Raw genomic sequence first — 82,737 nt, 5'->3', positions numbered from 1 at the left:
GAAGACGCCAAACCCGAGCACATCACCGCCGGCTGCAACGTGCTGCTGCAGGCCATGCTGGAGCGGGCGGGCTGAAGCGTCGCCCCCTCAGGGGGGCGTCAATCCACACCCTCGCAGCACCAGCCCCACCACATGCTCAGTCGCCTCAGCATAGTCCTTGGGTGAGAGCGCGCTGCGCCCCAGCACGGCAGCGATCTGCACATCAAAGTCGGCATAGGTCTGGGTGGCAGACCAGATGGTGAAGAACAGGTGCACGGTGCTGACCGGCGCCATGCGGCCCTGGGCCACCCAACCGTCGAGCACGGCGGCCTTTTCGAGCACCAGGTCGCGCAGCTCGGTCTCCAGCAGCGTCTGCAGCACCGGCGCCCCATGCAGCAGCTCATTGGCGAACACCTTGGAGGCATGCGGGCGCTGCTGCGACAGCCGCATCTTGTCGCGGATGTACCCCCCCAGAGCCACGGCCGGGTCGGCCTCGGGGGTGATGCCGTGCGTGGGCGCCAGCCAGTCGCTGAGGGTGCGCGCCAGCACGGCCCGGTACAGGTCTTGTTTGTTACCGAAGTAGTAATGCAGGTTGGCCTTGGGCAGGTCGGCCGCTTCGGCAATGGCGGCCATGGTGGCGCCGCTGAAGCCGGCACCGGCAAACACGCGCTCGGCAGCCTCCAGGATCAGGCTCTCGTTGGCCTGTCGGATCTGGCCTTTGGCGGCATCAGCAGCGGCCGCGGAGGCCGCCGGGGCAGACGGGAGCTTGGGGACGGAAGGCATGGGATCTCTTCAGAGGAAAAAAGCGGGCAGCGCCCCATCGGGCGCCTGTGCAAACACACAGGGGCGAAGGATACGCTGCCCGCGGGGCAGGCCTGCCGCTCATGCGCAGGCCGAGGAGGTGACCGAACCAGCCCGTCAATGCTGGGCGGCTTCCCACACCACATGGCTGTAGGCGGCCTTGCCCGGGTCTTTCTTGATGACCGGCGAGCTACCGCCGTTGAGCAGGACCTTGACCGTGCGCTCGTAGGCAGCCGGGTCCAGGTAGCCGATCTTGTCGGTGCCCGCCTTGCTGATCAGCTTGGCCACGTTCTCCATCTGGCGCTTCTGCACCGCCACGGTGGCGCTGCCCGAACTGTCTTGCGCCACCACGATCTTGGCGGCCTCCTCGGGGTTCTTGACGGCCTCGTTCCAACCCTTGAAGGTAGCCTTCAGGAACTTGCCCATCTTGGCCACAAAGGCCTTGTCCTTGAGGCTGGATTCGAGCACATACAAGCCGTCTTCCAGCGAGGCCACGCCCTGGTCCTCATAGAAAAAGGTCACCAGGTCGCTTTCCTTGACGCCGGCATCCACCACCTGCCAGTACTCGTTGTAGATCATGGTCGAGATGCAGGCGGCCTGGTTCTGCAGCAGCGGGTCGACGTTGAAGCCTTGCTTGAGGATCTTGATGTCGCTGTCGGTCTTGTAGCCCAGCTTGGCCATCCAATTCAGGAAGGGGTACTCATTGCCGCCGTACCAGACGCCCAGGGTCTTGCCCTTGAGGTCTTTCGGGCTGCTCACGCCGCTGGACTTCTTGCAGGTCAGCATCAGGCCCGAGCGGTCAAACACCTGGGCGATGTTGACCAGAGGCACGCCGGCCTCGCGCGCCGCCAGGGCGTCGGGCATCCAGTTGACGATGGCATCGGCCGACTTGCCCGCGATCACCTGCACCGGCGAGATGTCGGGGCCGCCGGGTTTGATGGTCACGTCCAGCCCGGCCTCTTTGTAGAAGCCCTTGGCCTGGGCCACGTAGTAGCCCGCAAACTGGGCCTGAGGCACCCACTTCAGCTGCACCGTGACCTTGTCGGCCGCGTGCGCGGCGGCACCGCCCAAGGCCAGCAGGGCTGCCAGCACGCCAGCGGACAAGCGAAAAGAACTCTTCATGGGACGCTCCTTGTGATGAAAAAAGACAGACAGGGGTGAAAGAACACAGAACAAGCGATGCGCAGCCGGCCTTGCCGCCTCAGCCCCGCACCGAGGGGTGCCAGAACGCCACCCGGCGCTCCAGACGCACGAGCAAGGCGTAGGCCAGCGAGCCGGTGACCGCCGCCACCGCGATCGCGCCCCACACCAGGGCCATGTTCATGCGCGCGGCCTCGGTGGAGATGCGAAAGCCCAACCCGGCCGTGGGCGAGCCGAAGAACTCGGCCACGATGGCGCCGATCAGGGCCAGCGTGGCATTCACCTTCAGCGCCCCCACCACAAAGGGCGATGCGGCGGGCAGGCGCAGGCTCCACAGCGTGCGGCCATAGCTGGCGGCGTAGCTGTGCATCAGTTCGCGCTCCAGGCGCCCCGCCGACTGCAGGCCTGCCAACGTGGACACCAGCATCGGAAAGAAGGTCATCAGCACCACCACCGCCGCCTTGGACGGCCAGTCAAAGCCAAACCACATCACGGCAATCGGCGCCACCCCCACCAGAGGCACCGTGCTGGTCAACGAAGCGATCGGCAGCAGGCCACGCTGCAAAAAAGGCTGGCGGTCGATGGCCACCGCCACCGCAAAGCCCAGGCCCGAGCCCAGCAGCCAACCGACCACCACCGCCTTGAGCACGGTCTGCACAAAGTCGCCGCCCAAGATGGCCGCGTGGGTCCACAAGGCCTCCAGCACCAAGGCTGGCGGGGGCAACAGCACCCTGGGCACCTCCAGCGCCACGGTCAGCAACTGCCAGGCATACAGCACCCACAGGCCGAACAGCAGCGGCGCCAGCGCCGCATCGAAACGCTGCCCTTCGAGTGCTGCACAGCGCTGGATGGTCAGCACCGCCAGCGCGCCCAGGCCCAAGGCCCCCAACCAGAACCCGGCCGCGGCCGGAGCGGCTGCCTGTGCCGGCGGCAGTTGCAACCAACCGATGGCGGCCAGACCGGCCATCGCGGTCAGGCCCAATGAGGCCGCACGGCCGCTGGGGCGCAGCCCCAGAACAGCAGCCAGCACGCCCAGCAGTGCCGCCAGCCAGGCCGCCGGCTGGGCCAGCAACGATGACATGGCGGGCGCGGCACCCTCGGCTTCCAACACCATCAGCGGCTGCAGCGCGCACAGCAGCCAAAAGGCCAGCGCGGCCACCGCGGTGAACTGCCCGGCCTGGCGCACGTTTGCGGTGCTTGTCATGAGCGCCTCCTGTTGCGCAAAACCCATTGCTCCAGGCCCGCCATCGCTCCTGACAAGGCCAGACCCAGCAGGGCCGACATCAGCAGGGCAGACCAGATCTGCACCGTGTTGCCGTAGTACGAGCCGGTCAGCAGCCGCGCGCCCAGGCCGGCCTGGGCTCCGGTGGGCAGCTCGGCCACCATGGCGCCCACCAGACCGGCGGCAATGGCCACCTTGAGCGACGGGAACACAAACGGCAAGGCAGCGGGCAGGCGCAGCAACCAAAGGGCCTGCCATCGGCTGGCCGCATAGGTGTGCATCAGTTCGGTCTCGATGCGCTGCGGCGAGCGAAGGCCCTGCACGGCCGCCACCGTGACCGGGAAAAAGCACAGGTACATGGCGATCACGGCCTTGGGCAACACGCCGCTGAAGCCCAGGCTGCCCAGGATCACCAGCACAATCGGCGCAATCGCCAGCACGGGAATGGTCTGCGAGGCCACCACCCAGGGCAGCAGGGCCCGGTCCAGCGTGCGTGAATGCACGATCAGCACCGCCAGCACGCCCCCGAGCACCGTGCCCATGACAAAGCCCAGCAGGGTGGATTGGCCGGTCACCCACACATGGAACATCAGGTTGCGCGGCGAATCCAGCGGCCAGTCCACCAGGCTGGACCAGAAATCCAGTGCGATCTGGTGCGGCGCGGGCAGCACCGGGCGCTGCAGGGCCCAGGTGGTCTGCACCAGGTCGATCCAATCCCAGGCACCGCGCGGGTTCAACACCCGCTCGATGGCCCCGGGGGCATTCAGCCAGATGGCCAAGGCATACCAGAGCAGCACGATGGCCGCCACGATCACCGCCACCGGGCCAACCGAGCCGCCCCAACGGGTGTCAGTGGTGCCCATCGGCCAGCGCCTCCCGCACTTCGTGCGCCATCTGCATGAACTCGGGCGTGTCGCGCAGCCCCAGATGCCGCTCATCGGGCAGGCGCGACTCGATCACCTTCACGATGCGCCCGGGGCGCGGCGACATCACCACGATGCGGGTGGACAGGTACACCGCCTCGGAGATGGAGTGGGTGACAAACACCACCGTGCGCCGCTCGCGGCACCACAGTTGCTGCAACTGCTCGTTGAGCCCGTCGCGGGTGATCTCGTCCAGGGCCCCGAAGGGCTCGTCCATCATCAGGATGCGTGGCTCGAACGCCATGGCGCGGGCAATCGACACCCGCTGCTGCATGCCACCCGACAGTTGCCAGGGGTATTTGTTCTCGAACTGGGCCAGGCCCACCCGCCCCAGTTGCTCACGCGCCACCGCCAAGGCTTCGTCCTTGGCCCGGCCCTGGATCTGCAAGGGCAGCATCACGTTGGCCAGCACGGTGCGCCATGGGAACAGGGCCGGCGCCTGGAACACATAACCGTAGGCCCTGGCCTGACGCGCCTCGCGCGGGCTCACGCCATTGACCAATACTTCGCCCCCCGAAATCGGCTCCAGGTCGGCGATCACACGCAGCAAGGTGGTCTTGCCGCAGCCCGAAGGGCCAATCAGAGAGACGAACTCCCCCTGGGCGATGGTGAGATCCACCTCTTGCAGGGCACGCACGGGCGCGTCGGCAGCCGGATAGATCACGCTGGCGGCGCGCACCTCCACAGCGCGGCGCGCCGTGGGCACCGCCATCGGGTGGGCGGGGGGTGTTTCATTCAGAAGAGACGACATGGGGCAATCCAAAACCTAACCAAATGGTCAATTTCAGAAAACCCAAAGCTAAATCCGTGCCAGAAAAAATGCACCAGAGCAGGCACAAAGCACTGCCGGCCCAGCCCCGACCGCACCAAAACCTGTCGCGGTGGTCTGACACCAGCCACCGACGGCACTGACTTGAGTCAGAGCGTGTCGCACCGAAGTGGCCGCGGGTCAAGCTGCGGCGGGTGAACTCTGGCCGTCACGCAACCCGATACAGACCGGCACAGGAACAGCCTCGACAAGACCCCATAAAAAGAGAAAATCAGCACCAATCAGTATCGAAAAATCATATATCACCCCAGTGAGCGCAAAAGCCCCGTGGACTGATGGCCAGAACGTGGCCAATTTCACACCGTGGCAACAGGATGTTTTGTTAACATTTAGCAACCATTTGAGGTAGGGGATCGACAAAGGCCCCGGTGCCGGATACACCTAATAACATTTGAGAACAGGGTTTTGCCATGAGCGATGTCAATTCGGGTCAACCGACAGACGTGTCCGAGCACTTGGCACGTCAGCAGTGCGCTCGCCAATGGCGGCATTTCCTGCACGCGCTGGCGGCTGAATTCACCGCCGCGCTCCCCCCCGCCGATCTGCGCGCACTGAGCCGACGCATCGGCCTGCGCTTTGCCACCGAACTGCCCCTGCCCCCGCAACCCACGCTGGCGGGAGTGCAAGCGGCCATGTCGCGCCAATGGCAAGACCTGGACTGGGGCTGGGTGAACCTGGTGCAACAAGCCGACCATGTGGAGATCGCCCACTTCTGCTCGCCATTGGCCTCTGCCTTTGGTGCCTCGGCCACGGACTGGGCCAGCGGTTTCCTCGAAGGGGTCTACCAGCAATGGTTTGAGCAGCAGGGCGCACCGGGCCTTGTCGTCAGCCAGACCCAGGCCACCGACGGCTGGGGCAGCGTCAGTTTCCGGCTTGGCCGCTGAGCCAGCCCTAGGCCCTGAAGCCTGTCAAAGAGTGCCCCAATGACCAAATCTGAAGACATCGTCAACCTGTTCCAACAGTTCGGCGGACAAGTTGACGACTACCAGGAATTGAGTCGACAACAATCAGCCGCGCAGGCCAAGAAGCGCTGGCCCCTGCTGTCCGCGCTGGAGTTGGGCCAGGCCACGGCCGCCACAGCGCCGGGCGTGGCCGCGGCCGAAGCCCCCGTGACCGCCGGCCCGATCGAGTTCCGTCCGGCCCCCATCGCCCCCCCTGTTCAAGTGCTGGCGCCGAGCGGCCAGCACCTGAGCTCAGCCGAACTGGCATTGGGCACGCCCGCACCCGTGCCCGCACCCGCACCCGCACCCGCACCGGTCGCTGCCGCAGTACCTGCTCAGCCCCCAACACCTGCGCTGGCGACCTTCGCCCCCGCACCTGCGGCTGCTGCGGTGGCAGCTGTGCCCACACCCACGCCAGCGCCGGCCGCGCCTCCTTCCGTTCAGGCCCCCACGCCGATGCATTGGCCCGCCCCCACGGCCACAGAGGCTGCAGCCAGCCCTGCGGTGTCCGCGGCTTGGGCGCCGGCGGTGCCTGCCGCACCGGTTCGCGCACCAGAGCCCCCCCTGCAGGCAGGGCTGGCCCCGGTGTTCTCGCAGCCAACGGTCCCTGCTGCAGTACAGGCGCCACTGCCAGCCCCCCGCGCGCTCACCAGCACGTCGCCGCTGGCCAGTCTGGCTCAAACGATCCAAGCGGCACCGACGCCTGCGGCCCCCGTCCCACCAAGCACAGAATTGCAAGGCATTTTTGACCGCCTGGCCGGTCGTGCCGAAGTGGCACCGCCACCACCGCCACCGTCAGGTCTGGCGGCCTTGTGGCAGAACCTGCGAGGTGGCGCATGAAGGTGCTGGCCGTTGTCTCCTCCAAGGGCGGGGTTGGAAAGACCACCGTCACGGCCAACCTGGCCTGTGCGTTGGCACGCCAGGGCCGCACCGTGGTGGTGCTGGATCTGGACCCTCAAAACGCCCTGGGGCTTCACTTCGGTGTCAGCCCGAGTGAGTTCCGAGGCATCTCGCGCGCCTCCTTGGCCCAGCAGAGCTGGAAAAGCGTGGTGTTCGAAAGCCGGACCGGCGTGTATGTGCTGCCCTACGGGGTCGTCAACGAAGACGATCGTGACCGTTTTGAGCACCTGATCGAGACTCGCCTGTTCTGGCTGCGCGATCAACTTCAGGCCTTGAATCTGCCGCCCGATGCCGTGGTGCTGCTGGACACCCCGCCGGGCCCATCGGTCTACCTCAAGCAAGCCTTGGCCGAAGCCCACCTGGCCCTGGTGGTAGTGCTGGCCGACGCGGCGTCCTACGCCGCCTTGCCGCTGATGCAGCGGCTGGTGCAGACCTACTGCACAGGCCAGCCGAACTTCTCTGAAGCGCTTTACGTGGTCAACCAGGCCAACAACAGCCGTCAACTCTCCAAGGACGTGTCCAACGTGATCCGCTCCAGCTTCGGCGATCGCGTGGTGGGCACCATCCATCAGGATCAGTCGGTCGGTGACGCCCTGGCCAATGATCTGTGCGTGCTCGACTACGAATCGGGCAGCCAGGCCGCCAACGACTTCCGGGCCTGCGCCGAGAAAATCGCCCAGCGCCTGTCCACCAGGACCGCCACCGCATGAGCACCTCCTCGCCCTCGAGACCGGCTGTGCCCGGCTCCAACGAAGACACCCAGGCCGACCCCAGCAAACGCTGGGGTCGTTTTCTGAACAGCGTCACGGAGTCGCCGATCTGGAACCACCCGGTGGCCCAGTACGCCACCGGGATCCTGGCCTTTTTGCTGTTCCTGCTGGTGATCAGCGTCCCGCTGGACCTGACCGAGCAGGTCATCTTTGCGAGCACCACGTTTGCGGTGGCCCTGCTGCTGCGCAAGACCAAGGGCCGGGTGACGACCCTGACCATGATGACGCTGTCGATCTCGGCCTCCACCCGCTACATCTGGTGGCGCCTGACCGACACCGTGGGGTTTGAAAACCCGCTGGATGCCTTCTTCGGCTTCGGCCTGGTGGCCGCTGAGCTGTATGCCTTCACCGTGCTGCTGATCGGCTATTTCCAGACCATCTGGCCTCTGGGTCGCAAGCCGGTGCCCCTGCCCGCCGATGCGTCAAGCTGGCCCAGCGTGGATGTTTTCATCCCCACCTACAACGAACCGCTGGACGTGGTGAAGCAGACCGTGTTCTCGGCCATGAGCCTGGATTGGCCAGCCGACCGCCTCAAGGTCTACGTGCTTGACGATGGCCGACGCAGCGACTTCCGCAAGTTCTGCGAGGACGTGGGGGTGGGCTACAAGATCCGTGGCAACAACCGCCACGCCAAGGCCGGCAACATCAATGCAGCCCTGGCGACCACCGACGGCGAGTATGTGGCCATCTTCGACTGTGACCACATCCCGACCCGCTCCTTCCTGCAGGTCTGCATGGGCTGGTTCCTCAAGGACGACAAGATGGCGATGCTGCAGACGCCACACGTGTTCTTCTCGCCCGACCCCTTCGAGAAAAACCTTGAGACCTTCCACCGCACCCCCAATGAGGGCGAGTTGTTCTACGGCGTGGTGCAGGACGGCAACGACCTCTGGAATGCCTCGTTCTTCTGTGGCTCCTGTGCCGTCATCAAGCGCGCACCGCTGATGGAAATCGGTGGCGTGGCCATCGAGACCGTGACCGAAGACGCCCACACCGCCCTGAAGCTGCACCGCAAGGGCTACAACACGGCGTACCTTGAAATCCCGCAGGCTGCTGGCCTGGCCACCGAAAGCCTGTCAGGCCATATCGGACAACGCATCCGCTGGGCACGGGGCATGGCGCAGATCGGGCGGGTCGACAACCCCCTGTTCGGCCCCGGCCTCAAGATCGGCCAGCGGCTGTGCTACCTGAATGCGCTGCTGCACTTCTTCTATGGCCTGCCACGCCTGATCTTTCTGACGGCACCGCTGGCCTACCTGCTGTTCGGGGCCCACGTGTTCCAGGCCACGGCCCTGATGATCTCGGCCTACGCCCTGCCTCACCTGGCCCACGCCAGCATCACCAACTCGCGCATCCAGGGCCGTTACCGCTACTCGTTCTGGAACGAGGTCTACGAATCCGTGCTGGCCTGGTACATCATGCGCCCGGTGCTGATGGCTTTCATCAACCCCAAATTGGGCAAGTTCAACGTGACGGCCAAAGGGGGCGTGATCGAAGAGGCCTACTTTGACTGGGGCATCGCCCGCCCCTACCTGGTGCTGCTGATCGCCAACCTGTTCGGCTTCGCCGTCGGTGTGTGGCAGATGGTGTTCCAGGACAACCCCGAGATCACCACCCTGTTCATCAACATGCTGTGGACGGCCTACAACATCGTGTTGTCCAGTGCCAGCCTGGCCGTGGCCAGTGAAAGCCGCCAGGTCCGCGTCACGCCACGGGTGGCGGCCGCACTGCCCGCAGCCATCCGCCTGGACAACGGCAAGGTGCTGACTTGCCAGACCGACGACTTCTCGCAGCAGGGCCTGGGGCTGACCGTGCCGGACGGGGTGCAGATCCCCACCGGCACCAAGCTGCAGGTGTCGCTGTTCCGCTCGGACGAAGAAGGGGTTTTCCCGGCGGTTGTCACCTTCGGCGGCAAAGGACGGCTGGGTGTGCGTTTCGACAACCTGAGCCTGGCCCAGCAGGCCGAATTGGCAGCCCTGACCTTCTCCCGCGCCGATGCCTGGGTCACCACCTGGGGCCAGCGCCAACAGGACAAACCCCTCAGCTCTCTCGGCGGCGTGCTCGCCATCGGCGTGCGCGGCATCAACGAATTGACAAGCAACATCGTCAAATCACTGCGCCTGCGCCGGACCTCCAACGCCAAGTGACCCTAGGCCCACAGACCATGAAGAACTCCACCTCTCAAGCCCTCTCTCAGCGCGCCGCCCACCGCGTGCCCCTGCAGCCGGTCATCCTGGCGATTGCGCTGCTGCTGGCGGCGCCCGGTCTGCAGCCCGCCGAGGCGGCCACCAAGGCCCGCGCCGCTGCAGCTGCCCGCGAAGCAGGCGGTTCGGGCCGCATGATCACCGAGACCGCGGCCGAAGCAGGCGAGACCCCGGGCGCACGGGTGGCCAATGCGCGCACGGCGACCTTCTCGCTCAAGCAGCTTGGGGCCCTGTTCCCGCTGCAACTGCGCGGCATCCGCGGCAACAGCGGCGTGACCTTCAGCATCCGGGCCGACCAGGTGGTGACTGGCGCCAAGCTCAAGATCAATTACGCCTATTCGCCCTCCCTGATCCCGCAGCTCTCGCACATCAATGTGATGGTCAACGAGCAGGTGGCCGCCACGATTCCGGTGCCCACCGAGCAGGCAGGGCAGAACCTGCAACGCGAAGTCATCATCCCGCCGCGCCTGATCACCGAGTTCAACCGACTCAACCTCGAACTGATCGGCCACTACACCCGCGATTGCGAAGACCCGACCCATTCGAGCCTGTGGGCCAATGTGGGCAACGACAGCGTGCTGGAGCTGACGCTCACGCCGATCGCCCAGGCCAACGACCTGGCCTTGCTGCCCCAGCCTTTCTTTGACCGCCGCGACGCGCTGCCCCTGGCACTGCCCATGGTGTTTGCCGGCACGCCCGCAGCGTCCACCCTGGAGGCCGCCGGCGCGCTGTCGTCCTGGTTTGGCGCCCTGGCCGGTTACCGGGGGGCCCGCTTCCCGGCCATGCAGGACCAGATTCCGGCCCAGGGGAACGCCATTGTGTTCGCGGTCGGCAACCAGCAGATTCCGGGCGGCCTGAGCCTGCCGGCCCTGCAAGGTCCCACCGTGGCCATGGTGCCCAACCCCAACGACGCCACCGCCAAGCTGCTGCTGGTGATGGGGCGCGACGGCAAAGAGCTGAAGATCGCGGCCAACGCCGTGGCCGTGGGCTCGCCCGCCTTGTCGGGCCAGGTGGCCACCATCACCAGCCTGACCGAACTCAAGCCACGCAAGCCTTATGACGCGCCCAACTGGCTGGCCAGTGACCGTCCCGTCAAATTCGGCGAACTGGTCCAGGAGGAAAACCTCAACGTCTCGGGCTATTCACCTGACCTGATCCGCGTCAACTTCCATCTGCCCCCCGACCTGTTCAGCTGGCGCACCAAGGGCATTCCGGTCGACCTGAAGTACCGCTACACCCCTCGCCCGAACCTGGACAAGTCGACGCTGAACATCAACGTCAACCAGCAATTCCTGCGTTCTTTGCCCTTGCTGGCCATCAGCCACGAAACCCCGGGCGCCGTGGAGCGCGTGGTGGACAGCGTGCTGCCGGCGGGCGAGTTGATCCCGGCCCGCGAGCAGTTTCACATCCCGCTGTTCAAGCTGCCGGCCCAGACGCAGCTGCAGTTCCACTACTTCCACGACATGGTCAAACAAGGTTCGTGCAAGGATGTGGTGCTGGACAACGTGCGGGGCACGGTCGAGCCCGACTCGACGGTGGACATCTCGGGTTTCTCTCACTTCCTGGCCATGCCCGATCTGGCCGCCTTCAGCAACAGCGGCTTTCCGTTCACCCGCCTGGCCGACCTGTCCGAAACCGCCGTGGTGCTGCCTGAAAAGCCCACCACCAGCGACTACAGCAGCTACCTGAGCCTGCTCGGCGTGTTTGGCCGATCCACCGGCTACCCAGCCACCGCCGTCAGCGTGGTCGCGCCCAAGCAGATCGATGCCCTGGCCGGCAAGGATGTGGTCGTGATCGGCTCGGCCTCCAACCAGCCCCTGCTCACCCAGTGGGCGGATGCCAGCCCGGTCAACATCCAGACCGGCGCGCGCCGCTTCAAGATCTCAGATTTTGCCTACCGGGTCTTCAGCTGGTGGGATCCGAGCCAGCGCGACGGCGCCAAGCCCGGACGCAACCAGGTGGCCTTCAACAGCAACAGCAATGACGGCGTGATCGCCGGCTTCGAGTCGCCTGTCAGCGCTGGCCGCAGTGTGGTGCAGTTGTCCAGCAACAACCCCGAAGGCATGACCCAGATCGTCGACGCCCTGCTCGACGCCGATCTGGTCAAAGAGATCCAGGGCAGCACCTCGGTGATCCGTGGCAAGCAGGTGGACAGCCTGGTGGCCGAGCAAAGCTACTACGTCGGCCACCTGGACCCCTTGACCTGGATACAGTGGTTCCTCGCCGGCAACCCTTTGCTGCTGCTGGGCCTGGGCATTCTGGCCGCCCTGCTGATTGCGGTGCTGCTGTTCCTGTCGCTGCGGGCCCGTGCACGTGCCCGCCTCAAGAATCAGGGATGATCCTCAGGTCCATGCAGAACCTGCCCCGCGCCACGCCATCGAGCCCCACCCGAAAGCGCCCCACGCCTTCGGGTGCGGGGCTCCGACGAATGTTCCTGACCCAAGTCCTGGCGCCACTGACCGTGGCGCCTTTGGTCTTGCTGGGGGGCCATGCCATGGCCGCCCAGGCGAAGCCAGGGCAAAACCAGGCCCCCGCGGCCAGCTGCCGGGCCAGCACCGAGTGGCCGCTGTGGGACAGCTTCAATGAACGCTTCGCCCAGGAGGACGGACGCATCGTCGACTTCAATGTCGCCCAGATGCACTCCACCTCGGAAGGCCAGTCCTATGCCATGTTCTTCGCGCTGGTGGCCAACCAGCCCGAACGTTTCGAGCGCCTATGGCGCTGGACCGTGGCCAATCTGGCCGGCGGCAACATCGCCGCCCGCCTGCCGGCCTGGCAGTGGGGCCAGCGCAAGGACGGCACCTGGGGCATCATCGACAACAACCCGGCATCGGACGCCGACCTCTGGCTGGCCTACGCCCTGCTTGAGGCGGCTCGCGTGTGGAAGAAACCTGGCTACGAAGCCGACGCCCGCACACTGCTGGCACGGGTGATCCAGGACGAACTCATCGACCTGCCCGGCTTCGGCAAGATGGTGCTGCCTGGCCCGGTCGGCTTCAGTTTCCCCGACCAGAAGCTGTGGCGCTTCAACCCCAGCTACCTGCCGCTGCCGCTGCTGCGGCGCTTTGCCCAATTCGACCCCAAGGGCCCCTGGAGCACGCTGGCCGGCAACACCGTGCGCCTGATCAGCGACACCGCCCCGCGGGGCTATTCGCCCGACTGGGTGGCCTGGCGGCTGGCCGACAACGGCCGCGGCAACTTTGTGGCCGACCCGCAATCGGGTGACGTGGGCAGCTATGACGCCATCCGCACCTACCTGTGGGCGGGCATGACGGCGCCCGCCGACCCGGCCGCCACCCCGCTGCGCCGGGCCTTGGGCGGCATGGCCCAGGCCATCGAGCAGGCCGAGTTTCCACCCGAAAAGGTGCAGACCAGCACCGGTGCCGTGCAGGGCATGGGCCCCATCGGATTTGCGGCGGCCCTGCTGCCCTACCTGCAGACAGACGGCCGCAACGCTGCCTTGCTGCTGCAACAGAAGCGGGTACAGGCCCGTCTGTTTGACCCGGCCGCCCGCCCGCCCTATTACGATCACGTGCTCGGTTTGTTCGGCACAGGCTGGATCGAGAAACGCTATCAATTCCTGCCCACGGGCAGACTGCAATTACGCTGGGAGAAGGCATGTTCAACCGCCACCAAACGCTAGCCATGAGCCTGCTGGCCGCACTGAGTGTGCCGGCCGTATTCGCCCAGGAACCCGCTGTCAAGGCCCTGCTGGAGCAGGGCAAGTACTGGCAAGCGCGCGAGAACACCGAGCGCGCGGCCGAAGCCTGGCAGAAACTGCTCAAGATCAACCCCAGCCAGCCTGAAGCCCTGGGCGGCATGGCCGTGGTCGAAGCCAGCAACAAGCGCTTTGATGAGGCGGCCAAATACATCGCCCAACTCAAGAAAGCGGCCCCCAACTACCCTGGCCTGGCCAACATTGAGCAGTCGATCAACGTGATGCGCAACGGGCCGCAACTGCAAACGGCGCGCGACCTGGCCAAGGCCGGCAAGCCCGCCGAAGCGGTCAATACCTACCAAAACGCCCTGGGTGGCCAAGCCCCTCGCGGCCCGCTGGCCCTGGAGTACTACCAGACCCTGGGCGGCACCGCCCAAGGTTGGGAGTCGGCGCGCAAGGGCCTGGAGCAACTGGCCCAGGAACAGCCCGACGATGCCCGCATCGCGCTGGCACTGGCCCAGCACCTGACCTACCGCGACGCCACCCGACGCGAAGGCATTGTCCATCTGGCACGGCTGGCCAGCCACCCCGATGTCGGCAGCGCCGCCATCGAAAGCTGGCGCAAGGCCCTGGCCTGGACCGGCAGCCGCAGCGCCGACATTCCGCTTTACCAGCAGTTCCTGCGCGCCTTCCCGGGCGACGCCGCCGTGCAAGCCCGACTGAACGAGATCGAGCGCCAGCAAAAGCAGGCACGCAGCCCCGAAGGCCCGGGCGCCGATCCGCTGCGCAAGCGCACCCAGGAGGCCTTCCGCGCGCTGGACGATGGCGACCTGGAAGCCGCCGAGGCAGGTTTCCGCAGCGTGCTGGAAGCCCGTCCCACCGACGGCGACGCCCTGGGCGGCTTCGGTGTGCTGCGTCTGCGCCAGGAAAACTTCTCGCAGGCGCGCGACTACCTGGAACGCGCCACCCGCCAGGGCCAGGCCGGCCGCTGGAAGAGCGCGCTCGACAGCGCCACCTACTGGACGCTGGTCGCGCAGTCCACCACAGCCCGTGAAAACGGCAACCTCGACGCTGCTCGTCAATACCTGCAGCAAGCCGTGCGTCTGGACCCCAAGGAGACCACCGCCGAAAACGACCTGGCCGATGTGCTGGTCGAGCAAGGCCAGTACGACGCCGCCGAGGCCACCTACCGTCGCGTGCTGGCCCGCCAGGCCGACAATCCCGACGCCGTTCGCGGCTTGGTCGGCGTGCTGGCCCAGAACAACAAGGCCGACGAAGCCCTGCGCATCGTCGAGCGCATGAGCCCCACCCAGCAAGAAAAGGTCGGCGCCCTGGGCCGGCTGCGTGCCACCCAGGCTTTGGGTCAGGCCAAGGCGGCGGCCGCGCGTGGCGACGACACCGGTGCCCGCGTGGCCCTGGAAAACGCCTTGCTGAATGACCCGGCCAACGCCTAGGTTCGCCTGGACCTGGCCCGGCTGTACATCAAGCTGGGTGCCAAGGCCGAAGCCCGCGGGATCATGGACGGTCTGCTGATCTCCAACCCCAACATGCCCGAGGCGCTGTACGCCCATGCCCTGCTGTCGGCCGAGACCCAGGACTGGGCCGGTTCCCTGGCCACACTGGAGCGCGTGCCTGAAGCCAACCGCACCCGTGACATCGCCGCCCTGTACAAGCGCGTGTGGGTGCATGTGCAGGCCGACGGCGCCTCGGCCCTGGCCCTGCAAGGGCGTCAGGCCGAAGCCCTGGCCAAGCTGGCTCAGGTCGAGCCTTTCACAGGTCAAGACCCTGAATTGCTGGGCGCTGTAGCACTGGCCTACACCGACGCTGGCGACGCCAACCGCGCCATGGCCACCATCCGCCAGTTGCTGGCGCGCTCGGCCCGTCCCGAACCCGGGCTGCGCCTGCAGTACGCGGCCATCCTGCTCAAGACCAAGCAAGACGTGGAGCTGGCAGGCATCCTGCGCCAGCTGCAAGGCACCCCCATGACGCTGCAGCAGCGCGCCGCCTTCGACGAATTGCGTGTGGGCTACACCTTGCGCCAGGCCGAGGCCCTGCGCGAGGCGGGTGATCTGGCCGCGGCCTATGACACCCTGGCCCCGGTGCTGGCCGAACGGCCGAACGACCCGCTGGTGATGGGCGCGCTGGCCCGCATGTACGCCGCCAACAACGACTACGTGCAGGCCATCACCCTGTACAACCGCCTGCTCGAAAAAGACCCCAACAACCTGCAGCTGTTGCTGCCTGCGGCGTCGCTGGCCATCTCCGCCAAGGAATACGCCTACGCCGACTCGGCGATCCAGATCGCCTTGGTACGAGCCCCCAACAATCCCGAGGTGCTGACCGCCGCGGCCCGTCTGTACCGGGCCCAGGGCAAGACCAGCAAGGCCACCGAATACTTCACCGCCGCCGTGGCGGCCGAGAACCAGCAGCGCAATGCCCAACTGGCCGCCAGCGGTGCGCTGGTGCAGGCCCGCTCGACCAACCCGTTTGCCAACCGCAACAACCAACCCCAACGCCAGCCCTTTGCGCCACTGACTCCGGGGGCCATGCCCACGGCCGTGCCGGTGGGCACCTCGTATGGCCCCAGTTCGATGGCCCCGGTGGCGGAACCCCTGCGCTTTGCCCCCGTGGCCGCGCTGGGGACGCCCCCGGCTGTTGTGGCCTCACCGCGCTCGGCCACCCTGATCCCCGAACCCGCAGGCGCTGCACGCAACGCGATCGGCACAGGCTCGGCCTACAGCCTGTCGACCTACCCGGCCACTGGCGCGGGCATGCCCCCCCTGCAGGTCGCCCAGGCTGCCGAGGTGCCCAACCCCAACAACTACCAGACCCAGACCTACCGGCCGGCCCCGCTCGGCACCGTGGTGCCCTCCGGCACCAGCGTGAACGAACGTGCGCAGCCCGCCAGCGCGGCCGTCACCCCGCGCAGCACGGCCAATAACGCAGACGCAACCCCGGCTGCCGCCAGCCGAAGCCGCAGCACGGGCAGTACCGGCAATGCCAACAGCCGCCAGGTCGCCGACCGGGTTGCCCCCCCGCAAGGCAGTTCGGCCTTGATCAGCCCGGCCGAGGCCGCCGCGGCCAGCACCCTACGCAGCCAGCCTGTGCCCGCCAGCGCACCCGTGGCGCCGATCTACGCCGCCCAACCCATTCCGGATCCTGCGGCCATTTACAGCGGCAGCGTGCCGCCAGCGCCCAGCAATGCGACGGCCTGGGCCCCAGCCTCGACCAGCAACGCCTTCGCAGCACCCAGCCAGCAGATCGCCCAGACCAGCCGCCTGAGTGCCGCCAACAACGGCCGACCGCGCAGTGCTGCGCTGGACGAACTCAATGACATCCGGCAAGACCGCATCCCCGTGGTGTCGCTGGGCTTGGTCGCCCGAGTGCGCCAGGGTGAATCCGGCCTGAGCCAACTGACCGACATTGAAGCCCCGCTGCAACTCAAGTTCGATGCAGGTGACGGCAAGATGACCCTGGGCATCACCCCCACCTCGCTGAATGCGGGCACCCCCGATCTCGACTACGGCACCTTGAGCCGCTTCGGCGGTGGTCCGGTCAGTTCGCTGGCCCTGCCCGATCGATCCGCCGGTGGCCAAAGCGCCTCCGGGGTGGGTCTGAGCGTGGGTTACGAGTCGACCAACCTCAAGATGGACGTGGGCACCACACCGCTGGGCTTCAACAAATCGGATGTGACCGGGGGCGTCAAGTACCGCATCCCGCTCAATGACGAGTTGACCCTGGTGGTGGATGGCTCGCGCCGCCCGGTGACCGACAGCCTGCTGTCCTTCGCCGGCACCAAAGACCCACGCAGCGGCGACAACTGGGGGGGCGTGTCGTCCACCGGCGGTCGCCTCGACCTGAACTGGGAAAGCGGTGACTTCGGCCTGTACACCTATGGCTCGCTGTATGGCTTGACCGGCACCAACGTGGCGACCAACACCCGGGTGGAAGGTGGCGGTGGCCTTTACTGGCGACTGGACCGCAGCGCCAATTCGTCGCTGACCACCGGCCTGAATGTGACCGCGCTGAGCTACGACAAGAACCTGCGTTACTTCACGTACGGTCATGGTGGCTACTTCAGCCCACAACGCTTTCTGTCGCTCAGCGTGCCGCTGGAATGGGCACAGCGCAGCAACCGCTTCTCCTACCAGCTCAAGGGGTCCCTGGGCGTTCAGACCTTCCGCGAGGAAGCCGCCGCCTACTATCCGACCAGCTCGTCACGCCAGTCCGCGGCAGTGCAGGCGGCCAACGATGCCTTTGCCTTCGGCACAGCAGGCTCCACGGCCAATGGCGCCGTGTACCCGGGCCAGACCAAGACCGGCCTGGGCTACAACCTGGGCGCGGCCATGGAGTTCCAGATGCACCCGCAGTTGTTTGTGGGCGGCCAGTTGGCGTTGGACAACGCCCGCGACTACCGGCAATTCATCGGGGGCATTTACCTTCGCTACGCGCTGCAACCGTATTCCGGCCTGCAGGCCCTCCCCGTGAACACGGTGAAATCCCCTTACGGCAACTGAGCGGCAACTGGGCGCACAAGTCACGCGAAGCCGATTCAATCCAGCCCGCACCCCATCCAGGGTGCGGGCTTTTTTCATGCTGTCTTTGACGGCGCCATGCCCGGGCCTTGCCGCCCCTTGGCGGCACATGACCCCACGCCCTACCCACTTAGCCAACGGGCACCGCCCTGGTCACCGCATGGCTCACCCGGCGCAACACGCGCCGGGCAAGAAAAAAGGCCCCGAAGGGCCTTTTCAGGGGGGGCGATCCGATCAGGACTTCGAACCGATGAAGACCAGATTGGCCCGGGTGGCCGCACCGCTGTAGCCCGCTGCGCCGATGCGCAGGCCCACCACGTTGTTGGCGCCATCGAACACAGCAGAGGCCGCGCCCGACTGCACCGGCAGACCCGCCAGGGCACAGGTGCCGGCAAAGGTCAGGGTATCGACCCGGTACAGGTTCAGCGTGGTGTTGGTGCTGCTGTAGGCCGAGATGTTGCCGGTCAGCGTGCAGCCCGTGGTGGTGGTGCCGGTGATGACGCTCTTGGTGCCATCCGTGGTGTCGGCAGCGATCTTGAGGGTCAGGCCAGTGCCACCAAAACCGATGGTCGAGCTGGTGTAAGTGCCATACAGCGCCGACACCGTGGGCAGGATCGGCGAGGTGTACAGATTGGTGGTGTCGGGCACCATGCTGAAGGCCGTCTGGGCACTCGAAGCCGTCGGGTCGGTGTACGTGCCCGTGAGGCTGCTCTGGGTACGCACATCACCGCTGATGAGAATGCCGGCCGTGTACTGGGTCGAGGCCAGGTTCTGGTTGGCAAAGTACACCCCATCGGTCGAACTCAGGATGCTGGTGCCGGTGGCCACAACCAGATTGCCGTACAGCGCGTCGTACCCGCCCCCCACTCGCTTGTAGAAGAAGTAGGAGTTGTCCGGCAAGACCATGGCATACACATCGCCAGAACTGGTGCTGGTGGAGCTCTTCCAGAAGCCCGCTGCCACCTGCTGGGTGGTCGCCGGGGTGGAGGTGCTGCCCGCCACCAGCACACCATCGAGCACATACGTGTTCAAGGTGGTGGTACTGCTGCGCGTGAACATCCAGATGCCGGTCTTGTTGCCCAGCGTGTCGTACTTCAGGAAGGCGACACCGGATTGGGTGGTGCCCGTGGCTGCGCAGGTGGTGATGCCGCCCGACAGATTGAGCACCACGTTGTAGATCGCGGGCGATGTGGTGCTGTTGGCCGCCACCGTCTGGGGCGTGGCAGTGCCGGCCACGGTACAACCCGACACCGTGCCGGCAAGGTTGCCCACCGCGTCCGCCGTCAGCACCCAGCTGCCGCCAAACAGAGCACCACCGGTGTACTTGCCCTGCAGCTTGGCATAGGTGGCGCCATAGTTGTTCAGGGTGCTGTACGTCATCTTCAGCGAAGTGACCGCCCCGGTGGCCGCTGCCGTGTTCGCCGGATTGCTGTAATTGCCGCTGAAGGTGTCGGTGCGCGCCGCGCCCGTGCTGGTGCTGGCCGTGCCGGCCAGGCTCAGCCCGGTGGCGAACTTGCCATCCTGCACCGAGAAATACGTGACATTGGTGGCCGCCACCGAGGCCACATCGACCCGCAGCAGGCCATAGATGCTGTCGTAGCCGGAAGTACCGGCAGCGCCCTTGGCCAGGTAGAAATCGCCGCCCTTGCCATCACTGCCGCCACTGACGTAGCCCACCACATTGCGCTGGGCTGATCCGGTGCCCGTGGTGCCGGTCCAGATGCCATCCATGTATTGCTGCGTGCCCGTGACTGCCCCCACGTTGGAAGTATCCCCGGTGCTGCCGCCGCCGCAACCCGCCAGGGCCAGCAGGCCAAGGGCAGGAACCCAATGTTTTAGCTTCAGTAACTTCAATTGCGTGATCCTCGTGACAGCCGCAGCCCCCGACCTTGGCGCAGACACAGGCCGCCCCAAAGCAAACTTACGCGATGTTACAGGCTTTGGCCTTGTGCACCCGCGCGCGGTGGCCGGCTGAGACAACATTGTCACAAAAGCCCCCTCATAAAGAGCACCGTGCAGCGGTCGAACCACCGTCGCAACGGCGGCTGTCGCACCCGGGCTCATGCGAACAGCGCCAGCCATGCACCGAAGCGACGAGGACGGCTCTTGAATCTGGGTTGCCCGACATCCGCACGAAGGCGTCCATGGAACAGAGGTTGCGCATCCCCAGCCACGCGAGCCCCAAGACACGTTTCCAGCCTTGCTCGGACAAGCGTACGCCAAGACGCCGATTGCAAGCCTACGCCAAGGGATTTCGCCCAAAGTCAAATTCGATGGCCCCCTCGGCCCGAGGGCATCTTCAAGGCATCGATGGAATGAGAGTGGCACGAACTATCAGACAGGCAATATCGGCATTCAGGGCGCAGCCAATTCCACCAGGGCAAATGAGCAAGCTCACACGCCTGTGTCAGCTGACTCGATGAGACGGCCCCGCCCCACGAAAGGCCATCGGAGAGCGGTGCCGTGACACCTCGCCGGAAATGGCCTCATGCCATCCCATTCCCCTGTGTCATGCAGCCTTTGGGGAGCGACGCTCCATCCGGCTTGGAAAACGCGTTCATTTACTGCAGCCTGCTTTTCAAAGATCATTTGACAAGCCTTATTTTTACTTATAAATTATATAAACAAGCACGGTCTAAAGTCGTAAATATGCAATTTAAATCATTTTAATAATGCTTATTTAATACTTTTGATAGAAATATCGACGTGCTTGAGGGTTGTAAACAATAAATACCATGAGTTGGAGTTCCTATGCACGTCTTTGCCAAGACACCAACGCGCCATCATCCATTCACCCGGAAGGAGACCGAGGCCAGTAGCTGGAAGGGCGGCCGCGCCAAGGACCATTCCAAGCCATTTTTTGCCGATTCGGATTTCCACTGGCCCTCGTTCGAAGCCCCCTTGAAGCCGGGGTTCCGAAGTGCCATCCAATCCATCAACACCGCGTGGCGTTGGTTCAGAGCCCACCTGCGGATCCAGCCGCCCCCCAACGCCACAGCTTTCGTGGCCCCAGGGACCTCGTGGCTCGAACAACCGGGGCGGGTGCACGCACCTGAAGAGGTCGTCATCACGGCCCCACAGCCCAGTCAGGTACGACAGAGCAGCAAGACTCAAACCCCTGTTGCCGCCTGTGAACCGGCCCTGGATGCCTGGGTTTTGCTGGATACCAACGGCGAATGCACCCGCATCAACGACAGTTTCAGCACTCTTTTCGACTTGCACATCCAGGACCTGATGCACCTGCCTCCGGCAGAAATCCTCGCGGCCATCCAATTGAATTGCCAGCCGCTCAAGCCGTTTCCACAGTTCGGGTACCTGTTCGAGAAGATGCTGAATTCGTCTTTGAATACGCCCAACTACCATTGCATCATCGAGATCGACTGGCCCCGCAAGACGCTGGTTCAACTGTCACGCATGAACATCCGTTCGGAGTCCATCTCCGGGATCTTGTTTTTCCGCGACGTCACACAGGCCGTCATGGCGTCGGAAAAGCAAAAGAGAAGCCACATCAAGACCGACCAGGATTTGCGCCAGTATTTCAATGAGGTCTACGGTCTGGACGCCGCCGAGACCTGAGCACAACAGCATGCACCCCTGAAGTTCCGGCAGAGCTTCACGGAGGATTCAGAGCAAAGGAGAGGAAAATGAAAAATACAAACTCGACACCATCGGGCCATTCAAGGCTCAACCGCCCTCCACACAGGAGCAGGCGGTCGACAGCAGAACACCGCCAGCCCGATCCACGGCACCTGACACGGTCACCGACGGCCGGGCGATGACGCGCCACCTCGAATGGGCAAGAGAACACGGAGCCCAGTTCTGGCGTGCCGGGCTTGAACACCTCTGCATCTGTGCCGTCATCTTCATGCTGGCCTGCTTGCTTGACTACACCGTGGCCCACCTGTCATCAGGGCACGGCGACGCCGAACGGATGCTGAGCACGCTGAATCGGGGCATCGGCTTCATCCTCGTGATCGTTTTCTCGAAAAGTGGTGCACTGGCCATCGGCCTTGCGCAGGTCTATATGGAACCAGGCACGCACGAGGCCCTTCCCCTCATGAGTCAGCAACTGGCCCAGGCCCTGCTTGCGGTGACGCCGTTGCTGTGCCGGCTTGTGTCATTCAAACTACTCGAAATCGACCCGAACCTGATCCGCCTGAGCATCGGAAAATTCTCCAGTCTGGTCTTTTTTTATTCTTTGTTTCAATCGCTTCTATTGAGTATCACAAATAACATTGTCGGCGGGCCATTGTCCTACGGCGATTACTTTCGCAATGACCTGACAATCAACCTGATCGGAATAGGGCTGGCCGTCATTCAGCTTCGATTTCTGATATCCGCGCTCCGAATCGCACCTTTAAGATCAATTATTGAAGTAATAACCCAGCCTCTCAAAATAGGTCATCGACTTTTCAGACGGGACAATCAATTTCGAGCGGGTGTCACCTTCGATGGATTGGGCAACGACCAGATCGTTTTCCCGAAGCTTGGCCAGGCGCTTGTGCAGCGTGGCAGGCGAACCCAGTTCGCTCAGGCCGATGACTTGGCTGATCGTCAGGGGCTTGCCCTCGAACCAGCACAAAGTGATTGTCTCCAGAAGGGCCAATGAATTGACGTCCAGATGATTCGACAGTGTTTCAGACTGGATCACCCGTGCCACTTGAAGAAAACGGAAATACGCGGCAGACAGCGGTTTTTTGGGATTCTCATCCATACCAGTTGATGATTTGGTCGATGTGAACTCCGAGGACTGCCCGGTTTGGCTTATTAATACAGGCATCAGTGGATCATCACAGTTCGAGGGGTATATGGATTCCATGATTGGAGGGCTTTATGTATGACGCAGAACTGTCAAGAGCCAGCTTTTTCACGGTGTGCAGCGAATGCGGAACACAGCTGAACAAACAAGCGCAGCGGCGCTGGATGGCTTGCATTCCGACGGCATGCCATTTCGGGTGTTCGTACTGTTCGTCCGCCTATCTCGAAGTTCTTGGCGTCCTCATCCGACTGCCTACTTAGGGCTTCGCAGGCCCGAAGCGCTGGAACGCCTGGGATCTGAACGTCATCGTCAGCCAGCACACCGACAAGGGCCCACCAGGACGACCGAGCGGCTCCACCGGCCCTGGGCTCACATGGCAGGCGCTTCATCCTGAAGGCGCAGGCAGCGCCAGCATTCGTGCGGTGGCTCATAGTGGATCCGATGGTGAGGCTCTGGGTGACAGTCGCGGTTTGTTCAGGGTAAGGGGCATTTTCGGGCCTTGCCAAGGGATCGACATTCCACTCAGACCCTTTGGACGACCGATGGTGTTCGCAAACTGACTCGAATTCTAGAAACGCAGGCGGACGCCGTCATGAGGCTAGGGATAAATGAGGTATCAATCTTTTCATATACGGTAATAGTTCACTGATTGGAGGGGGTGCCCACCTGGGAGCATGCCCGGCGCTGTCGCTGAAGACACCCAGCGTCGCAGGTCACCCTCAAGCCTCGGACAGGAAATACCCTCATAGGAAAGAGGCCGTGCCGCACGAAGCCCGTTCGCCAAGCCTCTCTTGCGTGCGCAGGGCCGAGACCCAGGACCCTCATCACGGGGACCGGAACGCCAGACCGCACCAGACTCCGACGGTCACCATTGGTCGACCCCGCCGGCCCATTCACCGAGATCCCGTCATTGACCGTCAAATCAGTCATGGATTCCAGCGGCAATCACCGCATCCTGTGGCACCTGGCCGTCAGCCGAGTCAGTCGATTGAGAGAAGGGGTCCACCGAGCAGGGTCCACCCCCTCACACCTGGCCAGAAAACGCTCGCCTGCGGTCGAAGACAGCGGACTTTGGGCGCCCAGTGTCACTGCCACCAGCGAGATCACTTACAGAATGTAACAATTTGATTCCATCCTTGTCAAGAAGACCACTTACGGGCGATTCAGGCTCAGATTTTATACCTTTCGATCTTAAATCAAATTTTTTTCACATATTTATCAAATAAAGGCACCTCATCATTGCGAAAAATCAAACACCAAAAGCAAAGATTTTCCAATCCAGCCAGGAGCGAGCCAAGCCAATCACAAACAGAAACAGGGGTTTCATTGCGGTGTCGTATATGCACGCCCGGCTGGACGTAGGCCCGACGCTTGAAGACCCTTGCCCAGGGATCCGACGAGAGGGGCGTCGGGCCCAGCACACGCATTCAAGGGCCAGTCCATGCCCCTGGAGCAGCGCGGGCTCTTGTGCCAGAGAGGGGACACAGGCAGGTGGCCTGCCCAACAGATCGTCGGACAAGAAGATCCGCGACGAACTTGGCCAAGTGGCTTGAGCGCTTCGAACGCGCTGATCGACACCGGACCCGCGTAAGGGCTTTGTACCCCCAGCGACCAGGTCGCCACCTCCTCGAAGGTCGGGGCCCGAGCATCGTGCATGGAAGCTGGAGGCACCTGCATCGCCTGACAGTTTGGCAAGCACAAGGCGCCAAAGACCTCATGCCGATGCCGCGCCTCAGGACAGGGAGATCCACACCAGCCTCAGGCCCCCAACAAGCGGGGTTGCCAAACTCGCTCACGTTCAGCCCTGCACCGCAGCACGTCTGCGCTCAGACGCGTCAGTACCAAGCCCAAGGCCATGCGCCAGGGCAGCTCATCTGGCCCGACTTGGCGGAAATCTGACCGTGCCGGGCACGGCAGCAAACGACGTTTGAAAGGGGGATCAGAACGGAATGTCGTCGTCCATGTCGTCAAACCCCGACGACGGACGACTGGCCATGGGCGCGGGAGCCGGGGCCGGACGCGGGGCCGGGGCGCGCGCGGCAGGAGCGGCTGCAGGGGCGCGGCGCGGCGCGCTTTCGTATCCGCCGCCTTGACCACCGCCCTGACCACCACCGTAGCCACCGCCATAACCACCTTCATCACCACCACCACCGCCCATGCCCTGGCGGCTGCCCAGCATCTGCATCTGGTCAGCCCGGATTTCGGTGCTGTATTTTTCGACGCCGGCCTGGTCGGTCCACTTGCGGGTGCGCAGCGAGCCTTCCACATAGACCTGCGAACCCTTGCGCAGGTATTGGCCTGCGATTTCAGCCAGGCGGCCGTTGAACACCACGCGGTGCCACTCCGTGGCTTCCTTCATCTCGCCAGACTGCTTGTCTTTCCAGCGGTCGGTGGTGGCGATGGTGACGTTGGCCACCTGGTCGCCGCTGGGGAAGGTGCGGATCTCGGGGTCGCGCCCCAGGTTACCGACGATGATGACTTTATTGACAGATGCCATGGCTCAATTCTCCGATTCAGGGCGAGATTATGGCGTCTGTGGGCGTGGCGACACGTCCTGGCGTGCTCATGGGCCAGGCCACCAGCAACCAAACGGCACAGGCCAGAGAGCTGACCAGGAACAAGCCATGCCCCCCCACCGAGCGGGCCAGCAGCCCCCCCATGGCGCCGCCGGCAAACAAGCCCAGGGATTGCAGGGTGTTGTAGATGCCCAGTGCCGTGCCGCGCAGACGCGCGGGCGCCAGGCGCGAGGCCAAACTGGGCTGGCTGGCCTCCAGCACGTTGAAGCCGCAGAAGAAAATGAACAGCAGACCGCCCAGGGTGAGCAGGCCGGGCTGGTGATCCACCACCGCCCACAGGCCCAGTTGCACCAGACCGATCAGCACGATGGCGGCCAGAAACACCGGGCGCAGATGCCCCCGACGCTCCAACGGAAACAAAGTGCCGCCCATGACCACAAACGACGCCAGCACCGCCGGCAGGTACACCTGCCAGTGCAGGCTTTTCTCCAGGCCGGCCTGCACCAGCATCGAGGGCACGGCCACCCACATGGCCAGTTGCACCGCGTGCAACACGAACACGCCGAAGTCGAGCCGCAGCAGCGAACCCAGGGCCAATACCTCGCGCAGGCTGCCACGCGGCGCATCGGCCGGCAAGGGCGGCGCGGTGGGGACGCGCCACAGCACCACGGCCACGCCGCTCAGGGCCAGCACGGCAATCAGCACGAACAGGCCCGACAGCCCCAACCAAGCCGTCAGCACCGGCGCCAGCACCAGCGAGAGCGCAAACATCAGCCCGATGCTGGCACCGATCAAGGCCATGGCCTTGGTGCGCACCTCGTCCCGGGTCTGGTCGGCCAGCAAGGCGGTGACCGCTGCCGAAATGGCCCCGGCGCCCTGCAAGGCACGCCCCAGCACCAGGCCATGCAAGGTCTCGGCGCCAGCCGACACCAAAGCACCCAGCGCAAACAACAGCAGGCCGACCACGATCACGGGCTTGCGCCCGAAGCGGTCGGAGGCGATGCCGAAAGGAATCTGCAACACCCCCTGGGTGAGCCCGTAGATGCCCATGGCCAGGCCCACCAGGGCCGGGTCATCGCCCCCCGGGTACTTGCGCGCCTCCAGGGCGAACACGGGCAACACCAGGAACAGGCCGAGCATGCGCAGGGCAAAGATGAACGCCAGCGACTGGGTGGAGCGGCGCTCCAGCGCTGTCATAGCGGTTGATACAGTCATGAGGTGTGAAAAGGGGGAGAGAAGCGAATGCGCGTGGCATTCACGCACAAAACCCATATTGTCGGCGAAGCCCACCCAGCCGGCCTGTGCCAAACGGTGACGTGATGTCTATCATGGTGGGTTTTTCCCAGCCCGGACCACCGTGAACCCCATTGCCCCCGACAGCGCATCTACCGACGGCCCCTACCTGGCCAGCCTCGTCAACGAGCAGCGGCAGCAGCGCATCAGCGTTCGCGGGGCGCGCACCCACAATCTGAAGAACATCGACCTCGACATCCCGCGCAACCAGCTGGTGGTGATCACCGGGCTGTCGGGCTCGGGCAAGTCCAGCCTGGCCTTCGACACCCTGTATGCCGAGGGGCAGCGCCGCTATGTGGAAAGCCTGTCGGCCTATGCACGGCAGTTTCTGCAGCTGATGGACAAGCCCGACGTGGACGTGATCGAGGGCCTGTCGCCCGCCATCTCGATCGAGCAGAAGGCCACCTCGCACAACCCGCGCTCCACCGTGGGCACGGTGACCGAGATCCACGACTACCTGCGCCTGCTGTTTGCCCGTGCCGGCACACCGCACTGCCCCACCCATGGCCTGCCGCTGCAGGCCCAGACCGTGAGCCAGATGGTGGACGCCGTGCTGGCCCTGCCCGAAGAGACCAAGGTGATGATCCTGGCCCCGGTCGCACGCGAGCGCAAGGGCGAGTTTGTCGAGCTGTTTGCCAGCATGCAGGCCCAGGGCTATGTGCGCTTTCGGGTGGATGGCGTGGCACACGAGTTCGACCAACTGCCCGCGCTCAAGAAGAACGAGAAGCACGACATCGACGTGGTGATCGACCGGCTGAAGGTGCGTCCCGACATGCAACAACGCCTGGCCGAGAGCTTCGAAGCCGCGCTGCGCCTGGCCGATGGCCGTGCCATTGCCCTCGAAATGGACGCCGACCCGGCCGCACTGCGCCCGGCCGAGCACCTGTTCAACGCCCGCTTTGCCTGCCCGGTGTGCAGCTACTCGCTCAGCGAGCTGGAGCCGCGACTGTTCTCGTTCAACTCGCCGGTGGGCGCCTGCCCGGCCTGCGATGGCCTGGGCGCCACCGATGTGTTCGACCCGCAGCGCGTGGTGGGCTTCCCGACCCTGAGCCTGGCCAGCGGCGCCATCAAGGGCTGGGACCGGCGCAATGCGCACTACTTCTCGCTGCTCGAAAGCCTGGCCGAACACTATGGCTTCGACATCGAGAGCCCTTTCGAGACCCTGCCCGAGGCCACCCGGCAGGCCATTCTGTACGGCTCAGGCACGGACGAGATCCGCTTCAGCTACGAGCTTGAAGGCGCGGCCGGCAAGGCCCCGCGCAAGGTGGCCAAGAAGCACCCTTTCGAGGGCATCATCCCCAACCTGCAGCGGCGCTTTCGCGAAACCGACTCGCCCGTGGTGCGCGAAGAACTGGCCCGCCTGCGCAGCACCCAGCCCTGCCCCGACTGTGGCGGCGCCCGGCTGCGCACCGAAGCTCGCCATGTGCGCCTGGGCGAGGGGCCCGAGGCCCGTGCCATCTTCCAGGTCAGCCACCTGACGCTGCGCGAATGCCATGAGTATTTCCAGCAGCTGCACCTGCACGGCGCCAAGGCTGAGATCGCCGACAAGGTGGTGCGCGAGATCAGCTCGCGGCTGAAGTTTCTCAACGACGTGGGCCTGAGCTACCTGAGCCTGGACCGCAGCGCCGAAACCCTGTCCGGCGGCGAGGCCCAGCGCATCCGTCTGGCCAGCCAGATCGGCTCGGGCCTGACGGGCGTGATGTATGTGCTGGATGAGCCCAGCATCGGCCTGCACCAGCGAGACAACGACCGCCTGATCAGCACCCTGCAGCGCCTGCGCGACATCGGCAACAGCGTGCTGGTGGTCGAGCACGACGAGGACATGATGCGCGCCGCCAACCATGTGATCGACATGGGCCCAGGCGCCGGCGTGCACGGAGGGCGTGTGATGGCCCAGGGCACGTTTGACGACATCCGCGCCAACCCGCAGTCGCTCACCGGCCAGTACCTCAGCGGGGCGCGCCGCATCGAGGTGCCCACCCAGCGCCATGTGCAAAAAGACCCGGCCCAGGTGATCCGCATCACCGGCGCACGCGGCAACAACCTGAAAAACGTGACGGTCGAGTTCCCGGTGGGTTTGATGACCTGCGTGACGGGCGTCTCGGGCTCTGGCAAGTCAACCCTGGTCAACGAAACCCTGTACACGGCGGCCGCCCACCAGATCCACCGCGCCCACGACGAACCCGCCGAGCACGACACCATCGAGGGGCTGGAACAGTTCGACAAGGTGATCAACGTCGACCAGTCGCCGATCGGCCGCACCCCCCGCAGCAACCCGGCCACGTACACCGGCCTGTTCACCCCCATCCGCGAGCTGATGGCCGAGGTGCCCACTGCGCGTGAGCGCGGCTACGGCCCGGGTCGCTTCAGCTTCAACGTGGCCGGCGGGCGCTGCGAAGCCTGTCAGGGCGACGGCGTGGTGAAGGTCGAGATGCACTTCCTGCCCGATGTCTACGTGCCCTGCGATGTGTGCCAGGGTCAGCGCTACAACCGAGAAACCCTGGAGGTTCAATACAAGGGCCGCAACATCGCCCAGGTGCTGGACATGACGGTCGAGACGGCGCACGAGTTCTTCAAGGCGGTGCCCGCCATCGCACGCAAGCTGCAGACCCTGCTGGAGGTGGGCCTGTCGTACATCAAGCTGGGGCAGTCGGCCACCACGCTGTCGGGCGGCGAGGCCCAGCGCATCAAGCTGGCGCTGGAGCTGTCCAAGCGTGATACCGGGCGCACCCTGTACATCCTGGACGAGCCCACCACCGGGCTGCACTTTGCCGACATCGATCTGCTGCTCAAGGTGATCCACCAGCTGCGTGACGCGGGCAACACCATCGTCGTGATCGAGCACAACCTGGACGTGATCAAGACCGCAGACTGGCTGATCGACATGGGCCCCGAAGGCGGTGCCGGGGGGGGCACCGTGGTGGGCGTGGGCACGCCCGAAGCCCTGGCCGCGCTGCCGGCCAGCCACACCGGGCGCTACCTGGCGCGGCTGCTGGCACCCGGCGCCTGAGGCCGGCAGCCGATCCAGGATTCAATCCAACGCTCGATCCGTCGCTCAGACCGGCAACACCAGCCTGGGCCGGCGGCAATAGGCCACAAACTCCTCGGGCGGCAAGGCGCGCGCGAACAGATAGCCCTGCCCCACGTCCACACCCAGATCACGCACCTGGGTGGCCACGGCGGTCGTCTCCACCCCCTCGGCCACCACCACCGCCCCGCAGCGGTGGGCCAGCTCGACGATGTGCTCCACCACCACCAACGACTTCAGCTCGCTCAGCGAGGTCACCAGGCTGCGATCGATCTTGACCTCGGAAAACGAAAAGCGGGTCAGCAGCAGCAGATTGGAATAGCCGGTGCCAAAATCGTCGATCGACAAGGGCACCCCCAGGGCGGTCAACAAGGCCAGATTGGCCTGCACCCGCGGGTCGTCCACCAGGTCAGACCACTCCACCAGCTCCAGGCGCAACAGGCCGGGCAGCACCTGGCACTGGACCAGCAAGGCCTGCACCCGCTGCGCAAACCCAGACAGGCACAAGGACTCGGCCGACACATTGACCGCCATCGACACGCCGGGCAGGCGGCTCGCCTGTTGTTGCAACAGGTGCACGGTGGCCGCCAAGGTGGCCCATTCGACCTCGGCCAGCCGGCCATCACGGCGCGCCACCGCAATCACCCGCATCGGCGAAACGGCCCGGCCTGCAGCATCGCTCAGCCGCAGCAAGGCCTCGGCCCCCTCCACCTGCCCGGTGGCCAGATGCAGCTTGGGCTGCAACCAGATCGGCACCGTGCCCGGGTCCGCCCACCGGTTCATCTGACTTTCAATGAAAGCATCCAGGGCCTGGTCCTGCTGCATCAAACCGTTGAAATACGCCACCCCGCGCGGCAGCGAATTCAAGGCCAGGGTGATCTCGCGATAAGGCAGGTGGGGCGTCGGGGTGTCGTTCACCGGCCCCAGGTCCACCACCGCACACCGGACCGCCGCCCGGTAACCCGGCCAGGCCTGGCTGATGCCTGCCTCGCAGCGGCGCAAGGCGGGCTCCAGCTCACCGCGGTCCTCCAGATCTGACAGGGCCACGCCCTCCAGAAACAGCGCCAGCGAGAAGTCACTGTATTGAAATGGCGTGGGCCGATAGGCCCGCAAGGCCACCAGCACCTCACGCAGCAAGGCCCCCCCCTGCTCCAGCCCGCCGCTTTGCCACAGCCGCCAGGCCCGCTCCTGACCATGGCGGGACAGAAAATCGCTCAGGTTGCCCAGCTCCAACACCACCAGGCAGGCCGCACGGGGGTCGTCACGGTGCCAATGCGCCTGCACGCGTTCACTCAGGGCGCGCCGGTTGGGCAGGCCGCTGACCGGGTCGTGCCGCAGCAGCGCGTGCTCACGGGCCTGCTGCGCATCGATTTGGGCATCGGTGGCCAGCAGCAGCAAGGTGCAGTAGATGACCAGCAACGAGATGGGCATCATGGTGGCTCGGGCCTGCAACAGCTGCGTCAGGGTCTCCCAGGGCGTGTCGGACAACACCGTCCCCAACCAGGCCCCCACGGCGGTCGACAGCAGGCGCCCGACCCACACCCCCAGCACCGTGCTGGCATGCAGGGTCGGCAAGGCCCGCGGATCAATCAGCAGGCGCAGCATCCAGCCACTCATCACATGAACCAAGCCATCGGCCACGGCAGCCCCCAGGTGCAGGATGCCGCCGTACTGCCAGCGGGCCAGTTCCACCAGGGCAAAGCTCAGCAAGCCGCCGCGCCAGCCACCCAGGTAGGCCCCCAGGTACAGGAAATCGATCACCAGGGTGGGGCGCACCTCGCCCTCGCCGTAATTGGCCACCAGCGCACCAATCACATAGCCCGCGCCCCCCACGGCCAAACCAAGGGCCAGGCTGCGCTGGCGTATCGGCAACCCGTGACGCCGGCAAACCAGCAGCACGGCGGCCAGCAGACCCACCAGAGCAGCCCCCTGCAGACACAACAACGGGATGTCGGGTGGCAACAGGTGCTCGAAGTCGGTCAGCGGTGGCAGTTCACTCAGGGCAATGGCCATGCGGGCTCCAGGTCAGATCAACAAAGACCGCACGCTTGTCCAAAGTGCCAACAGCGAGACAGCGCACACGCAGCCCTCAAAATCAAGACCAACGGCCTTCTTCAAAGGAACGCCGGATGATTCTTGACGGCACCCCTGGCTTTTCACATCGCTAACCGACCAGCGGGTCTGGCTGTGGTGCGCCTCACCACAAGCGCCCAGCAAGACAACCGCCGGTCGGGAATAATGCGACTTTCTGTCGACTTACTACCCCACCATGCATTCCATCGTCCTGCGCTTTCTCGCCGAACCCAGCACCGTCAATTTCGGCGGCAAGGTGCACGGAGGCACCGTGATGAAATGGATCGACGAGGCCGGCTATGCCTGCGCCACGAGTTGGTCCAAGCGCTACTGCGTGACGGTCTTCGTGGGCGGCATCCGCTTCCACCGTCCGATCATGATCGGCGACCTGGTCGAGGTCGAAGCCCGCCTGGCCTACACCGGCACCACCAGCATGAACATCTCGGTCGAGGTGCGCAGCGGTGACATGAAAAGCGGCCAGATGGCCAAGACCACCGAATGCCTGATCGTGTTCGTGGCCCTCGACTCGCATGGCCACACCATCCCGGTGGACACCTTCTCGCCCGAAACCCCGGGCGACATCGCCCTGGCGCAACGGGCCAAGGCCCACATCGAGGCCGCCAAGGCCAACCCTCAGGCCCCGCATTGACGGCAGCACCCGCCCCGCCCACCGCCCCTGGCCTAAGCCGCACCGACCTGCTCGCCGCACTGTGCGTGGTGGTGGTGTGGGGGCTCAACTTCGTGGCCATGAAGGTGGGGCTGCGAGATTTCACGCCCTTCCAGCTTGGGGCGGCGCGCTACCTCGTGGCCGCCTTTCCGCTGGTGCTGCTGGTGCGCCGCCCGCGTGTGGCCTGGCGCTGGCTGCTGCTCTATGGTCTGACCCAGGGCGTGGGCCAGTTCGGTTTTCTGTTCTGTGCCATGCAGGTCGGCATGAGCGCGGGCCTGGCCTCGGTGCTGCTGCAGACCCAGGTCTTCATCACCGCCGTGCTGGGCTTTGTGCTGCTGGGCGAGCGCGCCGGGCGGGCGCTGCAAATCGGCTTGTTGCTGGCCTGTGCCGGTCTGCTGTGCTTTGCGCTCAACTACCTGGCACCGGGCGCCGCTGCCGGGGCCACCACCTTCTGGGGCTTTGTGCTCAACCTGTGTGCCGCCGCCATGTGGGCCAGTTCCAACATCGTGATCCGCAAGGCGCGCGAGCACAGCCCCGACATGGAGCCGCTGGGCTTTGTGGTGTGGAGTTGCCTGGTGCCGGTGCTGCCTTTTGCCGCCTTGTCCTGGTGGCAGGATCCGCCCGAGCTGCGCTGGCACTGGCTGCAGGCCCCGCTGCTGGCCTGGGCGGCCGTGGCCTACCTGGCCTGGATGGCCAGCGTGCTGGGCTATGCGCTGTGGACGCGCTTGCTGCAACGCCACCCGGCGAACCGCGTCGCCCCCTTCAGCCTGGGCGTGCCGGTGGTAGGGCTGAGCGCCGGCATGCTGCTGCTGGGAGAGGGCATCACGCCCTGGCAATGGGGGGGCATCTCCCTGGTGGTGCTGGCCTTGGCCTGTGTGCTGGGCGGCGATCGTCTGCTGCAGCACCGCCGCTTGCGCTGATTCACCGCCTCACAAGGGGCTGCGGCGCGCGAAGCGCACCACGGTGACGCCGGCGCGGGCCTGGCGCACCGAGGGCATCACCAGCACGCAATCGTCGTAGGGGGTGGTGACGGGCTCGCCGTCGTTCCAGCCGATCACGGTGCCGGCTTGCTCGATCACCTCCAGGCCCTGGAAGGGTTCGACAAAGCGGAAAGCCGGGCTGCGGGCCACCACCGGGCCCGTGACTTCCAGGGCCCATTGGCGCGGTGCAGGCGCCTGCAACCAGCCCGGCAGGGCCGCCAGCAACACCGCCTCATCGACCGCCCCGGCCTCACGCAGAAAGCGCAGGCAGGCGTCCTGGGCCACGCTGCGGCTGGACAGATCGCCATGGAAGCCACACTCGATGAGCAGCGAATGGGTTCCGTTGTCGGCCAGCTCGTCAATCCGGCCGAAGCGGCCGAAGTCGCGCATGCGCACGCCATCCTTGTGCCCGGCGTCGACCACGATGTGCTCGGGCGCGCCCAGGGCCCGGGCCAGCACCCGATTGCGCGGCTGCACACCGGTCAGCAGCAGGGGTTGACCCCGCTCGTGCATGGAGTGCAGGTCCAGCAGCCAGTCGGCCTGCTCGACGAAGGGGCGCAACTGGGCCGCGCGCCGGCGCTCCTGGCTGCCACCGGCTTCGATGCGTTCGACCACCCATTGACGGTTCAGGTCTTCGTCGACAAAGCGCGAGGCGTCATGGTTCAAGGGGTCGAAACGGTCGAACGCGGCCAGATTGCAGAAGGCCAGGGTGAGCCGACCGCGCTGGGGCCGCAGCCCCGCCTGCAGCAGGCCCAGCAAAGCCCAGGCACCGCACAGCTCGTTGCCGTGCACCAGGGCACTGATCATCACGTGGCGCCCGGGCTCGGCGCCGTCGAACTGCCACACACCTTCGACACCGGTGTTGCCAGCGCGCCAGGGGCCCAGATCGGGACAGGGCAGCGCAAATTCAGGGGATGCGGTCACGGGGTCACTCCTCGATGCGGGCAAATTCAACAATGTGCTTGTACTTGGCGCTTTCTTCGACCATGAAGCGGGCCAGGTCGAGCTGCGGGTTGGCCACGGTGGAGCCCGTCTCTTCGAGCTTCTTGCGCACGTCGGGGGCCTGCAGCGTCTCGGCCAGCGCCTTCTTCAGGCGGGCCGTCACCGGCTCGGGCAGGCGGGCCGGCCCCAACAAGGCAAACCAGGAGCTGATGTCGATGTTCTTCAGGGCCGGCGTCTCGGCCACGGCAGGCACATCGGGGGTGGCGGGCGAGCGCTTGCGCTCGGTGGTCCCCAGGGCCACCAGCTTGCCGCTCTTGATCAGGGGCAGGCCGCTGGACAGCACGAACACACCGTAATCCACATTGCTACCCAGCAAGTCGGTGGTCAACGGAGCCACGCCGCGGTAGGGGATGTGGGTCATGAACAGCCCGCCCTGGTCCTTGATCATCTCGCCAGCCAGGTGCAGCGCCGTGCCCACACCCGAGCTGCCGTAGGTGAACTTGCCCGGGTTGGCCTTGACCTGCTTCATGAAGTCGGCCACGGTCTTGACGCCGGTGCGCGGCGAGGCCACCAGCACCATGGGCTGCGAAGCGATCAAGCCCAGGGGGGTGAAGTCGCGCAGCTCGTACTTGACCGAGGCCGGGGCCACCAGGCGTTTGATGGCGATCTCGTTGTTGGCCCCCACCAGCAGGGTGTAGCCATCGGCCGGCGCGCTCGCCACCTTCTGGGCGCCAATGGCGCCCCCGGCGCCACCCAGGTTTTCGATCACCACCGGGGTGCCCAGGCGGCGCGACAGCTCAGGGCCGATGGTGCGGGCCATCAGATCGGTGCTGCCACCCGCCGGGTAGCCCACGACCAGCGTGACAGGCTTGTCAGGATAGCCCTCGGCCTGGGCCAGCAGCGGCAGGACGCTCAGAGCGCCCAGCAGTGGCCAGAGCGCACGACGGCGCTGAGACAAGGGAGGTTGAGTGTTCATGACAGGCTCCGGACAAGACAAAACGTGGCAGAAAAGGGGCAGTGATCAGAGCTGCAGCCATCGGGCACAACCCCCCGATCGCCTGCAGCCAGCCGATTGTCCGGCCTACAGACCCAGGCTTGGTGCCAAAACAGCACCGGGTGGTGCCATTTTCAGCATCCGGCCTCAGAGCAGGCTCTCGCTGCGATGCCAGACCTGCTCGGCCAGGGCCGACAGACGCCGCTTGGGGCGGTAGAGCCGCACCTCGAAGCGGACGGCCAGGCGCGGATCACCCACCCGGCACAGACGACCTTCGTGCAGCGCCCCGGCCGCCAGAGAGACCGGGAGCCAGGCCACGCCCAGGCCCTTGAGCGCGTACTCCAGCAAGGCATCGGCCGAGTCGCACTCAATGACCCGGCGCAGGGCTGGGGCCTGGGGGTGATGCGCCAAGTGGTCCTGCACCAGACGGCCCAGAGCCAGGCTGTCGGCATAGGCCAGGTAGGCGGCGGCCGTCCCGGATGCCAAGGCATGCAGCGGTGTCCCACCGGCATCGCATTGGCTGACCGGCACCAGTTCGTCGCGGGCCAGGGTCAGGTGGCTGTATTGCCGTGCCGGGATCTGCAGGGCCAGCAGCGGGTGGTGGTAGGTGAGCATGAAATCCACCTCGCCGCGCTCCAGCAGGCGGGTGGTGTCGGCCAGGGCCCGTGTGCGGATCAGCACCTCAGCCTGGCCCAGCTCGGGCTGCAACTGGCACAGCCAATCAGCCACCAGGGTGCGTGCCAGGGTGCGGCCGGTGGCCAGGCTCAGGGTCTGCTGTTCGCGCCCGGCCGCACCCCGCAGGGCGTCATGGGCCTGACCCAGGCCCTGCAACAGGTGGCGGGCGTCCTGCAGCAGGCTGTCGCCGGCGGCCGTGAGCGTCACCGGGCCGGGGCCGCGCTGCACCAGCGGGGTGCCGGCCCATTCCTCCAGGGCCCGGATGCGGCGCCCAAAGGCCGGATGGGTGACATGGCGCAGCTCGGCGGCGCGGGTGAAGCTGCGCGTCTGCGCCAGCACCACCAGGTCTTCGAGCCACTTGACCTGCATGGCGATGATGGCGGATGGGGGAAAGGCGCCGGGCCGGGGCTCAGCCGCGGGCGGCTTGCAACAGGTCGCGAGTGCGCAGGGCCTCGCGACGGGCCGCCTCCTGAAAATCGTCACCCGACGAGGCGTAAAGGATGGCGCGCGACGAGTTGACGACGATGGGGGCACCGGGTTTCCAGCCGGCTCGCACCGTGGCCACCGCGTCTCCCCCCTGGGCCCCCACGCCCGGGATCAACAGCGGCAGCGTGGGCGCCAGGGCCCGCACGCGTTCGATCTCGGCGGGGTAGGTGGCGCCTACCACCAGGCCCAGCTGCCCATTCAGGTTCCAGGGGCCCTGGGCCAGGCGTGCCACATGTTCGTACAGCAGGGGCTGGCCTTCGACCGAAGCCAAGCGCTGGTTCTGCAGATCGTCGCCGCCTGGGTTGGAGGTGCGGCACAGCAGGAAGGCGCCCTTGCCTTCGTACTTGAGATAGGGTTGCACCGAATCAAAGCCCATGAACGGCGACAGCGTGACCGCATCGGCGCCGTAGCGGTCGAAGGCTTCTTTGGCGTACTGCTCGGCGGTCGAGCCGATGTCGCCGCGCTTGGCGTCCAGGATGATGGGCACGTGGGGCGCGACTCGGCGCATGTGCTCCATCAGGCGCTCCAGCTGGCCCTCGGCCCGGTGCGCGGCAAAGTAGGCGATCTGAGGCTTGAAGGCGATCGACAGATCGGCCGTGGCATCGACGATGCGGGCGCAGAAGTCGTAGATCTTGTTGGCATCACCCTTGAGCTGGGCCGGGAAGCGGGCGGGCTCAGGGTCCAGGCCCACGCAGAGCATGGAGCCGTTTTGTTGCTCGGCGTTGCGGAGCATGTCGAGGAAGGTCATGAGCGCCATTTTAAAGAGGTGCCCGCCCGCAGCGCGATCAACGGGCAGGTTGGGCCTGGCAAAAGGTGCCAGCAGGGGGCGTTCAACCCAGGGCCAGACACAGATCGGCCCAGGCCCGCGCCTTGTCGGCCTGGGCCCGCAGCAGGTAGGGCGCATCGTAGGTGACCACCGCCGGCACCCCGTGCAGATCGTGCACGCGCCCGCGCAACCGACCCAGCGGCTCATCGGTGCCCAGGGCTTCACGCGCCGCGGTGCGGCCCATCAACAGCACCCGATGCGGCTGCCGGGCCTGCAGCAGGTCGGCCCAGGCCAGGGGTTCGGCGCCCTCGTCGGCAGCCCGCCGGGCCAGGCCGGCCGCCCACACCTGGGGCGTCTTGTGCAGGCCCATGGCGCGCAGCATGTTGTCGAGCAGGCGGGCGGCCGGCCCCCCGTCTTCGGCCAGGGGGTCGTCGCCCGGCCAGATGGCCTCGGTGACCACCAGCCAGCCGCCCGGGGTGGCCGGGCTGGCATACAGGGCCTGTGCAGGCAGCAGGCGCCAGGCGCTGGCGGCGCCGGCCAGCACGCGCCCCGGGGCAGGGGCGGCGGGGCGGGCCACTGGCGCCTGGGAGGTGGCAGGGCTCGCAGGGCGGGCCGGGGCGACAGGGGCGACAGGGGCGACAGGGACGGCCGGGGCGGCGGCAGGCGCACTGCTCCGCTGGGGCATCACCGCAGCCGCCCCGACCGAGGGCGGAATCGGGGGCTGAACCGGGGTCTGAGCCGGGGCCAGGACGACAGCCTGGGACGGCGCCCCCACCCCCGACGCCCCCTCTACCGGGGCCTCGGGCCACCAGAAGGGGATGTGCATCTCGTCCAGCATGGCGCGCTGGCGCGGGTCGAGGTTCAGGCTCATAGTTTCAGGCTCATCACAATCGCGTCTTCACGCCCTTCAAAGGCTGGATAGTAGGCCTTGCGCACGCCCACCCGCTGGTAGCCATGGGCCAGGTACACCGAGTAGGCCCGGGCATTGGACACCCGCACCTCCAGCCACAGCCACTGGGCGCCCTGCCCGCGCGACCAGGTGGCCAGGGCATCGAGCATCACCCGCGACCAACCCTGACGCTGAAATGCCGGGGCCACGGTGATGTTGAGCAGGTGCACCTCATCCACACCTTTCATGGCCACAAAGTAGCCGATCAGGCGGTCCTCGCCCACCAGCACCTGGGCCTGGTAGCCCGAGCGGATCGAATCCAGAAAATTGCCCCGGCTCCAGGGGTGGGTGTAGGCCTGTTGCTCGATGGCCAGCACGGCGTCCATCCAGGCCTCGGTCATGGTCTCGAATCGGGCTTCGCTCACGGACATGGTGCACCTCAGGATTGCGACTGGCGGGCCGCCTTGTCGGCCTCGCGTTCGGCGGTGGTCTGGGCCACCTTGTCGCGGATGTACAAGGGCAGGGCCTGTTCGGCGGGCACCGCCCGACCCGCCTGCCACAGTGCCGGTGCCAGGCGCAGCAAGGCGGTGGCGGTGGGCAACAGCGCCAGGCCCGGGGCGCCAGCCAGCCGCCCAGGATAGGCCGCGGCGGCACTGCCGGCCAAGGTCCAGTCCGGGGGCACCACCACGCTTTCGGGCGCGCCCAGGGAGAAATCGGCGGGCACCTGCCACTGGCCGTCCAGCCATTCGCAAGGCGCGCTGTAGACCTCGTTCATGCGAGCGTCCAAAGCGGCCACCACCCGGGTGCAGCCGTGCTGGTGGCGCGCCTCTTCGGCCACGGCCAACAGCGTGCTGACAGGCAGCACCGGCAGGCCAGCCCCGAAGGCCAGCCCCTGAGCCACCGAGCAGGCGGTGCGCAGGCCGGTGAACGAGCCCGGGCCACTGCCGAACACGATGGCATCGAGTTGATGCAGCGTGAGGCCGGCCTGGGCCAGCAGCGCCAGCAAGGCCGGGATCAAGGTGGCCGAAGACTGGGCGCCGCCGGCGCCCTCTTGCTGCCACACGGCCCCGCCCCGCCCCACAGCCAGCGAGAGGCGTTCGGTGCTGGTGTCAAAAGCAAGAAAATTCATATTCAGGGACCGCCATCAATGCAGGCTTTTGGCCGGCTTGGAAAAAAGAGAAAACAGCCCGGCCGGACGCGAGGGCAGAACCCCCGCCGCAATGCCTGCCGTGACCAGGGCCAGGCCGAGCATCAGGTTCCAGTGCATGGGCTCGCCCAGCAGCCAGACAGCGCCCAACGCCGACAGGCCCGGCACCAGCGCCGTGATCATGGTCGATCGCACCGGGCCGAAGTATTGGATCATGCGCGTGAAGGTGATGCCCGAAATCACCACCGAGCCCAGTCCCTGGAACAGCAGTTGAAAGACGATTTCCCCCCAGGGCGCTGCCCCCAGGCGACTGGGCAGCAGGCCCGACTGCGTCAGCAACAGAAAGACAGGCACAAAGCTCAGCAGCGCCAGCGCGGTGACGGCCATCGTGGCCCGTACCGCGTCGGCCCCGGTGCGGCGCACCAGCACGCTGTAGGTGGCCCAGCAGCTGCTGGCCGCCATGAACAGCAGATCGCCCTTCCAGACCGTGCCCTGGCCCGACAAGGCGCCCAACAGGCTGGCGCCCCCCACCAACAGGTCGCCCAGCAGGATCAGGCCCAGGCCGAACACCCGCACCGCCGGCAAACGATCGCCCAGCAGCCAGATGCTGAGCAGCGAAGCCCACAACGGCAGGCTGCCGGGCATCAGGACCGAGCCGTGGGCAGCCGGGGCAAAAAAGAACCCGCTGTAGGCCAGCACGGCATAGGCCAGGCCACCGAACAGGCCCAGCACCAGCGTGGGCCGCAAGGGCAGTGGCGACAACCCGCCCAGCGAACCACTGAAGCCCGCCGGGCTGCGCCGCTCGCGGCGCGCGCGCCACAGCGCCCAGGGCATCAGCACGGACGAAGCCCCGACGATGCGCAAAAAGGCAATGTCAAAGGGACTGAGGGTGCGCTGGGCCGAGGCTCGGGCGATCACGATGAAGGCGGTCCAGATCAGGACCGTGACGACGGCGGACGCCAGGCCCACCGCACGGGGAGAAAAACGCATGGGAGGATTATCCCGAAATGCCTCGGGGCTGACGGTGCCATGTCAAGATCCGGGGCCAGACTGATCCCCCTGCGATGAAACAAAGCCGTTTGATGACGCTGTCAACCTCTTCTTACCCAGCCCCTGTCCGAGCCCTTTCTCGCCTGCGCACCCTGCTGACCGGAGGCCTGCTGCTGGTCACCGCGCTGGCGGCCTCTGCCGCGCCCCCCCTGCCCCCCGAGATCGAGGCCGCGCTGCAGCGCTCGCGCCTGCCACGCGATTCGGTGGCCCTGCTGGTCAGCGAGGTGCAGGGGCAGCGCCCGCCCCGTCTGGCGCTGAACCCGGGCACGCCCATGAACCCCGCCTCGGTGACCAAGCTGATCACGACCGAGGCGGCCCTGGAGCTGCTGGGGCCCGCCTTCAGCTGGCAAACCCCGGTGTACCTCGACGGCACGGTGCGAGAGGGGACGCTGCAAGGCAACCTGATCATCAAGGGCCAGGGCGACCCCAAGCTGGTGCTGGAGCGCCTGTGGCTGCTGCTGCGGCGGGTGCAGGGCCTGGGCATCCGCCAGATCAATGGCGACATCGTGCTGGACCACAGCGCTTTCGAGCTGCCTGCAGCCAACCCGGCCGACTTTGATGGCGAACCCCTGAAACCCTACAACGCAGCCGCCGACGCGCTGCTGATCAACTTCCGCTCGCTGGTGCTGACCTGGGTGCCCGACCCGGCTGCGGGCCTGGCCCGGGTGCAGTTGGACCCGCCGTTGGCCGGTGTGCAATTCAGCCCCACCGTGCCGCTGCTGGCTGGCGAATGCGGTGACTGGCGCAGCCAGCTCAAGGCCCAGCTGGCCGACCCGAACCGCCTGAGCTTTGTCGGCGGTTACCCGGCCAGTTGCGGCGAACGCAGCTGGCCCCTGGCCTATGCCGAACCGGCCAGCTACAACGCCCGTGCCCTGGAAGGCCTGTGGAAGGACATGGGGGGCCGCCTGGGGGGCCAGGTGCGCGACGGGCTGGTGCCGGCCGGCCTGCAACCCATCTTCAGCCTGGGCTCACCCCCTCTCGCCGAGGTGATCCGAGACATCAACAAGTACAGCAACAACGTGATGGCGCAGCAGCTGTTCCTGACGCTGAGCCTGCAGCAAAAAGGGGTGGGCACACCATCAGGCTCGCGCGAGGTGCTCGGCCAGTGGTGGCGGCGGCGCTTCGGTGAAGCCGATCTGCCCAGCCTGGACAACGGCTCAGGCCTGAGCCGGGACACCCGCGTGAGTGCCCAGGCCCTGACGCGGCTGCTGCAGGCGACCTGGGCCGGCGGCACCATGCCCGAGCTGCTGTCATCCCTGCCGCTCAGCGGTGTGGACGGCACGCTGCGTCGCATGGGCAAGGACAACGCTGCCGTGCAGGGCGCGGCCCACCTGAAGACCGGCAGCCTGCGCGACGTCACCGCCGTGGCCGGTGTGGTGCATGGCGCCAGCGGCCGGCGCTACACCTTGGTGGCCATGGCCAACCACCCCAATGCCAACGCCCTGCGCCCGGTGATCGAGGCCTTGATCGCCTGGACCGCACGGGATCAGAACCAGCCCTGAACCGCCCCACCCCATGTCTCTCACCGACCTGACCGGCTACCTGGCCGCCTGCCTGACTACCTGCAGCTTTGTGCCCCAGGCCTGGCTGACCTTCAAGACCCGGGACGTGCGGGGCATTTCGCTGGGCATGTACAGCGTGTTCACCGTGGGCGTGGCGCTGTGGCTTCTGTACGGCCTGGCGCTGGGGGCCTGGCCCATCGTGGCGGCCAACGCAGTCACCCTGAGCCTGGCCGCCAGCATCCTGGTCATGAAGCTGCGCTACCGGCAGGCCGACTGACCCACCTGACCCGCCTGAAGGCCTTGACAGTGGCCAAAATGGCCTTGGTAGTTTCCCGCTGACGACCCAGGTATCGCCAGCGTTACGATGGAGCGACGCAAAAACGAACGGTCGTTCTATTTTTAACAGGAGACATCCATGCGCCATTTCATCGGCCTCGCGCCCATTGTTGCGGCCCTCTTGCTGGCAGGGTGCGGCGGGGGCGGTTCTGACACCGGAGGCAGCACCACCACCGACAACAGTGGCAGCCGCGGCTCGCTGCAATACAACCCGCCTCTGCGCGTCACCGGGCTGAGCGCCAGCGACTTCCAGACCCAGCTCAGCGCCAGCGCCACGGGCAAAGGCCTGCTGGCCGTGGCCGGCACGCCGAAATGCGGGGTCAACTTCCATTACATCCAGTACGGCACCGTGGGCGGTGCAGGTGAAGCAACCAACGGCACTGGCGCCCTGATGGTGCCCACGGGCACCGACCCCGCCTGCAGCGGCGCCCGCCCCATCGTGCTGTATGCCCACGGCACCACCACCGCCAAGGCCTACAACATCGCCAACATCCTGGATTCGAGCAACGACGCCTATGGCGAGAGCGCCCTGGTGGCCGCCGCCTTTGCGGCGCAAGGCTTCATCGTGGTGGCGCCCAACTACGCCGGCTACGATGCCTCCAAGCTCACCTACCACCCCTACCTGAACGCTGATCAAGAGTCCAGGGACATGATCGACGCCCTGACCGCGGCTCGCACGGCGCTGCCCAATGTCGGCGGCACCGATTCGGGCAAGCTGTTCATCACCGGCTACTCGCAGGGTGGCCACGTGGCCATGGCCACGCACCGGGCGCTGCAGGCCCTGGGCAAGAGCGTGACGGCCTCGGCCCCACTGTCGGGCCCCTACGCCCTGGCTGCGCTGGTGGACGCGGTGTATTACGGCAACGTGAACCTGGGTTCGACCATCTTCACCCCGATGCTGAGCACCAGCTACCAGAAGGCCTACGGCAACCTTTACAACAGCACGACCGACATCTACAGCAGCAACTTCGCCACCGGCATTGAGTCTTTGCTGCCATCGACCAGTTCGCTCAGCACGCTGTTGACTCAAGGCAAACTGCCACAAACGGCCCTGTTCAGCAGCACGCCACCCACCGCACCCGCAGGCTCGCCGGCCGCACTGCAGGCCACCTTGAACGCGATCACGCCGCCGACCACCCCGGCCGCTCTGGCACCGCTGTTCGCACTGGGCTTCGGCAGCAACCCGCTGGTGACCAACAACGCACGCCTGGCCTTCCTGCTGGACGCGATGGCCAACCCCGATGGGGCCGTGCCCGCCACCACGACCGGCCTGCCCGCCAGTGCGCCGACCAACACCATGCGTCAGGCGTTCAAGGCCAATGACCTGCGCAACTGGACGCCCACACGCCCGGTACTGATGTGTGGCGGCAATGCGGATCCCACCGTGTTCTACAGCGTCAACACCCAGTTGATGGCCAAGCTGTGGAGCGCCCCCTCGCCCATGGCCATGGGCACCGGCCTGCTCAATGTGCTCGACGTGGACTCGGCCGTGACCAGTGCCAGCGACCCGTTCGCGGCAGCCAAGGTCGGCTTTGCCACGTTGAAGGCCTCGACCGCCGCTGCGGCCGTGTCCGCAGGGGCCACCGACGGGGGCGCCAGCGCCGTGGTGCAGGCCTACCACGGCAGCCTGGTGCCGCCGTTCTGCACGGTCGCCGCGCGCGGCTTCTTCCAGCAGGTGCTGGCCGCCGGCCTTTGAGCCCCACCCACGACGCAGGAGACAAACATGACATTCCGGCTGAACCCTCTCGCCCTGGCCCTCGCCCCCCTCTTGCTGGGTGGCACAACGGCCTGGGCCCAGGACAACATCTTCCGTGTGGGTTACACCCAGGTGCAACCCAACTCATCGGCCAGCGACGCCACAGGCCCCTTTCTGCTGCAACCGAACTCGGGCGTGAGCCTGACGGTGAAAGACCAGAGCACGCTGTTCTTCTCTTATGCCCGCAAGCTGGATGACCGGCTGGAGGTGGAACTGGCCATGGGCGTTCCGCCCACCCACGACGTCGCTGCCAAGCTGAACCCGGCCATCGTGCCGGGCTACATCGTGTCGGCCTATCAAGGGCAGACCATTGCCAAGATCAGGCAATTTGCGCCCACGGTGTTCCTGAACTACAGCTTTGGCGACAGCAGCAGCGCGCTTCGCCCCTTTGTCGGCGTGGGGGTCAACTACACCAAGTTCGACAAGCGCAGTTCCACCAACATCGGCAACTCGCTCAATGGCGGCCCCACCGACATCCAGCTCAGCGACTCCTGGGGGCTGGCGGCCCAGGTGGGCCTGGAATACCGCATCAACGACAAGTGGTCGTTGCATGGCTCGCTGGCCACCGCCCGCGTCAAGACCACCCTGACCGCCACCACCGCCGGCGCGGCCCGGGTGATGGACATCACCTTCCATCCCGTGGTGCTCACGATGACGGCCGGTTACCGGTTCTGAGGCAAAACGCCCACGCGCTGAAGGCCCCGCACGCGGGGCCTTTTTCATGGGGCTTTGGGCGGCACCGCGCCTTGAGCGGAGCGGCCATGAAAAAAGGGGGCTTGAGCCCCCTTGGTTGTCGGTGCCGGCACCGCGGCCAAAACCGCGTACCGTGTGCCTGCGCCGGCTTACCAGCGCGCCTTCATGCGACCGTAGGCGTAGGTGCCATACAGCACCTGCGCAGCGGGCGTGAAATACAGCTTGTCGGCAAAGGTGTACTTGGTGTAATCGATGCCACTGGCCAGGGTGCTGGTGGTGCACAGGCTGGAGTTGACCTGGCCGCTGCCAATGCCGATGCCGGCGCCGCTGTCGGTCGAGGTGCAGGCGACATTGGTCGAATCGGTCAAGGAGTAGCTGGTCGGCGAGGCAATCACCAGGTTGTAGTAGTAGGCCGCGTCGATGTAGAGCACGTTGGCGCCCAGATCGTTGATCGCCAGCAGCAGGGCGCTGTTGTACTTGAGCACCGCATTGCTGATCATGCTGGCCTGGCCGGTGCCCACGCCCCAGGGCGACTTGCTGACGTCGTACAGGCCCGACACCACCACGTACTTGGCACCCGCCGTGACCAGGCGGCGCACCTGGGTGCCCATGTCCGTGCCGGCCTGGGTCATGGCGGCCGCGAAGCTGGCCGAATTGCTGCTGTTGGCGTTGTAGCTGACCAGCAGATCGCTCAGGCCACCATTGAGCAGCACCACATCGTTGGCCCCAAACTTGTCTGCGGCAAGGAACTTGTCGACCTGCTGCGAAACGGTCAGCGTGCTGCCACTGACATCGTCGGGCGTGCCCACAATGCGGGCATGACCCCGGGCATAGCTGGTGCCGCCCGAAGCCTGGGTGACCAGGGTGCCACCATAGCTGGTGGCCACCTGCTGCGTCCAGACATTGACCGTGCTGTCGTTGACGGTGTAGCGTGAGCCGGATTGCCCCAGATCACTGAGGCCATCGCCGAAAGCGATGAAACGCGAGGGCGCCAGGGCCGACTCGATGGTGCTGGAGCCGCAGGCCGAGAGCACGGCGGCCGATGCACAAGCCGCCAGCAACACAGCGCGGCGCAACCATTTTCCAGTCATTGAAATCTCCAAAAGATAGCCGGTAGTTTAACGAGGGCCAGTATCACGCTGCGGCAGCGCGTTGCAAGCGATCGAGCACCCCTTCCCAGGCCGGGGTCGCGGGCGGGGTTTCGATCCAGATCAGTTTCACGCCAGCCTGGTCAAAGCCACGCAGGGCTGCAAACAGCTCGCGGGCGGCGTCTTCGGCCTGCTCGGGCATGCGCCGCAGCAGCACGCCCGGCGCAGGGGTGCGCAAAGGGCTGCGGGCATAGACCGCCACCGCACTGGCCTGAGGCCCCAGCACATCCAGGGCGGTCTGCAGGGCCTGGGCCGTCATCAGGCGCACCTTGGCCTGGGGGGCGTAGTGGGCCTCCAGGGTGCCCGAGGCCCGCGGATCGGGGCTGGCCAGCTCCTCACGCGTGCGCAGGGGCTGGCCGCAGGCGGCCTCGATCTGCTCACGCGTGACACCGCCGGGGCGCAACAGCACCGGGGCGCCCCGGGTGCAATCGACGATGGTGGACTCGATGCCCACCTCGCAGGCGCCACCCTCAAGCACCAGCAAATCATCGCCGAACTCGCCCTGCACGTGAGCCGCCGTGGTGGGGCTGACCCGGCCAAACAAATTGGCGCTGGGCGCCGCCAGCCCGTGCACGCCCAGGGCTTCGCAGGCCTGGAGCAGCGCATGGGCCACGGGGTGCGAGGGGCAGCGCAGGCCCACCGAGTCCTGGCCAGCCGCCGCAGCAGAGCCGGCTTCCGGGCGGCGCGGCAGGATCAGCGTCAAGGGGCCGGGCCAGAAGGCCTGGATCAAGCGCTGGGCGAACGCAGGCACCTCGCGGGCAAAGGCGCTCACGCCCTCCACCCCGGCCACATGCACGATCAGGGGGTGGTCACTGGGCCGCCCCTTGGCCGAAAAAATACGCGCCACAGCCGGGTCACTGCCGGCATCGGCCGCCAGGCCGTAAACCGTCTCGGTGGGCAGGCCCACCAGTTCGCCGCGCGCCAACGCCTGGGCGGCACTCAGCACCGCGGCGGGGTCTTGCCCATCAAGAATCATGGTGTCGGACTCCGGCCAGCTCAAAAAGGCGCCATGCCGAGGATGGCTGCGGCCTGCAAGGCCTGCGTGCGCACCGCGTCGGGGCTGGGGCCGGTGAAGTTCAGGTGCCCCATCTTGCGGCCCCGCTTGGCATCGAGCTTGCCGTACAGATGCAGGTGCGCACCGGGCAAGGCCAGGATGCGGTCCCAGGCCGGGGTGCGTTGCTGATCGCTGCCGGGCTCGAACCACAAATCGCCGAGCAGGTTGAGCATGATGGTGGGGCTGTGCAGGCGCGGCTGCACCAGGGGCAGGCCGACCATGGCACGCACCTGCAGGTCGAACTGCGACAGGTCGCAGGCATCGATGGTGTAGTGGCCACTGTTGTGCGGGCGGGGGGCGATCTCATTGACCACCAGCGAACCGTCCTGCAGCACAAAGAACTCGACGCACAGCACGCCCACGTAGTCCAGCCCCTGCGCTACCGAACGGGCGGCCGCCACGGCCTGTGCCGCCACCTCGGCGCTCACATTGCCCTCGAACACCTCGGTGACGGCCAGGATGCCGTCGCGGTGCAGGTTGCGCTGCACCGGAAAGTTGACTTGCTGGCCGGTCGCGTCACGCGCCACGATGACCGAGCACTCGACCGCCAGGGGCAGCATTTTTTCGAGCACGCAGGGCACCTGCTTCAGGTCTTGCCAGGCGGCCGCCAGCTCGGCGCGGGTCTTGACCCGCACCTGGCCTTTGCCGTCGTACCCCATGCGGGCGGTCTTGAGGATGCCGGGCAGCAGCGCGGCTTCGTCCAGCGCGGCCAGCTGGGCTTCAGTCTCGATCACGGCATAGGGCGCACAGGGCACGCCACAACTCACGAAGTGGGCCTTCTCGCGGGCCCGGTCCTGGGCGATGGAGACGGCCGAGGCGGCGGGCGCCACCGGCCGCTGTTCGGCCAGGGTGGCCAGCGCCTGCGCCGGCACGTTTTCGAACTCGGTGGTCACCGCGCTGCACAAGCGGCTCAATTCGGCCAGTCCCTGGGGATCGAGGTAATCGGTCTGGATGTGGTGGTGGCTGACACGGCCGGCCGGGCTGGTCGGGTCCGGGTCGAGCACGGCGGTGAAATACCCCATCTGCTGGGCCGCGTGCACAAACATGCGACCCAGTTGGCCGCCGCCGAGCACGCCCAGGGTGGTTTCGCCCTGGGAAGCAGGCAAGAGGGGTTGGCGTGGTGTGTTCGTCATCGTCGTCATGCCGCGGGCGGCAGTGTCATGGCGCGGGCCACTTCGGTTTGTTCGGCACGGAAGGCCTCCAGGCGCTGGCGCAGCGCCGGGTCTTCACCCGCCAGCAGGGCCACCGCAAACAAGGCGGCATTGGCGGCACCTGCCGCACCGATGGCAAAGGTGGCCACCGGGATGCCCTTGGGCATCTGCACGATGCTGTGCAGCGAATCCACGCCCTGCAGGTGGCGGCTGGCCACTGGCACGCCCAGCACGGGCACCGTGGTCTTGGCGGCAATCATGCCGGGCAGGTGGGCGGCGCCCCCGGCCCCGGCGATGATCGCTTTCAGGCCCCGGCCGACGGCGGCTTCGGCGTAGGCGAACATGTCGTCCGGCATCCGGTGCGCCGAAACCACCCGGGCTTCGTGGGCGATGCCGAATTGCTGGAGAATCTGGACTGCATGCTGCATGGTGTCCCAGTCACTGCTGGAACCCATGACCACGCCGATTTGAATGCTGCTGCTTGTCATAGGCTGTAAGGTTCGGTGCGGGCCAGCAGGTCCGTTTGGGCCCGCCACAGCCGGGGACACCGGGTTGCAACCCTGAATTTTACTTTTAGGCCCAGAAGGCTACGAAATGATTGACGTCACGATCCAAAACTTTGAAACCGAAGTCATTGCCGCTTCGATGAGCACACCCGTGCTGGTGGACTTCTGGGCCGACTGGTGCGGCCCCTGCAAACAACTGGGTCCACTGCTGGAAAAGCTCGAGGAAGACTACGCAGGCCGCTTCAAACTGGTCAAGATCAACGCCGATGAGGAACAGCAGCTGGCGGGGGCTTTCGGCATCCGAAGCCTGCCCACCTGCATTTTGCTGATGGGTGGCAAGCCGGTGGATGGCTTCATGGGGGCGATTCCCCCTGCAGAATTGCGGGCCTTTCTGGACAAGCATGTGCCTTCCGAAGAAGCGCTGCTGGCCGAAAGCGAGACCGAAGAGGCTGAGGCCCTGCTGGAGTCCGGCGACACCGAAGCGGCCATGGCGAAGCTGGCCGACGCCGTGGCCGCCGACCCGGGCAATGACGATGCGCGCTTCGACTACGCCCGACTGCTGATCGCCGAGGGTGGCTTCGAGGAGGCCCGTGCCCTGCTGACCGAGCCGCTGAGCCGCATCCCCAAGCCGCTGCGTTTTGAGGCCCTGCTGCACTGGATGGAAGCCCTGGCATTCGTGAGCACCGATGAACGCGGCCAGTGGGCACTGACCGATTTCGATGCCCGCATCGCCGAGAACAAGCGCGACTTCGAGACCCGCTTTGCCAAGAGCCGCATGCTGATCGCGCTGGGCGACTGGACCGGCGCCATGGATGAGTTGCTGGAAATCATCATGCGCGACAAGACCTGGAACCAGGAAGCGGCGCGCAAGACCTTTGTGGCCATCCTGGAATTGCTGACCCCGCCCAAGCCCAAGGCCAACGCCGCAGAGGCCGCCGGCAAGAGCGCGGGCGGCATCGAACTGGCCGGCAAGTCGGTGGCCGAGCTGGATCCACAGGCCGAGCTGGTGTCAAAGTACCGGCGCAGGCTGAGCATGGCGTTGAACTGAGGCCCCCACGCTCCCTCACTTCGTGTGGTCGCTGCCCCCCGGGGGGGCCGCAGGCCGCCTTGGGGCGGCCCGGCGCCGGCCTGTTCACTTCGTTGCAGGCCTGCTGGATGAAGACAGAGGCCTGAAGGCCCCTGCGCTCGCTCACTGCGTCCCCCCCCCGAGGCGGCCACGGGCCGCCTGGTGGTCGTCAAGCCGCGTGCCGAGTCGGGTGAGGGGTGGGGCGGTGGTGTTCTGTCGCGAGCACCCGCTCCGGGTTGAGGCTGCGGATGGGGATGCTGGTGTCCTGGGGGATGCCGCCGCTGAGTTGCAGGGCCATGTAGCGGCCGCAGCAGACGCGCAGGAAGGACGCAAAGTTTTCGACGCTGCCGCGTTCGGCCTGCAGTTCGTCATGAAGCCTGGCGCACAGTTGGGGCACGCTCATGCCGTCGCGTGCGGCGATTTCTTCGAGCACCTGCCAGAACAGGTTTTCCAGCCGGATGCTGGTCGCCACGCCGTGCAGGCGCACGGAGCGGGCGCGGTTATCGTACAGGCGCGGGTCGGCGCTGATGAACACCTGGCACATGGGGTTGTCTCCTGGGCAGGCTCGCATCTTCGCGGCCGGCCGGGCGGGCCGTCAAGTCACATGACGGCCTTTTCTCGGGCCTCAGTGGGTAATACGGGTGCCCAGCACGTGCAAGAACTGGGCGATCCAGTCCGGATGGGCCGGCCAGGCGGGGGCAGAAACGAGCTTGCCGTCGGTGTGTGCCTTGTCGACGGCGATGTCGGCGTAGCGGCCCCCAGCCAGTTCCACCTCGGCGCGACAGGCCGGGTAGGCGGAGCAGGTGCGGTCTTTCAGCACGCCGGCGCCCGCCAGCAACTGAGCGCCATGGCAGATGGCGGCCACGGGCTTGTCGGCGTCAAAGAAATGACGCACCGCCGCCACCACGGCAGGGTAGGTGCGCAGGTACTCGGGGCCGCGGCCGCCGGGCACGACCAGGGCGTCGTACTGGTCGGGGCGCACCTCGGCGAAGGTGGCGTTGAGCACAAAGTTGTGCCCAGGCTTTTCGCTGTAGGTCTGGGCGCCTTCGAAATCATGGATGGCCGTCTTGATGGCGTCACCCGCCTTCTTGTCGGGGCACACCGCATGCACCGTGTGGCCCACCGCCAGCAGCGCCTGGAAAGGCACCATCACTTCGTAGTCTTCGCAGTAATCCCCGCAGATCATCAAAATCTTCTTGCCAGCCATGTCAGTCTCCTTTGGGTTTGAGGCGACTTGATTGTTCTGGCTGCCCGCGACGTGCGGGTGTTATCGGGTTACTACAAAGCACATCGGGGTCGCAGGCCCTGCCACCCCTGCGCTGGATCAGGCGGTGAGGCGGTCCAGGGCTTCGCGGTACTTGGCGGCCGTCTTCTCGATCACTTCACGCGGCAAACGAGGTGCAGGTGCCGTCTTGTTCCAGGGGGCGCCATTGACACGGACGGCTTCGAGCCAGTCACGCACGAACTGCTTGTCGTAGCTGGGCGGGTTTTCGCCGGCCGCAAAAGCGGCGTCATAGCCTTCCACCGGCCAGTAGCGCGAGCTGTCGGGGGTGAGCACCTCGTCCATCAGCACCAGGCTGCCGTCGGTGTCCAGGCCGAATTCGAACTTGGTGTCGGCAATGATCATGCCCTTGGTCAGCGCGATCTCGGCTGCGGCCTTGTAGATGGCGATGCTGATGTCGCGGATGCGGGTAGCCAGGTCCAGGCCGATCATCTCGACCGTGCGCTCGAAGGTGATGTTCTCGTCGTGCTCGCCCATCTCGGCTTTGGCCGCAGGCGTGTAGATGGGCTCGGGCAGGCGGGATGCGTTCTTCAGGCCTTCGGGCAGGGGCACGCCACAGACCGAGCGGCTTTCCTGGTACTCCTTCCAGCCGCTGCCAGCCAGGTAGCCGCGCACCACGGCCTCGACCGGAATGGGCTTGAGGCGTTTGACGAGCATCGAACGGCCCGCGACCTGGGCCACTTCGTCAGCGGCCACCACGCTCTCGGGGGCGTCGCCAGTCAGGTGGTTGGGGCACAGGTGGCCCAGCTTGTCGAACCAGAACAGCGCCATCTGGGTCAGCAGTTCGCCCTTGCCGGGGATGGGCTCGCCCATGATGACGTCAAAGGCAGAGAGCCGGTCGCTGGCCACCATCAGGATGCGGTCGGTGCCCACGGCATAGTTGTCGCGCACCTTGCCACGGGCCAGCAGGGAGAGGGAATGGAGGGCAGAGGTGTGCAAGGCGGTGGACATGGTTTTGACTTCAGAGAAAACGGCGGAAACCCAGAAATGAAAAAGCCCGCTGAACAGTCAACGGGCCCGCGCTATTCAGCGTGATTATCGCAAGAGTCGACCGGCCACGCCATGAGGCGGCCCGGCAGATGACGCCAGAGGCAAGGCCCGGCCATGAAAAAAGGCCCCGCAGGGGCCTTCAAGCCCCTGTCTTCTTTCAGCAGCCCTGCAACGAAGTGAACAGGCCGGCGCCGGGCCGCCCCAAGGCGGCCTGCGGCCCCCTGGGGCAAACACGAAGTGAGGGAGCGTGGGGGCAGTACAGCCCGCCGCCCGGCCGCCCGAAGGCGAGCTGGGCCCCCTTGGGGGGCAGCGACCACACGAAGTGAGGAAGCGTGGGGGCCTCAGTACAGCCCGCCGCCCGGCCGCCCGAAGGCGGGCTGGGCCCCCTTGGGGGGCAGCGACCACACGAAGTGAGGGAGCGTGGGGGCCTCAGTACAGCCCGCCGCCCGGCCGCCCGAAGGCGGGCTGGGCCCCTTGGGGGGCAGCGACCACACGAAGTGAGGAAGCGTGGGGGCCTCAGTTCACCACCTGGGCCAACTCGCCGGCGGCGTAGCGTGCGGCCATGATCTGCAGGGTCGCGCCCTTGATCTTGGCACCCTGGCCTTCGCAACCGAATTCGAGGTAGCGCTGCTTGCACACCGCCTTGGCGGCTTCGCGGGCCGGCTTGAGCCACTCGCGGGCATCGAACTTGTCGGGGTTCTCGGCCAGGAACTTGCGCACCGCGCCGGTCATGGCCAGGCGGATGTCGGTGTCGATGTTGATCTTGCGCACGCCGAACTTGATGGCTTCCTGGATTTCGGCCACGGGCACGCCGTAGGTTTCCTTCATCTTGCCGCCGTACTGGTTGATCAGGGCCAGCAGTTCCTGGGGCACCGACGACGAACCATGCATCACCAGGTGGGTGTTGGGGATGCGGGCGTGGATTTCCTTGACGCGGCTGATGGCCAGCACATCGCCGGTGGGCGGACGGCTGAATTTGTAGGCGCCGTGGCTGGTGCCGATGGCAATGGCCAGGGCATCGAGCTGGGTTTCCTGGACGAAGCGGGCCGCCTCTTCGGGGTCGGTCAGCATCTGGCTGTGGTCGAGCTTGCCGACGGCACCGATGCCATCTTCTTCGCCCGCCTCGCCGGTTTCCAGCGAGCCCAGGCAGCCGAGTTCGCCTTCCACGGTGACGCCAACCTTGTGGGCCATGGCAACCACCTGACGGGTGACGTCCACGTTGTAGGCGAAGTCGGCCGGGGTCTTGCCGTCTTCACGCAGCGAACCGTCCATCATCACCGAGCCGAAGCCCAGGTCGACGGCGCCAGCACAGATCTTGGGGCTGGTGCCGTGGTCCTGGTGCATCACCAGCGGAATGTGGGGATAGGCTTCGGTGGCGGCCTGGATCAGGTGCTTGATGAAGGGCTCACCGGCGTACTTGCGGGCACCGGCGCTGGCCTGCAGGATGACCGGAGCGCCCACTTCGTCGGCCGCAGCCATCACGGCCTGAACCTGCTCCAGGTTGTTGACGTTGAAGGCTGGAATGCCGTAGCCGTTGGCGGCGGCGTGGTCCAGCAGTTCGCGCATGGAAACGAGAGACATGGTGTAGATCCCTGGGAGGTAATGATGAATCGGTGAACGCGGGCAAGCCCCGGCTTGGTAACCCCGCTGTAACTGCAGAGATTTTAGCCGTATGTCGCCACGCCACGCCATGCCCAGACGGGCTCCCAGGGCCGCTCCCTGGCGCCCTTCCGGGTGCCAGGGGAAGGGTCGCGCTCAGCTGACGCGGCAGATCTTCAACATGTTGGTGCCGCCGGGCGCCCCCATGGGCTCGCCACAGGTGATGGCGTACACATCACCGCTGCCCACGATGCCGCGCTTCTTGAGGTGGGCTTCGGCCTGAACCAAGGCGGTATCGCGGTCGCCACTGGTGTCCATGAGCAGGGGGCGCACATTGCGGAACAAGGCCATGCGGCGCTGCGTGGCCACCTTGGTGGTGAGGGCGTAGATGGGCACGTGGATGCGGTGACGGCTCATCCACAGGGCGGTCGAGCCACTGTCCGTCATGGCCACGATGGCCTTGGCGCCCAGGTGGTGAGCCGTGAACAGCGCGCCCATGGCGATCGATTGGTCGATGCGATTGAACGATTTGCCCATGAAGTCGGCTTCCAGTTCGACTTCCTCGGCGGCCTCGGCAGCGCTGCAGATCTTGGCCATCTCCTCGACCGTCTCAAGCGGAAATTTGCCGGCGGCGGTCTCGGCCGAAAGCATCACGGCATCGGTGCCGTCGAGCACGGCGTTGGCCACGTCACTGACCTCGGCGCGGGTGGGCACGGGGTTGGTGATCATGCTTTCCATCATCTGGGTGGCGGTGATCACGACCTTGTCGTTGTCGCGGGCCAGGCGGATCATGCGCTTTTGCAGCGCCGGCACCACCGCGTTGCCCACTTCGACAGCCAGGTCGCCGCGCGCCACCATGATGCCGTCGCTGGCGGCCAGGATTTCCTCCAGGCGCGGGATGGCCTCGGCCCGTTCGATCTTGGCGATCAGGCCCGGCTTGTGGCGGTATTCGGCCGCGGCCACGTTGCACAGCTGGCGAGCCATTTCCATGTCGGTGGCGTTCTTGGGAAAGCTCACCGCCACGTAGTCGGCCTGGAAGCTCATCGCGGTGCGGATGTCTTCCATGTCTTTGGCGGTCAGCGCCGGGGCGGTCAGGCCGCCCCCCTGTTTGTTGATGCCCTTGTTGTTGGACAGCTCACCACCGAGCTTGACCACGGTGTGCACCTGCTCGCCGCGCACGGCGGTGACGGTCAGCACGATCAGGCCGTCGTTGAGCAGCAGCACGTCGCCCGCCTTGACGTCGCGCGGCAGCTCCTTGTAGTCCAGCCCAACGCCCTGCAGGTCACCCGGCTCAGCGCGTGAGGCATCCAGCACGAACGGCATGCCCGGCTCAAGCATCACCTTGCCTTCGGCGAACTTGCCGACGCGGATCTTCGGCCCCTGCAGGTCAGCCATGATGGCCACTTCGCGCCCGGCGCGCTGGGCAGCAGCACGCACCAGGGTGGCGCGGTCGATGTGGTCCTGGGCCTTGCCATGGCTGAAATTCAGCCGCACGACATTGACGCCCGCACGGATCATTTTTTCCAGCAGATCGGGATCGCTGGAGGCGGGGCCAAGGGTGGCGACGATTTTGGTGGCGCGGCGGGTGCTCATGCAGTGTCTCCTGTAACTTAGTTTCTATTTTCACACGGATCGAGTTACCAACGCGGTACATGCCATCCGCAATGCCCGCCTAGCGGACACGGACATTCGATCCGGCTTGCATTGTGCGCGGCCCCGGGCTTGGTCTGCGTCAGAACCACGCCCGCCGGGTGCGCGCCAGGGTGCTGCGCGAGCCGTGCGCGCCCGCGGTGTGGCGCACCAGCGCTGCCGGCTGCGCGGATGATTGAAAATCCTGGTTTTGAAGCATTTAGACCGACGGCAATCCCAGGCAGATCAAGGGGGCTTTGCCACAGGACAAATGCATCAGCTTTGAGGCGCGTCAACGGCCTGTCTTGACAAAGCCCTACCATCCGCACCTGCCGCTAAATTCGCAGAATCCTTTAGGCGACCATGAACGTCACTCAGAACTCCCCTCAACCGCTGCCCGCACCGCTGGCTCCGGACCTCCCCCTGCCCCACCGCAAGATCATCCGCTCGTGGCTGATTCCCCTGTCCGAGCGCACCACGCTGTGGGCCATTGTGTTGCTGGCTTTCGATTACGCCGTGCTGGGCGCCTTCCTCTGTGGCGTGGTGTTGCTGGGTTCGGTCTGGCTCAAGCTGCTGTGCGGCCTGGCCGCCGGCTTCATGCTGGGCCGCCTGTTCATCATTGGCCACGACGCCTGTCACCAGAGCCTGACACCGCACCGCCGCCTGAACAAATGGCTGGGCCGCATCGCCTTTTTGCCCTCGATCACGCCCTACAGCCTGTGGGACGTGGGCCACAACGTGGTGCATCATGGCTTCACCAATCTGAAGGGTGTGGATTTCGTCTGGGAACCCAAGACCCAGGCCGAGTTCGAGGCCATGACCCCGGGTCGCCGCTTCATGGAACGCCTGTACCGCAGCGGCTGGGCCCCCGGCCTGTACTACATGATCGAAATCTGGTGGAAGAAGATGTTCTTCCCCAGCAAGTCGAGCATGGGCACCCGTCGCCCGCTGTTCTTGTGGGATTGCGTGGGCGTGTCGGCCTACGGTGTGGTCTGGATCGGCGCCCTGGTGGCCTCGGCCCTCAGCACCGGCCAGTCCATCGCCACCCTGCTGCTGCTGGGCTTTGTGGTGCCGATGATGTTCTGGTTCGCCATGATCGGTTTCGTGGTGTACGTGCACCACACCCATGTGAAGGTGTCCTGGCATGACAACAAGGCTGCCTGGACCCGTGCCCAGCCTTTTGTGTCGACCACCGTGCACCTGACCTTCCCGCTGCAGATCGGCGCCGTGCTGCACCACATCATGGAGCACACCGCCCACCACGTGGACATGAGCATTCCGCTGTACCGCCTGAAGGACGCCCAGAAGATGCTGGAAGACCTGCTGCCAGGCCGCATCATCATCCAGCCTTTCTCGTGGAGCTGGTACTTCAAGACCGCCCGCGCCTGCAAGCTGTATGACTTCACGCGCCGCTGCTGGACCGACTTCAAGGGTCAGGCCACCAGCGTGCCGCAACCGATGCCGGCCTGATCACCGCCGACCCGCCCAACAAAAAGCCCCGTCATTGACGGGGCTTTTTTGCATCCGGCCCAGGCCCCTGAGGGGCACAGAATCGGGCCGGGGAATCACTGCTCGCTGGCGCGGCGCGACAGGATCTCGAAGGCCGGCAGGGTCTTGCCTTCCAGCACTTCGAGGAAAGCGCCACCGCCGGTGGAGATGTAGCCCACCTGCTTTTCGATGCCGTACTTGGCAATCGCCGCCAGGGTGTCGCCACCGCCGGCGATGCTGAAAGCACTCGATTCAGCGATGGCCTGGGCGATCACCTTGGTGCCGTTCTCGAAGGCAGGGAACTCGAACACACCCACCGGACCATTCCAGACGATGGTGCCGGCCGCCTTGAGCTGGGTGGCCAGGCGGGCCGCGGTCTCGGGGCCGATGTCCAGGATCAGGTCGTCGTCCTCCACCTCGGTGGCCTTCTTGACGGTGGCCGGGGCGTCGATGGCGAAGGTCTTGGCCACCACCACGTCGGTGGGGATCGGCACCTCGGCGCCGCGCGCCTTCATGGCTGCAATCACGGCCGTGGCTTCGCCCAGCAGGTCTGGCTCGGCCAGACTCTTGCCGATCTTCAGGCCGGCCGCCAGCATGAAGGTGTTGGCAATGCCGCCGCCCACGATCAACTGATCAACGTTCTTGGCCAGACTTTGCAGAATGGTCAGCTTGGTGCTGACCTTGCTGCCAGCCACGATGGCGGCCAGCGGGCGCTTGGGATTGGCCAGGGCCTTGGAGATGGCGTCGATCTCGGCCGCCAGCAGCGGACCGGCACAGGCCACGGGGGCAAACTGGGCGATGCCGTAGGTGGTGCCCTCGGCACGGTGTGCGGTGCCAAAGGCGTCGTGCACAAAGATGTCGCACAGGGCAGCCAGTTTGCGGGCCAGCTCTTCCTTGTTCTTTTTCTCGCCCACGTTCAGGCGGCAGTTTTCAAGCAGGACCACCTGGCCAGGGGCCACGCTCACGCCGTCGACCCAGTTGGAGACCAAAGGCACCTCGCGCCCCAGCAGCTCGCCCAGGCGCTTGGCCACGGGGGCCAGCGAGTCCTCGGGCTTGAACTCACCCTCGGTCGGGCGGCCCAGGTGCGAGGTGACCATCACGGCGGCACCGGCCTGCAGCGCCATCTGGATGCAGGGAACGCTGGCACGGATGCGGGTGTCTTCGGTGATGTGGCCTGCGTCGTCCTGGGGCACGTTCAGGTCGGCTCGGATGAAGACGCGCTTGTCGCGGGCTTGGCCGCTGGCGCACAGGTCGGAAAATCGGATGACGTTCATGGCTTGGCTTTGGTTCTGGACAAAACCCTTCCATTCTAGAAGCATGGGCTTCGTCAAACTGACACAACCCAGGCCCAGGGCCGGCCCCGACGCCTCACCAGCCCAGGCCGATGTGCAGCGGCAGGTACACCGCCATGCCCAGCACAATGGTCAGCAGCACGTCCTTCTTCCAGTAATAGGCCGCAGCACCGGCCAGGGCACCATACAGTCGGGCGTCCTGCAACGAAGGGGTGAGATGGCCCTGCACCATCACCACCTCGGGCACCACCACCGCCGCCAGGGCCGCGATGGGTGCGTACTGCAAACCTCGCTGGGCCCAGTGGGGCAGGCTCCAGGGCTTGCTCGACATGAAAAAGAAGCTGCGTGCGATCACGGTCACGCAGGCCAGGCCGATGATGACGGCAACGGTCCAGAGGTCGGTAGTCCCCATCAGGTGCTTTCCATCAGGTGTTTTCAGGCGATGCGATTCAGTGCGGGGCGCCTGCCGCGCGCCGAGGTTCAAAGCGCTCCAGGCTCAGACACAGCAGCACGGCCACCGCAATGGCGGCCACGATGTTGAGCTTGAGTGGCAAGGCATAGGCCAGCACGGCGGCCACACCGGCCACCGCCACCGCCACCGCGCGCAGCCGCGTGCTGGCCAGCGAACACAGGATGCCGATCAGGCACAGGATGCCGGCGAAACCCAGCCCCCATTGCGTGGGGATGAAATTGGCGGCCACCACACCCACCAGGCTGGCCGAGATCCAGCTACCCCAGTTGACCACGCAGTTGCCCGCCAGATAAGCGGTTTGGGCCAGGCGCTCTTCGGCGTTCACCCCGGGCTTGGGGTAATGCCGTGTGAACAGCACATAGGTCAGGTCGGCCGTGAGGTAGCCATGCATCAGGCGCTCCCACAGCGGCAGGTGCATCAGGTAGGGGCGCAAATGCAGGCTGAACACCACAAAACGCAGGTTAACGCAAAAGCCCGTGGCCAGGATCACCCAGGCCGGGGCCCCGGCCACCAGCAAGGGAATGGCCGCCAGTTGCGAGCTGCCGGCAAACACCAGCAAGGTCATGAGCACGGACTCGAAGACGCTCATGCCCGACTTGACCATGGCCACGCCCGTCATCAGTCCCCAGGCGGCAATGCCCGGGGCCTGGGGCCACATCTGGCTCATGCCGGCAGCGAAGGCTGAGTGGCGGTAATGGGCAGGGCGCAGAAACATCGCGTGCGTCCGGCCTCAGGCCACGGTGCCGAGCACGGCATCCACCTGCAAGGGAAAGCCGCGCAGAAAATCGGCCACCGGCAGGCGCTTGCCGCCAGCACGCTGCAACACACTCAGGCGCAGCCGGCCTTGCCCGCACTGCACCAGCACGCCGCCCTCGTCCACCGCCAGGATGCGTCCCGGGGTGTCGCCCGCACCGGGCTCAGGGGTGGCCGCCCAGACCTTGATCGTCTCGGCCCCCAACACCGTCTGGGCACCCGGAAAAGGATCGAAGGCGCGCACCCGGCGGCCAATGACTTCGGCCGACAACGCCCAGTCCATCGCAGCCTCGGCCTTTTCGATCTTGTGCGCGTAGTTCACGCCTTCGGCCGGTTGTGGCACAGGGCGCAGGCCACCACAGGCGGCCAGTTCCAGGGCTTCGACGATCATCCGCCCGCCCAGAGTGGCCAGGCGATCGTGCAAGGTGGCGGTGGTCTCGGTGCCTGAAATGGGCAAGCGCTCCACCAGCAACATGTCGCCCGTGTCCAGCCCGGCATCCATCTGCATGATGGTGACGCCGGTTTCAGAGTCCCCCGCCTCGATGGCACGGTGGATGGGCGCCGCACCGCGCCAGCGCGGCAGCAGCGAGGCGTGGATGTTCAGGCAGCCCAGGCGGGGCGTGTCCAGCACCCACTGCGGCAGGATCAACCCGTAGGCAGCCACCACCATCACGTCGGCCTGCGCCGCCAGGATGGCCTCGCGCGCCGCGGCGGCCTCATCGGGGTACTTGCCATCGAGCCGCAGGCTGCGCGGTTGTGCCACGGCCACCCCTTGCGCCACGGCCCATTGCTTGACCGGGGAAGGCTGCAGCTTGAGGCCGCGGCCGGCAGGCCGGTCGGGCTGGGTGAGCACCAGCGGGACCTCAAAACCGGCCGCATGGAGCCGTTCCAGCGCCACGCGGGCAAACTCCGGCGTACCGGCAAAAATCACTCTCATGCGTTCAGCCCCGCCAGACGGCAGGTGTCATCCAAGGTGGAGCCCATTGGGCGGATTGCGAACCTGCTGGTAGATCACGCGGCGCAGCACGCCTTGGGGGTCCAGGTGCAGGTAGGCATAGAAAGGTTCGTTGAGATCGAGAAATTGATAGACCCAGACCGAGCCCTCGAAGCGGGCCACCTGATCGATGCGCAGCGGCTGGCCATACAGCAGACGGATGTCCTCGGCCCGGGTCTGGTCGATCACCATGTCAGCGTCGATGCGGCTTTTCAGCAGGGGCTGATCCACACGCCGCAGCCGGCCCTCGGCATCCAGGTCCAGGTTGTAGACCGTCACCCCGGCCGGCAGGAACGAATACTGCAGCCGCTCGCCCTGAGGCAGGGCGTAGCGGGCGGTGGGCTCACCCAACCGGGCCAGCACCTCGGCCCGGGTCGAGCCCAAAGGCTGCGACATCGGAAAGCGCGGCCCCACCCAACCCGCACAGCCTGCCAGGCCCAGCGCCAGCAGGCACGAAGCCAGCCCGTGCCGAGCCCGGAGCCCACTCATTCGCGGGCCTCGCGTTGCAGCTTGAGCATCTTGGTCTTGATGCGATTGCGCTTGAGCGGAGACAGGTACTCGACAAACACCTTGCCCAGCAAGTGGTCCATCTCGTGCTGGATGCAGACGGCCAGCAGGCCCTCGGCACTGATTTCGCGCGACTGGCCCTGGGCGTCCAGCGCCTTCACCCGCACCGCGGCAGCGCGTTCAACGCCGTCATAGATGCCCGGCACCGACAGGCAACCTTCGTCACCCACGTGGTGCTCTTCGCTGGCCCAGGTGATTTCGGGGTTGATCAGCACCAGCGGCTGATCCCGGTCTTCGGAGACATCGATCACGATCAGACGCTCGTGGAAATCCACCTGGGTGGCCGCCAGGCCGATGCCCTTGGCGTCGTACATGGTCTCGAACATATCGGCCACACGTTGTTGCAGGCGCTCGTCAAACGAGGTGACGGGCTTGGCCACCTTGTGCAGGCGGGGATCGGGGTAACAGAGAATGGGTAGAAGAGCCATGGCGTTTCGCAGCAGTTGTCGCTATTTTCGCCACTTTTGGCTTGCCCCTCCCGGGCTGGGTTCATTTTTCATTGCCCAATCAAGGGCTTGGGCGCAAAATCTGACCCGTTTTGTGACGTTCCGCCGGGTTGAAGCCGACCTTTGACGGCGGACCCCGGGAGCTGCAGGAATGCCAAAAGACCACCACCATCAGCCCGTGCGCAGCGATCGACGGCTGATCACGTTTTCCGCCCTCTCGATGCTGGGCCTTGCCGCTGTGCCCGCCTGGGCACAGCGCTACCCCGTCACCAGCGAACAGAAAGCCAGTGCCCAGCAGGCCGCCCAGAATGGTGTGCCTGAAGGCGAACTGTCCGCCAGCGCCCCCAACACCTACACGGTCAAAGGCGGCGACACCCTGTGGGGCATTTCAGGCGTGTTCCTGAAAAAACCCTGGCGCTGGCCGGCGCTGTGGGGCATGAACTTCGAACAGGTCAGCAACCCCCACCTGATCTACCCTGGGCAGACGCTCTACCTGATCCGCCAGAACGGGATGGCCCGCCTGAGCCTCAGCCCGGCCGACGGCTCGGCCGACATCCCCACCGTGCGGGTGTCGCCGCGCTCGCGCTACGAGTCGCTGGCAGACAACGCCCTGCCCACCCTGCGCAGCCACCTGATCGAGCCCTTCCTCGCAGAGCCCGTGGTGGTCGACGAAAACACCTTGCTGCAAGCGCCCCACATCGTGGCCGCACAGGACGACCGCGTGCTGATGAGCCGCGGCGACCGGGCCTACGCGCGCGGCGAAGCCAGCACCCCGCTGCTGATGGGCCCGGGCCTGCCGCGCGACTTCCGGGTGTTCCGCAGCGCGACCCCGATCAAGGACCCGAACGACGGCAAGATCCTTGGGTATGAGGCCCAGTACCTCGGGCGTGCCCGCTTGATTCGCGCCGAAGGCGCACAGGACGAGCCCGACGACACCCCGGTGGTGCGCCCCTTCCCGGCCAGCAACGTCAGCGAAGGCGGCTACCCGGCCACCAAGAAGCCACCGCCGCCCACCGAGATCATCCCGGCCTCGATCGACATCACCTCGATCAAGGAAGAGATCCGCGCTGGCGACCGCCTGTTGCCCGAGCCCCCCCGCCAGTTGATGAACTACGTGCCCCGGGCCCCTCAGGTGCCCACCGAGCGCGGCCGCGTGGCCTCGATCTACGGCAGCGCGGTGGCCAACGCGGCACAAAACCAGATCGTGGCGATCAACCTGGGCACACGCGACGGCATCGAACCCGGGCATGTGCTGGCCATCCTCAGCGAAGGGGCCCGTCTGCTGGACACCAGTGACGGCTCGCGCGCCCGCATGAAATTGCCCGACGAACGCAACGGCCTCCTGATGGTGTTCCGCTGCTTCGACCGCATCTCGTACGCGCTGATTCTGGAGATCAAGCAGGCCGTGCGTGTGGGCGACCGCCTGGTCAACCCCCTCTGATCGCGGCGCTCCACCCCCGGGGCCCGGCATGGCGCTGCAACGAGAAGAACTCCAGGCCTGGCTGCGCCTGACACTGAGTCCGGGCGTGGGCAACCAGAGCGCCCGGCGCCTGCTCGCGGCCCTGGGCTCGGCCGAGGCGGTGTTCGAAGCCCCCAGGGACCAACTCGGTACCCTGGCCACGCCCGCGCAGACCCAGGCCCTGTGCCAGCCTCCCGCGGGCCTGCAGACCCTGCTGGAGCGCACCTGGGACTGGCTGCAGAACCCGACCGAAGGCCTGTGTCACCAGGTGCTGACACTGGGCGACCCGGCCTATCCCGCCGATCTGCTGCAACTGGCCGATCCCCCCTTGATGCTGTATGCCCTGAGTGGCCGCCCCTTGCCCCCCAGCGACGCACCGCTGCAGGCCATGGCCGTGGTTGGCAGCCGCAACCCCAGCGCCCAAGGCCTGGAGAATGCACACGCCTTCGCCCACAGCCTGGTCGGCCATGGCTTCTGCGTGGTGTCCGGATTGGCCCTGGGCATTGACGGCGCTGCGCACGAAGGGGCCCTGAGCGCCGCGGCAGGCAGGCCAGACACCGCCCACGGGCCCACGTGGGCGGTGGTGGGCACCGGCCTGGACCGGGTGTACCCGCGCCAACACCGCGCGCTGGCCCACCGCGTGGCACTGCAAGGGGTGATGCTGAGCGAATACCCGCTGGGCACCCCGCCCCTGGCCGCCAACTTTCCCAAGCGCAACCGACTGATCGCGGCCCTGGCGCGCGGCACCCTGGTGGTGGAGGCGGCCCTGGCCTCGGGCTCGCTGGTCACGGCCCGCCTGGCGGCCGAGCAGGGCAAAGAGGTGTTCGCCATCCCGGGCTCGATCCATGCCCCGCAATCCAGGGGCTGCCACGCGCTGATCCGCCAGGGCGCCAAGCTGGTGGAAACCGTGCAGGACATCCTGGAGGAGCTGCCGTCGTCCCATTCACCCGATTCACCTGATTCACCCCGTTCACCCGGTGTGCCCCAGCCCGAGCTGCCCGGCCTGGCACGCCGCCATGAGGCGGCGGCCGAGGGCGCCCCCGCCACGGGCGACGAGGTGCTGGACGCGCTGGGTCAGGACCCCTGCACACTGGACACCCTGCAGGCCCGCTGCGGCTGGTCCACCCCGACGCTGCAGGCACGCTTGCTGACACTTGAGCTCAACGGCCAGATCAGCCGCCTGCCGGGTGGGCGCTTTCAGCGCATCGGCATGGCTTGAGTCCCGACCACGGCGCAGGCAAAGCGGGGCCAAAAGGGGGGCCCGGCGAACTCGGCTATATTGCCCGGATGATGGATGTTCTGGTCTTTGTGTACGAAAACTATGGGCGCAGCGACGCCTGCCCCGAACTGACGCAGCTGGGCCACAAGCTGACAGCGGTCGGGTTCGAGTCGGAGGAGATCGAGCAAGCGCTCGACTGGCTGGAGGATCTGCAGCAGACCGCCGCAGGCATGCGCGCCGTGCTGCCCCGCCCTGGCGGCAGTGGTACGAGCCCACTCAACCGTCCCCGTGTACAGGCGGCCCGCCAGGACAGCCTTCGAGCCTACCTGCCCCGCGAGATCGAGCACCTGGGCTCGGAGGGCTTGGGCTTTCTGCTGTTCCTGCAGGCCGCCAAGGCCCTGCCGACCGAACTGCATGAGGTGGTGATGGACCGGGCCACCGCCGCGCACGACCGTCCGCTGACGCTGGAAGAGCTGAAAATCATCATCCGCATGGTGTTCTGGCAGTTCGACCACGAGCCCAGTGCCTTGGTGCTGGACGAGCTGTGCCACGACCGCAGCACGCAGACGCTGCACTGATCCCAGGCCAACGCCGCCAAGGCCGGCCGGACCTCAGTTGAGCAGGCGTTCGGGGTTGGCGTCGAGCTTGGCCAGGGCGTCTCGGGTGGCCCGCAGGGTGAGGGTCTCTTCCTCCTGGGGCACCATCAACCCCGCCTGCAGATAGGCCGCCAGGCGGCGCAGCTGAATCAGGTAACTGCTGCCATCCATGGCCGCGAACAGGTGCAACTGGCGCCGGTCGCTGCGCCAGGCGTACTGCACCTGCTTGACCGAGCCGTTGTGGTCGAGTGAAAACCAGAGCCCGGTCTGCAATTCGAGCGCCCAGGCCAGCATGTCCTCGCTGGGCTGGGTGCCTCCGCCGGCCACCACGGTGAGCGCAGCACCATCCACCCCCAGCATCACCTCCAGGCTTTCTGCATCCAGTGGCAGTTCGTCCAGGCCCTCTTCGGTGACGTAGTCCTCAAGGTGGGTGAGGCGCTTGGCCATCGCGTCGATGGTGGCCTGCGGGATGGCTTCGGTCTTGGACAAAAAGGCATCCGCCAGCGTCTCGCTGAGGATCTTGATGTGGGCCTCTTGCGGGGCCCCGGTCACGCCCAGCATGGCCAAGCCCTTGCGCAAGTGCTGCAGCAGCATGGGCAGGTCATGGATCACACGGGCACGGTCAGAGCGATTGGGCTTGGCACTGGCGGCCCACACCAGATCGGCCGCGGCCTTCTTGAGCGCCACCGTGCTCTCGTGCTGCGGCCCGCTGCGAACGGCCGACAGGGCCAGCACCTCGGACCACACCTTGAACAGGAAATCCCGGATCTCGTCGCGCACCGGCATGTCCTTGAGCATGTTGCGCATCTCGATCGTGTACTGGATGGCCAGCGCCTCTTTCTGCTCCACCTGCTGGGCGACGGTCACCAGGCGCGCCGTCTTGCCTTTCTCGGTCAGGAAGCGATTGAGAAATTTCTGGAACTCATCGTGCACCAGCTGGAACACACGACGCCCGGTTTCGGGGTACTGCTCGATCACCTGCACCACGCGACGGATCTCGGCCTCCAGGGCAGAGTCAGCGATGGTGTTGTCATCAAACCCCAGCACGCACGAGCCCATGCGGTCGATCAGCAGGCGGGCCGGGTGGCTGAGGTTGTCAAAGAACTCGGGCTCGGCCAAGGCCACCCGCAGCACGGGCACCTGCAGCCTGGCAAACCAGACCCGGATCGCCGGCGGCAGACGTTCCTCAGACAGAATGCTCTGGAACATCAAGGCCACGATTTCGATGGTGGCTTTTTCAGCGGGGTTGGCCGTCTTCTTCTTGAGCTCGGCCGATTTGTCGCGCAAGGCGCCGGCCGCGGCTGCCACCCCGGCTGGGGTGCCCTCCATCATGAACAGGTTCTGCACCGAAGCCATGCGCTGGCCCACGCCCCCCATGCTGGCCCCCGTGGTCAACATGGGCATGAGGGCTTGAGCCAAAGCCTCACTGGCCGGTGCGCCACCACGGGCCGCCATCAGCCCCTGCGCCAAACCCGCACCACCCACGGCCCCCGAGATCGAGCCCTGGGACGACAGGGCGGCCACGGCGGGCACATCGCCCACCGAGCGCACCAGCAAGCGCTGCAACTGGCCGATCAGGCCATGGGCCCGGGCCCGAGCGCGCATCAGCGGCGAGCTGCCCGACAGGATCTGGGTCTCATCGCCCCCGGTGCGGGTGGTGTGCAGGCGCCCCGGGCCATCACCGGACACGCCCGGACGCCCGCTGAGCTCTGCCGCGGACGACAGTGGCGCCGTGCCCGAGACGCCAGTCTCCATGACACCGGGCGAGGCCGGTGCCCGCTTGACCCTGCTGCGCAGGTCATCCGAAGCCACCACACCACGCTGTTGCAACCACTGGTTGGCCTGGCGGTAGGCCTCCTGGATCTGGGGCGCCAGAATTTCTTTGATGCGCTCGGACAGCAGCAGCAACACGTCGCGGTTCAGGCCACTGGCCACCCATTGCTCGATCAGGTGCTGGCACAGGGTTTCCTGCCGCAGCACGTCATCGGCGCCCAGATCCCCCCCGCGAGGCAACTCCTGCAGCTTGCCGCGCAACTCCTGAAAGCCCGCGCCCACACGCTCGGACAAGGCCTGGGCCATGCGCGAGGCGGTGATCTGGTTGTCGAGCACATCGTCGCCCACCAGTTGCAGGTTCATCACGTCGAGCTGTGCGGTGCGCGGCGCTGAGGGCCCGGGCGGATGCAAGGCCTTCAGCCAGGCTGACTGCAAGCCTTCGACAAAAGCCTTGCGGTGCTGCTGCCAGCTCAGCCAGGCATCGCGGTGCAACTGCATGTCACGCGCCATGCCTGTCTGGCTGGCCAGCGTCAGCAGCTGGGTTTCACAGGCCTCTGCCAATGCAGGCAGGCCCTGGACCAACACATCCACAAAGCGGCGGCGCACCTGGGCGCCCAGCTCTGGGGGTGGAGGAGAAGGGCTGAAGACCATCGCGGGGCGGTGAGAAACTCAGAACCAGGAACTCAGACCGTGGCACCCGCGTTTGGATCGTCAGGGTCACCTTCCTTGCGCACCGGACCCTTGATCAGATCCTCGCGCTTGATGCCCAGCCACATGGCAATCGCCGCGGCCACGAACACCGAGGAGTAGATGCCGAACAAAATGCCGATGGTCAGCGCCATCGCAAAGTAATGCAGCGTCTGGCCGCCGAACAGCAGCATCGACAGCACCATGATCTGGGTCGATCCGTGGGTGATGATGGTGCGGCTGATGGTGGAAGTGATCGCGTTGTCGATGATCTGCACCGTGTTCATCTTGCGAAAGCGCCGGAAGTTCTCACGGATCCGGTCGAAGATCACCACCGACTCGTTCACGGAATACCCCAGCACAGCCAACACTGCTGCCAGCACCGCGAGCGAGAACTCCCACTGGAAGAAGGCAAAGAAGCCCAGGATGATCACCACGTCGTGCAGGTTGGCAATGATGGCCGCCACCGCGAACTTCCATTCGAAGCGGAAGGCCAGGTAGACCATGATGCCCAGCACCACCATGCCCAGGGCCTTGAGCCCATCGTGCGCCAGCTCTTCGCCCACCTGCGGACCGACGAACTCGGTGCGGCGCAGGCTGGCTTCGCCGTCCAGCGCCTTCAGGGCCACCATGACCTTGTCACTTTGCTGCGCCGAACTCACGCCCTTCTGGGCCGGCAGACGGATCATCACGTCCTTGGAGCTGCCGAAGTTCTGCACCAGCACATCGTCAAAGCCCAGGCCGGTGACGGTGCTGCGCACCTTCTCGAGTTCGGGCGCCTGCACATAGGCCACGTGCATCACGGTGCCGCCGGTGAACTCCACCGACAGGTGCAAGCCCCGGGTCAGCAGGAAGAACACCGCCGCGGCGAAGGTGAGAAAGGAAATCACATTGAACACCAGCGCGTTCTTCATGAACGGGATGTCTTTGCGGATCTTGAAAAATTCCATCGCTTTGTCCTTGCTGGGCCAGTCCCCGACAGCGGGGCTGGCCGATCATCAGTCTTGCGGGCTCAATCGGCCTTGGCCACGGCCGTGCCGTCGCCATCAGGGCGCCACACCGTGCCAATGGCCACGGACTTGAGCTTCTTCTTGCGGCCATACCAGAGGTTGACCAGGCCACGTGAGAAGAACACGGCCGAGAACATCGAGGTCAGGATGCCGATGCAATGCACCACGGCAAAACCCCGCACCGGGCCCGAGCCAAAAGCCAGCAAGGCCAGGCCCACGATCAGCGTGGAGATGTTGGAGTCCAGGATGGTGGCCCAGGCACGGTCGTAACCAGCATGGATGGCCGCCTGCGGCGAGGCGCCGCTGCGCAGCTCCTCACGCACACGCTCGTTGATGAGCACGTTGGAGTCGATCGCCATGCCCAGCGCCAAGGCCATGGCCGCAATGCCTGGCAGGGTCAGGGTGGCCTGCATCATCGACAGCACCGCCACCAGCAGCAGCAGGTTCAGGCCCAGGGCCAGGCAGGAGAAGACGCCGAACATCATGTAATACACGCACATGAATGCCACGATGACCAGGAAACCCCAGGTCACACTGTGGAAGCCCTTGGCGATGTTCTCAGCCCCCAGCGTGGGGCCGATGGTCAATTCTTCGATGATTTCCATCGGCGCCGCCAGCGAGCCGGCGCGCAGCAGCAGCGAGGTGTCAGTGGCCTCCATGGCGGTCATGCGGCCCGAGATCTGCACCCGGCCACCGCCGATTTCGGAGCGGATCACCGGTGCGGTCACGATTTCACCCTTGCCCTTCTCGAACAGGATGATGGCCATGCGCTTGCCCACGTTCTCACGGGTGACATCCTTGAAGATGCGCGAGCCCTTGGCGTCCAGCGTCAGGTTGACGGTGGGCTCCTGGGTCTGGCTCTCGAAGCCGGGTTGAGCGTCGGTGAGGTTCTCACCGGTCAGGATCACCTGCTTCTTGACGACCAGGGCCTGGCCATTGCGGTCGGGGTAGCGCTCGCTGCCAAACGGCACCGGGCCGCGGCCGATGGCGGCAGCACCGGCATCCGAGCTTTCGTCGACCATGCGCACTTCCAGGGTGGCGGTGCGGCCCAGAATATCCTTGGCCTTGGCCGTGTCCTGCACGCCGGGCAACTGCACCACGATGCGGTCCTGGCCCTGTTGCTGGATCACCGGCTCGGACACACCCAGTTCATTGATCCGGTTGTGCAAAGTGGTGATGTTCTGCTTGAGCGCCATCTCCTGCACCTTGCGGGCCGCCTCGGGCTTGAGGGTGGCGGTCAGCTTGAAATCGCTGCCATCGGGCGACTCGACCATCTGCAGCTCGGGCAGTTGATCGGCGATCACAGCGCGGGCAGCCTGCAAGGTCTGGGTGTCACGGGCACGCACCTCGACGGCCTGGCCGTTGCGCGAAATGCCGCCGTGACGCACATTCTTTTCGCGCAACAGCGTGCGGATGTCACCCGACAGGGATTCGGCCTTCTTGGTCAGCGCCGCCTCCATGTCGACCTGGAGCATGAAGTGGACGCCGCCGCGCAGGTCCAGGCCCAGGTACATCGGGGCCGCACGCACGGCACGCAGCCATTCGGGGGTGCTCGACAACAGGTTCAGCGCCACCACATAAGAAGGGTCGCTGGCATCGGGCACCAGGGCGTGCTGCAGTGCATCCTTGGCCTTGAGCTGGTCGTCGGTGGTGTTGAAGCGGGCCTTGACGGAATTGCCGTCGAAGCTGGTGGCCTCGGCCTTCAGGCCGGCCGTGCCAAGCACCTCATCCACCCGCTTGAGCATCGAAGCATCCAGCTTGAGGGTGGCCTTGCCCGAAGACACCTGCACCGCGGGCGACTCGCCAAAGAAATTGGGCAGGGTGTAGAGCACCCCAAAGAGCGACACGATCAAGATGATCGCGTACTTCCAGACCGGATAACGGTTCATGATCGCGCAGGTACCTGACTAATGAAAAGACGCAGTGGCCACCCACCGGGGGTTGGCCACCGCTGGAATCGCACGGTGTGGCTTACTTCACCGAGCCCTTGGGCAAGACCTGCACCACGGCGCTGCGCTGGATCTGCACTTCGACGCCAGCAGCCACTTCCAGGCTCAGATGGGTTTCACCCATCTTGGTGACCTTGCCCAGCAGGCCACCCGAGGTCACCACCTCATCGCCCTTGGCCAGCGCTTCGATCATGGTGCGGTGCTCCTTCTGGCGCTTCATCTGGGGGCGGATCATCACGAAGTACAGCACCACGAACATCAGCACCAGCGGCAGCATGCTGGTCAGCGACGACATGATGTCGCCACCGCCGGCGGCAGCAGCGGGGGCAGTCTGGGCAAAAGCAGAAGAAATGAACACTGAGAACTCCACAGGGGGTAACAAATGAGAAAGCCCGCAGGCTGACCGCAGCGAGGCGGGCAGGCGGGTGCTGGCAAGATTGTATGTCGGGCCGCTGCGGCGGCAATCGGGGGGCCAATGCCCCCACAGCAAGGCCGGCCCGGGCCGCGCCCACCGGCGGGTCCGGGACAAATCCGAGCCCGGCAGAGGGCCTTTGTAGCGTCCATGGACGCGCTGAGGGCAGGGCCGGGCGGGGCCGGCAACCCCGCCACACCCAGGGGCATCAGGCCGCCTTGCGGGCAGCGCCACCCTGGCGCCACTCAGCCAGCAATTGGCTCCAACGCTGGCGGGCCGCCACGAGATTGCGCTCCTTGACGTGGCCATAGCCCTTGATCTGCTCGGGCACCTGGGCCAGATCGAGCGCCAGGGCATGGCGCTCGGCACTCAGGCCCGCGCACAGCTCCTCAACCAGGGCCTGGTACTCGGTGATCAGGGCGCGCTCGGTGCGGCGCTCCTCGGTTCGGCCGAACACATCAAAGGCCGTGCCACGCAAGCCCTTGAGCCGGGACAGCAGTCGGAAGCCCGTGAGCATGGCCGGACCGAAGGTCTGCTTGACCAGGTGGCCCTTGGCATCCTTCTTGGCCAGCAACGGCGGCGCCAGATGGTAGTTGAGCTTGTAGTCGCCCTCGAACTGCGCCGCGATGCGGGCCAGGAAGGCCGGGTCGCTGTGCAGGCGGGCCACCTCGTACTCGTCCTTGTAGGCCATCAGCTTGAAGGCCTGGCGGGCCACGGTCTCGCTCAGCGCGGTCTTGCCCAGGGCGGTCTCGGCCTGCTGCACCCGGCCGACCAGGGCCCGGTAGCGCTCGGCATAGGCGGGGTTCTGGTAGGCCGTCAGGAACTCGACCCGGCGCGCCACCAGCGACTCGACCGTTTCGCGCGGCTTGAACTGCACCACCTGGCTGGGGGCCAGCACCTGGCGCACCAGCGCCGGGTCATGCGCGGCCAGACGCCCCCAATGGAAGGCGGTCTTGTTGGCCTCGACCGCCACCGCATTGAGCTCCATGGCCCGGGTCAGGGCCGCCAGGCCCAGCGGAATCCAGCCACGTTGCCAGGCATAGCCCAGGATCATGGGGTTCACATACAGGCTGTCGCCCATCATGCGGGTGGCCAGGGTTTCGGCATCGAAGGCGCCCAGGCCTTCACCCACCGCCCGCGCGATCTGGGCGGCGCAGGCCTCGGCCGGGTTCTGCCAGTCGGTGTTGCGCACGAAGGCGGCGGTGGGCGTGCTGTGCGAGTTGAGCGCCACATGGGTGCGGCCCTCGCGCATGCGCATCATGGTCTCCTTGCCTGCGGCCACGAGGGGATCGCAGCCCAGGATCAGGTCCGCCGCGGCCATGCCCACCCGGGTGGTGCGGATGTCGTCCTGGCGTTCGCCGATCAGCACATGGCTCCAGGTGGCGCCCCCCTTCTGGGCCAGACCGGCCGCATCCTGGGTGACGATGCCCTTGCCTTCCAGGTGGGCGGCCACGCCCAGCAGTTGCCCGATGGTGATGACGCCAGTGCCGCCCACACCGGCCACCACGATGCCCCACACCCCGCCATGCTCAGGCGTCAGGGTGGGCAGCGTGGGTTGAGGCAGTTGGGCCAGTTCGAATGGCGACGGGGCCTGACCCTTGGCCTTTTTCTTGAGTTGGCCACCCTCCACCGTGATCAGGCTGGGGCAGAAGCCCTTGAGGCAGGAGGTGTCCTTGTTGCAGCTGCTCTGGTTGATGGTGCGCTTGCGGCCGAATTCGGTCTCCAGCGGCTCCACGCTCAGGCAGTTGGACTGCACGCCGCAGTCGCCGCAGCCTTCACAGACCAGCTCGTTGATGACCACCCGCTTGGCCGGGTCGACCAGGCTGCCGCGCTTGCGGCGGCGGCGCTTTTCGGTGGCGCAAGTCTGGTCGTAGATGATGACGGTGGTGCCACTGAGTTCGCGGAACTCGCGCTGCACGGCATCCAGGGTGTCGCGATGCTGGATGGCGATGCCCGCGGGCAGGCCCTGAACGCCCGCGTACTTCTCGGGCTCGTCGGTGACGATGGTGATCTTCTGAGCCCCTTCGGCACGCATGCTCTGGGCAATCTGGATCACCGAGTGCCCTTCGGGGCGCTCGCCTACCTGCTGGCCGCCGGTCATGGCCACCGCATCGTTGTAAAGGATCTTGTAGGTGATGTTGACGCCGGCCGCGATGCTCTGGCGCACCGCCAGCAGACCACTGTGGAAATAGGTGCCGTCGCCCAGGTTGGCGAACACATGCTTTTCGGTGCTGAAGGGCTGCTGGCCCGTCCAGGGCACGCCCTCACCGCCCATCTGCGTGAAACCGACGGTGGCGCGGTCCATCCAGGTGGCCATGAAGTGGCAGCCGATGCCGGCCATGGCGCGCGAGCCTTCGGGCACCACGGTGCTGGTGTTGTGCGGGCAGCCCGAGCAGAACCAGGGCTGGCGGTCGGCGCCCTTGACGCCCGCCACCTCGATCACGTTCAAGGCGCTCTGTTTGGCCTCCAGGATGGCCAGTTGGGCGTCGATGCGGGCCGTCAGGTCGGCCCCGGCGGGCAGCAGCCCCAGGCGACGCAGGCGCTTGGCGATGGCCCGCGCGATCAGGGCGGGGGTCAGGTCGGCATTGGCCCGCAGCAAGGTGTTGGCCGTGGGGTTGGGGCGGGCCCACTCACCGCCGCTGAAGTCACCCTCGCCTTCATCGAACTTGCCCACCACATTGGGGCGCACATCGGGCCGCCAGTTGTACAGCTCTTCTTTCAGCTGGTATTCAATGACCTGCCGCTTTTCCTCGACCACCAGGATCTCCTGCAGGCCGGTGGCGAATTCACGGGTGAGCTGGGCCTCGAGGGGCCACACCACGCCCACCTTGTGCAGCCGGATGCCCAGGGCCCGGCAGGCGTTGTCGTCCAGCCCCAGGTCCAGCAGGGCCTGGCGGGTGTCGTTCCAGGCCTTGCCGCTGGCCATGATGCCCAGGCGGTCGTTGGCCCCCTGCACGGCGGTGTAGTTGAGGCGGTTGGCGCGGATGTAGGCCAGGGCGGCGTACCACTTGGTGTCGAACAGGCGCGCCTCCTGGTCCAGCGCATGGTCGGGCCAGCGGATGTGCACGCCGCCCGGGGGCATCTCGAAATCGGTGGGGATCTGGATCTGCACCCGGTCCGGGTCGATCATGGCGGTGGCACTCGACTCGACGATCTCCTGGATGGTCTTCAGGCCCGACCAGACGCCGGCGTAACGGCTCAGGGCAAAGGCATGCAGGCCCAGGTCCAGGATCTCCTGCACCGTGGACGGGAAGAACACCGGAAAGCCGCAGGCCTTGAAGATGTGGTCGCTCTGGTGGGCGGCGGTGGAGCTTTTCGAGATGTGGTCGTCACCGGCCACCGCGATCACGCCCCCCCAGGGCGTGGTGCCCGCCATGTTGGCATGCTTGAACACATCGGAGCAACGATCCACGCCCGGGCCCTTGCCGTACCAGATGCCGAACACGCCGTCGAATTTCTGCGTGCCGGGCGGCGCAAAACCCAGTTGCTGGGTACCCCACAGCGCGGTGGCGGCCAACTCTTCGTTGACCCCAGGCTGGAACACGATGTTTTGCGCCTTCAGGTAGGCACTGGCCTTCCACAAAGCCTGGTCATAGCCCCCCAGTGGGGAGCCCCGGTAACCACTGATGAAGCCCGCCGTGTTCTTGCCCACCTGCGCATCACGCAGGCGCTGCAGCATGGGCAGCTTGACCAGGGCCTGCACCCCGCTCATGAAGGCCCGACCGTAGTCCAGGCTGTACTTGTCATCCAGCGTCACGGTTTCCAACGCGCGGCGGATGTGTTCGGGCAAAGGGGCGTTCATGGCTTGTCTCCTGGTGGGCCGACTCGGGCGGCCCTGGGCGGGATTTTTCAGAAGTGGACGGGTGGTAACAAACGCCACCACCGGCTCGGGAAAGTGTATGCGGCCTGCTCTGATAAGTCTTTGCTAATAGTGCCCATGAAAGGCGATGAAAATTCAATATCTTTCTCAAATCGACTTACAAAGAAAGATTCATTCCAGATTGGAAAAAAATCAGCAATTTCCAAAATCACAACCCAGCACCCGGAAAGGCCAAATACCAATAGCAACCCTGGGGCTGTCACAGCACTTTCATGAAGAAGTTACAAATTTAAAGACTTTGTAAAGACCCCTTGCGGAGTAACTCATGAAATCCTGGTTGATCGCGTCCACCCTGGCGGTGGCCACCCTGACGGCCTGCGGCGGCAGCAGCAGCACCCCGCCCAAGAACGTGCTGTTCTTTCTGGGCGACGGCATGGGCCTGACGACCCTGACCGCCGCCCGCATCTACGCGGCCGGTGAAGACGGCAGCCTGACCATCGACACCCTGCCCGAAAGCGCCTTCGTCAAGACCTACTCGGCCGACGCCCAGGTCACCGACAGCGCGCCCTCGATGTCGGCCTACATGACCGGTGTGAAGATGAACAACGAAGTCATCTCGATGAGCCCAGACACCTCGGCCTACAACAAGACCAGCTTTGCCGACTACGTGTCGGGCGCCGACAGCACCTGCCCCACCAGTGGCAATGGCAACAGTGTGCCCACCTTGCTGGAGATCGCCAAGGCCAAGGGCCTGGCCACCGGCGTGGTAACCACCACCCGCATCACCCATGCCACCCCGGCCGCCACCTACTCGCACATCTGCCACCGCGACGGTGAAAACAGCATCGCCGCCCAGATGGTGCCCGGTGGCAGCGGCTACAACAGCGCCCTGGGCGATGGCGTGGACGTGGTCTTCGGTGGCGGCCTGCGCCACTTCCAGCCCAAGGGCAGCACCGGCAGCAGCCGCAGCGACAGCCGCGACCTGGTGGCCGAGATGAAGAAGGCCGGCTACAGCTTTGCAGGCTCGCGCACCGAGTTCAACGCCCTGCCCGCCAGCGGCAAGCTGTTGGGCCTGTTCACGTCCAGCCACATGTCCTACGACCTGGACCGCGACAGCAGCAAGGAACCCAGCCTGGCCGAGATGACCACCCGCGCCATCGACCAGCTCAAGGGCAACCAGGCCGGCATGTTCCTGATGGTGGAAGGTGGCCGCATCGACCATGCGCTGCACGAAACCACCGCCCGCAAGGCCTTGCAAGACACCGTGGCTTTTGACAACGCCATCAAGGCCGCCATCGACAAGATGCAGGCCCTGGACCCGGGCCTGAAGAACACCCTGATCGTCGTCACCGCCGACCATGACCACACCCTGGTGCTCAATGGCTACGCTGCCCGCACCGGCAAGACCTCGGACAGCAACCCCGGCGTGCTGGGCCTGCTGCGCAGCTATGTGGACGGCCTGCTGTCCAAGGACACGGGTGGCAATCCCTTCACCATCATCGGCTTCGGCAACGGCGAAAACCGCCAGGCCACCCGCACCGCACTGACCGATGCCCAGGTGTTCGACAAGACCTACCACCAGGAAGCCACCATCCCCGTGGCCGCAGGCAGCGAAACCCACGGCGGCGCCGATGTGTTCCTGGGCGCCATCGGCAAGGGCGCCGACAGCTTCACCGGCGTGATCGAGAACACTGCCGTGTTCGGCCTGATCCGCAATGCCATGGGCCTCTGATGAGCGCCGCCACACACCCCCGATCTGGAAACACCGCCATGAACCCCTTGAACCTCTCCCTGCCCCGTGGCCCGCGCTTTGCCCAGCGACTGCTGGCCCTCACCCTGGGCGCGCTGTGCGCCGGCCAGGCCTTCGCCGCTGGCGAAGCCAAGAACGTGATCTTCTTCCTCGGTGACGGCATGGGCCCGGTCACCGTCACCGCCAGCCGCATCTACAAGTACGGCGAATCGGGTCAGTTGACCATGGAGACCTTGCCGCGCACCGCCCGCATCAAGACCTATTCGCTGGACGCCCAGACCACCGACAGCGCCCCCTCGATGGCGGCCTACATGACCGGCGTGAAGATGCGCAACGAGGTGCTGTCCATGGACGGCAACACCCTGGCCATCAAGCCCGGCACCGACACCAGCGTGAGCCCGAGCGTGAGCAACGCCATCAACAACTGCCCGGCCACCGGCAACGGCGCCAGCGTGCCCACCCTGCTGGAACAGGCCATTGCCGCCGGCAAGGCCACCGGCGTGGTGACCACCGCCCGCCTGACCCACGCCACCCCGGCCGCCACCTACTCGCACATCTGCCACCGCGATGCCGAGTACCACATCTCACGTCAGGCGGTGCCCGGCGGCGCCGGCTTCAACACCGCGCTGGGCAAGGGCGTGGACGTGATGCTGGGCGGCATCAGCTACTTCTGGCGCCCGTTCAACGCCACCACCACCCCCAAAGGCCGCCCCGACGGGCGCGATCTGGTGGCCGAGATGCAGGGCCAGGGTTACACCTTCGTGAGCGACCTCACCAGCCTCAACGCCGCACCCAACGGCCGCCTGCTGGGCTTGTTTGACCAGGCGCTGTCGCAAGGCCACATGTCCTACGAGCTGGACCGCGATCCGGCCAAGGAGCCCAGCCTGGCCCAGATGGCCACCAAGGCGGTGGACGTGCTGTCGAAGAACGGCAACGGCTACTTCCTGATGGTCGAGGGCGGCCGCATCGACCACGCCCTGCACGGCACCAACGCCAAGCGCGCGCTGGCCGACACCATCGCCTTCGACGACGCTGTCAAAGCCGTGCTGGCCAAGGTCGACCTGAGCAACACCCTGGTGGTGGTGACGGCCGACCACGACCACACCATGGCGTTCAACGGCTACTCGCACAAGGGCAACGACATCCTGGGCAAGAGCACCAACAACCGCACCAAGCAGACCGCCCTGGCGGCCGACGGCAAGCCTTACACCACCCTGGTGTTCGGCAACGGGGGCGGGCCGCGCAAATCGGTGCGTGACGACCTGAGCAACGTCGACACCTCGGGCAACAAGGACTACCTGCAGGAAGTCGGTGTGCAATTGGGCAGCGCCGGCTCGGAAACCCACGGCGGCGGCGACGTGATGCTGTTCGCCACCGGCGCCGGCAAAGCCCCGTTCAAGGGCACGCTGGACAACACCCGCGTGAACACCCTGGTGCGCCAGGCCTTCGGCTTCTGATGCGCGCGGCGTCCACAAAGCCCCGCTCGTCACGCCGCCACCTGCTGCAGGCCGCGCTGGCCTGCGGTCTGGCAGCCACCGCACCCTGGGCCGGCGCCCAAGGCGCGGTCCAAGGCGTGGGCACGGGCCCCAGCCTGGACCTGCAGGTGCGCCACACCAGCATTTCGCTGGGTGCCGATGGCGTGAAGCGCACGGCAGAGTTCAGCGAACGGGTACACCGGCGCCCGCAGATGGTGTGGATCGAACGCGTGATCCCGCCGCATGCGCACTCCGAGGAAGAGCACGCCAAGGGCCACCAGGCCCACAAGCACCTGGACGTGGCGGCCGCCGCTCGCTGGGTCACCCGCGACGAGCGCGGCGAGCCGCGCCTGCGGCTGGTCTCGGCCGAAGACAAGGTGGTGATCGACATTGCCCGCACCGACTATGGCAACGTGGGGTTTGACGGCTCCTGGCCCGCCGCCTGGCACCTGATCGACCCCACCGTGCTGCAGCAGCTCAAGGCGGCCGCGCCAGTGGGCGACACCACCACCTACACGCGCCAGGACGCCCACGGCCGCCTGACCGTGGTCTGGAACCACAAGCTGATGGTGCCGGTGAGCGTGGAGTCGAGCGGGCCCCAGGGCTCGCGCAAGACCGTGGTGCAGACCATCGCCGCCCCCGCCACCCCGCCCTGGACCCGGCTGGACGGCTACGGCAAGAAGGACTACTCCGACTACCTCGACTGAGTCCACCGAGGCTTGCCCCCCAGGCCGGCGCCCAGCGCCGGCCTTTCTTTTTCTGTTTGTCGGCTATGCTGCGGCCCTCGTCCCTTCCATTCGACCCTTCCTTTCGCACTTTTCGCCGTCTCACCCCGTGGACTCCCTCGATAAATTCGACATCGCCATCCTGAGCGAACTGCAGGCTGATGCCCGGCTCACCAATGCCGAGCTCTCGCAGCGTGTGGGCCTGTCGGCCGCGCCCTGCTGGCGCCGCGTGCGGGCGCTCGAAGAGGCGGGCTACATCAAGGGATATCGGGCCGAGATTGACCGGCACAAGATCGGCCTGGGCGTGCTGGCCTTTGTGCGCCTGGACGCCGAGCGCAACACCGGCGACGCCACCAAGCGGCTGGAGGACGCGATCCGCCAGCTGCCCGAGGTGATCAGCTGCCACTACATCAGCGGCACCGGCACCTTCGAGCTGCAGGTGGTGGCGCAGGACCTAGACAGCTTTTCGCGCTTTGCGCTGAAAAGCCTGATCAACCTGCCCAATGTGAAAGACCTGCACACCAGCTTCTCGCTGGGCGAGGTCAAGGCCAGCAGCGCGCTGCCGCTGGGGCACCTGACGCCGGCCGGGGGCAGGGTCAACACCCCCCGCTGACCCGACCGGCAATGCCGGCCGATTAAACCGATCAGGCCTGAGGCGTGAGCCCCGTCAAGTAGCCGACCGAGGCGCCGAAGCGGTCCTTGAAGTTGGCGCGCACCAACGGGTCCAGCGTGTCCCTGACCTTGTCATGCAAGGGCTTCTCCCAGTCGCCCGGGTGTTGGAAGTTGCTCATGATGTAGGTCCAGCCGTTGATCTCGTCCACCGCGTGCAGGCCGGTCGATTCGGCGCCCGAGGGGCAGGACAGGAGGCGCGTGAGCTGTTTCGTGTCCACGTGGTAGGCCCACAGGAAGTTGTTCACGTGCATGCCGCTGTCCTCACCGATGAACAGGGTGCGCAGCTTCTCGGAGAACTTGATGTTGTCGGGGTTGGCAATGTGGTCGGCATGGGCCAGGTTACCCAGCGCGTCGGGGGTCTTCAGATCCACCCCGACCAGGGCGGCCGGGGGTTCCATGTGGGTGGACACCCAGTCGCTGTCGATCGCCTGGCCGCTGCTGTCCTTCTGACCTCCCTGCAGGATGTGCTCGTAGACGGCGCCGGCCTTGGGGCCTTGCACGCGGATGCCACCCGAGCCATCCAGCATGCTGGCCTGGACGTAGGACATGGCTGAATAGGCGCGCTTGTCCTTCGCATTGACCGTGGTGCCCTCCATCTTGGTGAAGCCCAGGCTGCCGCCGACCAGGGCGGCATAGCGGTGGGTTTCGAGGAAGGCGGCGGCCTTTTCCATGCCAGGCTTGAGCTTGACCCAGTTGAACTTGCCGTTGAAGGGGATGCGGGTGTAACTGGCGTCAGCCGGGTCGCTGGTCTTGACGTCCATGATGTCGCCGGGGCGGATGCCGCCGTCCACCAGGGCATGGATCTCGGCGCTGCTCGCATGGCCCAGACGGATCCAGCCGATGTCACCCGCCCCCGGGCCCACGCCCGAGGTCTGCTTCCAGGTGGCCACATACAGCGTGCCCGAGGAGAGGTCACGCGGACGATCGGCCACGAACATGAACAGGCCACCGTTGGTGGCGTCGTCCCCCATCAGCGCCGTGCGCTCGTCGGGCATCACCTGCACCAGCTCGTGCGAGAGGCGGCCCATGCAGTAATGCTTGGCGATGCGCCCCGTGCCATCGGGCAGCACCGTCACCTCGGGCAGGTGGCCATAGTGATAAGGGTTGGCCTTGGCTGGGTCGCCATACAGGTTCTGGCTGAAGGCCTTGAACTGGGCGTTGCTGGCCACGGCGAAGGCATCGGGTTCGTACTCTTCGCTGGACAGGTGCGTGTTCCAGGGCGACAGGCTGGCGCCGCAGGTGATCCACAGGCCCTGCACGCCCGAGGTGTCCACATTGTGGTACTTGACCACGCTGAGGGCGCCGGTGGTGGGGTTCTGGTCCAGTGTGATCACGGCGATCGGCGAGGGCAATTGCCCGTAGGTGGCGGCACCGGCCTGGTTGCGCGTGGCGTATTCGAACTGAACCACGGCAAACACCGTGTTGCCCTTGACCCCCGCCACCTGGGCCTTGGGCAGGGTCAGCAGCGAGGAACCATCGGGGCAATCGGAATAGAAATGACGTTCGCGCCCAGGCACCGAGCGGTCCAGGATGGGCTGGTTGCGGATGTCGTAGTACCCCCCCGCCAGCACCTGGCCGCCTTGCCCGTCGGGCAGCATTTCGCCGGTCATGAAGAAGGGCTGGTAGGCCAGGGCCTGGGTACGCTGACTGCCGTCGGCCAGGGTCACGCTCAGGGCCGACTGCACGGTCGTCGTGGCCATGGCCTGCGGGTGGGCCAGCGTGGGCGCGGCCATGCCTTCAAAACGCACCGAACGGAAGGCGGCCGGGCGGGCCGCCGGGGTGCTGGCACAGCCTACCAGACCGCCCAGGGGAAACAGGGGTGCGGCGGCCAGGGCGCGCAGCAATTGGCGGCGTGATGCGGTGTTTGAATCTGCGGACATGGGACGATCTTTCCAGTTGGGGTGGGCGAGACTGCAGGCCAGGACAGGACAAGCCCGGCCAAGCCGGGCAGACTAGGCCGCCGTCATGACAGCTTCATGACCCCCGGAAAGACCGGGCCGGCGCTCAGCGCGGCCACAGCGCCCACAGGCGCAGCGGCTGCTTGAGGCGGCCGGCCAGTTCGCCGGCATCGGCCCCCCAACCGGCAAAGTAGTCGGCCCGCACCGCACCGATGATGGCGCTGCCCGTGTCCTGCGCCAGCACCAGGCGCTGCAGCTGGGCGGTGGGCCCGCTGGAGGCCAGCCACAGTGGCGTGCCGTAGGGGATGTTCTGCCGATCGACCGCAATCGAGCGGCCCGGCGTCAGCTCCACGCCCTGGGCGCCGCGCGGGCCCTGGCTGGCGTCGCTGCTCGACAAGGCCTCCTCACGGAAGAACACGTAGCGCGGGTTGCTCCACAGCAGCTCGTTGGTGCGCTGCGGGTTCTGCGCCAACCACTGGCGGATGCCGGGCCAGGTGGCGTCGCGGGTCTGGCCCTGGTCGAGCAGCCAGCGCCCCACGCTCTTGTAGGGCTGGTCGTTGGTGCCGGCAAAGGCCAGGCGCACCAGGCGCTGCGAGCCATCGGGCTCGGTGATGCGCAAACGGCCTGAGCCCTGGATGTGCAGCACCAGGGCCTCCACCGGGTCGGCGATCCAGGCAATCTCGCGTCCGCGCAAGGCCGCCTGGGCCTCGGGCAAGGTGTCGATCTCCTGACGGGTGTACCAGGGGCGGCGCTGGTTGAGGGTGGCAGGGGCGCGGTACAGCGCCACGTTGTAACCATTGCCAGGCAGGCGACTGGCCGGGATCACAGGCTCGTAATAGCTGGTCAGCAGGCCCTCGGCCTGGCCTTCCAGGCTCTCCACCCGGTAGGGTTGCAGGCGGCGCACCAGCCAGCCCAGTTGCTCCTCGGGCGTCGCGATGCTGAGCTGGCGCACTTCGCCGCACAGCGGGGCAAACACGGGGCCGGGGCGCTCGCAGCTCTTGATCCAGGCGTTCCAGGCCTCGAACAACGGGTCTTGCCCCAGGCCGGGCAGCTCGGCCCAGCGCACCGGCACCCAGCGGCTGTTGCCCTGCACACGCGGCGGGGGCAAGGGGCGGCTTTCGTCCTCGCTCAGCGTCCAGCCGGGCAGGGGCGCTGCGGGCTCACCAGCCGGGGCCGGGGAGGTGGCCGGGGCCGTCGGGCTGCTGGAGGGCGGGCTCGCGCACGAGGCCAGCATTCCTACAATGACGGCCGTCACCGCCTTCCACAGGAGTCTTTTCATCATGGGTCTGATTTTGCTTGAAGCCCTGCTGGCCTTGCTGGTGCTGGTGGCGATTGTCTGGTGGACCATGTTTTCGGGTCGCCGCGGAGGTGAACCGTCGCGCACCGAGGACGCAGAAGCCGAAAAACCACACAAAAAATAGCACTTTGGGCCGGGCACTGCGCGGCAATTGCGCTTACAACGCGGGTTCACCGTCTGTTCAATGACGGTCTGTTGATCAAGGAGAGAACCCCTCATGCGCAAGCACACCCCATCCTCATTCATTCTGATCCCCGTGCTGGCCGCTGCTCTGCTGAGCGGCTGCGCCGACATGAGCGAAAACCAGCGCCGCACCGGCACAGGCGCCGGCATCGGCGCCCTGGCCGGCGCGGTCCTGAGCTCGGCCACCGGGGGCAACGCCGGCACCGGGGCGGTGGTGGGCGCCGGCATCGGCGCCCTGGGCACCTACATCTGGTCGCGCCACATGGACGAGCAAAAGCGCGCCATGGAGCAGGCCACGCAAGGCACGGGCGTGACGGTGGTGCAGACCGCCGACAACCAACTCAAGCTCGACATCCCGAGCGACATCTCGTTCGACACCGGCAGCGCGGTGGTCAAGCCCAACCTGCGCCCCATCCTCGACCGCTTTGCTGAAGGCCTGCGCAACAACCCGCGCGCCGAGGTGCGCATCGTGGGCCACACCGACAGCACCGGCAGCGATGCCGTCAACAACCCCTTGTCGCAGGACCGTGCCGCCAGCACGCGCGACTACCTGGTGGCCCGCGGCGTGCCTTTCGACCGCTTCATGGTCGAGGGCCGGGGTTCGCACCAGCCGGTGGCCAGCAATGACACCGCGGATGGGCGGGCGCGGAATCGGAGGGTGGAGATTTTTGTGGGTGAGAAGGGGTAAAGGGTCATCCTTCGGATTGAGGCGGGCTGCATCTGGATGATGTGCCTTGTCCACTGGGTTGTGGTCTTGTTGCGCCGCTGCGCTCTGTTCCATCTGCTGCTTGTTTCAGGGCGGAGGCCGGGATTGCGCCCCGGCGGGCGCCTCACTTTCTTTGCTTCGCCAAAGAAAGTAAGCAAAGAAAGGCGACCCGACGTGCACGCCCTGCTGCGCAGGGTCCGCTGCGCTGCTCAACT

At 66.2% G+C, this 82,737-nt stretch carries 67 protein-coding genes; 28 read left to right on the top strand and 39 right to left on the bottom strand.

Annotation, left to right across the window (positions count from 1 at the left end; translation table 11 throughout):
• Nucleotides 1-87: 87 nt before the first annotated feature.
• The 5 genes from AC3WUT_RS26030 to AC3WUT_RS26010 all read right to left on the bottom strand — a co-directional run bounded on the left by AC3WUT_RS26030 (nt 88) and on the right by AC3WUT_RS26010 (nt 4,816).
• Complete coding sequence (locus AC3WUT_RS26030; RefSeq protein ID WP_492349968.1) at nt 88-762, bottom strand: TetR/AcrR family transcriptional regulator; 675 nt, start codon at nt 760-762, stop codon at nt 88-90.
• Between the two features lie 135 nt (nt 763-897).
• Nucleotides 898-1,902: an ABC transporter substrate-binding protein gene (locus AC3WUT_RS26025; protein WP_492349967.1), complete on the bottom strand. Its 1,005-nt coding sequence runs from the start codon at nt 1,900-1,902 to the stop codon at nt 898-900.
• Nucleotides 1,903-1,981: 79 nt separating this feature from the next.
• Nucleotides 1,982-3,124 carry an ABC transporter permease gene (locus tag AC3WUT_RS26020; protein WP_492349966.1) on the bottom strand — a complete coding sequence of 381 codons (1,143 nt, stop codon included), beginning with the start codon at nt 3,122-3,124 and terminating at the stop codon, nt 1,982-1,984.
• Complete coding sequence (locus AC3WUT_RS26015) at nt 3,121-4,005, bottom strand: ABC transporter permease (protein ID WP_492349965.1); 885 nt, start codon at nt 4,003-4,005, stop codon at nt 3,121-3,123. The genes AC3WUT_RS26020 and AC3WUT_RS26015 overlap by 4 nt, the downstream gene beginning before the upstream one ends.
• Entirely contained in the window at nt 3,992-4,816 is an 825-nt protein-coding gene (locus AC3WUT_RS26010) for an ABC transporter ATP-binding protein (RefSeq protein WP_492349964.1), read from the bottom strand. The genes AC3WUT_RS26015 and AC3WUT_RS26010 overlap by 14 nt, the downstream gene beginning before the upstream one ends.
• Before the next feature lie 488 nt (nt 4,817-5,304).
• Between AC3WUT_RS26010 and bcsD the strand changes: the two genes are divergently transcribed.
• From bcsD to AC3WUT_RS25970, 8 genes are all read left to right on the top strand, one after another.
• Nucleotides 5,305-5,778 (top strand): cellulose biosynthesis protein BcsD, encoded by a 474-nt coding sequence (gene bcsD, locus AC3WUT_RS26005; RefSeq protein ID WP_492349963.1) that lies wholly within the window; start codon nt 5,305-5,307, stop codon nt 5,776-5,778.
• A gap of 39 nt (nt 5,779-5,817) precedes the next feature.
• Nucleotides 5,818-6,675, top strand: a complete 858-nt coding sequence (gene bcsP, locus AC3WUT_RS26000; protein ID WP_492349962.1) for a cellulose biosynthesis protein BcsP — start codon at nt 5,818-5,820, stop codon at nt 6,673-6,675.
• On the top strand, nt 6,672-7,445 hold the full coding sequence (gene bcsQ, locus AC3WUT_RS25995) for a cellulose biosynthesis protein BcsQ (RefSeq protein ID WP_492349961.1): 774 nt from the start codon (nt 6,672-6,674) through the stop codon (nt 7,443-7,445). Before bcsP ends, bcsQ begins: the two co-directional genes overlap by 4 nt.
• Nucleotides 7,442-9,652 (top strand): UDP-forming cellulose synthase catalytic subunit, encoded by a 2,211-nt coding sequence (bcsA, locus tag AC3WUT_RS25990; protein ID WP_492349960.1) that lies wholly within the window; start codon nt 7,442-7,444, stop codon nt 9,650-9,652. The genes bcsQ and bcsA overlap by 4 nt, the downstream gene beginning before the upstream one ends.
• A 17-nt stretch (nt 9,653-9,669) precedes the next feature.
• On the top strand, nt 9,670-12,048 hold the full coding sequence (gene bcsB, locus AC3WUT_RS25985) for a cellulose biosynthesis cyclic di-GMP-binding regulatory protein BcsB (protein ID WP_492349959.1): 2,379 nt from the start codon (nt 9,670-9,672) through the stop codon (nt 12,046-12,048).
• Between the two features lie 89 nt (nt 12,049-12,137).
• Nucleotides 12,138-13,352 (top strand): cellulose synthase complex periplasmic endoglucanase BcsZ, encoded by a 1,215-nt coding sequence (gene bcsZ, locus AC3WUT_RS25980; protein ID WP_492349958.1) that lies wholly within the window; start codon nt 12,138-12,140, stop codon nt 13,350-13,352.
• Nucleotides 13,328-14,821, top strand: a complete 1,494-nt coding sequence (locus AC3WUT_RS25975) for a tetratricopeptide repeat protein (protein ID WP_492349957.1) — start codon at nt 13,328-13,330, stop codon at nt 14,819-14,821. The genes bcsZ and AC3WUT_RS25975 overlap by 25 nt, the downstream gene beginning before the upstream one ends.
• Nucleotides 14,822-14,884: 63 nt before the next feature.
• Complete coding sequence (locus AC3WUT_RS25970) at nt 14,885-17,884, top strand: cellulose synthase subunit BcsC-related outer membrane protein (protein WP_492349956.1); 3,000 nt, start codon at nt 14,885-14,887, stop codon at nt 17,882-17,884.
• A 252-nt stretch (nt 17,885-18,136) separates the two neighbouring features.
• Here the strand turns inward: AC3WUT_RS25970 and AC3WUT_RS25965 are convergent, their stop codons facing one another.
• Nucleotides 18,137-19,756, bottom strand: a complete 1,620-nt coding sequence (locus AC3WUT_RS25965; RefSeq protein WP_492349955.1) for a hypothetical protein — start codon at nt 19,754-19,756, stop codon at nt 18,137-18,139.
• Between the two features lie 897 nt (nt 19,757-20,653).
• Here AC3WUT_RS25965 and AC3WUT_RS25960 point away from each other — a divergent pair.
• Both AC3WUT_RS25960 and AC3WUT_RS25955 read left to right on the top strand, forming a co-directional pair.
• Nucleotides 20,654-21,478 (top strand): hypothetical protein, encoded by an 825-nt coding sequence (locus tag AC3WUT_RS25960; protein WP_492349954.1) that lies wholly within the window; start codon nt 20,654-20,656, stop codon nt 21,476-21,478.
• Between the two features lie 199 nt (nt 21,479-21,677).
• The gene (locus tag AC3WUT_RS25955; RefSeq protein ID WP_492349953.1) at nt 21,678-22,511 is read left to right on the top strand and encodes a hypothetical protein; all 834 of its coding nucleotides are present in this window, start codon (nt 21,678-21,680) and stop codon (nt 22,509-22,511) included.
• Between the two features lie 2,089 nt (nt 22,512-24,600).
• On the opposite strand, the gene ssb is transcribed toward AC3WUT_RS25955, so the two are convergent.
• Together ssb and AC3WUT_RS25945 are read right to left on the bottom strand one after the other, a co-directional pair.
• Complete coding sequence (ssb, locus tag AC3WUT_RS25950; RefSeq protein ID WP_492349952.1) at nt 24,601-25,158, bottom strand: single-stranded DNA-binding protein; 558 nt, start codon at nt 25,156-25,158, stop codon at nt 24,601-24,603.
• A gap of 16 nt (nt 25,159-25,174) precedes the next feature.
• Nucleotides 25,175-26,374 (bottom strand): MFS transporter, encoded by a 1,200-nt coding sequence (locus tag AC3WUT_RS25945; protein WP_492349970.1) that lies wholly within the window; start codon nt 26,372-26,374, stop codon nt 25,175-25,177.
• Between the two features lie 160 nt (nt 26,375-26,534).
• On the opposite strand from AC3WUT_RS25945, the gene uvrA reads away from it, so the two are divergent.
• Nucleotides 26,535-29,480 (top strand): excinuclease ABC subunit UvrA, encoded by a 2,946-nt coding sequence (gene uvrA / locus AC3WUT_RS25940; RefSeq protein ID WP_492349951.1) that lies wholly within the window; start codon nt 26,535-26,537, stop codon nt 29,478-29,480.
• Nucleotides 29,481-29,525: 45 nt separating this feature from the next.
• Here uvrA and AC3WUT_RS25935 read toward each other — a convergent pair whose 3' ends face one another.
• A complete protein-coding gene (locus AC3WUT_RS25935; RefSeq protein ID WP_492349950.1) occupies nt 29,526-31,511 on the bottom strand; it encodes an EAL domain-containing protein in 1,986 nt (661 codons plus the stop codon).
• A gap of 256 nt (nt 31,512-31,767) precedes the next feature.
• Between AC3WUT_RS25935 and AC3WUT_RS25930 the strand changes: the two genes are divergently transcribed.
• Nucleotides 31,768-32,220, top strand: coding sequence for an acyl-CoA thioesterase (locus tag AC3WUT_RS25930; RefSeq protein ID WP_027477279.1), 453 nt, complete (start codon nt 31,768-31,770; stop codon nt 32,218-32,220).
• Entirely contained in the window at nt 32,217-33,158 is a 942-nt protein-coding gene (locus tag AC3WUT_RS25925) for an EamA family transporter (RefSeq protein ID WP_492349949.1), read from the top strand. The genes AC3WUT_RS25930 and AC3WUT_RS25925 overlap by 4 nt, the downstream gene beginning before the upstream one ends.
• Before the next feature lie 9 nt (nt 33,159-33,167).
• On the opposite strand, the gene AC3WUT_RS25920 is transcribed toward AC3WUT_RS25925, so the two are convergent.
• The 8 genes from AC3WUT_RS25920 to AC3WUT_RS25885 all read right to left on the bottom strand — a co-directional run bounded on the left by AC3WUT_RS25920 (nt 33,168) and on the right by AC3WUT_RS25885 (nt 40,107).
• Nucleotides 33,168-34,142, bottom strand: coding sequence for a M14 family metallopeptidase (locus AC3WUT_RS25920; protein WP_492349948.1), 975 nt, complete (start codon nt 34,140-34,142; stop codon nt 33,168-33,170).
• Nucleotides 34,143-34,146: 4 nt separating this feature from the next.
• A complete protein-coding gene (locus AC3WUT_RS25915; protein WP_492349947.1) occupies nt 34,147-35,136 on the bottom strand; it encodes a Bug family tripartite tricarboxylate transporter substrate binding protein in 990 nt (329 codons plus the stop codon).
• A gap of 165 nt (nt 35,137-35,301) precedes the next feature.
• Nucleotides 35,302-36,198: a LysR substrate-binding domain-containing protein gene (locus AC3WUT_RS25910; protein WP_492349946.1), complete on the bottom strand. Its 897-nt coding sequence runs from the start codon at nt 36,196-36,198 to the stop codon at nt 35,302-35,304.
• A 40-nt stretch (nt 36,199-36,238) separates the two neighbouring features.
• Entirely contained in the window at nt 36,239-37,063 is an 825-nt protein-coding gene (gene pyrF / locus AC3WUT_RS25905; protein ID WP_492349945.1) for an orotidine-5'-phosphate decarboxylase, read from the bottom strand.
• 82 nt (nt 37,064-37,145) lie between these two features.
• On the bottom strand, nt 37,146-37,952 hold the full coding sequence (locus tag AC3WUT_RS25900; protein WP_492349944.1) for a uracil-DNA glycosylase family protein: 807 nt from the start codon (nt 37,950-37,952) through the stop codon (nt 37,146-37,148).
• Nucleotides 37,949-38,401, bottom strand: coding sequence for a ribosomal protein S18-alanine N-acetyltransferase (gene rimI, locus AC3WUT_RS25895; protein ID WP_492349943.1), 453 nt, complete (start codon nt 38,399-38,401; stop codon nt 37,949-37,951). The genes AC3WUT_RS25900 and rimI overlap by 4 nt, the downstream gene beginning before the upstream one ends.
• A gap of 8 nt (nt 38,402-38,409) precedes the next feature.
• Complete coding sequence (gene tsaB / locus AC3WUT_RS25890; RefSeq protein WP_492349942.1) at nt 38,410-39,099, bottom strand: tRNA (adenosine(37)-N6)-threonylcarbamoyltransferase complex dimerization subunit type 1 TsaB; 690 nt, start codon at nt 39,097-39,099, stop codon at nt 38,410-38,412.
• A 15-nt stretch (nt 39,100-39,114) separates the two neighbouring features.
• Entirely contained in the window at nt 39,115-40,107 is a 993-nt protein-coding gene (locus tag AC3WUT_RS25885; protein ID WP_492349941.1) for a DMT family transporter, read from the bottom strand.
• Nucleotides 40,108-40,199: 92 nt separating this feature from the next.
• On the opposite strand from AC3WUT_RS25885, the gene dacB reads away from it, so the two are divergent.
• The 4 genes from dacB (at nt 40,200) to AC3WUT_RS25865 (ending at nt 44,436) form a co-directional block, all read left to right on the top strand.
• Complete coding sequence (gene dacB / locus AC3WUT_RS25880) at nt 40,200-41,669, top strand: D-alanyl-D-alanine carboxypeptidase/D-alanyl-D-alanine endopeptidase (RefSeq protein WP_492349940.1); 1,470 nt, start codon at nt 40,200-40,202, stop codon at nt 41,667-41,669.
• Between the two features lie 13 nt (nt 41,670-41,682).
• Nucleotides 41,683-41,946, top strand: coding sequence for a SemiSWEET transporter (locus AC3WUT_RS25875; RefSeq protein WP_492349939.1), 264 nt, complete (start codon nt 41,683-41,685; stop codon nt 41,944-41,946).
• A gap of 138 nt (nt 41,947-42,084) precedes the next feature.
• The gene (locus AC3WUT_RS25870) at nt 42,085-43,701 is read left to right on the top strand and encodes an alpha/beta hydrolase family protein (RefSeq protein WP_492349938.1); all 1,617 of its coding nucleotides are present in this window, start codon (nt 42,085-42,087) and stop codon (nt 43,699-43,701) included.
• A gap of 27 nt (nt 43,702-43,728) precedes the next feature.
• Entirely contained in the window at nt 43,729-44,436 is a 708-nt protein-coding gene (locus AC3WUT_RS25865) for an OmpW/AlkL family protein (protein ID WP_492349937.1), read from the top strand.
• Between the two features lie 167 nt (nt 44,437-44,603).
• Here AC3WUT_RS25865 and AC3WUT_RS25860 read toward each other — a convergent pair whose 3' ends face one another.
• From AC3WUT_RS25860 to purE, 4 genes are read right to left on the bottom strand one after another with little or no spacing between them, the layout of a single operon-like run.
• The gene (locus AC3WUT_RS25860; RefSeq protein ID WP_492349936.1) at nt 44,604-45,545 is read right to left on the bottom strand and encodes an SGNH/GDSL hydrolase family protein; all 942 of its coding nucleotides are present in this window, start codon (nt 45,543-45,545) and stop codon (nt 44,604-44,606) included.
• A 43-nt stretch (nt 45,546-45,588) separates the two neighbouring features.
• Nucleotides 45,589-46,578 carry an L-threonylcarbamoyladenylate synthase gene (locus tag AC3WUT_RS25855; protein ID WP_492349935.1) on the bottom strand — a complete coding sequence of 330 codons (990 nt, stop codon included), beginning with the start codon at nt 46,576-46,578 and terminating at the stop codon, nt 45,589-45,591.
• A 20-nt stretch (nt 46,579-46,598) separates the two neighbouring features.
• Nucleotides 46,599-47,798: a 5-(carboxyamino)imidazole ribonucleotide synthase gene (locus AC3WUT_RS25850; RefSeq protein WP_492349934.1), complete on the bottom strand. Its 1,200-nt coding sequence runs from the start codon at nt 47,796-47,798 to the stop codon at nt 46,599-46,601.
• Nucleotides 47,795-48,295, bottom strand: a complete 501-nt coding sequence (gene purE, locus AC3WUT_RS25845; RefSeq protein ID WP_492349933.1) for a 5-(carboxyamino)imidazole ribonucleotide mutase — start codon at nt 48,293-48,295, stop codon at nt 47,795-47,797. Before purE ends, AC3WUT_RS25850 begins: the two co-directional genes overlap by 4 nt.
• A 106-nt stretch (nt 48,296-48,401) precedes the next feature.
• Between purE and trxA the strand changes: the two genes are divergently transcribed.
• Complete coding sequence (gene trxA / locus AC3WUT_RS25840) at nt 48,402-49,361, top strand: thioredoxin (RefSeq protein WP_492349932.1); 960 nt, start codon at nt 48,402-48,404, stop codon at nt 49,359-49,361.
• A 187-nt stretch (nt 49,362-49,548) separates the two neighbouring features.
• On the opposite strand, the gene AC3WUT_RS25835 is transcribed toward trxA, so the two are convergent.
• The 5 genes from AC3WUT_RS25835 to pyk all read right to left on the bottom strand — a co-directional run bounded on the left by AC3WUT_RS25835 (nt 49,549) and on the right by pyk (nt 54,843).
• Nucleotides 49,549-49,923: a ribbon-helix-helix domain-containing protein gene (locus AC3WUT_RS25835; RefSeq protein WP_492349931.1), complete on the bottom strand. Its 375-nt coding sequence runs from the start codon at nt 49,921-49,923 to the stop codon at nt 49,549-49,551.
• An 81-nt stretch (nt 49,924-50,004) separates the two neighbouring features.
• Nucleotides 50,005-50,586 carry a DJ-1/PfpI family protein gene (locus AC3WUT_RS25830; RefSeq protein WP_492349930.1) on the bottom strand — a complete coding sequence of 194 codons (582 nt, stop codon included), beginning with the start codon at nt 50,584-50,586 and terminating at the stop codon, nt 50,005-50,007.
• Nucleotides 50,587-50,703: 117 nt separating this feature from the next.
• Entirely contained in the window at nt 50,704-51,612 is a 909-nt protein-coding gene (locus AC3WUT_RS25825) for a phosphoribosylaminoimidazolesuccinocarboxamide synthase (RefSeq protein WP_492349929.1), read from the bottom strand.
• A gap of 555 nt (nt 51,613-52,167) precedes the next feature.
• The gene (gene fba, locus AC3WUT_RS25820) at nt 52,168-53,232 is read right to left on the bottom strand and encodes a class II fructose-bisphosphate aldolase (RefSeq protein ID WP_492349928.1); all 1,065 of its coding nucleotides are present in this window, start codon (nt 53,230-53,232) and stop codon (nt 52,168-52,170) included.
• Between the two features lie 174 nt (nt 53,233-53,406).
• A complete protein-coding gene (gene pyk / locus AC3WUT_RS25815) occupies nt 53,407-54,843 on the bottom strand; it encodes a pyruvate kinase (protein ID WP_492349927.1) in 1,437 nt (478 codons plus the stop codon).
• A 399-nt stretch (nt 54,844-55,242) separates the two neighbouring features.
• Between pyk and AC3WUT_RS25810 the strand changes: the two genes are divergently transcribed.
• Nucleotides 55,243-56,349: a fatty acid desaturase gene (locus AC3WUT_RS25810; RefSeq protein ID WP_492349926.1), complete on the top strand. Its 1,107-nt coding sequence runs from the start codon at nt 55,243-55,245 to the stop codon at nt 56,347-56,349.
• Nucleotides 56,350-56,444: 95 nt separating this feature from the next.
• Here the strand turns inward: AC3WUT_RS25810 and AC3WUT_RS25805 are convergent, their stop codons facing one another.
• From AC3WUT_RS25805 to def, 6 genes are all read right to left on the bottom strand, one after another.
• Nucleotides 56,445-57,641, bottom strand: coding sequence for a phosphoglycerate kinase (locus tag AC3WUT_RS25805; RefSeq protein WP_492349925.1), 1,197 nt, complete (start codon nt 57,639-57,641; stop codon nt 56,445-56,447).
• Between the two features lie 94 nt (nt 57,642-57,735).
• A complete protein-coding gene (locus tag AC3WUT_RS25800) occupies nt 57,736-58,071 on the bottom strand; it encodes an AzlD domain-containing protein (RefSeq protein ID WP_492349924.1) in 336 nt (111 codons plus the stop codon).
• Nucleotides 58,072-58,108: 37 nt separating this feature from the next.
• Nucleotides 58,109-58,846: an AzlC family ABC transporter permease gene (locus tag AC3WUT_RS25795; protein ID WP_492349923.1), complete on the bottom strand. Its 738-nt coding sequence runs from the start codon at nt 58,844-58,846 to the stop codon at nt 58,109-58,111.
• 15 nt (nt 58,847-58,861) lie between these two features.
• Nucleotides 58,862-59,821, bottom strand: a complete 960-nt coding sequence (gene fmt, locus AC3WUT_RS25790) for a methionyl-tRNA formyltransferase (protein WP_492349922.1) — start codon at nt 59,819-59,821, stop codon at nt 58,862-58,864.
• A gap of 27 nt (nt 59,822-59,848) precedes the next feature.
• Nucleotides 59,849-60,367, bottom strand: coding sequence for a hypothetical protein (locus AC3WUT_RS25785; RefSeq protein ID WP_492349921.1), 519 nt, complete (start codon nt 60,365-60,367; stop codon nt 59,849-59,851).
• Nucleotides 60,364-60,873, bottom strand: a complete 510-nt coding sequence (def, locus tag AC3WUT_RS25780) for a peptide deformylase (RefSeq protein WP_492349920.1) — start codon at nt 60,871-60,873, stop codon at nt 60,364-60,366. Before def ends, AC3WUT_RS25785 begins: the two co-directional genes overlap by 4 nt.
• A gap of 169 nt (nt 60,874-61,042) precedes the next feature.
• Here def and AC3WUT_RS25775 point away from each other — a divergent pair, with 169 nt between their 5' ends.
• From AC3WUT_RS25775 to AC3WUT_RS25765, 3 genes are all read left to right on the top strand, one after another.
• Nucleotides 61,043-62,332, top strand: coding sequence for a LysM peptidoglycan-binding domain-containing protein (locus tag AC3WUT_RS25775; protein WP_492349919.1), 1,290 nt, complete (start codon nt 61,043-61,045; stop codon nt 62,330-62,332).
• A 34-nt stretch (nt 62,333-62,366) separates the two neighbouring features.
• Nucleotides 62,367-63,569 carry a DNA-processing protein DprA gene (dprA, locus tag AC3WUT_RS25770; RefSeq protein WP_492349969.1) on the top strand — a complete coding sequence of 401 codons (1,203 nt, stop codon included), beginning with the start codon at nt 62,367-62,369 and terminating at the stop codon, nt 63,567-63,569.
• A gap of 71 nt (nt 63,570-63,640) precedes the next feature.
• On the top strand, nt 63,641-64,147 hold the full coding sequence (locus tag AC3WUT_RS25765; protein ID WP_492349918.1) for a Smg family protein: 507 nt from the start codon (nt 63,641-63,643) through the stop codon (nt 64,145-64,147).
• 33 nt (nt 64,148-64,180) lie between these two features.
• Here AC3WUT_RS25765 and AC3WUT_RS25760 read toward each other — a convergent pair whose 3' ends face one another.
• The 5 genes from AC3WUT_RS25760 to AC3WUT_RS25740 form a co-directional block, all read right to left on the bottom strand.
• A complete protein-coding gene (locus AC3WUT_RS25760) occupies nt 64,181-66,589 on the bottom strand; it encodes a DUF1631 family protein (RefSeq protein ID WP_492349917.1) in 2,409 nt (802 codons plus the stop codon).
• Nucleotides 66,590-66,621: 32 nt separating this feature from the next.
• Nucleotides 66,622-67,575: a protein translocase subunit SecF gene (secF, locus tag AC3WUT_RS25755; RefSeq protein WP_492349916.1), complete on the bottom strand. Its 954-nt coding sequence runs from the start codon at nt 67,573-67,575 to the stop codon at nt 66,622-66,624.
• Between the two features lie 62 nt (nt 67,576-67,637).
• Complete coding sequence (gene secD / locus AC3WUT_RS25750) at nt 67,638-69,524, bottom strand: protein translocase subunit SecD (RefSeq protein ID WP_492349915.1); 1,887 nt, start codon at nt 69,522-69,524, stop codon at nt 67,638-67,640.
• 82 nt (nt 69,525-69,606) lie between these two features.
• Nucleotides 69,607-69,942: a preprotein translocase subunit YajC gene (gene yajC / locus AC3WUT_RS25745; protein WP_492349914.1), complete on the bottom strand. Its 336-nt coding sequence runs from the start codon at nt 69,940-69,942 to the stop codon at nt 69,607-69,609.
• A 262-nt stretch (nt 69,943-70,204) separates the two neighbouring features.
• A complete protein-coding gene (locus AC3WUT_RS25740) occupies nt 70,205-73,798 on the bottom strand; it encodes an indolepyruvate ferredoxin oxidoreductase family protein (protein WP_492349913.1) in 3,594 nt (1,197 codons plus the stop codon).
• Nucleotides 73,799-74,141: 343 nt separating this feature from the next.
• On the opposite strand from AC3WUT_RS25740, the gene AC3WUT_RS25735 reads away from it, so the two are divergent.
• The 4 genes from AC3WUT_RS25735 (at nt 74,142) to AC3WUT_RS25720 (ending at nt 78,379) form a co-directional block, all read left to right on the top strand.
• Nucleotides 74,142-75,548, top strand: a complete 1,407-nt coding sequence (locus tag AC3WUT_RS25735; protein ID WP_492349912.1) for an alkaline phosphatase — start codon at nt 74,142-74,144, stop codon at nt 75,546-75,548.
• 38 nt (nt 75,549-75,586) lie between these two features.
• Nucleotides 75,587-77,023, top strand: coding sequence for an alkaline phosphatase (locus AC3WUT_RS25730; RefSeq protein ID WP_492349911.1), 1,437 nt, complete (start codon nt 75,587-75,589; stop codon nt 77,021-77,023).
• Nucleotides 77,023-77,748, top strand: a complete 726-nt coding sequence (locus AC3WUT_RS25725; protein ID WP_492349910.1) for a hypothetical protein — start codon at nt 77,023-77,025, stop codon at nt 77,746-77,748. The genes AC3WUT_RS25730 and AC3WUT_RS25725 overlap by 1 nt, the downstream gene beginning before the upstream one ends.
• Nucleotides 77,749-77,875: 127 nt before the next feature.
• A complete protein-coding gene (locus tag AC3WUT_RS25720; RefSeq protein ID WP_492349909.1) occupies nt 77,876-78,379 on the top strand; it encodes an Lrp/AsnC family transcriptional regulator in 504 nt (167 codons plus the stop codon).
• Nucleotides 78,380-78,410: 31 nt separating this feature from the next.
• On the opposite strand, the gene AC3WUT_RS25715 is transcribed toward AC3WUT_RS25720, so the two are convergent.
• Together AC3WUT_RS25715 and mltA are read right to left on the bottom strand one after the other, a co-directional pair.
• Nucleotides 78,411-80,318, bottom strand: a complete 1,908-nt coding sequence (locus AC3WUT_RS25715; RefSeq protein ID WP_492349908.1) for a PhoX family protein — start codon at nt 80,316-80,318, stop codon at nt 78,411-78,413.
• A 124-nt stretch (nt 80,319-80,442) separates the two neighbouring features.
• Complete coding sequence (gene mltA / locus AC3WUT_RS25710) at nt 80,443-81,684, bottom strand: murein transglycosylase A (protein ID WP_492349907.1); 1,242 nt, start codon at nt 81,682-81,684, stop codon at nt 80,443-80,445.
• Here mltA and AC3WUT_RS25705 point away from each other — a divergent pair.
• Nucleotides 81,617-81,757 (top strand): hypothetical protein, encoded by a 141-nt coding sequence (locus tag AC3WUT_RS25705; protein WP_492349906.1) that lies wholly within the window; start codon nt 81,617-81,619, stop codon nt 81,755-81,757. The two genes, mltA and AC3WUT_RS25705, sit on opposite strands and share 68 nt — an antisense overlap.
• A gap of 93 nt (nt 81,758-81,850) precedes the next feature.
• Complete coding sequence (locus AC3WUT_RS25700; RefSeq protein ID WP_492349905.1) at nt 81,851-82,504, top strand: YiaD family glycine zipper/OmpA-like lipoprotein; 654 nt, start codon at nt 81,851-81,853, stop codon at nt 82,502-82,504.
• Nucleotides 82,505-82,737 lie beyond the last annotated feature (233 nt).

Source organism: Curvibacter sp. EU05-FHT14A10, assembly GCF_058791075.1.
The sequence above is the reverse complement of the archived record's forward strand: the minus strand, read 5'-3'. Positions and strand labels throughout refer to the sequence as shown.

Coding starts and splice junctions, on each gene's coding strand:
- bcsP (WP_492349962.1), top strand. CDS start 5,818: ATGACCAAATCTGAAGACATCGTCAACCTGTTCCAACAGTTCGGCGGA.
- fba (WP_492349928.1), bottom strand. CDS start 53,232: ATGTCTCTCGTTTCCATGCGCGAACTGCTGGACCACGCCGCCGCCAAC.
- AC3WUT_RS25730 (WP_492349911.1), top strand. CDS start 75,587: ATGAACCCCTTGAACCTCTCCCTGCCCCGTGGCCCGCGCTTTGCCCAG.
- secF (WP_492349916.1), bottom strand. CDS start 67,575: ATGGAATTTTTCAAGATCCGCAAAGACATCCCGTTCATGAAGAACGCG.
- AC3WUT_RS25935 (WP_492349950.1), bottom strand. CDS start 31,511: ATGGCCATTGCCCTGAGTGAACTGCCACCGCTGACCGACTTCGAGCAC.
- AC3WUT_RS26020 (WP_492349966.1), bottom strand. CDS start 3,124: ATGACAAGCACCGCAAACGTGCGCCAGGCCGGGCAGTTCACCGCGGTG.
- pyrF (WP_492349945.1), bottom strand. CDS start 37,063: ATGACCTTCCTCGACATGCTCCGCAACGCCGAGCAACAAAACGGCTCC.
- bcsQ (WP_492349961.1), top strand. CDS start 6,672: ATGAAGGTGCTGGCCGTTGTCTCCTCCAAGGGCGGGGTTGGAAAGACC.
- AC3WUT_RS25795 (WP_492349923.1), bottom strand. CDS start 58,846: ATGTTTCTGCGCCCTGCCCATTACCGCCACTCAGCCTTCGCTGCCGGC.
- purE (WP_492349933.1), bottom strand. CDS start 48,295: ATGACAAGCAGCAGCATTCAAATCGGCGTGGTCATGGGTTCCAGCAGT.
- AC3WUT_RS25970 (WP_492349956.1), top strand. CDS start 14,885: ATGGACGGTCTGCTGATCTCCAACCCCAACATGCCCGAGGCGCTGTAC.
- AC3WUT_RS25740 (WP_492349913.1), bottom strand. CDS start 73,798: ATGAACGCCCCTTTGCCCGAACACATCCGCCGCGCGTTGGAAACCGTG.
- dacB (WP_492349940.1), top strand. CDS start 40,200: ATGACGCTGTCAACCTCTTCTTACCCAGCCCCTGTCCGAGCCCTTTCT.
- AC3WUT_RS25825 (WP_492349929.1), bottom strand. CDS start 51,612: ATGTCCACCGCCTTGCACACCTCTGCCCTCCATTCCCTCTCCCTGCTG.
- AC3WUT_RS25700 (WP_492349905.1), top strand. CDS start 81,851: ATGCGCAAGCACACCCCATCCTCATTCATTCTGATCCCCGTGCTGGCC.
- AC3WUT_RS25945 (WP_492349970.1), bottom strand. CDS start 26,374: ATGACAGCGCTGGAGCGCCGCTCCACCCAGTCGCTGGCGTTCATCTTT.
- secD (WP_492349915.1), bottom strand. CDS start 69,524: ATGAACCGTTATCCGGTCTGGAAGTACGCGATCATCTTGATCGTGTCG.
- AC3WUT_RS25850 (WP_492349934.1), bottom strand. CDS start 47,798: ATGACGACGATGACGAACACACCACGCCAACCCCTCTTGCCTGCTTCC.
- bcsD (WP_492349963.1), top strand. CDS start 5,305: ATGAGCGATGTCAATTCGGGTCAACCGACAGACGTGTCCGAGCACTTG.
- bcsA (WP_492349960.1), top strand. CDS start 7,442: ATGAGCACCTCCTCGCCCTCGAGACCGGCTGTGCCCGGCTCCAACGAA.
- pyk (WP_492349927.1), bottom strand. CDS start 54,843: ATGAGCACCCGCCGCGCCACCAAAATCGTCGCCACCCTTGGCCCCGCC.
- AC3WUT_RS25930 (WP_027477279.1), top strand. CDS start 31,768: ATGCATTCCATCGTCCTGCGCTTTCTCGCCGAACCCAGCACCGTCAAT.
- AC3WUT_RS25915 (WP_492349947.1), bottom strand. CDS start 35,136: ATGAACACTCAACCTCCCTTGTCTCAGCGCCGTCGTGCGCTCTGGCCA.
- AC3WUT_RS25715 (WP_492349908.1), bottom strand. CDS start 80,318: ATGTCCGCAGATTCAAACACCGCATCACGCCGCCAATTGCTGCGCGCC.
- AC3WUT_RS25910 (WP_492349946.1), bottom strand. CDS start 36,198: ATGCAGGTCAAGTGGCTCGAAGACCTGGTGGTGCTGGCGCAGACGCGC.
- AC3WUT_RS25760 (WP_492349917.1), bottom strand. CDS start 66,589: ATGGTCTTCAGCCCTTCTCCTCCACCCCCAGAGCTGGGCGCCCAGGTG.
- AC3WUT_RS25875 (WP_492349939.1), top strand. CDS start 41,683: ATGTCTCTCACCGACCTGACCGGCTACCTGGCCGCCTGCCTGACTACC.
- AC3WUT_RS25900 (WP_492349944.1), bottom strand. CDS start 37,952: ATGAGCCTGAACCTCGACCCGCGCCAGCGCGCCATGCTGGACGAGATG.
- AC3WUT_RS25725 (WP_492349910.1), top strand. CDS start 77,023: ATGCGCGCGGCGTCCACAAAGCCCCGCTCGTCACGCCGCCACCTGCTG.
- AC3WUT_RS25955 (WP_492349953.1), top strand. CDS start 21,678: ATGACGCGCCACCTCGAATGGGCAAGAGAACACGGAGCCCAGTTCTGG.
- AC3WUT_RS25785 (WP_492349921.1), bottom strand. CDS start 60,367: ATGAGTGGGCTCCGGGCTCGGCACGGGCTGGCTTCGTGCCTGCTGGCG.
- AC3WUT_RS25775 (WP_492349919.1), top strand. CDS start 61,043: ATGCCAAAAGACCACCACCATCAGCCCGTGCGCAGCGATCGACGGCTG.
- fmt (WP_492349922.1), bottom strand. CDS start 59,821: ATGAGAGTGATTTTTGCCGGTACGCCGGAGTTTGCCCGCGTGGCGCTG.
- AC3WUT_RS25835 (WP_492349931.1), bottom strand. CDS start 49,923: ATGTGCCAGGTGTTCATCAGCGCCGACCCGCGCCTGTACGATAACCGC.
- bcsB (WP_492349959.1), top strand. CDS start 9,670: ATGAAGAACTCCACCTCTCAAGCCCTCTCTCAGCGCGCCGCCCACCGC.
- AC3WUT_RS25860 (WP_492349936.1), bottom strand. CDS start 45,545: ATGACTGGAAAATGGTTGCGCCGCGCTGTGTTGCTGGCGGCTTGTGCA.
- AC3WUT_RS25705 (WP_492349906.1), top strand. CDS start 81,617: ATGGGTCTGATTTTGCTTGAAGCCCTGCTGGCCTTGCTGGTGCTGGTG.
- tsaB (WP_492349942.1), bottom strand. CDS start 39,099: ATGAATTTTCTTGCTTTTGACACCAGCACCGAACGCCTCTCGCTGGCT.
- AC3WUT_RS25800 (WP_492349924.1), bottom strand. CDS start 58,071: ATGGGGACTACCGACCTCTGGACCGTTGCCGTCATCATCGGCCTGGCC.
- AC3WUT_RS26030 (WP_492349968.1), bottom strand. CDS start 762: ATGCCTTCCGTCCCCAAGCTCCCGTCTGCCCCGGCGGCCTCCGCGGCC.
- rimI (WP_492349943.1), bottom strand. CDS start 38,401: ATGTCCGTGAGCGAAGCCCGATTCGAGACCATGACCGAGGCCTGGATG.
- AC3WUT_RS25765 (WP_492349918.1), top strand. CDS start 63,641: ATGGATGTTCTGGTCTTTGTGTACGAAAACTATGGGCGCAGCGACGCC.
- AC3WUT_RS25865 (WP_492349937.1), top strand. CDS start 43,729: ATGACATTCCGGCTGAACCCTCTCGCCCTGGCCCTCGCCCCCCTCTTG.
- AC3WUT_RS25885 (WP_492349941.1), bottom strand. CDS start 40,107: ATGCGTTTTTCTCCCCGTGCGGTGGGCCTGGCGTCCGCCGTCGTCACG.
- AC3WUT_RS25805 (WP_492349925.1), bottom strand. CDS start 57,641: ATGAACGTCATCCGATTTTCCGACCTGTGCGCCAGCGGCCAAGCCCGC.
- AC3WUT_RS26015 (WP_492349965.1), bottom strand. CDS start 4,005: ATGGGCACCACTGACACCCGTTGGGGCGGCTCGGTTGGCCCGGTGGCG.
- AC3WUT_RS25830 (WP_492349930.1), bottom strand. CDS start 50,586: ATGGCTGGCAAGAAGATTTTGATGATCTGCGGGGATTACTGCGAAGAC.
- AC3WUT_RS25810 (WP_492349926.1), top strand. CDS start 55,243: ATGAACGTCACTCAGAACTCCCCTCAACCGCTGCCCGCACCGCTGGCT.
- AC3WUT_RS25975 (WP_492349957.1), top strand. CDS start 13,328: ATGTTCAACCGCCACCAAACGCTAGCCATGAGCCTGCTGGCCGCACTG.
- AC3WUT_RS25960 (WP_492349954.1), top strand. CDS start 20,654: ATGCACGTCTTTGCCAAGACACCAACGCGCCATCATCCATTCACCCGG.
- AC3WUT_RS25870 (WP_492349938.1), top strand. CDS start 42,085: ATGCGCCATTTCATCGGCCTCGCGCCCATTGTTGCGGCCCTCTTGCTG.
- trxA (WP_492349932.1), top strand. CDS start 48,402: ATGATTGACGTCACGATCCAAAACTTTGAAACCGAAGTCATTGCCGCT.
- AC3WUT_RS25735 (WP_492349912.1), top strand. CDS start 74,142: ATGAAATCCTGGTTGATCGCGTCCACCCTGGCGGTGGCCACCCTGACG.
- AC3WUT_RS26010 (WP_492349964.1), bottom strand. CDS start 4,816: ATGTCGTCTCTTCTGAATGAAACACCCCCCGCCCACCCGATGGCGGTG.
- AC3WUT_RS25855 (WP_492349935.1), bottom strand. CDS start 46,578: ATGATTCTTGATGGGCAAGACCCCGCCGCGGTGCTGAGTGCCGCCCAG.
- bcsZ (WP_492349958.1), top strand. CDS start 12,138: ATGTTCCTGACCCAAGTCCTGGCGCCACTGACCGTGGCGCCTTTGGTC.
- AC3WUT_RS26025 (WP_492349967.1), bottom strand. CDS start 1,902: ATGAAGAGTTCTTTTCGCTTGTCCGCTGGCGTGCTGGCAGCCCTGCTG.
- def (WP_492349920.1), bottom strand. CDS start 60,873: ATGGCTCTTCTACCCATTCTCTGTTACCCCGATCCCCGCCTGCACAAG.
- ssb (WP_492349952.1), bottom strand. CDS start 25,158: ATGGCATCTGTCAATAAAGTCATCATCGTCGGTAACCTGGGGCGCGAC.
- mltA (WP_492349907.1), bottom strand. CDS start 81,684: ATGGTCCACCAGACAATCGCCACCAGCACCAGCAAGGCCAGCAGGGCT.